This is a genomic window from Gordonia sp. CPCC 206044 (assembly GCF_048537895.1).
Classification (GTDB): domain Bacteria; phylum Actinomycetota; class Actinomycetes; order Mycobacteriales; family Mycobacteriaceae; genus Gordonia.
This window is the reverse complement of record NZ_JBCLVL010000010.1, coordinates 57,672-173,014: the sequence shown is the minus strand read 5'-3', so window position 1 is coordinate 173,014 and position 115,343 is coordinate 57,672. Positions and strand designations below refer to the sequence as shown.

99 protein-coding genes and 4 tRNA genes (2 of these 103 cut by a window edge) are annotated in these 115,343 nt (G+C 66.4%); 51 read left to right on the top strand and 52 right to left on the bottom strand.

The features are described from left to right. Nucleotides 1–78, top strand: partial view of a LysR family transcriptional regulator gene (locus AAFP35_RS17295; protein WP_419222866.1) — the final stretch only. 849 nt of this gene lie to the left of the window's left edge; the window shows 78 of its 927 coding nt (coding positions 850–927); the start codon falls outside the window, past its left edge; the stop codon is at nt 76–78. Here the strand turns inward: AAFP35_RS17295 and AAFP35_RS17290 are convergent. From AAFP35_RS17290 to AAFP35_RS17270, 5 genes are all read right to left on the bottom strand, one after another. Beyond that, nucleotides 33–1,373 (bottom strand): aldehyde dehydrogenase family protein, encoded by a 1,341-nt coding sequence (locus tag AAFP35_RS17290; RefSeq protein ID WP_419222865.1) that lies wholly within the window; start codon nt 1,371–1,373, stop codon nt 33–35. The two genes, AAFP35_RS17295 and AAFP35_RS17290, sit on opposite strands and share 46 nt — an antisense overlap. Then, on the bottom strand, nt 1,370–1,999 hold the full coding sequence (locus AAFP35_RS17285; protein ID WP_419222864.1) for a peroxidase-related enzyme: 630 nt from the start codon (nt 1,997–1,999) through the stop codon (nt 1,370–1,372). The genes AAFP35_RS17290 and AAFP35_RS17285 overlap by 4 nt, the downstream gene beginning before the upstream one ends. Nucleotides 2,000–2,023: 24 nt before the next feature. Further along, nucleotides 2,024–2,611 carry a peroxidase-related enzyme gene (locus AAFP35_RS17280; RefSeq protein ID WP_419222863.1) on the bottom strand — a complete coding sequence of 196 codons (588 nt, stop codon included), beginning with the start codon at nt 2,609–2,611 and terminating at the stop codon, nt 2,024–2,026. A 235-nt stretch (nt 2,612–2,846) separates the two neighbouring features. Continuing rightward, complete coding sequence (locus AAFP35_RS17275; protein WP_419222862.1) at nt 2,847–3,689, bottom strand: class I SAM-dependent methyltransferase; 843 nt, start codon at nt 3,687–3,689, stop codon at nt 2,847–2,849. A gap of 47 nt (nt 3,690–3,736) precedes the next feature. Next, nucleotides 3,737–4,678 carry an aldo/keto reductase gene (locus AAFP35_RS17270; protein ID WP_419222861.1) on the bottom strand — a complete coding sequence of 314 codons (942 nt, stop codon included), beginning with the start codon at nt 4,676–4,678 and terminating at the stop codon, nt 3,737–3,739. 75 nt (nt 4,679–4,753) lie between these two features. On the opposite strand from AAFP35_RS17270, the gene AAFP35_RS17265 reads away from it, so the two are divergent. Continuing rightward, entirely contained in the window at nt 4,754–5,347 is a 594-nt protein-coding gene (locus AAFP35_RS17265) for a TetR/AcrR family transcriptional regulator (RefSeq protein ID WP_419222860.1), read from the top strand. Nucleotides 5,348–5,395: 48 nt separating this feature from the next. Here the strand turns inward: AAFP35_RS17265 and AAFP35_RS17260 are convergent, their stop codons facing one another. Further along, nucleotides 5,396–6,763, bottom strand: a complete 1,368-nt coding sequence (locus tag AAFP35_RS17260) for a peptidoglycan recognition protein (protein WP_419222859.1) — start codon at nt 6,761–6,763, stop codon at nt 5,396–5,398. 189 nt (nt 6,764–6,952) lie between these two features. Between AAFP35_RS17260 and AAFP35_RS17255 the strand changes: the two genes are divergently transcribed. From AAFP35_RS17255 to AAFP35_RS17185, 15 genes are all read left to right on the top strand, one after another. Continuing rightward, nucleotides 6,953–8,485: a SpoIID/LytB domain-containing protein gene (locus tag AAFP35_RS17255; RefSeq protein WP_419222858.1), complete on the top strand. Its 1,533-nt coding sequence runs from the start codon at nt 6,953–6,955 to the stop codon at nt 8,483–8,485. A 748-nt stretch (nt 8,486–9,233) separates the two neighbouring features. After that, nucleotides 9,234–10,490, top strand: coding sequence for a DUF222 domain-containing protein (locus AAFP35_RS17250; RefSeq protein ID WP_419222857.1), 1,257 nt, complete (start codon nt 9,234–9,236; stop codon nt 10,488–10,490). Nucleotides 10,491–11,343: 853 nt separating this feature from the next. Then, the gene (gene glf / locus AAFP35_RS17245; RefSeq protein ID WP_419222856.1) at nt 11,344–12,600 is read left to right on the top strand and encodes a UDP-galactopyranose mutase; all 1,257 of its coding nucleotides are present in this window, start codon (nt 11,344–11,346) and stop codon (nt 12,598–12,600) included. After that, nucleotides 12,601–14,547 (top strand): glycosyltransferase, encoded by a 1,947-nt coding sequence (locus AAFP35_RS17240; RefSeq protein WP_419222855.1) that lies wholly within the window; start codon nt 12,601–12,603, stop codon nt 14,545–14,547. Further along, nucleotides 14,525–15,103, top strand: coding sequence for a phosphatase PAP2 family protein (locus AAFP35_RS17235; protein WP_419222854.1), 579 nt, complete (start codon nt 14,525–14,527; stop codon nt 15,101–15,103). Before AAFP35_RS17240 ends, AAFP35_RS17235 begins: the two co-directional genes overlap by 23 nt. Before the next feature lie 74 nt (nt 15,104–15,177). Then, a complete protein-coding gene (locus AAFP35_RS17230; RefSeq protein ID WP_419222853.1) occupies nt 15,178–16,095 on the top strand; it encodes a decaprenyl-phosphate phosphoribosyltransferase in 918 nt (305 codons plus the stop codon). After that, nucleotides 16,085–18,199, top strand: coding sequence for a flagellar motor control protein ZomB (gene zomB / locus AAFP35_RS17225; RefSeq protein ID WP_419222852.1), 2,115 nt, complete (start codon nt 16,085–16,087; stop codon nt 18,197–18,199). The genes AAFP35_RS17230 and zomB overlap by 11 nt, the downstream gene beginning before the upstream one ends. A 346-nt stretch (nt 18,200–18,545) precedes the next feature. Then, nucleotides 18,546–19,532, top strand: coding sequence for an alpha/beta hydrolase (locus AAFP35_RS17220; protein ID WP_419222851.1), 987 nt, complete (start codon nt 18,546–18,548; stop codon nt 19,530–19,532). Between the two features lie 275 nt (nt 19,533–19,807). Then, nucleotides 19,808–21,319, top strand: a complete 1,512-nt coding sequence (locus tag AAFP35_RS17215) for an alpha/beta hydrolase-fold protein (protein ID WP_419222850.1) — start codon at nt 19,808–19,810, stop codon at nt 21,317–21,319. Nucleotides 21,320–21,571: 252 nt separating this feature from the next. Continuing rightward, complete coding sequence (locus tag AAFP35_RS17210) at nt 21,572–22,114, top strand: DUF732 domain-containing protein (RefSeq protein ID WP_419222849.1); 543 nt, start codon at nt 21,572–21,574, stop codon at nt 22,112–22,114. A 2-nt stretch (nt 22,115–22,116) separates the two neighbouring features. Continuing rightward, nucleotides 22,117–23,115 (top strand): cutinase family protein, encoded by a 999-nt coding sequence (locus tag AAFP35_RS17205; protein ID WP_419222848.1) that lies wholly within the window; start codon nt 22,117–22,119, stop codon nt 23,113–23,115. 203 nt (nt 23,116–23,318) lie between these two features. After that, complete coding sequence (locus AAFP35_RS17200) at nt 23,319–24,305, top strand: LLM class F420-dependent oxidoreductase (protein ID WP_419222847.1); 987 nt, start codon at nt 23,319–23,321, stop codon at nt 24,303–24,305. A gap of 257 nt (nt 24,306–24,562) precedes the next feature. After that, entirely contained in the window at nt 24,563–26,467 is a 1,905-nt protein-coding gene (gene fadD32 / locus AAFP35_RS17195; protein WP_419222846.1) for a long-chain-fatty-acid--AMP ligase FadD32, read from the top strand. Nucleotides 26,468–26,658: 191 nt separating this feature from the next. Then, nucleotides 26,659–32,136: a polyketide synthase Pks13 gene (pks13, locus tag AAFP35_RS17190; RefSeq protein ID WP_419222845.1), complete on the top strand. Its 5,478-nt coding sequence runs from the start codon at nt 26,659–26,661 to the stop codon at nt 32,134–32,136. Nucleotides 32,137–32,171: 35 nt separating this feature from the next. Next, a complete protein-coding gene (locus AAFP35_RS17185; RefSeq protein ID WP_419222844.1) occupies nt 32,172–33,722 on the top strand; it encodes an acyl-CoA carboxylase subunit beta in 1,551 nt (516 codons plus the stop codon). Nucleotides 33,723–33,736: 14 nt separating this feature from the next. Here the strand turns inward: AAFP35_RS17185 and AAFP35_RS17180 are convergent, their stop codons facing one another. Continuing rightward, nucleotides 33,737–34,486 (bottom strand): VIT1/CCC1 transporter family protein, encoded by a 750-nt coding sequence (locus tag AAFP35_RS17180; protein ID WP_419222843.1) that lies wholly within the window; start codon nt 34,484–34,486, stop codon nt 33,737–33,739. A 158-nt stretch (nt 34,487–34,644) separates the two neighbouring features. On the opposite strand from AAFP35_RS17180, the gene AAFP35_RS17175 reads away from it, so the two are divergent. Then, complete coding sequence (locus tag AAFP35_RS17175; RefSeq protein WP_419222842.1) at nt 34,645–35,109, top strand: DUF2231 domain-containing protein; 465 nt, start codon at nt 34,645–34,647, stop codon at nt 35,107–35,109. A 9-nt stretch (nt 35,110–35,118) separates the two neighbouring features. Here AAFP35_RS17175 and AAFP35_RS17170 read toward each other — a convergent pair whose 3' ends face one another. The 3 genes from AAFP35_RS17170 to AAFP35_RS17160 all read right to left on the bottom strand — a co-directional run bounded on the left by AAFP35_RS17170 (nt 35,119) and on the right by AAFP35_RS17160 (nt 42,923). Further along, entirely contained in the window at nt 35,119–36,048 is a 930-nt protein-coding gene (locus tag AAFP35_RS17170) for an oxygenase MpaB family protein (protein WP_419222841.1), read from the bottom strand. A gap of 172 nt (nt 36,049–36,220) precedes the next feature. Then, entirely contained in the window at nt 36,221–39,556 is a 3,336-nt protein-coding gene (locus tag AAFP35_RS17165; RefSeq protein WP_419222840.1) for an arabinosyltransferase domain-containing protein, read from the bottom strand. Beyond that, nucleotides 39,546–42,923 (bottom strand): arabinosyltransferase domain-containing protein, encoded by a 3,378-nt coding sequence (locus tag AAFP35_RS17160; protein WP_419222839.1) that lies wholly within the window; start codon nt 42,921–42,923, stop codon nt 39,546–39,548. Before AAFP35_RS17160 ends, AAFP35_RS17165 begins: the two co-directional genes overlap by 11 nt. 94 nt (nt 42,924–43,017) lie before the next feature. On the opposite strand from AAFP35_RS17160, the gene AAFP35_RS17155 reads away from it, so the two are divergent. Together AAFP35_RS17155 and AAFP35_RS17150 are read left to right on the top strand one after the other, a co-directional pair. Beyond that, nucleotides 43,018–46,317 (top strand): arabinosyltransferase domain-containing protein, encoded by a 3,300-nt coding sequence (locus AAFP35_RS17155; RefSeq protein WP_419222838.1) that lies wholly within the window; start codon nt 43,018–43,020, stop codon nt 46,315–46,317. Continuing rightward, on the top strand, nt 46,310–49,609 hold the full coding sequence (locus AAFP35_RS17150) for an arabinosyltransferase domain-containing protein (protein ID WP_419222837.1): 3,300 nt from the start codon (nt 46,310–46,312) through the stop codon (nt 49,607–49,609). Before AAFP35_RS17155 ends, AAFP35_RS17150 begins: the two co-directional genes overlap by 8 nt. 330 nt (nt 49,610–49,939) lie before the next feature. Here AAFP35_RS17150 and AAFP35_RS17145 read toward each other — a convergent pair whose 3' ends face one another. Continuing rightward, entirely contained in the window at nt 49,940–53,281 is a 3,342-nt protein-coding gene (locus AAFP35_RS17145; protein WP_419222836.1) for an arabinosyltransferase domain-containing protein, read from the bottom strand. 69 nt (nt 53,282–53,350) lie between these two features. Here AAFP35_RS17145 and aroQ point away from each other — a divergent pair, with 69 nt between their 5' ends. Together aroQ and AAFP35_RS17135 are read left to right on the top strand one after the other, a co-directional pair. Next, complete coding sequence (gene aroQ, locus AAFP35_RS17140; RefSeq protein WP_419222835.1) at nt 53,351–53,812, top strand: type II 3-dehydroquinate dehydratase; 462 nt, start codon at nt 53,351–53,353, stop codon at nt 53,810–53,812. Continuing rightward, nucleotides 53,809–54,618 carry an SAM-dependent methyltransferase gene (locus AAFP35_RS17135; protein ID WP_419222834.1) on the top strand — a complete coding sequence of 270 codons (810 nt, stop codon included), beginning with the start codon at nt 53,809–53,811 and terminating at the stop codon, nt 54,616–54,618. Before aroQ ends, AAFP35_RS17135 begins: the two co-directional genes overlap by 4 nt. A 12-nt stretch (nt 54,619–54,630) precedes the next feature. Here the strand turns inward: AAFP35_RS17135 and AAFP35_RS17130 are convergent, their stop codons facing one another. Beyond that, nucleotides 54,631–54,936 carry an antibiotic biosynthesis monooxygenase family protein gene (locus AAFP35_RS17130; RefSeq protein ID WP_419222833.1) on the bottom strand — a complete coding sequence of 102 codons (306 nt, stop codon included), beginning with the start codon at nt 54,934–54,936 and terminating at the stop codon, nt 54,631–54,633. Nucleotides 54,937–55,064: 128 nt separating this feature from the next. On the opposite strand from AAFP35_RS17130, the gene AAFP35_RS17125 reads away from it, so the two are divergent. Together AAFP35_RS17125 and AAFP35_RS17120 are read left to right on the top strand one after the other, a co-directional pair. Continuing rightward, nucleotides 55,065–55,514, top strand: a complete 450-nt coding sequence (locus AAFP35_RS17125; protein ID WP_419222832.1) for an SRPBCC domain-containing protein — start codon at nt 55,065–55,067, stop codon at nt 55,512–55,514. Then, nucleotides 55,507–55,833, top strand: coding sequence for an ArsR/SmtB family transcription factor (locus AAFP35_RS17120; protein WP_419222831.1), 327 nt, complete (start codon nt 55,507–55,509; stop codon nt 55,831–55,833). Before AAFP35_RS17125 ends, AAFP35_RS17120 begins: the two co-directional genes overlap by 8 nt. A 76-nt stretch (nt 55,834–55,909) precedes the next feature. On the opposite strand, the gene AAFP35_RS17115 is transcribed toward AAFP35_RS17120, so the two are convergent. From AAFP35_RS17115 to AAFP35_RS17095, 5 genes are all read right to left on the bottom strand, one after another. Further along, nucleotides 55,910–56,650: an MBL fold metallo-hydrolase gene (locus AAFP35_RS17115; protein WP_419222830.1), complete on the bottom strand. Its 741-nt coding sequence runs from the start codon at nt 56,648–56,650 to the stop codon at nt 55,910–55,912. Between the two features lie 20 nt (nt 56,651–56,670). Continuing rightward, a complete protein-coding gene (locus AAFP35_RS17110; RefSeq protein WP_419222829.1) occupies nt 56,671–58,605 on the bottom strand; it encodes a galactan 5-O-arabinofuranosyltransferase in 1,935 nt (644 codons plus the stop codon). Nucleotides 58,606–58,607: 2 nt separating this feature from the next. Continuing rightward, entirely contained in the window at nt 58,608–59,369 is a 762-nt protein-coding gene (locus tag AAFP35_RS17105; RefSeq protein ID WP_419222828.1) for a decaprenylphospho-beta-D-erythro-pentofuranosid-2-ulose 2-reductase, read from the bottom strand. Nucleotides 59,370–59,425: 56 nt separating this feature from the next. Beyond that, the gene (locus AAFP35_RS17100; protein WP_419222827.1) at nt 59,426–60,850 is read right to left on the bottom strand and encodes an FAD-binding protein; all 1,425 of its coding nucleotides are present in this window, start codon (nt 60,848–60,850) and stop codon (nt 59,426–59,428) included. 104 nt (nt 60,851–60,954) lie between these two features. Then, nucleotides 60,955–61,884 carry an LLM class flavin-dependent oxidoreductase gene (locus AAFP35_RS17095; RefSeq protein WP_419222826.1) on the bottom strand — a complete coding sequence of 310 codons (930 nt, stop codon included), beginning with the start codon at nt 61,882–61,884 and terminating at the stop codon, nt 60,955–60,957. A gap of 66 nt (nt 61,885–61,950) precedes the next feature. Here AAFP35_RS17095 and AAFP35_RS17090 point away from each other — a divergent pair, with 66 nt between their 5' ends. Then, nucleotides 61,951–62,580: a TetR/AcrR family transcriptional regulator gene (locus AAFP35_RS17090; protein ID WP_419222825.1), complete on the top strand. Its 630-nt coding sequence runs from the start codon at nt 61,951–61,953 to the stop codon at nt 62,578–62,580. Here AAFP35_RS17090 and AAFP35_RS17085 read toward each other — a convergent pair. Then, a complete protein-coding gene (locus AAFP35_RS17085; RefSeq protein WP_419222824.1) occupies nt 62,567–64,117 on the bottom strand; it encodes a phytoene desaturase family protein in 1,551 nt (516 codons plus the stop codon). The two genes, AAFP35_RS17090 and AAFP35_RS17085, sit on opposite strands and share 14 nt — an antisense overlap. A 7-nt stretch (nt 64,118–64,124) precedes the next feature. Further along, nucleotides 64,125–65,336, bottom strand: coding sequence for an alpha/beta hydrolase family protein (locus tag AAFP35_RS17080; protein ID WP_419222823.1), 1,212 nt, complete (start codon nt 65,334–65,336; stop codon nt 64,125–64,127). 69 nt (nt 65,337–65,405) lie between these two features. Between AAFP35_RS17080 and AAFP35_RS17075 the strand changes: the two genes are divergently transcribed. Genes AAFP35_RS17075 through AAFP35_RS17065 form a run of 3 tightly spaced genes read left to right on the top strand, consistent with a single transcriptional unit; the run spans nt 65,406 to nt 68,201 of the window. Further along, a complete protein-coding gene (locus tag AAFP35_RS17075) occupies nt 65,406–66,236 on the top strand; it encodes an aldo/keto reductase (RefSeq protein WP_419222822.1) in 831 nt (276 codons plus the stop codon). 33 nt (nt 66,237–66,269) lie between these two features. Continuing rightward, a complete protein-coding gene (locus AAFP35_RS17070; protein ID WP_419222821.1) occupies nt 66,270–66,773 on the top strand; it encodes a GtrA family protein in 504 nt (167 codons plus the stop codon). Nucleotides 66,774–66,785: 12 nt separating this feature from the next. Next, nucleotides 66,786–68,201, top strand: coding sequence for a phytoene desaturase family protein (locus tag AAFP35_RS17065; RefSeq protein ID WP_419222820.1), 1,416 nt, complete (start codon nt 66,786–66,788; stop codon nt 68,199–68,201). Between the two features lie 12 nt (nt 68,202–68,213). Here AAFP35_RS17065 and AAFP35_RS17060 read toward each other — a convergent pair whose 3' ends face one another. Beyond that, nucleotides 68,214–69,092 carry a TIGR03619 family F420-dependent LLM class oxidoreductase gene (locus AAFP35_RS17060; protein WP_419222819.1) on the bottom strand — a complete coding sequence of 293 codons (879 nt, stop codon included), beginning with the start codon at nt 69,090–69,092 and terminating at the stop codon, nt 68,214–68,216. Between the two features lie 74 nt (nt 69,093–69,166). Continuing rightward, nucleotides 69,167–69,670, bottom strand: a complete 504-nt coding sequence (locus AAFP35_RS17055; protein WP_419222818.1) for a winged helix-turn-helix transcriptional regulator — start codon at nt 69,668–69,670, stop codon at nt 69,167–69,169. A 98-nt stretch (nt 69,671–69,768) separates the two neighbouring features. Between AAFP35_RS17055 and AAFP35_RS17050 the strand changes: the two genes are divergently transcribed. Both AAFP35_RS17050 and AAFP35_RS17045 read left to right on the top strand, forming a co-directional pair. Further along, complete coding sequence (locus tag AAFP35_RS17050; protein WP_419222817.1) at nt 69,769–71,172, top strand: MFS transporter; 1,404 nt, start codon at nt 69,769–69,771, stop codon at nt 71,170–71,172. Between the two features lie 131 nt (nt 71,173–71,303). Continuing rightward, complete coding sequence (locus AAFP35_RS17045) at nt 71,304–71,843, top strand: hypothetical protein (RefSeq protein ID WP_419222816.1); 540 nt, start codon at nt 71,304–71,306, stop codon at nt 71,841–71,843. On the opposite strand, the gene AAFP35_RS17040 is transcribed toward AAFP35_RS17045, so the two are convergent. The 4 genes from AAFP35_RS17040 to AAFP35_RS17025 form a co-directional block, all read right to left on the bottom strand. After that, nucleotides 71,830–72,849 (bottom strand): glycosyltransferase, encoded by a 1,020-nt coding sequence (locus tag AAFP35_RS17040; protein WP_419222815.1) that lies wholly within the window; start codon nt 72,847–72,849, stop codon nt 71,830–71,832. The genes AAFP35_RS17045 and AAFP35_RS17040 overlap by 14 nt on opposite strands. Next, nucleotides 72,846–73,649: an ABC transporter ATP-binding protein gene (locus tag AAFP35_RS17035; RefSeq protein WP_419222814.1), complete on the bottom strand. Its 804-nt coding sequence runs from the start codon at nt 73,647–73,649 to the stop codon at nt 72,846–72,848. The genes AAFP35_RS17040 and AAFP35_RS17035 overlap by 4 nt, the downstream gene beginning before the upstream one ends. A 3-nt stretch (nt 73,650–73,652) precedes the next feature. After that, nucleotides 73,653–74,513, bottom strand: coding sequence for an ABC transporter permease (locus AAFP35_RS17030; protein WP_419222813.1), 861 nt, complete (start codon nt 74,511–74,513; stop codon nt 73,653–73,655). Nucleotides 74,514–74,586: 73 nt separating this feature from the next. Next, the gene (locus AAFP35_RS17025; RefSeq protein WP_419222812.1) at nt 74,587–75,141 is read right to left on the bottom strand and encodes a bacterial proteasome activator family protein; all 555 of its coding nucleotides are present in this window, start codon (nt 75,139–75,141) and stop codon (nt 74,587–74,589) included. A gap of 62 nt (nt 75,142–75,203) precedes the next feature. Here AAFP35_RS17025 and AAFP35_RS17020 point away from each other — a divergent pair, with 62 nt between their 5' ends. Continuing rightward, nucleotides 75,204–76,400, top strand: a complete 1,197-nt coding sequence (locus AAFP35_RS17020; RefSeq protein ID WP_419222811.1) for a cysteine desulfurase-like protein — start codon at nt 75,204–75,206, stop codon at nt 76,398–76,400. A gap of 111 nt (nt 76,401–76,511) precedes the next feature. Further along, nucleotides 76,512–76,982, top strand: coding sequence for a MarR family winged helix-turn-helix transcriptional regulator (locus AAFP35_RS17015; RefSeq protein ID WP_419222810.1), 471 nt, complete (start codon nt 76,512–76,514; stop codon nt 76,980–76,982). Between the two features lie 112 nt (nt 76,983–77,094). Here AAFP35_RS17015 and AAFP35_RS17010 read toward each other — a convergent pair whose 3' ends face one another. Further along, nucleotides 77,095–78,060, bottom strand: coding sequence for an NAD(P)H-quinone oxidoreductase (locus AAFP35_RS17010; RefSeq protein WP_419222809.1), 966 nt, complete (start codon nt 78,058–78,060; stop codon nt 77,095–77,097). A gap of 69 nt (nt 78,061–78,129) precedes the next feature. On the opposite strand from AAFP35_RS17010, the gene AAFP35_RS17005 reads away from it, so the two are divergent. Both AAFP35_RS17005 and AAFP35_RS17000 read left to right on the top strand, forming a co-directional pair. Beyond that, nucleotides 78,130–78,214, top strand: a tRNA-Ser gene (locus AAFP35_RS17005). A 188-nt stretch (nt 78,215–78,402) separates the two neighbouring features. Next, nucleotides 78,403–79,665: a multidrug effflux MFS transporter gene (locus AAFP35_RS17000; RefSeq protein WP_419222808.1), complete on the top strand. Its 1,263-nt coding sequence runs from the start codon at nt 78,403–78,405 to the stop codon at nt 79,663–79,665. 7 nt (nt 79,666–79,672) lie between these two features. Here the strand turns inward: AAFP35_RS17000 and AAFP35_RS16995 are convergent, their stop codons facing one another. Both AAFP35_RS16995 and AAFP35_RS16990 read right to left on the bottom strand, forming a co-directional pair. Next, the gene (locus AAFP35_RS16995; protein ID WP_419222807.1) at nt 79,673–80,317 is read right to left on the bottom strand and encodes a DUF5701 family protein; all 645 of its coding nucleotides are present in this window, start codon (nt 80,315–80,317) and stop codon (nt 79,673–79,675) included. Nucleotides 80,318–80,377: 60 nt separating this feature from the next. Then, nucleotides 80,378–81,193 (bottom strand): class I SAM-dependent methyltransferase, encoded by an 816-nt coding sequence (locus AAFP35_RS16990; protein ID WP_419222806.1) that lies wholly within the window; start codon nt 81,191–81,193, stop codon nt 80,378–80,380. Between the two features lie 158 nt (nt 81,194–81,351). On the opposite strand from AAFP35_RS16990, the gene AAFP35_RS16985 reads away from it, so the two are divergent. Beyond that, nucleotides 81,352–82,026 (top strand): winged helix-turn-helix transcriptional regulator, encoded by a 675-nt coding sequence (locus AAFP35_RS16985; RefSeq protein ID WP_419222805.1) that lies wholly within the window; start codon nt 81,352–81,354, stop codon nt 82,024–82,026. Nucleotides 82,027–82,050: 24 nt separating this feature from the next. On the opposite strand, the gene AAFP35_RS16980 is transcribed toward AAFP35_RS16985, so the two are convergent. After that, the gene (locus AAFP35_RS16980) at nt 82,051–83,067 is read right to left on the bottom strand and encodes a magnesium transporter CorA family protein (protein WP_419222804.1); all 1,017 of its coding nucleotides are present in this window, start codon (nt 83,065–83,067) and stop codon (nt 82,051–82,053) included. A gap of 43 nt (nt 83,068–83,110) precedes the next feature. On the opposite strand from AAFP35_RS16980, the gene AAFP35_RS16975 reads away from it, so the two are divergent. Both AAFP35_RS16975 and AAFP35_RS16970 read left to right on the top strand, forming a co-directional pair. Continuing rightward, the gene (locus AAFP35_RS16975) at nt 83,111–84,229 is read left to right on the top strand and encodes an acyltransferase family protein (RefSeq protein WP_419222912.1); all 1,119 of its coding nucleotides are present in this window, start codon (nt 83,111–83,113) and stop codon (nt 84,227–84,229) included. A 40-nt stretch (nt 84,230–84,269) separates the two neighbouring features. Continuing rightward, nucleotides 84,270–85,502: a hypothetical protein gene (locus AAFP35_RS16970; RefSeq protein WP_419222803.1), complete on the top strand. Its 1,233-nt coding sequence runs from the start codon at nt 84,270–84,272 to the stop codon at nt 85,500–85,502. A 4-nt stretch (nt 85,503–85,506) separates the two neighbouring features. Here AAFP35_RS16970 and AAFP35_RS16965 read toward each other — a convergent pair whose 3' ends face one another. Beyond that, on the bottom strand, nt 85,507–86,040 hold the full coding sequence (locus AAFP35_RS16965; RefSeq protein WP_419222802.1) for an acyl-CoA thioesterase: 534 nt from the start codon (nt 86,038–86,040) through the stop codon (nt 85,507–85,509). 195 nt (nt 86,041–86,235) lie between these two features. Between AAFP35_RS16965 and AAFP35_RS16960 the strand changes: the two genes are divergently transcribed. Next, complete coding sequence (locus AAFP35_RS16960) at nt 86,236–87,222, top strand: alpha/beta hydrolase (protein WP_419222801.1); 987 nt, start codon at nt 86,236–86,238, stop codon at nt 87,220–87,222. Between the two features lie 155 nt (nt 87,223–87,377). Here AAFP35_RS16960 and hisC read toward each other — a convergent pair whose 3' ends face one another. After that, nucleotides 87,378–88,442 (bottom strand): histidinol-phosphate transaminase, encoded by a 1,065-nt coding sequence (hisC, locus tag AAFP35_RS16955; protein WP_419222800.1) that lies wholly within the window; start codon nt 88,440–88,442, stop codon nt 87,378–87,380. Between the two features lie 110 nt (nt 88,443–88,552). Between hisC and AAFP35_RS16950 the strand changes: the two genes are divergently transcribed. Continuing rightward, nucleotides 88,553–88,641, top strand: a tRNA-Ser gene (locus tag AAFP35_RS16950). Nucleotides 88,642–88,683: 42 nt separating this feature from the next. Then, nucleotides 88,684–88,756: transfer RNA gene (locus AAFP35_RS16945), tRNA-Arg, on the top strand. Here the strand turns inward: AAFP35_RS16945 and AAFP35_RS16940 are convergent. The 8 genes from AAFP35_RS16940 to AAFP35_RS16905 form a co-directional block, all read right to left on the bottom strand. Beyond that, entirely contained in the window at nt 88,715–88,924 is a 210-nt protein-coding gene (locus AAFP35_RS16940) for a helix-turn-helix domain-containing protein (protein WP_419222911.1), read from the bottom strand. The genes AAFP35_RS16945 and AAFP35_RS16940 overlap by 42 nt on opposite strands. Before the next feature lie 316 nt (nt 88,925–89,240). Next, nucleotides 89,241–89,915 (bottom strand): hypothetical protein, encoded by a 675-nt coding sequence (locus AAFP35_RS16935; RefSeq protein ID WP_419222799.1) that lies wholly within the window; start codon nt 89,913–89,915, stop codon nt 89,241–89,243. A gap of 61 nt (nt 89,916–89,976) precedes the next feature. Beyond that, the gene (locus AAFP35_RS16930; protein ID WP_419222798.1) at nt 89,977–90,390 is read right to left on the bottom strand and encodes an ankyrin repeat domain-containing protein; all 414 of its coding nucleotides are present in this window, start codon (nt 90,388–90,390) and stop codon (nt 89,977–89,979) included. A 1-nt stretch (nt 90,391) separates the two neighbouring features. Beyond that, nucleotides 90,392–91,051 (bottom strand): hypothetical protein, encoded by a 660-nt coding sequence (locus AAFP35_RS16925; RefSeq protein ID WP_419222797.1) that lies wholly within the window; start codon nt 91,049–91,051, stop codon nt 90,392–90,394. A 4-nt stretch (nt 91,052–91,055) separates the two neighbouring features. Then, nucleotides 91,056–92,126: a Tox-REase-5 domain-containing protein gene (locus tag AAFP35_RS16920; RefSeq protein WP_419222796.1), complete on the bottom strand. Its 1,071-nt coding sequence runs from the start codon at nt 92,124–92,126 to the stop codon at nt 91,056–91,058. Next, nucleotides 92,126–92,437, bottom strand: coding sequence for a hypothetical protein (locus AAFP35_RS16915; RefSeq protein WP_419222795.1), 312 nt, complete (start codon nt 92,435–92,437; stop codon nt 92,126–92,128). Before AAFP35_RS16915 ends, AAFP35_RS16920 begins: the two co-directional genes overlap by 1 nt. A gap of 129 nt (nt 92,438–92,566) precedes the next feature. After that, a complete protein-coding gene (locus AAFP35_RS16910; RefSeq protein WP_419222794.1) occupies nt 92,567–92,875 on the bottom strand; it encodes a hypothetical protein in 309 nt (102 codons plus the stop codon). A 618-nt stretch (nt 92,876–93,493) separates the two neighbouring features. Continuing rightward, nucleotides 93,494–93,790 (bottom strand): hypothetical protein, encoded by a 297-nt coding sequence (locus tag AAFP35_RS16905; protein ID WP_419222793.1) that lies wholly within the window; start codon nt 93,788–93,790, stop codon nt 93,494–93,496. A gap of 167 nt (nt 93,791–93,957) precedes the next feature. On the opposite strand from AAFP35_RS16905, the gene AAFP35_RS16900 reads away from it, so the two are divergent. Continuing rightward, on the top strand, nt 93,958–94,419 hold the full coding sequence (locus AAFP35_RS16900; protein WP_419222792.1) for a hypothetical protein: 462 nt from the start codon (nt 93,958–93,960) through the stop codon (nt 94,417–94,419). 733 nt (nt 94,420–95,152) lie between these two features. Beyond that, nucleotides 95,153–95,986, top strand: a complete 834-nt coding sequence (locus AAFP35_RS16895; RefSeq protein WP_419222791.1) for a hypothetical protein — start codon at nt 95,153–95,155, stop codon at nt 95,984–95,986. Here the strand turns inward: AAFP35_RS16895 and AAFP35_RS16890 are convergent. From AAFP35_RS16890 to AAFP35_RS16875, 4 genes are all read right to left on the bottom strand, one after another. Further along, nucleotides 95,983–96,438 carry a DUF488 family protein gene (locus AAFP35_RS16890; protein WP_419222790.1) on the bottom strand — a complete coding sequence of 152 codons (456 nt, stop codon included), beginning with the start codon at nt 96,436–96,438 and terminating at the stop codon, nt 95,983–95,985. The genes AAFP35_RS16895 and AAFP35_RS16890 overlap by 4 nt on opposite strands. 349 nt (nt 96,439–96,787) lie before the next feature. Next, a complete protein-coding gene (locus AAFP35_RS16885) occupies nt 96,788–96,964 on the bottom strand; it encodes a hypothetical protein (protein WP_419222789.1) in 177 nt (58 codons plus the stop codon). 64 nt (nt 96,965–97,028) lie between these two features. Next, a complete protein-coding gene (locus AAFP35_RS16880; protein WP_419222910.1) occupies nt 97,029–97,547 on the bottom strand; it encodes a tyrosine-type recombinase/integrase in 519 nt (172 codons plus the stop codon). A gap of 81 nt (nt 97,548–97,628) precedes the next feature. Beyond that, a complete protein-coding gene (locus AAFP35_RS16875) occupies nt 97,629–97,961 on the bottom strand; it encodes a hypothetical protein (RefSeq protein WP_419222788.1) in 333 nt (110 codons plus the stop codon). A 418-nt stretch (nt 97,962–98,379) separates the two neighbouring features. Here AAFP35_RS16875 and AAFP35_RS16870 point away from each other — a divergent pair, with 418 nt between their 5' ends. From AAFP35_RS16870 to AAFP35_RS16850, 5 genes are all read left to right on the top strand, one after another. Then, nucleotides 98,380–98,823 carry a hypothetical protein gene (locus AAFP35_RS16870; protein WP_419222787.1) on the top strand — a complete coding sequence of 148 codons (444 nt, stop codon included), beginning with the start codon at nt 98,380–98,382 and terminating at the stop codon, nt 98,821–98,823. Between the two features lie 122 nt (nt 98,824–98,945). Further along, nucleotides 98,946–99,365, top strand: a complete 420-nt coding sequence (locus AAFP35_RS16865) for an NUDIX hydrolase (protein WP_419222786.1) — start codon at nt 98,946–98,948, stop codon at nt 99,363–99,365. 105 nt (nt 99,366–99,470) lie between these two features. After that, nucleotides 99,471–100,250: an aquaporin Z gene (gene aqpZ / locus AAFP35_RS16860; protein ID WP_419222785.1), complete on the top strand. Its 780-nt coding sequence runs from the start codon at nt 99,471–99,473 to the stop codon at nt 100,248–100,250. Nucleotides 100,251–100,431: 181 nt separating this feature from the next. Continuing rightward, nucleotides 100,432–101,199 (top strand): hypothetical protein, encoded by a 768-nt coding sequence (locus tag AAFP35_RS16855; protein ID WP_419222784.1) that lies wholly within the window; start codon nt 100,432–100,434, stop codon nt 101,197–101,199. A gap of 101 nt (nt 101,200–101,300) precedes the next feature. Next, nucleotides 101,301–101,924 (top strand): putative glycolipid-binding domain-containing protein, encoded by a 624-nt coding sequence (locus AAFP35_RS16850; protein WP_419222783.1) that lies wholly within the window; start codon nt 101,301–101,303, stop codon nt 101,922–101,924. A 43-nt stretch (nt 101,925–101,967) separates the two neighbouring features. On the opposite strand, the gene AAFP35_RS16845 is transcribed toward AAFP35_RS16850, so the two are convergent. Beyond that, a complete protein-coding gene (locus AAFP35_RS16845) occupies nt 101,968–102,957 on the bottom strand; it encodes a prephenate dehydrogenase (protein WP_419222782.1) in 990 nt (329 codons plus the stop codon). A gap of 75 nt (nt 102,958–103,032) precedes the next feature. On the opposite strand from AAFP35_RS16845, the gene AAFP35_RS16840 reads away from it, so the two are divergent. The 4 genes from AAFP35_RS16840 (at nt 103,033) to AAFP35_RS16825 (ending at nt 104,678) form a co-directional block, all read left to right on the top strand. After that, a complete protein-coding gene (locus AAFP35_RS16840) occupies nt 103,033–103,575 on the top strand; it encodes a tRNA adenosine deaminase-associated protein (protein WP_419222781.1) in 543 nt (180 codons plus the stop codon). 38 nt (nt 103,576–103,613) lie between these two features. Next, nucleotides 103,614–104,057, top strand: a complete 444-nt coding sequence (locus AAFP35_RS16835; protein ID WP_419222909.1) for a nucleoside deaminase — start codon at nt 103,614–103,616, stop codon at nt 104,055–104,057. A gap of 114 nt (nt 104,058–104,171) precedes the next feature. Next, a complete protein-coding gene (locus AAFP35_RS16830) occupies nt 104,172–104,441 on the top strand; it encodes a hypothetical protein (RefSeq protein ID WP_419222780.1) in 270 nt (89 codons plus the stop codon). Nucleotides 104,442–104,587: 146 nt separating this feature from the next. Further along, nucleotides 104,588–104,678: transfer RNA gene (locus AAFP35_RS16825), tRNA-Ser, on the top strand. A gap of 133 nt (nt 104,679–104,811) precedes the next feature. Here the strand turns inward: AAFP35_RS16825 and nuoN are convergent. The 8 genes in view from nuoN to AAFP35_RS16785 are tightly spaced (at most 9 nt apart) and all read right to left on the bottom strand, a layout consistent with a single transcriptional unit that may run on beyond the window. After that, complete coding sequence (gene nuoN, locus AAFP35_RS16820) at nt 104,812–106,518, bottom strand: NADH-quinone oxidoreductase subunit NuoN (protein ID WP_419222779.1); 1,707 nt, start codon at nt 106,516–106,518, stop codon at nt 104,812–104,814. Continuing rightward, nucleotides 106,515–108,155 (bottom strand): NADH-quinone oxidoreductase subunit M, encoded by a 1,641-nt coding sequence (locus AAFP35_RS16815; protein ID WP_419222778.1) that lies wholly within the window; start codon nt 108,153–108,155, stop codon nt 106,515–106,517. The genes nuoN and AAFP35_RS16815 overlap by 4 nt, the downstream gene beginning before the upstream one ends. Beyond that, on the bottom strand, nt 108,152–110,275 hold the full coding sequence (gene nuoL / locus AAFP35_RS16810; protein WP_419222777.1) for an NADH-quinone oxidoreductase subunit L: 2,124 nt from the start codon (nt 110,273–110,275) through the stop codon (nt 108,152–108,154). Before nuoL ends, AAFP35_RS16815 begins: the two co-directional genes overlap by 4 nt. Nucleotides 110,276–110,284: 9 nt before the next feature. Further along, the gene (gene nuoK / locus AAFP35_RS16805) at nt 110,285–110,584 is read right to left on the bottom strand and encodes an NADH-quinone oxidoreductase subunit NuoK (RefSeq protein WP_419222776.1); all 300 of its coding nucleotides are present in this window, start codon (nt 110,582–110,584) and stop codon (nt 110,285–110,287) included. Next, entirely contained in the window at nt 110,581–111,420 is an 840-nt protein-coding gene (locus tag AAFP35_RS16800; RefSeq protein WP_419222908.1) for an NADH-quinone oxidoreductase subunit J, read from the bottom strand. The genes nuoK and AAFP35_RS16800 overlap by 4 nt, the downstream gene beginning before the upstream one ends. 5 nt (nt 111,421–111,425) lie before the next feature. Then, nucleotides 111,426–112,034 carry an NADH-quinone oxidoreductase subunit NuoI gene (gene nuoI / locus AAFP35_RS16795; RefSeq protein WP_419222775.1) on the bottom strand — a complete coding sequence of 203 codons (609 nt, stop codon included), beginning with the start codon at nt 112,032–112,034 and terminating at the stop codon, nt 111,426–111,428. Then, on the bottom strand, nt 112,027–113,367 hold the full coding sequence (nuoH, locus tag AAFP35_RS16790) for an NADH-quinone oxidoreductase subunit NuoH (RefSeq protein WP_419222774.1): 1,341 nt from the start codon (nt 113,365–113,367) through the stop codon (nt 112,027–112,029). The genes nuoI and nuoH overlap by 8 nt, the downstream gene beginning before the upstream one ends. Continuing rightward, nucleotides 113,367–115,343, bottom strand: the 3' portion of a protein-coding gene (locus AAFP35_RS16785) for an NADH-quinone oxidoreductase subunit G (protein ID WP_419222773.1). 441 nt of this gene lie beyond the right edge of the window; 1,977 of the gene's 2,418 nt are visible here — the last part of the coding sequence; its start codon lies off the right edge, out of view — the gene reads right to left on this strand; its stop codon occupies nt 113,367–113,369. Before AAFP35_RS16785 ends, nuoH begins: the two co-directional genes overlap by 1 nt.

Here is a 115,343-nt window from a genome sequence, read left to right as displayed (position 1 = left end):
GCATCGCAGATCCGTCGGCACTCTCGGGTCCATCACAACGCCGCCTCCGCGAACACTGCGGTCCGCGTCACGGTGTAGTCGTCGATGGCGGCCCGCACGCCCTCACGCCCGCGGCCGGAATCCTTCACCCCGCCGAAGGGCGTGATGTCGGATCGGAACGTCGGGACATCTCCGATGACGACCTGCCCGACCTCGAGTTCGCGGATGGCCCGAAACGCAAGGCGGACATCGTGGGTGAACACCCCGACGCTCAATCCGAACCGCGATGCGTTGACCGCCTGCCACGCGTCGTCGAGGTGGTCGTACGGCAGTACCGACACGATCGGACCGAACACCTCGTCGGTGACGATGCGCGCGTCGGTAGGCGGCTCCACCAGGACGGTCGGCGGGATGTGCCGGCCCTCACCGGGTCCGCCGGTCGCCACGCGGGCGCCTGCGCGGACCGCTTCGTGGAGCCACGCGCGGATACGGTCGGCGGAGGCGACGTCGATGACCGGGCCGACGTCGGTGTTCGGATCCAGATCGTGTGCGGCGGTGACCAGCACGTCGGTGAACCGGGTCAGATGAGCCCGCGGCACGTAGACGCGTTGAGGTGACGTGCACGCTTGGCCCGCGTTGTAGAACGCGAATGTGGCGATCCGGTCGGCGGCCAGGCGCAGATCGCTGTCGTCGAGGTGATCGGGCGCGATGATCGCAGCGCCGTCACCACCCAGTTCTACGATGACCTGCTTGCGCGGCACCGCGTCGACGATGCGCCAGCCGACTGGGTCGGATCCGGTGAAGCTGATCACCGGAAGGCACGGGTGGGTGATGAGATCCCAGGTGCGGGAATGGTCGTCGGTCGGTGTCAACACGGTGACCACGTCGTCAGGGATCGCGGACCGTCGGACGGCTTCCGCGAGCGCCGACGCCGTACGAGGTGCCCGCGGACTCGGGACGACAATTGCGGAAGCGCCCGCAGCGATGGCCGGGGCCACCTTGTGGACGGCAAGGTGCAACGGAAAGTTGAACGGCGTCAACGCCAGGACCGGACCACGGGGGACGCGCACGGTGAGCGCCAGTCGACCGATTCCGGAGGGTTGTGCGTCCAAGCGCTGCGTATGGGGATGCACTGCGACCGCCTCGCGCGCCGCGAGTCGCACGATCGAGGCTGCGCGCTCGACTTCGATCGTCGCCCACATGGACGGCTTGCCGGTGTCGGCGTGGATATCGTCCGCGATCTCCCTTGCGGCACCAAGGATTTCGCCAGCCAACGAATCGAGCCAGCGGGCTCGGGTGCCGGAATCGGTGCGGCGGACGGCGGCGAATCCAGTGTGTGCGCGGTCGACGATCTCGTCGACCGCACGCACACCGGAGCTGAGCACGTTGGTCATCCGGCGTCGGATTCGGCAGGTTCGCCCACGTGATCGCCGTCGAAGATCTCCGGATCCGGTAGCAGCCCCAGAGCGAGGGAGATGCGATTGGTCGCGTTCAGGGCGGCGATGACCTGCACGGCCTCGAAGATGTCGGTGTCGGACAAGCCGAGTGTGCGCAGCCCGTCGATGTCGTCGTCGGCGACCTCGGCGGGTGTGGTGGTCACCGTGAGCGCGAGTTCGATCAGTTTGTGCTCACGTTCGGACAGCTCTGTCACCTCACGGTGATCGAGTGCGATCCGGTGGGCGAGCCACCCATCCTGGAGGAACTCACCCAACTCGTGTACGTGCAGTGCGTGACAGTATGAGCATCCGTTCCGCACCGAGACGACGGTCGCGAGGATCTCACGTTCGCGACGAGTGATCGACGTGGAAACTTCGGGTGCACCCTGCAGCAGCGGGAACAGGTACGCATTGAGGCGCTCGAAATGCCCTTCGTCGAGGGCGAACCCACGCAACCAGTTCGGTACGAAGCCGGATTGCTTCTCGGTGGCCTCGAAAAAGGCGGCCACCGACGGGGACAGCTGGTCGTCGGTGGGCACACGGAGCCGGGAGATCCGGGTGGGTGCGCCGGTGGTGACGGTCATGAACGTGACTCCTTGTCGCGCAGATCAGTTGAAGAACTGATCGTCGGGTCGGACCTGCAGGAAGATCGTGAACCTGTTCGCGGCCGCGAACGACGAGATCACGTGAACCGCTTCGAAGATCTCCTCGTCGCTCAGGCCGAGTTCGCGAAGCTCTGCGATGTCGGCGTCGTCGACATCTCCGGGCCGGACCGACAACTTGGCGGCGAAGCCTGCGAGGATGCGGTGGCGGGAGGAGAGCTCACGTACCTCGCGGTAGTCGATGGCGATCCGGGTCCCGAGCCTGTGGTCGCCGAGCGCCTCGCCCAGACTCCCCGCGTGGTTGAGGCGGCAGTAGGAGCAGCCGTTCTCGGCAGAGCTGACGGTGGCCAGGATCTCGCGATCGGCATAGGGCAGCAAGCCCGAGTTCGGGTCCAGCAGGGCGAGGAGATACGTGTTGAAACGTGCGGTGTGCGCGCCGCCCACCGAGATTGCGCGAACCCAGTTGGGGATGTAGCCGAGCTGACGTTCCAGGGCCGCGATCTGTTGGCGGAGTTCTGCGGGAAGTTCGTCCAACTCCGGCACTTCGAGTCGGGAGATGATTGTGGCAGAGGGAGATTCGAGCGTCTCGGTCATGAATTGCGCCTCGGGTCGTTGCGAATGGTCACCGTGGTGACATGCGGACCCGTCAGACGCTAGGGGCACGTGATCGGCTGGACCAGAGTAAGAACCTCACACGACGACAACTTGCGCTCGCGCTGTGATCGAGGGGTTCGGGAGGGGTGATCGGTATTCGTGATCACCGCGCCGAAGACGAGGACGGCGAGTCTCGGCCGGGACGGACTCGGCGACAGCCGGCAGTGGCCGAACGTCAGGTCCTCGCGACGATCAGGTCCTCACCGGTGGATGGGCGCAGACCGTCGGTGCGGTCGCCGAAATAGCGTTCGGCGAGTGCGGAACCTGGCACATGCCGGACATCGACGAACCCGGCGTCACGCGCCAGTGCGGTCATGTCCGTAGGGCTCCAGAAGCTCACGAACGGTGTGCCCTCTCGTTCGGCGCCGGTCTCGCTGGTCTTCAGGCCTGCTCGGTCCTCGGGGGCGATGGCGTCGACCGGGATCAGGAACGACAGTGCGAACGTCGATCCCGGCGCGAGCGCGGCGACCTGACGCACGGTGGCGGCGGTGGCCTCCCTGGTGAGGTAGTGGGTGACACCCGTCGAGACCACGACCGCGGGTTTGGTGGCGTCGAAGCCGTTGCGAGACAGTTCCTCCCACCAGTCTTCGTTTGCCTCGAAGTCAACAGGGACGAAATGCGGAAGTGCCGTGTGGCCGGATTCGATCAGGCGGGTACGTTTCCACGATTGGGGAGCCGGCTGGTCGACCTCGAATATCGATACTCGAGAGGAGATTTCGGGTCGGCGCTGGGCGAAGGTGTCCAGCCCGGCGCCGAGGATCACGTACTGGTCCACCCCGCGATCGATCTGTTCGAGCACGAGATCCTCGACGAAGCGTGCCCGGCCGACGATCGAGGCACGAAACCCGGCAGTCGTCTCGGGGTCCATGTCCGGTCGAGCTCGCCACGTGTCGTCTCCGCCGATGAGTTCGCGTCCGACCTCGTCGACGAACACATGGGGCGGAGCGTCGACCTCGACATGCAGCGCGCGCCACAGTGCGACCCGCTGTGCTGTGCTCTCCGGTCCGGTGTTCGACATAACTGTCAGTGTGCACCTCCCGCTCAGGGGGTACCTCGGTCTGACGGTCAGTCGATCCAGCGCGGTGCGGTGTCGACGTGCTCGGCGAACCGCGCGGCCCAGAGCCCGTCGAGTTCCGCGATGGTGCTCGGGTCGAGAGCGACGTCGCCGACCGCCATGTTCTCGATGAGATGCTTCTCGGCGCCGGTACCCGGGATGAGAAGCGTGTTGGGTGCGTGCTGCAACAGCCACGCGAGTCCGATCTGCGCGGGCGTGGCGTCGAGCCGGTGAGCGGCCGCCACCACCTCGGGTTGCTCGGTCACCTTCGGGAAGCCGGGGAAGCGGGAGCCGAGAGGGAAGAACGGCACCCAGGCGATGCCCTCCGCCCCGCACAGGTCCAGCATGTCCTCGAACTGGCGTGCGATGAGTCCGTATGCGTTCTGCACGCAGACGATGCCGGCGGGCAGCGCCCGGCGCAGGGTGTCGATGCCGATGGCGCTCAACCCGATTCCCCCGATCAGTCCTTCGTCGCGCATCGCGGTCATCTCGGCCAGCTGATCGTCGACGTCGACGACCTGATCGCCCTGCGCGCTGATGCCCGGTCCGACCTCGAGTCGGCGGAGATTGACGACGTCGAGGCGGTCGCGGCCCAGGCTGCGCAGGTTGTCTTCGACAGCGCTGCGGAGTTCACCCGGACGCTGAGCCGGGCGCAGCGGGATGGCGCCACCCGGATCGCTGACCGCGCCGACCTTGGTCACCACGACGGGGGCGTCGGTGGGGCGCACCGTCCGGCGGATGATCTCGTTGGCCGTGCTCTCGCCGTAGAAGTCCGCGGTGTCGATGTGGTCGACGCCGAGATCGACGGCCCGTCGCAGCAGCCGTTGCCCGGCGGGCAGGTCGTCGGCGAAGTGTTCGAGCGATGCCGCGCCGAAGCCGATACGTGCGACGGTGTGGCTGCCGAGGTCGAACGTGCCGCCCGGGGTGGCTTGTCGTTGTGCTGTCTCCGTCATGGTGAGCCCTCCTATACTGGAGAAGAATGAGCGGAGGCTCCTCCGCTTCACCGACTATACGGAGGACCCTCCACTTTGTCCAAGGGTGATTCGACGACCTCTCGGGCGCGTCCGCCCCGGGCCGACGCGGCGCGCAATCGCGCGGCTCTCATCGAGGCTGCCCGGGCCACGTTCACGACGACGGGCGAAGACGCGTCACTGGAGGGCATCGCACGGTCGGCCGGACTCGGGATCGGCACCCTCTACCGAAACTTCCCGACGCGCGAAGATCTGGTCGCCGCCGTCTACGCCACCGAACTCGACGCGGTCATCGAGGCTGCCGACGAATTCCGCACGACGGCGCCCGCCGACGTCTCCTTCCGTGCGTGGCTCGATCGTTACGCCGAGTTCGTCGCGGCCAAACGGGGAATGGCGGAGACACTCAGGGCCGGCGCGCTGACGACCACCGCGCAGACGGCGCGCACCCGTGACAGGGTCAACGACGCTGTCGGGACGTTCCTGCGAGCAGGCGCGCAATCCGGTCTGCTCCGAGATGACGTCACCGCCGACGATGTCACCACCGCGCTCGTGGGAGTGATGCTGGCCGTGCGTGATTCGGACGACGACGCCCAGCTGTCGAGGCTTCTCGACCTCCTCGTCGACGGTCTGCGTCCTCGTGCGGGCTCGTGAACGCAGACCGCCCTGCCGTCGTGTCACGGCAGGGCGGACGGCTCGCTGTCAGGCCGCGGGCGGTTGGGCAGGCGGCGGGGGCGCAGGGGATTCGGGCGCCGGAGATTCGGGTGCCGGGGCGGCCGTTCCGCCCACCATCGCGCGAATCGGGGTCAACGCGGCGTAGCCGTGCTGGCCGGGACAGGTGGTGCTGTTGTAGTCGCGGTGGCCGCTGATCGCCGGCAGGCTGGTCACCGCTCCGGCGGGAAACTTGCTGTCGGAGAAGGGCTCTGCCGTCAGTTGTGCCGGACCGGCCGGATTGACGCCCGCTTTTCCGAGTCGCCAGCGCAGGAATCGCGCCACCGAGGAGACCATCGGGGTGGTCGGTGCCACCTCGTCGAGGTTCCCGATCATCGACACCCCGACCGTGGACTTGTTGAATCCACCGGTGTGAGTGCCCTCGACGTTGCGGTCGAGCCCGCCGAAGGCTCCCTCGAAGATCTGACCGTACTTGTCCACCAGCACGTTGTAGCCGATGTCGCACCAGTTCAGGCTGCGTGCGTGATAGGCGTAGATGCCGCGGACGATCTCGATCGACTGTTGCGGTGTGTAGTCGTTGCTCCCGGCCGTGTGATGGACGATCGCGCCGCGCATCGTCGGGGAGTACGCGGGCGAGGAGCAGCGGATGGATTCGTCGGCGCCCCATTGGGCACGCGCGACCACCGACGGCCCGCCCAGCAGCGGCGTCAGCATGGACGAGCCGAGTGAGAGCAGTCCCTCCGGGCTGATCAATGTTGCCTTGAGCGCCGACAACGCTGTCGTTGCCAAAGTCTTCGCGAGTGATCCGGCCGAGCCGATGACGAGTTCGGCGAGCCCTCCGCCCGCCGGTTCGGCGGCCGGGATGGCGAGTCCGTTGTCGGTGACCGCCACCTGGACCTCGCGGGCATCGCCGACCCAGATCGGTTCGGTACCCATGGGGTGCTCGGGCGATGCGGGACGGCCGGAGTCGACCGGGTCCAGCTTCTGCCAGTTGCCCCAGGCTCCGTCGGCTTGCTTGGCGCGCAACAGCATCGACACGTCCAACGGGCGCTCCCAGGTGAAAGCGACCATCTTCAGGGGTTTGTCGCGAACCAGATGCTGCACGGCTGCTCCCACGGCTCGTTCGCCCATGCGAAGTGCTGCGTCGGGATCGATCTCGGGCAAGCGGACACCGGCCGCGGCGAGTCCGGACTCGGCGAGATCGAGCATCGCGGCCGGCGCCTGCGCCAACCCGATCTGGTCGATGGCCGTGGTGGGAACCGGTCGGTGGCGGTCGGTCGGGCGCGGCTCGGCACCTGTCATGACGACCGCGAAGGGGCTCGCCACCACCGCGGCGGCGATGGTGGCGAGAACGAGGGAGTGTCTGGGTCTTGCCCTGCGAAGGCGGACTCGGCGCATGGTTCGACATCGTGTCGTCGCCGCGGGGCCGGATCCACACCGCGCGCCGGGGCTGTGAAACTCGTGATGTGGTTGTTATCTCCTGGGGTTGTTGTTACATCCGAAAGTTCACTATCGTCACAACAGTCACATCAGTAACACCGGTGCGTGAAGGCCGGTTGCCCTGACAAAGCAACGGAAGGTCTGACCTTGGTCGCAACACGTCCACGGCATGCCCGGAAACGGAAGCTGTCCCTGGCGGCGGTCGGCTTGGCGCCACTGCTGCTCGCGGGTGGCATCGTCGCAGTCGCAGGCCAGAAGGTCACCACGCATTCGGTGATGCTCTCGGCTGGTTCTGAGGTGACGCTCATCGGTCACGGACTCGGACACGGTCGGGGAATGGGCCAATGGGGGGCGTACGGCTATGCCAAGAAGGGGTGGCCGGCTGCACAGATTTTGCGCCACTACTACGGCGGCACCACCGCGGGGAAGGTGGACAGGCCCGAGATCTCGGTGAGGTTGACTGGGAAGAACTCGGTGAATGTGCACGCGGACGCCGGGATGCGAGTGGGTGGCCAAACGGTGGCTCCCGGGCAGGCGGTCAGCTTGTCCGGGACCACGGCCACCATCACCAACGGATGCGGTGGCAGTGTCGTACGTACCGTCAACGCTCCCTGGGTGGAGCCGATCAACATGGCGGCGAGCCGCCCGCCGAACGAGTTCCTGAAGTACTGCGGCTCGAATCAGGCGTTCCGGGGCGCCCTCGGCTTTGCCGACGGAGGCGTGTCCAACCGCCTCCACATCGATGACTACGTCAAGGGCGTCATCCCGAAGGAGAGCATGCCGCAGTGGGCGGACTCCGGTGGCGCCGAGGCGCTGAAGGCGCAGGCCGTCGCCGCCCGGACCTATGCTCTGGCCGCCATCGCGGGCGGTAAGAAGATCGATGACACCCAGAACTCCCAGGTTTACGGTGGTGTCGCAGGCGAGGATCCGCGCACGAACCGTGCCGCGGACGCGACCGCGGGGCAGATCCTCCTGCAGGGCGGCAAACCGGCGTTCACCGAATTCTCGGCATCCACAGGCGGTTACACCGCCGGTGGTCGCTTCCCGGCAGTTCGCGACGACGGCGATTCGGTGTCGCCGAATCGCAACTGGACCGCCACGGTCAGTGCGGGCAGCATTGCCTCTGCCTTCGGTGTCGGGGGTTTGCGTGCCCTCGAGGTCGTCGAGGCCAACGGGTTGGGGGCGGAGAACGGTCGTGCCGTCAAGGTGCGCGCCGTCGGCGCCTCCCGGACCGTCGAGGTCTCCGGCGAGGATGCCCGAACGAAGTTGGGGCTCAAGTCTTCCTGGTTCTCGATCAAGGGGCAGGCGACAAAGCCCAAGATCGTCAAGCCGCCGACGGGGCCGGATGGGCCTGCGGGCGGATCCCTCGATCTCAGTAACCTCTCGTCGCTCGCCGACCAGGTGATTCCCGGTGCATCGCAGCTGCTGAACGTCGGCACCCAGGCGCTCAACGGAAAGTACGACCAACTCGGCGGTGTCACGGGTCCGTTGGGGGAGGCCATCGGCGTTCCCAACCTGACGCCCGACGGCAAGGGTCTCATCCAGGTCTTCCAGCGGGGTTTGATGCTCTTCAGTACGCAGACCGGTGCACACGCACTCGCCGGTGGAGGACTGGCGGATTACCTTGCCCGCGGCGGACTTCCGGTCCTCGGCTTCCCCGCGACAGACCGGCTTCGCTGACCTCTGTATCCGTTGGTGTATGACTGAGACGGACGGGGACGGTCGCGGTGCATACTGCTGGTCGAGTAGGCGCCGAGGCGCTAGCCGAGGGGCCGTATCGAGACCTGAAGCTGCTCGGATCGTAGTGCGTTACAGCTGATTGCCCGATCCGGGTCCCGCCATTCTCGGACACTCTCAGGTCTCGATACGGCTCTTCGGCTAGCGCCTCAGTGCCTACTCGACCGGCAGTGTGTGCGTGCAACCGTGGGGGCCGGACGCGAGATGATTGCCGGTGAACGTGATCAGTCGACTGTGGGTTCCTCGATCATGCTGGGGAAGAGTTGGTTTGCTTTCTGGTGGCGTTATGGGCGCGCCCACACTGCCGGTCGAACATGTGCCGAGGCGCCAGCCGAAGATCCGCATCGAGACCCGAATGTGCTCGGATCATATTGCGTTACAGCCGGTTGCCCAGTTCGGCCGCGTCGGACGGCTCTGGGCCCCGGTCGCGTTGGCGCGCCCACACTGCCGGTCGAGTAGGTGCCGAGGCGCCAGCCGAGGGGCCGTATCGAGACCACGCAGGCATCGAGACCGGCCGTGGTCGAGCACGGGCAGCGGAACAATGTTGTCAACACACCTGTGCAACAACACCACTCAACAGCCCGAACCTGTCAGAGGTCGCCGCTACAATTGCATCAGGGCGACGAACGTGCCGCCGAAATACATTGCTGCACAATGAAATACCTGTGGATGAACTCTTCCCGCCGAACGCATGTTCGACTACAATCGAGTCATGCCGTTGGACACCCTGATTCTGTTGCTGCGTGAGGTGACGATCGACGCTGATGCGTCCGGTCGCCAGGTCTTCGAGACCACGAAGACCTTGATGGACGTGCGGAACCTGGTCGATCATCAGTTGGCGGTGCATGTGGCGGCGATGGACAGGTTGGGGGTGGCGCAGCGTTCTGGTGGTCGCACCCGGAGGTTGTTGATCGAGATGGGTGCTGCTCCGGGTGTCGCCGACCGCTGGCTTCGCATCGGAGCCGCCCTGGACCGGTTGGAGCGGGTGGCTGCGTATTCTGCGGACGGGGTGTTCTCCGGTGAGCACGTCGACGCGGTGGTGCGCGGGATGGCTCACATCGATCAGCGGGCACCCGAACCGTTGTCGGCGGGGTCGGTGATCGAACACGAGTTGGCGTTGATCGCTCAAGCGTTCGCCGGTGCCACCCCACGCGAGGTACTGGCGGTGGCGCGCTCGCGCGGCAATCAGATCGCCGAGGATGAGGGTGGGGTGCCGGCGGCCGAAGACCGCTCGATCAACGAGGTCTCCACGACCGTGGCCGCCGATGGCCGGTTGGAGGTGTTCGCCAACCTCGACATCGTCACCGGCGAGAAACTCGTGTCCGCGGTCGAATCTCTGTCCCGCAAGCGGCCGGAACCGGACGGGTCGCCCGACGCCCGGTCGGCGGGGCAGCGTCGCGCCGATGCGTTGGAGATGATCCTGGATGCCGCGGCCAAAGCCACTCGCAGCGGTGACGCCGACATGGTGGTCGCGCCGAAAACGCAGGTGAGTGTGACCGTGCCGGCTGATCATCCGGATCGGGCGTCTCTGGAATGGTTGGGTCCGGTCTCCCAGAGCACGGCGCATTTGGTGGCGTGTGATTCCGCCGTCACCGTGTTCGACCTCGATGAGCACGGTGCACCCCTCGGCGTGAGCAACGGGACGAGGTTGTTCACCGTCCAGCAGCGTAAAGCGTTGATCGTGCGTGACCAGTGCTGTGTGAAGTGCGGAGCGGCCGCGGGATATACGCAGTGTCACCACATCATCTACTGGTCGCATGGGGGTGCCACCGTCATCGACAACGGCTGCTTGTTGTGCACCTCGTGCCACGCGCAGATTCACGCGTCCGGGTGGGAGATCATCATGGGTGCCGATAGACACCCCTGGTTGATTCCACCGGTCGAGGTCGACCCCACACGCACACCGTTACCGGCCTACAACCGACGCACCATGACCCTCGCCGCCTGACACCGACAGGCACTTCCGAAACCAATTGAGCGCGAACACTCTTCACCACACCTGATCGGCAGCCCGGCGACCCCGGGTTGTGCACGACCCTTGACACCCACCCACCGCCGATCGAGTAGCCCGCGAGGCGCAAGCCGAGCGAGCGTATCGAGATCACCCTCCCGACACCGCCATATTCATGGCCATCGAAACAGACTGACCCACCAGGACTTTCACCACGCCTGAACCAGCAACCCGGGACAACCCGGGTTGTGCACGACCCTTGACAACTCCACAGCGTGAAATGGGAAACCCTTCGGGTGCCCGCCGAATAGTGAGCCGGCGGGCACCCGAACGGTGGGCCTTGAGGACGCACGCTGGTCCGCTCCCACGGGCAAGGCGTGCAGCACCCCGGTGGGCCGGGCGAGGTACCGGAATGGTCGGCGCTGGGCACCGCCACCGAGTGCATCTGAAGGATCGAACGGCGGAACGGTCGCGTTGATCCCGAGGATCTGTCTTGTCGCCCGCCCGAAGCTGAGCGTTCGCGAACCGGCGATCGGGCAGGGTGCCTCCAGAGGCCGCGCCGTCGCAATCGCCAACGACTCCTCCGGGGGTACCCGGGGCGACACTCGCGAGGTCGCGTCTCCGGGTTCACGCGGTTGTCTCCAGGGTGAACTCTGACCGCTATCATCACGGGCCCGAGTGTCGGTCAGCGTCGGGACCGGTGGCGCGGTCGTGACAGTCCGACGTAGAGGGCTCAGCAGCCTGGTCAGGCGGCAGAAACAGGTGTCGTCACACTCCTCACCAGGGTTCCTGCTCTCCCGAGCCGTGTGCACGGGCAATCCTCAGGAAGGGTCCGTTACCCTGAACTTCCGTGACAGGCAATAGTGAAGGCACGGGCGAGAAGAACTCCTACGATCTGATCATCGTCGGTTCCGGGTTCTTCGGGCTCACCATCGCAGAGCGTGCGGCCACCCAGCTGGGCAAACGGGTTCTGGTGGTCGAGCGTCGTCATCACATCGGTGGGAATGCCTACTCTGAGGCCGAGCCGACCACGGGGATCGAGATCCACAAGTACGGCGCCCATCTGTTCCACACCTCCAACAAGCGGGTCTGGGACTATGTGAACCAGTTCACGGAGTTCACCGGCTACCAGCATCGGGTGTTCGGTCTGTACGACGGACAGGCGTATCCGCTCCCGATGGGACTCGGGTTGGTCAACCAGTTCTTCGGCCGGTACTTCACCCCCGACGAAGCGCGTGCACTCATCGCCGAGCAGGCGGCGGAGATCGACAGCGAGCAGGCGGCGAATTTCGAGGAGAAGGCGATCAGCCTGATCGGGCGACCGCTCTACGAAGCCTTCTTCAAGGGTTACACGGCCAAGCAGTGGCAGACCGATCCCAAGAATCTGCCGGCGAGCAACATCACCCGCCTTCCGGTGCGCTACAACTTCGACAACCGGTACTTCAACGACACATACGAAGGTCTGCCGGTCGGTGGCTACACGGCGTGGCTGGAAGCGATGGCGGCCGACGAGCGCATCGAGGTCCGACTCGACACCGACTGGTTCGAGGTTCGCGACGGTCTCCGCGCGGCATCGCCGGAAGCGCCCATCGTCTACACGGGCCCGCTGGACCGGTACTTCGACTATTCGCAAGGTCGACTCGGTTGGCGCACACTCGATTTCGAGACCGAGGTGCTCGAAACGGGCGACTTCCAGGGCACCCCGGTGATGAACTACAACGACGCGGACGTGCCGTACACGCGGATTCACGAGTTCCGCCACTTCCATCCCGAGCGGGACAGCTATCCCAAGGACAAGACCGTCATCATGCGCGAGTTCAGTCGATTCGCCGATGATGACGACGAGCCCTACTATCCGATCAACACCCCGGACGACCGGGCCATGGTCGCGGCCTACCGTGACCTTGCCAAGGCCGAAACGGGAGAGCACAAGGTGCTTTTCGGCGGTCGCCTGGGGACCTATCAGTACCTGGACATGCACATGGCGATCGCGAGCGCGCTCACCATGTTCGACAACACGCTGGCGCCGCACCTGGCCGATGGTGCGCCGCTGCCCGGCGCCGGGAGCGAAGCGAGCGGGCCGGACAAGACCAGTGAGGCGGAGTAGATGACGGTGACCAACGTGCAGCCGACGACCCCGACCGACGTGGCAGACGATCCCACGTCGAAGGCGAAAACGCTTCTGCAGCGGGTGATCTTTCCCCGGCCGGGTGAGCCGATCGATGTGCGGTCGCTGTACCTGGTGGAGTCTCCGGACAATCCGCGACGGGCGCATGCCCCGAGTCGCACGTCGGTACTGCTCGGCGACGAATCCGAGGTCAGCTTCGAGACGTACTTCAATGCCTTCGCCGCCTCGTACTGGCGCCGGTGGAGCATCTTGACGTCGGTCGTGCTGCGTGTCGAGGTCATCGGCACCGCTCGTGTGGACATCTACCGGTCCAAGATCGACGGCTCCCGTATCGCGGTCGACGGCGACCTCATCGTCACCGACGAAAACGGCCGTGGTGTCATCGAATTCGAGTGCGACCTGGGTCCGTTCGAAGACGGCGGGTGGATCTGGTTCGACATCACCACCGATACCGAGACCCAGATCGTGGCAGCCGGGTGGTATGCCCCGATCGACAGTCCCGGCGGTGCGGACACCAAGCGGGTCACCATCGGGATCCCGACCTTCAACCGGCCAACCGACGCGGTCAATGCGCTGGCCGCGCTGACCTCGGATCCGTTGGTGGACGGGGTGATCGATGCGGTGTTGATGCCCGACCAGGGCAACCGCAAGGTGGTCGACGAACCCGGATACACCGAGGCGGCGACAGCGCTCGGCGAGCGACTACACATCTTCGACCAGCCGAATCTCGGTGGTTCCGGCGGCTACGCCCGGATCATGTACGAGGCGTTGCGGCGCACCGATTCTCCGTACATCCTCTACATGGACGACGACATCATGATCGAGCCGGACTCGATCCTGCGTGCACTCGCGATGTCGCGCTTCGCGAAGAAGCCCATGTTGGTCGGCGGTCAGATGCTCAACCTGCAGGACCGCAGTCATCTGCACTGCATGGGTGAGGTGATCAACCGGAACACCTTCATGTGGACGGCCGCGCCGTTCGTCAGCTACGACCACAACTTCTCGAAGTACCCTCTGCGCGATCGGGAGAACTCCAAGAACCTGCACAGGCGCATCGATGTCGAGGGCAACGGTTGGTGGATGTGCATGATCCCGCGCGAATGCGCGGAGACCATCGGTCTACCGATGCCCCTGTTCATCAAGTGGGACGACTGGGAGTTCGGGTTGCGCGCCGCGAAGGCCGGTTATCCGACGGCGACGGTCCCGGGCATCGCGATCTGGCACATGGCCTGGAGCGACAAGGACGACGCGATCGACTGGCAGGCGTACTTCCACCTGCGTAACCGCCTGGTGGTGGCGTCCATCGTGCATGACGGCCCGATCGACGGCATTCTCAAGTCGATGGCCAAGGCAACAGCGAAACACCTTTTGTGCCTTGAGTACTCGACGGTGGCCATCCAGAACGAGGCCATCCGTGACTTCCTCGCGGGGCCCGATCACATCCGATCCCTGCTGCCCACGGCGCTGCCCAAGATCGCCGAGATGCGCAAGCAGTACCCCGACGCGGTGGTGCTGCCGTCGGCGACCGAGCTGCCCCGCACGAGTGGGGAGGCGACCCACCTCGGCACGAGCGTGCCGGTCGGCAAGGTGGCCAAGATCAAGGCCCTCGCGGCGGCAGTCCTCAACAATGCGCGTCCGGCCGACCCGCGCCACCACGAGGTCCCGCAGGCCAACTACCCGCCGATCGAGGCGCGCTGGTTCAGCCTCGGCCGGGTCGACGGGGTCACGGTGACCACCGCTGACGGCCGCGGTGTCGTGTACCGGCAGCGTGACCGTGACAAGATGATCGCGCTGGCGAAAGAGTCGGCGGCGCTGGTCCGGGAACTCAAGGAACGATTCCCGACGATGCGCGAGACCTACCGCGCCAAACATCAGGAACTGACGAGTCAGGAGAGCTGGGCGCGTGTCTTCGGAATCGACGACTGAGGTCGTGTCGCCGGCAACGGGCGAGGCCGCCGTGCTGGTCGGAATCCAGTCCGCGCTCGCAGGGCGGCCAGGAGTGCTGCCTGCGGCCCGGGGACTGTCCCACTTCGGTGAGCACTCGCTGGGTTGGCTGGCCATCGCCGGTGCCGGCGCGTTGAGCGCGCATCGTCGCGGTGACACCGCAGCCCGGCGCCGATGGATGGAGGCCGGCGTCGGCGCATTCGGCGCGCACGCGGCGTCGGTGATCATCAAGCGTGTGGTGCGGCGCCCGCGTCCGACGCACCCGGACATCGCCGTCGGCGTCTCCACTCCGAGCCGGTTGAGTTTCCCGTCGTCGCACGCCACGTCGACCACGGCGGCCGCGCTTCTCATCGGGCGCGCGGCCGGATTGCCGCCCGCCGCGCTGCCCGCGGTGCTGGTTCCGCCGATGCTGCTGTCTCGGCTGGTCCTGGGCGTGCATTACCCGACTGACGTGCTCGCCGGTGCCGCGATCGGTGCCGCGAGCGCAGCCGCCGTGGTGGCGGGTGACAAACTGATCGCGACAACCGACCGCGGCTAGGCAGGTGCGGGCACCCGTGGTTGCCCGCATGCCCCGACGACGAGCCGCGCCCGACACGAAATGAACCCGAGGACATGAGCGAAGAGCCCATCGAGCACGAAGCGGTGCCCGGACCGCCGAAGAACCTGACGGCAGGTCTCATCAAGGCGGTGCGCCCGCGGCAGTGGGTCAAGAACGTCCTCGTGTTGGCCGCTCCGCTGGCCGCGGGGAACATCGACGACGTCGACGTGCTCGGTCGATCGGCGATCGCGTTCGTCGCGTTCTGTCTGGTGGCGTCGTGTATCTATCTGGTCAACGACGCCAAGGACGTGGAGTCCGACCGCAACCACCCGACCAAACGCTTCCGGCCGATCGCCGCAGGTGTGGTGCCCGTCCAGCTCGCATATCTGCTCGCCGTGGTGTTCGGGGTGGCGTCCCTCGTCATCGCGTTCCTGGCGAACTGGGAGACCGCGGTGGTCATCGCGATCTACCTGGTGATCCAGCTCGGGTACTGCTTCGGCCTGAAGAACCAGGCCGTCATCGACATCTGCATCGTGTCGTCGGGGTTCTTGCTACGCGCGATCGCCGGTGGTGTCGCGGCGGAGATCGAACTCTCGCAGTGGTTCCTGCTGGTGATGGCGTTCGGTTCCCTGTTCATGGCGGCAGGCAAGCGGTATGCGGAACTGCAGCTCGCCGAGCGGACCGGCGCCAAGATCCGGAAAGCCCTGCAGTACTACACGACCACTTATCTGCGTTTCGTGTGGACGTTGTCGGCGACCGCGGTGGTCGTCTTCTACGGCCTGTGGGCCTTCGACAAGAATTCCGGGCACGACACCAACGTCGCGTATGCCATCTCGATGGTTCCGTTCACCATCGCCATCCTTCGCTACGCCGTCGACATCGACGGCGGGCAGGCGGGAGAACCCGAGGAGATCGCGCTCGGCGACCGCGTCCTACAGCTGCTGGCAGTCGCCTGGATAGTATGCGTGGGTGTCGCGGTCTATGCAGTCTGAGCAGTCATCCTCCGGCCACCCGGACGATCCGCTGATCACCGACGACGCGCACTCCGACACCGACGCTCCGACCACCGCCATCCCGCGTGTCGAGGATGACGGCGATCACGCCGATCCGGTCGAACCGGAGGGGTCGAATCGTCGCGGTCTGCGTGCGTGGGGACCCCGTCAGTGGATTCCGGCCGCCAGCTTCCTGATCGGCGCGGTGCTCGTCACCACGTTCTTCGCGATCGGCGCCTGGCAGCGCCGATGGATCGCCGACGACGGCCTGATCGTGTTGCGCACCCTGCGTAACCTCTTCGCCGGTAACGGCCCGGTCTTCAACGCGGGCGAACGTGTGGAGGCCAACACCTCGACCGCGTGGACCTACGTGCTGTGGTTCTGGGCCTGGGTCACCGACGGACAACTCGAGTACGTCGCGCTCTGGGTGGCGCTGCTCCTGTCGGTGGCTGCCATCCCGATCGCCATGTACGGCACCGCACGCCTCTACCGGAAGCGTCTAGGCGGACTCACCGGCGACGGGTTCACACTGTTGCTGCCGTTCGGCGCCATCATCTACATCGCGCTGCCGCCGGCCCGCGACTTCGCCACCAGCGGCCTGGAGAACGGGCTCTGCATCTTCTGGGTCGCGGTGTTGTGGTGCCAGTTGGTGGCGTGGAGTCGACGTTCTGGATCGGGCACCACCGGTTGGCAGCGAACCGCCACCCTGGTGCTCGCGTTCACCGCGGGGCTGGCCCCACTGGTGCGTCCGGAACTCACCGTTCTCGGCGGTCTCGCCTTGCTGATGCTCGTGCTCGCGCCCACGTCGTGGAAGATGCGGGTCGCGATGATCGTGGTGGCCGCGGTGCTACCGGTCGGGTACCAGATCTTCCGGATGGGCTATTACGCCCTCCTCGTGCCGAATCCTGCAGTCGCCAAGGACGCCAGCGGCGCCAAGTGGCATCAGGGATTCCTGTATCTGAGCAACCTGTTCGGCCCGTACCTGCTGTTGCTCCCGGTCGTGCTCGCGGTGGTGGCAGGAGTGCTGCTCGTCGTCGGGGTGCGGCTGCGGGAGAAGCCGGAGATCGCCGACGATGGCGTGTCGTCGGAGCCGCGCTCGTGGCGGAACCGCCTGTCGGACTGGTCGGCTGCACTGCAGACACCGACCGCGGTCGTCGTCATGGTGGTGTTCGGGGGTCTCGTCGGCGGTACCTATTGGATGCGTCAGGGCGGCGACTTCATGCACGGCCGCGTGCTGCTGGTGCCGCTGTTCACCGCGCTGCTGCCCCTGATGATCTTGCCGGTCACGATCCCGGGTCACCTTCGCGCCGCGTTCCGTGGCGATCCTGCCGAGCGCCGCAAGCGGACTCGTTACGCGTTGGCGGGCGCGGTCACCATGGCCGCGATGTGGATCACCACCCTGGTCTGGGCGATCACCTGCCACGGGAACGTGCTGCCCAACGCGGGCACCGACATCGGCCGCAGCGGCATCGTCGATGAGCGCAGGTTCTACGTGACCAACATGGGCAACGAGAATCCGGTCACCGCCGCGGACTACCTCGACTACCCGCGGATGCACGCGATGGTGGACTGGATCGACAAGTATCACGGCCAGGGCGGCGTGATCCTGCCGTCGTTCAATTACGACGAGTGGTACATCGCGAAGCTGCCCGGTAACACGCCGCCGCAGCAGCGCAAGCTGTCGGTGTACTTCCTCAATCTGGGTATGACCAGTATGAATGCCCCGCTGGACGTGCGCGTGATCGACCAGATGGGCCTGGCGTATCCGCTCGCCGCGCACACCGAGCGGCTCACCGACGGCCGTATCGGCCACGACAAGAACCTGCCGTCGGAGTGGGTCGTCGCCGAGGCGGGTGCCTTCCCGCGCCGACCGGTGCTGCCCGGCTATCTCGATGAGGACATGGTCCGGCAGGCCGAGGTGGCGCTGACCTGCCAGCAGACCAAGGACCGGTTCGCCTCGTTCCAGGCGCCGTGGACGCTGTCGCGGTTCCGGCACAACCTCGAACAGGCCTTCACGTTCACCGACTACCGGATCGAGCGTGAACCAGAATACGAGATCCAACGATGCGGACTCACCATGCCGCCGCGCATCCATCCGCGCTGATCCCAGCGGGCGCGAACGTCTCGGTTTGCCGACGATGATCTCGAATCGGTAACGTTCGCGCGGATCTGGTCGATAGAAGAATGCGACCAGGACACCTGGCTCGGTGCTTTTTGCTGCGCACGACGTCGGCGTGCTGTGACTGTCGTCACGGCGTTTGTCAGCGTTGGAGGCATGCAATAGGGTTCCTGAACGGTGCCTGAAGACGAGTTGAGGGGCGCGCAAGTGCGTGCCGCCACCGGCTTCGGGCGTCGGGTGCGGGGAGGACCGAGCGGCCGGGTGTCGCAGAACGATCTGGTGGACGGGCAGGGCCCGGACCACACCAGGTGACAAAGGGAGATATCAGTCGATGCGCGAAGCTGCTGCCAAGCCGCGGGGATCGGGTAGGACCCACCACCGATTCATTGCCGTGGTCATCGCCATGGCGACCGTGATCGGTCTCGCCGGTGTGATCACCGGAGCCGGTCAGGCCAACGCACGAATCGGTGGGACCCAGGTAGGCAAGCAGGAGTTCTGGGTCAACGGCTGCGGTATGCCGAACGTGAAGGTCCGTGCCTGGAAGCGCCCCGGCAACTACAAGACCGTCATCATGCTCGACGGCATGCGCGCCCAGTACGACTACAGCGGCTGGGAGATCAACACCAACATCCAGGAGATGGTGAAGTCCGGCGTCAACGTCGTCGAGCCCATCGGCGGTCCTGCCAGCTTCTACACCGACTGGAATGCCCCGAGTAACTTCAACGGGCAGAAGTACACCTACAAGTGGAACTGCGTCATCACGCGATCGCTGGTCCGTGGACTCGACGCACGTGGATTCCGCGTGGGTAACGGCAAGTACGCGATCATGGGACTCTCGTCCGGCGGTAACGCCGCGCTGGTGATCGGTGCGCAGAACCGCCACAACTTCGACCGTGCCGGCTCGTTGTCGGGCTATGACTTCCTGAGTGCCCCGGGTATGCACACGATGATCCGCCTGGCGATGCTCGACGTCGATCCGAAGCCGTGGAACGTCGACGCGATGTGGGGCCCGCCGTGGGATGCCCGCTGGTACCAGAACGATCCGTTCATGAACATCAACCGGATGAAGGGCATGAAGATCTTCACCGGTTCGGGTAATGGCCTGTTCGGGCGGTACAACGCCCTGCCGAACGTCTTCGACGACCTCTTCAAGGGTTCGACCCTCGAGGTGCTGGCGCTGGCGCAGCGCAAGGCGTTCGAGGCTGCCGCCCTCGTGCAGGGACTGCCGGTGATGAGCTACGACGCCGCGGGCACCCACGCCTGGGGCTACTGGCAGGACATGGTCTGGAACGCGAAGGCTCGCGGCTTCTTCCGCTGATCCTTCGCGGGCCCGCCCGCGAGCAACATTAGTCACACAAATCCCACGCGTAACAGCGTGGCGCACGCAAAACAGAACGCCCTACGTGTATGAACATCACGTAGGGCGTTCTGTTGCATATGAGGTCACTGTTACTGAAGTGACTCAAGCTCTCGGAACGCCGTCTCGATTCGGGGTGTGAAGGAGTTCTGCGAGCGATGTGGGCAGTGGTGCGAGGGCCGGTGCGAGACCGGCGACCGTCGGGGGCGGCTGATGGCCGAGGTATGGGATCGACCATGAGGCGCAGGACGAGGGCGACGATCGTCGCCGCTGCGGCGGCATCTGCCGCAGCGGTCCTGACCGTGGGGCTCACCCCCGCGGTGACCGCAGCTCCGCAGCCGCCGGCCGCGGAGTCGCCCGCGCCGCGCCCGGCCGACCCGGCCGCGCCGTCACCCGCCGCGCCGGCGCCCGAGTCGGCGCCCCCCGCGTCGCCGGGCCAGCAGGCGCCGCGTCCGGCAGCGCCTGCGCCCGAGTCGTCGACACCCGCGCCCAAGCCGCCCTATGTCTCCCCGACGGCGAATCAGCCGGTGCGGGTGACCAAGACGTTCTGGTACTCCGACCGTCGCGTCGCCCTGTGGGTGTTCTCGCCGGCGATGAACACGACCATCCAGGTGCAGATGCTCCTGGCGCGTGACTGGTGGGCCAAGCCGAAGGAGAAGTTCCCGCAGCTGGTCTCGCTCGACGGCCTGCGCGCGCAGGAGGATCAGAGCGGTTGGATCATCAACACCGACATCGAGAACTTCTACCGCGACAAGAACGTCAACGTGGTGCTCCCGATCGGTGGTGAATCGAGCTTCTACACCGACTGGAAGGAACCCGACAAGAGCAAGCTGTACCGGTGGGAGTCCTTCCTCATCAAGGAATTGCCGCCGGTTCTCGAGGACCAATGGCGTTCCACCGACGTCCGCGGCATCCAGGGGCTGTCCATGGGCGGCTCCGCGGCGATGATGCTGGCGGCACGTAACCCGGGCTTCTACAAGTACGCCGCTTCGTTCTCGGGCATTCTGCAGATGACGTCCTACGGAATGCCGCAGGCCATCCAGTTCGCGCTGCGCGACGGTGGCGGCTACGACGCGTTCAAGATGTTCGGCCCGCCGAGTGACCCGGCGTGGAAGGAGCACGATCCCTATCTGCTCGCCGACAAGCTGCGCGGCACGAGTCTGTACGTCTCGTCCGGCAACGGGCTCGTCGGACCGCACGACAAACCGTCCGACATCCCCATGCTCGCCACCAATTACTCGGGTGTCGGTCTGGAGATCCTCAGCAGGGTGACGTCGCAGCAGTTCGCCATCAAGCTCAATCAGCTCGGCATCCCCGGACAGGCGGTGTATCGCCCATCGGGTACACACACGTGGGCGTACTGGCAGTTCGAGATGCATCAGTCGTGGCCGCAGGCGGCTGCCGCGCTCGGGATCGGCGGCGACCGTCCCGCGTGCAAGGTCGGATTCCGGAAGGTCTACGACGCGAACCGCAAGGATCTGGGCGAATGCCTGACGCCGGTCTACCCGGTGCCCGGCGGTAAGGCGCAGGACTTCCGCGGGGGTCGCATCATCACCGGACCGAAGGGGCCCAAGGTGATCGGTGGCGGCATCGGTGGCGCCTACGTCCAGGCCGGCGGGCCGGGAGGAAAGCTCGGACTCCCCACGAGTGACGAGCTGCCCACGCGCGATGGCAAGGGACGGTTCAACACCTTCCAGCGCGGCAAGATCGTCTGGACCGCCAAAGACGGTGCACGCGTCACCAAGTGACGTCGCCCCGACCCCGCGGCAATCCGCGGGGTCGGGTCCACAACTGGGCGCAAGCCATGGGCCGCCTGAACTTTCGCTGAGGAATCCAGGAGTTTCCGCAGGTCGGGTGGGTCGCTGCGTCAGAGAGTGCCTGCGGAGCGGGTAGCCTGACGCCAGGCGGATCGCCGAGGTGCGAGCCGCAAGATGCAACCGGGGCCGGCAGCGATCGGGGCATGACGCCGATTGCTGTACGTGCGCGACGAGGAAGTGACGATGACCAGATTTCTGCAACTCGCGATGGTCGTGGCGGGTGCCGCGCTGGCGTTGGGTTCGGTGTCGGCGTGCTCCGACGATTCGACGGCCTCTGCACCTCTCACCAGCAACCCCGTCACCACGACATCGATGTACTCGACACAGCCGCAGGCATCCGACTCGTCGGAGGCGCCTGCACAGTCGCCGGGCTCCGAAACCGTGCAGTCCGCGTCGGGCGGGTCCGAACTGCCCGCCACCGCGCCGAGCCCGGCCACCGGTACCCCGCAAGATGTTCCGGGTCCCAACGGGCAGAAGGTGAGTGCCAAGGGACAGGCGTACCTCGACGCGCTCAAGACGCAGAAGGTCACATTCATGGGGGACACCGACAACTCGGTGGCGCTCACGATGGCCGAGTACGTCTGCAACGAACGGCGCAAGGGCACCGACCCGGTCACCGTGAAGGCGTTCGTCACCGCATCGGTAGGCCCGGGCACCAAGACGGTTGCCGAGGCAAACGCCAAGGCCGACAAGGTGATCAAAGCTGCTGACAACAATTACTGCTGATCGTGGGTGCACGTAGGGCGACGTCTCGTCGCAAACGGAGGGTGCCCAGATTCCTGCTGGTGTTGGGTCTGTTGGCGATCATCGCGATCGTTCTGATCGTGATCCTGGTGATCACCCTGCTCAAGCCGGGCCCACCCCCGATCCCGGGTCCCGGCGGACCGTCGACGACCGAGACGAGGGAACGTCCGGACGCGCAGTCGGCGTCGTGCCCCGATGTGCTCACGCTGGTGGTCCCGGGCACCTGGGAATCGTCGGCGAATGACGACCCATATCACCCGACGGCCAACCCCGCCTCGTTGATGTTGCGGGTGTCGAAGGCCATCGACGCCGAGTTCCCGTCGTCGCGGACGAGTGTGTACACCGTGCCCTACGTGGCGCAGTTCCGTAATCCGACGAATCTCGCCGACCGACAGCAGAACTACAACGACTCGCGCAAGCAGGGCTACGACCGTGCGGCAGCGAAGATCGCCGACACCAATCAGAAGTGTCCGCTGACTCGCTACGTGATCATGGGCTTCTCGCAGGGCGCGGTCATCGCGGGTGATCTCGCGAGCAACATCGGCAACGGTCGCGGTCCCCTCGACGAATCCGACCAGGATCTGGTCCTCGGTGTGGGCCTCATCGCCGACGGCCGCCGCGAGCCGGGCAAGCAGAACGACATCGGCCCGTCGCCGGACGGTGTGGGTGCCGAGATCGCGCTCGCCGGGATGGGCGGCATCGTGCCCGGTATCGCCATGACCGGTCCACGTGACGGTGGCTTTGGCTCGGTCCGAGATCGTGTCCAATCCATTTGTGCCGAAGGCGATCTCATCTGTGATTCGCCGACGGTGACGAATCCGATCGGTGCGGTGGGGCAATTGGCCGGTGCCATCAACAACCCGGTGCACGCCATGTACGCGACACCGCGGTACTGGTCTTTCGACGGATCCACCGCGACACAGTGGATGTACAGCTGGGCCAGCAGCGTGATCGACGACGCCCCGCGACCCGCGCACAACTGATCGCGGCGCAGTGCCTGCGGGCTCCTCGAGTGACCGAAGTGGGTCAAAGGTCCCAGTTGTGGAATAGGTCGTAACCTGCCGTCGACCTTGAACGATGTGTTTTGTGGTGCCCAATCGCTGGACTAACGTGTTGGCGAATCGGCGACCCGGCAACTGTCGGGTCGGAAGCGAGCGCGCGTGAGCGCATGAGGAGTACGTAGAGCATGAGCGAACCACCGAACCTGCGAAAGTTCCGGTTCGGCGCCGGCGGCGAGGGCAACAAGGACGAGGGCGGCGCCCGCAAGTTCGTGAAGCTCGCACAGACCGCCGAAGAGTACGGGTACGACACCTTCGCGGTGCCCGACCATCTCGGCAACCAGGTCGGCCCGCTGGCGGCGCTCGGTGCCCTCACCCAGGCCACCAGCACCATCCGGCTCGGCACGTCGGTGTTGGCCAACGGTTGGCGGCACCCGGCACTCCTGGCGAAGGAGGCCACCACCATCGACGTGCTCTCCAAAGGTCGCCTCGAACTCGGCATCGGCGCCGGCTGGATGAAGGAAGAGTTCGACAAGGCCGGTATCGAGTTCGAATCCCCCGGTGTGCGTATCCGTCGTCTCGACGAGGCGTTGACCATCCTCGACGGGCTGATGCGCGGGGAGACGGTGGATTTCGACGGCGAGTTCTATCAGATCAATGGCCTCGAGGGCAGTCCGCGCCCGCGTCAGGGGCCGCGTCCGCCGATTGCGGTCGGCGGTGGCGGGCCCAAGATGCTGGCCCTGGCGGCCAAGCACGCCGACATCATCTCGGTGGCGCCGGGCACCACCCGCGACGGCAAGATGAAGTTGTCGGACATGACGATCGAGAAGACGGCCGAGCGTGTGGACCGGATCCGGCAGGCGGCGGGCGACCGGTTCGACGACATCGAGCTGAACTGGACGATCGCGGTGATCGTGATCACCGACGACCGGCAGGCGACCGCGGAGATGGCGTTGAAGGCGCTCGCACAGGGCTATCCGCCGAACATCGCGCAGGACACCGAGTTCACCGTCGACGACGTGCTGACGTCTCCGTACATCGCGATCGGCAGTTTCGAGGAGATCGCCGATCAGATCCGCGAGGTCCGTCGCCGCACGTCGATGTCCTACGTGGGTGTCTTCCCCACTCAGATGGATGCGTTCGCACCGGTCATCCAGCTTCTCAAGGGGGAGTAGGATTGCCGACGACTTGACGCGAAATGCCGAGGTCAACCCGCATCGTGGGACCGCGGAGCCGCAGGGTGTGTCCGGATTACACCCCGGCGAAGATCGTGTTGACGATCACGAGCATTTAGGTGAGACAAACAGATTGGACTACCGTGACCGCGGTAGTACGAGAGGGCGTGGACAGCGGTGATCGGTGGTAATCGGGGGAATGCCGACCGGTCCGGGGGGAACAACCGCTGTGTGCGTGGGGGCCACAGGAGTAATGGATGCTGAACACAGAATTTGAGCAGTTCCTCGATGAGAACGGGCAGTTGCACTTCACCGAGGACGCCACGCTCGTCGACTACGTCGAACGCAACGTGCGCGACGAGGCCGACACCCTCGCCTACCGCTTCATCGACTACAGCCGGGAGCGCGACGGTGAGGCCCAGGATCTGACCTGGGCGCAGTTCGGCAAGCGACTGCGTGCTGTCGCGGCGCGGCTGCAGCAGGTCACCGAGCCGGGTGACCGCGTCGCCATCCTCGCGCCGCAGTCGCTCGAATACGTGATCGGTTTCTTCTCGGCGCTCTACGCCAGCACCATCGCCGTCCCCCTGTTCTCCCCCGACGAGCCCGGCCACACCGATCGGCTGCACGCGGTCCTCGGTGACTGCAAGCCGAAGGCCATCCTGACCTCTACGAAGTCCGCCGAGGCGGTCCGCGACTTCTTCGCGCCGCTGCCGGCCAAGGAACGTCCGCGCGTCATCGCGGTGGACGCCGTTCCCGACTCGGTCGGATCGAGCTGGGTCGCGCCGGTCGCCGGTAAGGACCACAACAAGGACACCGTCGCCTATCTGCAGTACACCTCGGGTTCGACCCGGGTGCCCGCAGGCGTCGAGATCACCTATCAGGCCGTGGCCGCCAACGTGCTGCAGATCTACGACACCATCGAGATCGACCGCAATGCCCGGGGTGTCACCTGGCTGCCGATGTTCCACGACATGGGTCTGCTCACGGTGATCCTGCCGGCGCTCGGCGGTCGTTACATCACGATCATGAGTCCGCAGGCCTTCGTCCGGCGTCCGGGCCGCTGGATCAAGGAACTGGCCGCGGCGAGCGATGGTGCCGAGACCTACGCGGCCGCCCCGAACTTCGCCTTCGAGCATGCCGCGGTGCGTGGTCTGCCGAAGGACGGCGAAACCCTCGACCTGTCGAACGTGATCGGTCTGATCAACGGTTCCGAGCCGGTCACCGTCAGCTCGATGAAGAAGTTCAACGAGGCATTCGGCCCGTACGGACTGCCCAAGACCGCCATCAAGCCGTGCTACGGCATGGCCGAGGCAACCCTGTTCGTCTCCGCGACACAACGCGAGAACGAGGCCAAGGTCATCTACGTCGACCGTGACGAGCTCAATGCCGGCCGGTTCAAACTCGTCGACCAGCATGCAACGAACGCGGTGACGCAGGTCAGCTGTGGTCAGGTCGCGGTGTCGCAGTGGGCGGCCATCGTCGACCCGGAGACCGGGCAGGAGCAGGCCGACGGTCAGGTCGGCGAGATCTGGCTGCACGGGCTCAACATCGGCGCGGGTTACTGGAACAAGCCTGCGGAGTCCGAGGACACCTTCCACAACGCCATCACAACGCCGCTGTCGGAGGGCTCGCACACCGAGGGCGCCCCGGCGGACGCCGAGTGGATGCGCACCGGTGACTACGGGGTGTGGCTGGACGGCGAGCTCTACATCACCGGGCGCGTCAAGGACCTGGTGATCGTCGACGGCCGTAACCACTATCCCCAGGACCTCGAGTACAGCGCGCAGGAAGCCAGCTCGAGTCTGCGTCCGGGTTTCATCGCGGCGTTCTCGGTTCCGGCCAACCAGCTGCCCAAGGAAGTCTTCGAGCAGTCGACCAGTGGTCTGAAGTTCGACGCCGAAGACGCGTCCGAGCAGTTGGTCGTCGTCGCCGAGCGTGGGCCGGGCAAACGGCACGACCCCCAGGAGATCGCCGACACCGTGCGTGCCGCGATCGCCCAGCGTCACGGCGTGATGGCCCGCGACATACTCCTGGTCCCCGCCGGGTCGATCCCGCGGACCTCCAGCGGCAAGATCGCGCGGCGTGCCACCCGGACCGCCTACATCGACGGCAGCCTGCGTGGCGGCTACAAGCAGACCGCGTTCCCGGACGCCGAGCAGTAGTCGACCATCTGTCCGTACGACGCTGCCCTTGAACCCGAGGTGCGAGTTGATCCCTGAGATCCGGACGTCGAGTCCCCGGTGCGAGCCGTGAGTGTTCGACGGTCACGGCAGGTCGAGCGTGCGAGTGTCCAACGATCCCTGAGGTGCGAGCTTTCGAGCCACGACGGGTCCCGATCAGTAGTCTGGAAGCGATGTCTGAACTGAATACCGAAGAGTCCAGCACCCTCGAGCCCGCCGACAACTCGTCGTCGAGCGAGGTCGACGGTGCCACGACCGGTGGCACCGCGGGCGAGACGGTCGGCGATCTGACGGTCCCGGAACTGCGGGACTGGCTCCGCGACTGGGTGTCGCAGACCACCGGTATCCCGGTCGATCAGATCTCCGACGATCGGCCCATGGAGGAGTTCGGGCTCTCGTCACGCGATGCGGTGGCGCTGGTGGCCGACGTCGAGGACAAGACGGGTGTCATCCTCACTGCCACGGCCGCGTACAACCATCCGACCATCGCGATGCTCGCCATGCGCATCATCGAGGGCGACCCCGACGAGGGGCTCGACGTCGACGCCGACAACTTCTGGCAGCGCGACCGCAGCGCCGACGACGACGTCGCCATCGTGGGTCTGTCCACGCGATTCCCGAAGGCCGGGCACACACCCGAGTCGACGTGGTCGGCGCTCATCGACGGCCGCGACGGCATCACCGATCTGCCCGACGATCGCTGGGTGGAGTTCAAGTCGGATCCGCAGATGGTCGAGGTGCTCGAGAAGCGGAACCTCCGCGGTGGGTACCTCGATGACGTGAAGGCGTTCGACGCCGACTTCTTCCAGATGAGTCCGCGCGAGGTCGAGATGGTCGACCCGCAGCAGCGTCTGGCCGTGGAGTTGACGTGGGAGGCTCTCGAGCACGCCCACATCCCGGCGAGTGACCTCAAGGGCGGATCGGTCGGCGTGTTCGTCGGGACGTCCACCAACGACTATCAGCTGATGGCCGCCCTCGGGCTCGGCGAGGGCTCCGACGAAACCGCCGCGTACGCGCTCACCGGTACCGCGACGTCCATCATCGCCAACCGGGTCTCGTACTTCTTCGATTTCCACGGGCCGTCGGTCGCCATCGACACCGCGTGCTCGTCGTCGCTGGTCGCCGTGCACCAGGCGGTGCGCAGCCTGCGATCGGGCGAATCCGACGTCGCGCTGGCCGGCGGCGTCAACATGATCCTCACCCCGGCGGCGACCGTCGGCTTCGACACCATCGGCGCGGTGGCCAAGGACGGTCACATCAAGGCGTTCTCGTCGGACGCCGACGGCATGGTCCGTTCCGAGGGCGGCGGCATGTTCGTGCTCAAGCGCATCGCGGATGCTCGCCGCGACGGCGACCAGGTGCTCGCGGTCATCGCGGGATCCGCGGTCAATTCCGACGGACGCTCCAACGGCATCTTCGCGCCCAATCCCGAGGCCCAGGTCGAGGTCCTGCGTTCGGCCTACGCCGACGCTGCGCTGGATCCGCGCCAGGTCGACTACGTCGAGGCGCACGGTACCGGCACCATCCTCGGCGACCCGATCGAGGCAGATGCTCTCGGCCGGGTGGTGGGGCGTGGCCGCGTGCTCGGGGCACCGGCCCTGCTGGGGTCGGCGAAGACCAACTTCGGGCACATGGAATCCGCTGCGGGCGCAGGCGCGCTCGCCAAGGTCGTGCTGTCGTTGCAGAACGACAAGATCCCGGCCTCGCTGAACTACGCAGGTCCGAACCCGTACATCCAGTTCGGGTCCAACGGGCTCAAGGTCATCCCCGAGGTCAGCGAATGGCCACGCTATTCGGGCCATGCCATCGCCGGCGTCTCCGGTTTCGGCTTCGGCGGCACCAACGCCCACCTCGTGGTGCGCGAGCCGTTGCCGTCTGACCTCGATCCTTCCGACGGTCGCGTGGACGGTGATGGTGGTGGCGATGTTTCTTCCGCCGGTCGAGTAGGCAGCGACGAAGGAGCGGCCGTATCGAGACCAGCCAACCTCGACGACGAAGACGACGACGAATACCTCACCGAAGCAGAGCGTGCGATTCTCGCCGCGCAGGCGAAGAAGGAACCCGAGGCCGTCGAGGTCGTCGAGAAGGATCCCGCCGAGGGCTTCGCGCCGTGTGCCGTCGAGGGCTCGGTGGTTCCCCTCGTGGTGTCCGGCTTCCTGCCGTCACGCCGTCGCAAGGCGGCCGAGGATCTGGTCGCGTGGCTGGAATCAGAAGCAGGACAGTCGGCTTCGCTCGCCGACATCGGGCGCGCGTTGGCCCACCGCAACCACGGTCGGTCGCGTGCGGTGGTGATGGCGCGGTCGCACGAGGACGCCGTCACCGGACTGCGCGCGGTCGCCGAGGGCAAGAACAATCCGCTCGTCTACTCGGCTGACTCCCCGGACGCCGCATCGGCGGTCTGGCTGCTCTCCGGATTCGGCTCGCAGCATCGCAAGATGGCCAAGCAGCTCTACACCGAGAACCCGGTGTTCAAGAAGTACGTCGACCGGGTCGACGGCTTCGTCGAGAACGAGCTGGGCTATTCGATCGCTGCGATGTTCCTCGACGACGAGCAGACCTACGGCATCGAGACCAGTCAGGTCGGCATCTACACCATCCAGGTGGCGCTGGCCGACACGTTGCGCCACTTCGGTGCCGAACCCGGTGTGCTGGTTCCGCATTCGATGGGTGAGGCCTCGGCCGCCTACATCAGCGGAGGGCTGTCGCTCGAGGACGCGACCCGGGTGATCTGTCAGCGTTCGCGGTTGATGGGTGAGGGCGAGTCGATGCTCCAGGGCGACGACATCCGGCTGATGGCGCTCGTCGAGTACAGCGCCGAGGACATCAACGATGTCCTGGTCGACTACCCGGATCTGGAGATCTGCGTCTATGCGGCGCCGACCCACACCGTCATCGGTGGACCGGAGTCGCAGGTCGACGCGATTGTCGAGCGCGCGGAGAAGGAAGGCAAACTCGGCCGCAAGCTCCAGACGAAGGGTGCCAGCCACACTTCGCAGATGGACCCGCTGCTGGGCGAACTGGCCTACGAGCTCACCGGCATCGAGCCGTTGCGCCCCACTGTCGGCTTCTACAGTTCGGTGGACCGGGAGACGTTCTATCGCGCCGGTCACGAGCCGGTGCACACGATCGACTACTTCCTCAAGGGGCTCCGGCACAGTGTGTGGTTTAGTCAGGCCATCGCGAAGTCGGTGGAGAACGGACACCGCACCTTCTTGGAGCTGTCGCCGAATCCTGCGGTCTTGATCTCCGTTGCGGCGGTGACTTTCTCGGCGGGCCTGCACGATGCGGAACTGGTCGAGACGTTGCGGCGCAAGGAAGACGAGAGCTACGGCCTCGTCAACGCGTTGATGAAGCTCTACGTGCACGGGCACGGGGTGCACGTCGGGTCGCTGTTCGGGACCGGAGCCTTCGCCGACATCCCGCGGACCCGCTTCGAACGCAAGGACTTCTGGCTCAAGGCGCAGCTGTCCTCGGGCTCGTCGGGCAAGGTTCCGGGTTCGCACGTCGCGCTGCCCGACGGCCGCCACGCCTGGGAGGTCGGCGCGCCCGCGGTGACCGATCCGCGTGAGCTCGTGCGGGCCGCGGCCGCGCAGGTGCTGGCCGACGCGACCGTCGGCGCCGCGATCGGACACGGTGAGATCCCGTCGACGGGCACCCTGACCACTACGCTGAGCCCGCACCCCGGTGGTGCGTCGGTGACCGTGCATGCCAAGGAGGACAAGAACTTCCGGCTGCTGTTCGAGGCTGTCGTCGTCGGTACGTCCGGAGACGGTGCCCAGGCTGTCATGCCGCCCGCGCCGGCCGCGGCCGAGCCGACCGGCGCGGCGGTCTTCGCCGATGACAAGGTGATCACCGAAAACGAGGTGATCGACGACATCGGTAACAAGTGGACGCCGGAATCCGGTGAATCCGTGGAAGATCGGCTCGCGATCATCGTCGGCGAGTCGATGGGCTACGACCCGGAGGACCTCCCCCGAGAGATCCCGCTGATCGAACTCGGCCTCGACTCGCTGATGGCGGTACGGATCAAGAACCGTGTCGAGTTCGAATTCGACATCCCGCAGCTGCAGCTGCAGGCGATGCGGCAGGCCAATCTCGCCGACGTGGTGAAGTTCGTCGAGTTCGCGGTCACCCACCGCGACCAGCTCGACGATCTGGCCGAGAATGCCGCCGGCGGCGGCGAACTCGACACCGCGGCGTTGAACGCCTACATCGACGAGCAGAACGCGAAGGACGTCGAGGCCCCGGCCGCCGCCGGGGCCACCTCCGCGGAGGCGGGAACATCCTCCGCCGGGGCCACCTCCGCCGAGGCGGGAACATCCTCCGCCGCTGAGACCGAGTCCGCCGGTGCAGGCACGTCCGCCGCCGGGGCCGCCTCCGCCGAGGCAGGAAAGTCCTCCGCCGGTCGAGTAGGCACGAGCGAGCGCAGCGAGCCCGAGCCGTATCGAGACCAACCGAGCACCACCGACGCCGCCGACACCACCGACACCGCAGCCCCCGCTTCCACCACGGACCTCACCGACCAGCGGGCGGTCGCGGAGGCCGCCGGGTCCGACGTCCCGCCGCGCGATGCGGCAGAACGCCTGACCTTCGGCGTGTACGCGGTGGTCACCAAGACCTCCGCGGGTGGCATCTTCAACAAGTTGCCGGTGCTCGAAGAGGATGTGGCGCAACAGCTCACCGACCGCCTGAACGAGCGGACCGGCGGCGACATCGACGTCGAGGACATCCTGGACTCGGAGACGATCGAGGAGATGTCGAACTACGTTCGCGAGTTCCTCGACGCGTCGGCCGACACCGACGGCTTCCTGCGGTATCTGCGTCTGGTGCCACAGGGGAAGAAGACCTACGACGTGACCGCCGGGGATCCCGTTCCGATCCTGCTGTTCCATCCGGCGGGCGGCAACACGTCTGCCTACGAGGCGTTACTCAAGCGTCTGCCCGACGACCAGCCGGTCATCGGTTTCGACCGAGGCGTCGAGGGATCGATCGAAGAGCGTGTGCGCGAATACATCCCACGGTTGCGCGAGCTGCAGCCGCACGGCCCGTACGTGCTGGTCGGTTGGTCCTTCGGCGGCGCGTTGGCCTACGGCGTCGCCCAGGTGTTGCGCGAAGCGGGTGAAGAGGTCGCCTTCGTCGGCCTGATCGACGTGGTCCGTCCGCGACACGATGTGGTCGAGACCCCGGACACCAAGCGGGAGCGGCTCGAACGCTGGAAGGACTTCGCGATCCGCAACTACGATCTCGACGCCGACATCCCGATCCCGATGGACCGGCTCGTCGAGGCCGACGACGAGGGGCAGTTCGCGATCATCATGGAGATGATGTCGATGTCGGGCACCAAGATCCCCGGCGGCATCATCGAGCACCAGCGCACCTCGTTCATCGAGAACCGCGCGCTGACCAACATCGAACCGACCCGCTACGACGGCAAGATGGTGCTCTACCGTGCCGACAAGATGCACGCGGGCGCCGTCGAGCTCGAGCCGCAGTGGGCCGAGATCGACGAGGACGGCCGATGGGGTGAGGTGGTCGACGACCTGGAGATCATCCACATCGGTGGCGATCACCTGTCGATCGTCGACGAGCCGTACATCGCCAAGATCGGGGCCGACCTGACCAAGCGCCTCGGTGGGCTTGGTAAGAAGTAGTGGTCCGTGTGATCCGCGGCAGAAAGTGAACAACCGTGACTGACACCACCGCCGGCAAACTCGCCGACCTGCGCGAAAAGCTCGCCGCAGCCCAGGAACCCGGAGGCGACAAGGCCGTCGCCAAACGCGCGGCGAAGGGCATCTGCAGTCCGCGCGAGCGGCTGGCGATGCTGTTCGATCCGGGCACCTTCACCGAGCTCGGGGCACTGGCCAAGATGCCGGGCGCCGCACATTCGGGTTACGGCGACGGCGTGGTGACCGGCCACGGCCTGGTGCACGGTCGACCGGTGGCGGCCTTCTCCCACGATCAGACCGTGTTCGGCGGCACCGTCGGAGAGATGTTCGGCCGCAAGGTCTCCGCGTTGATGGAGTGGGCAGGCAAGATCGGCTGCCCGATGGTCGGCATCAACGACTCGGCGGGCGCGCGAATCCAGGACGCGGTGACGTCGCTGGCCTGGTACGCGGAGATGGGCCGCCGTAACGACCTGTTGTCGGGTCTGGCGCCGCAGGTGTCGATCATCCTCGGCAAGTGCGCCGGTGGCGCGGTCTACACGCCGGCGAACACCGACATCCTCGTCGGTGTCGAGGACAAGAGCTACATGTTCGTCACCGGCCCGGACGTGATCAAGCAGACGACCGGCGAGGAGATCTCGGCGGAGGACCTCGGCAGCGCCCACAATCAGGCACGCTGGGGCAACATCCACCACGTGGCGCCGTCGGAGAAGGCGGCGTTCGAGTGGGTGCGCGAGTACCTGCAGTACATGCCGTCGAGCTGCTACGAACAACCGCCGGTCATCAATCCCGGCCTGGAGCCGGAGATCACCGAGTCGGACCTGTCGTTGAACAGCTTCATGCCCGACAACGACAACGCCGGCTACGACATGCACGACATCATCATCAAGCTGTTCGACGACGGCGCCTTCCACGAGGTGGGAGAGCTGTTCGCGCCCAACATCATCACCGGTTATGCACGGGTCGACGGGCACAGCGTCGGCGTGGTCGCCAACCAGCCGAGTGTGATGGCGGGAACGCTGGACACCGACTCGTCGGAGAAGGCGACCCGATTCGTGCGGATCTGCAACGCCTTCGGTATCCCGCTGGTGTTCCTGGTGGACACACCGGGCATCCTGCCGGGCTTGGTGGAGGAGCAGAAGGGCACCATCCGGCGTTCCGGCAAGTTCCTGTTCGCCTATGTCGAGGCCGACGTCCCCAAGATCACCGTGGTGCTGCGCAAGGCATACGGCGGTGCCTACGCGGTGATGGGTTCCAAGCAGCTCGGTGCCGACCTCAACTTCGCGTGGCCGTCGGCGAAAATCGCCGTGATGGGCGCGGAGTCGGCTGCCGCGGTGCTGACCCGCCGACAGACCGAAGGCATGTCCGCCGCCGACGCAGACAAGGTCCGCCGCGACTTCATCGACTTCTACAACACGATGATGGCGACGCCGTACCTCGCGGCCGAGCGCGGCTACATCGATGCCGTGATCGAGCCGGCCGAAACCCGACTGCAGCTGCGAAAAGCATTGGCGCAGTTGCGTGACAAGCAGATGCTGCGGACTCCGCGCAAGCACTTCCTGATGCCGATCTGATCCACTCGGCGGCGTCAGGCCACCGATGTCCCCACCAGCCTGCCGATCGCGAACGTCACCACCATCGCGATCGCACCGCCGACGACGACGCGGCACATCGGGCGCCACGGCGACGAACCGCCGAGTCTGGCGCCCGTCGCGCCGGTGATGGCCAGCGCGATCACCACGGTGACGAAGGTGACCGGGATGCGCCAGCTCGCAGGCGTGGCGAGGATCGCCACCAGCGGTAGCAGTGCCCCGAGCGTGAACGACACGGCCGAGGAGAACGCGGCCTGCCACGGATTGGTCAGGTCGTGTGGATCGATGCCCAGCTCGGCCTCGGCATGCGCCTCGAAGGCGTCGTGCTCGGACAGCTCGGCGGCCACCCGGCAGGCCGTCTCGTGACTCAGTCCCTTGTTCTCGTAGATGCCGACGAGCTCGTCGAATTCGGCCTGCGGCGATTCGAGGAGTTCGCGACGCTCCTTGCTCAACAGGCTCTCCTCGGTGTCTCGCTGAGTGCTCACCGAGACGTACTCGCCCAGCGCCATCGACACCGCGCCGGCGGCCAAGCCGGCGATACCCGCGGTGAAGATCGGTCCCCGGTCGACGGTGGCAGCCGCGACACCGACGACGATGCCTGCGGTCGAGACGATCCCGTCGTTGGCGCCGAGGACGCCCGCCCGCAACCAGTTCAACCGATTCGCCAGACCGTTGCCGGCATGCGGCTCACCGGAGTGGCCGTGCCGGTGTGGCTTCTTCCCGTCTTGCGTGGCGTCGGCGGACATACCCCAACTCAACCGCGCGGGAATCGCACTCGCAAGCAAGGTGATGATGCCCTCAGCTGTGCGCGGACCAGCGTCGTGGCCGGACCGAAGCCGGTGCCGAGTGCGCGGTGAGGCCAATTCAGCGCGCTTTCAGTCGGTGCGGGCTAGCGTTTTCTCCTATGGACACCATCAACGGGATTCCTGCCCATCCCTTGCTCGTGCATTTCGTCGTGGTGGCCGTCCCGATCGCTGCGATCCTCGCCGTTGTCGTCGTGCTGTGGCCGCGTGCACGGACCTATCTGGGTGTGGCGCCGGCGCTGATCGCGTTGGTCACCCTGATCGCGTTGCCGATCACGACGTCTGCCGGTGAGTCGCTCGCGGCGAAGTTCCCCGCCTCGGAGGAGATCGCGACGCACGCCGACCGCGGGGAGAGCGTCATCTACGCGGTGGGCCCGCTGTTCGGGCTGCTCGTCGTCTGGTGGTTGCTGTTCAGTCCGCTCGTGCTGGATCGGGTCTCCCTGTCGGCGGGCGTGCTGATGGGTGCGCGTGTGGTCGTCGGTGTGGCGACGGTGGCGGCGGCCGCGGCATCGCTGGTGCTGGTGATCCTCACCGGAGACTCGGGGGCACAAGCGGTGTGGGGTTGATCAACCGCTTCAGAAGACCTTGAGCCCCAGGCGACGTCGCAGTCGCATGTCGTAGACGTAGGTGTGCAGCAGTCCGCGCATCAACCGGCCGACCGCCGGATCGACGAGCCGGGCCATCTGGAGTGTGTGCAGGTACATCCGTTCGTCGCGTTCGGTCCACTCCCACTGCATCATCGTGCGGAACTCCGGCGGCAACCCCGCCTTGATCAGGAAGTTCATCGGACGTCCGAATGCCTTGTGCAGCAGAGTTCCGGCCGGCCCCAGACGGGAGGACAGGAACGACAGGTCCGAAAGGCTCTGCAGCAGTTCGCGGACCGGCGGCTCGATGCGCATCGACCCGACCTGCGCGTACCAATAGTCGCGCACCTCATGATAGGTACGCGGCCACTGCTCGGTGGAGACGTTCAATGTCATACCGAGCCAACGGGAATCGACGACGACGCGGTCGCGTTCCGTGTCCGACAACCTGCCGTAGATCAGCTCATGTTGGTCGATGAAGTACTTCAGCAGGCACACCGCCACCCACAACTGCAAGCGGGAGTTGTTGGCGCTGTAGCGGACCGGACTGGTGTCCGTCGAGTACACGAGGTCGTGTACGCGCGCGAGTTCGTCGTGGACGAACTCGCGGTCGGACGCATCGCCGAGCAGGGCGACCGCGAGAAAGGTGCCGGTGGTGCGCCCTCGCTTGATCGGCCTTTTCACCGCGTTGCCGGAGTCGACGCGACTCTCCACCACGCCGTAGCCGACCTTGGGGTGGGCCAGCTGCATGATCACATTCGATCCGGCGATGGTGGGGCCGATCCCGGTGACCAGATCGCCCGCACGTTCGACGGGCCGACGATGTCGCGCGGAATGCGGCTCGGAGACGAGTTCGTGCTGGTACGCACCCGTCGGATGCGTATCGGAGGACGCCGCCTCGTTGCGGTCGGTGACGGTCATCGGATCACTTCCTCTGCGCCTGCCCCTGACGTCAGGGTAACGCGCGCAGCGGTCATCGAGAACCGTCATCGGTGCCGCATGTTCGTTCCCGGTGTCGTGTTCGCTCCCTCGATCGCAGGAGCGAACACGACAGGGCCGGGCCGACGGCGACCGCCGGGCCCGGCGAACGGCGTCAGTAGCCGCTCGACCGCATCGGTGCCGGGTTGTAGAGCCCGGACCGGCGAGCGGTACCGATCTCGAGAGTCGCCGGGGGCGCCGGGTCGATCTCGGTGAAGCGCTGCAGACCGCCCCAGTCACGTCCCCAGTTGTTGCGTAGGTAGGTCGGCAACATGGTGGGCCGCAGCATCGCCTCGGTGATGCCCAGCGGGCCGCCGGCCTTGCCGGACATCCAGGTCTGACTGTTCTTCCGGGTCGCCTCCTCGTCCGGCATGATGCGCCAGCGGGGAACCTCGAGAACACCGTTGCTGACCTTCATCGGCTGCTGGCAGGGGAACACCATGCCGGGCAACCAGTCGATGAAGACCGGGTCCGTCTGTCCAACCACGTCGTTGAGGGTCTGCAGTGTGGTCACCCGCGGTGGTGTGACGGCCACCCACTCGGACGGTGCGCCCGAGGTGTCCTCGACCTCCACCCGCACGACGTCGGCGCGGGGTGGTGCATCGGCCAGCGGGTAGCGCAGGTTGCGCCAGATCGGTGCGTTGCCGATGTCCAGCGGCGACATCATGCCCACCGGGGTGACGCTGCCGTCGGTCTCGGTCCGGCCGAACCGGACCCGCACCGACTGGCCGGAGTGCTGGACGCCGATGCCGTCGACGGCCTGCACCGACCCGGCGACGGCCATCGTCAGCAGTGGCGCGTCCTCGCTGCGCGGGGGCAGCGTGTACCAGTCGGTGGTCAGCGATCCGGTGCCCATCGGCGACCCGTAGGAGCCCAGGACGGGGGTGTCGGTGGGGCTCAGCCCGAACGGCAGGCTCACGGTGGAACCGTTGACGCCCCGTGCGCCCTGACCGCCCTCGGTGCCACCCTGCGCGGATTCGCTGGGCTGTGTGGACTCGTCGGAGCCCGCCCCACTCTGCGCGGTGTTCTGCGCCGAGGTGGTGGTGCTGTCCTGTTCCTCGGTGGCGTCGGCGGACAGGCGGTTGGGTACCCCGTTGGGTGTGAAGCCCACCGCCGCCGACCCCGACAACGCAGCGGCCACGCCCGGTGCCGGTGTGCCGTTCACGGCAGCAGGTTTCAACAATCCGGTGTTCGGGTCGGCCTCCACGAGCACATCGTCGGCGAGTGCGCACTCGTTGCCGGTCAGCGCCCTTGCGTTGGACTTCAGCCACGACCAACTGTCGCGCTGCACGTAGGCGGCTTTCGCGAACGACGCCACCATGAACAGCACCACCAGAACCGAGATGACCGGCAGCGGCGAGAACTTCAGCTTGTTGAGCCAACTGTCGCCGTGGCCGGTGCGGGTCTTCTCGTCGACGTAGTCGTCGCGGAAGTGATACCAGAGGCCGACCAGCGCGGTGATCACCGCAGCGGCCAGGATGACCCATCCGATCCTGACGCCTGCGAGTGACGGCGGGCGATCCCACCACGGGATGCCGTAACTGCCGACGAACCACCAGCCGTTGGTGCCGGTGAACGCGATGGCGGTGACGGCGAGAACCGCTGCGGCGAAGAACGTCCGGTTGCGTCTCGACCGCAGGATGGCAGGCGCCATCATCGCCCCGGCGGCGGCAGCCAGACCACCGGCGATACCCGCGTACACGCCGAAGTGATGGGTCCACTTGGTGGGCGTGAAGGCGATGAGGAACATCGTGCCGAGGGTGACCGCGATGAGACGCCAGATCGGGGCGCGCGCAACGCCGTTGGGATGTTCGCGGCGCAGCAGTCGGAGCAGGACGACGACGATGCACAGGATCATCATCAGGATGCCGTAGCGGCGGGCCAGCGTGCCGTCGGCGGTCGGGAGGATCAGGTAGTAGTACCGGACCGGTTCCTGCCACCACTCCAGCGTGGGGCCGACGTCGGTGGCGACCTGATTGCCGACCAGCAGTGGCATCAACGGTTGGTCGGCGAAGATCTGGAACAGGACGGCGGTGCCGGCGGCCAGGATCGGCGCGAGCATCGGCAGCAGGCCATCGCGTGTGCGACGCGTGACGAGTGCCTTGATGATCGGCCGGACGCCGGCCAGCAGGGCCGCCACGGCCATCAGACCACCCGGTGCGAGCGCGAGGGTGAAGGCCGCGGTCACCACCGCGATCGCGTAGGGCAGCAGACGTCTCGTGGCGATGGCGCGCTCGACGCAACACCAGGTGAGCAGCGCACCCACCGCCTCGGCGGGTTCGGGACGCAGACCGTTGTTGTACGGCAACCAGATCGCCAGGAAGACGAACGCCGCCGACCACACGGCAGGCGTGCTGTGACGCACCGCCCGGCCCAGCCGGGGGATGACCTCGCGGCTGATCAGCCACCAGCCGAGAAGGCCGAGCAGGAAGGCGGGAAGGCGCATCCACGGTGCCGACAGGCTGACGTGGGTCATCGCGGAGATGATCTGGTAGTGCCAGCCGAACGGGTCCTGCGGGACACCGAAGTATCGGAAGTAGTTGTCCACATAGCCTGCGCCACTGGCGATGCGGCCGACGGTGAAGTTGTATCCGTCGTCGGACGTGTTGGCGCCGCCGATCCACCAGAACGCCAGGATGGCGAACACGGCCACGTCGACCGGCCGGACCGTCCACCAACTCGACGGCAGGAAACGCTTGTGCCCGCGCCCATCCCGACGGTCGAGGAGCCCGAGCGCGATGAGCGACAGAACCGTCATCAGGATGCCGAAGACGATGACCGCCCACTTGATCGGGGTCGGCGAGCTGACGTACCGCGTGTCGATGGTCGCGTGGAACGAAAGACCTTCGCGCGGCGCGCTTTGCGGGAGGTCGGTGTAGACACCGACGACCTGCGGGCGCATCTCGTGATCGGCCACGCGGAAGGTGGTCAGACCGGAGTCGTCGGTTGTGGGCAGGCCGTCGAAACGTGCCTCCACACCGGTGCCGTCCGCGCGGAACAGGATGCGGCAGTCGGGATCGGACTGCGCGGCTCGGCGATCGGTGTTGAGGATGACCACGTCACGATCGGTGACCGTCAACTGGTCTGCCGTGGCCCGGATCATCAAGGCGCGTGCCGCGGCGTCCTGGCCGCCGGTCGGGATGGTCGAGAGCAGTAACCCGCCGTCAGGTGGCAGTTCGCCGGCCAGCGAACACGGCACGGTGACGTTCATGTCGATGGGCACGTACGAGACCAGGGGCGCGGCGACGTTGCCGACCTGTTGCCCCTGAGGCCAATTCAACTCCGCGGTCGTCTGCTCGACGGGCAGCAGCGGGGTGAGGATCGCCATCAGGGCGCCGAGCAGACCGGCGACGACGGCGACGATCTTCACCGTCCGGTGCGTGTGGGTGCGGCCGGTGTCCCGCGGCGCGGGATCTTCTCCGGCGGTGGACGTCGGTGTCTCAGTCGTCATCTGATTGCGGCTCCACCCTGATCGAACCGGTACGTGACCAGCCCCATTGTGTCGTCTGCGTAGTGTTCACCCGGACCGTCGGTGCGCCGTCGACGAACGGTGTGAGTCGTTCCAGCGCACCCCATTCCCGCGTCCAGTCGTCCTTCAGATACGTGGGCACCGCCTGTGCCGAGGTCGTCGACTCGGAGATCGACAGCAGTCCACCGTCGGCACCGGCCTGCCATGTCTTGGACTGTGAGTTGGCCAGCGGATAGTCGGGCAGGATGCGCCACTGGGGGACCTGCGCCACACCGTTGGTGATGCGTAGCGGTTGCTGGCACGGGAAGTGCGCGGCAACGGTGAAATCGATCAGTGTCGGCGACTGCGTGCCGACGACCTCCTGCAGCGTCTGTAGGGCCGGTGCGCGCGGCGGGGTGATGCCGATGAACTGGGCCTGCCCGAGGTTGTTGTCGAGCAAGGACAGTCGCATCACGGTCGCCCGCGGCGGTGCGGCTGACATCGGTACGCGCAGGTTGCGCCACGGCCGGTTGGTGATGACCGGTCCGGGATCGATGGGCAGCACGTCGGGACCGACCTGGGTGAACGCGCCGTCGGGGCCCGGCACACCGAACTGCACGACCAACTTCTGGCCGAAGTTGCGGACACCGAACGTGTCGATCGTCGACACCGCACCCGCAGTGCTGAACACGAGCAGCGGCGACACCGCGCGGTTGCGCGGCAGGTCGTACCAACCGGTGGTCAGGCGGGCCTCGCCCGGATAGCCGTAGCTGCCGAGGACCGGTGTGGTGGCGGGATCGAGGCCGTAGGGCAGCGCCACGGTCGATCCGTTCACGGTGCGTGGGCCGGTGCCGCCGGTGGTGCCGGCACCGAGCCCGCCGGTGATGGCGAACGGTTTCGCCATGCTCGCGGACACGTTCATCTGCCCGGGCCGTTGGCTGCCGGGATCGGGATAGAGGTCACCGGGCACACCGTCGGGCGTGAACCCGACCGAACCCTGTCCGGACAGCGCCGCCGACACCGACTCGCCGTTCGCCGGCTGCAACATCCCGACGTTGGGGTCCGGTTCCACCAGCACCTGGTCGGCCATGCCGCAGGTGTTGCCCGACAGCGCGCGCACGTTCTCGGCGAAGACGGTGGTGGCCGGATAGCGGGTCACCGCGGCCTTGGCGAACACCAGTACCTCGGCGATCACCATCAGACCGGCGATCACCGCGATCGGGGAGGAAGCCACGAACAGGCGACGCCGGTCGGCCGTGCTCTGGCCGGTCAGGTCACCCTCGTGCGCGAGTCCCTTGTTCTCCACGTAGTCCAGCCGCAGGTGCTGCCACACCGCGACCGCGGCCGCGACGACGGCGAGCACGAGGAACAGGGTGGAGACGGGATGTCCGGCGATCACCGGCGCGCGGTCGAACCAGGAGATGCCGTATTCGTAGGCGAACGGCCAGGCGTTGTAGCCGGCGGTCGCGGCGGCCATCGCGAACAACAGACCGGAGACGAAGACGGTCAGGTTGCGCGCCGAGCGCGCCGCCGACTGCTGCACGGCCAACGTGGCGGTGGCCGCGATCGCGGCCGCGAGCCCGGCGAAGATGCCGAACTGGAGTGTCCACTTCGTCGGGGTGAAGGCGAGCAGCAGCAGCGTGACGCCGATCGATCCGATCAGCCGCCAGGTGGGCCCGGGGTCGACGGCCAGGATGCGCACCCGGCGCAACATGACCGCGACGGTGACGATCAGCCCGGCCAGCAGCAACAGCACCGGCACGCGTCGCGTCAGGGCCGCGTCGTCGGTGGTGACCGAGATGAAGTAGTAGCGCAGGAACTCCTGATGCCAGGAGATCGTGGGACCGACCTGGTAGCGCAGCTTCATCGCCTCGAGCACGGCTGCCAGCGTCTGATCCCGGAACACCACGATCAGCACCAACAGTCCGGCGGCACCGATCGGTGCGACCAACGCGAGCGTGCCTGACTCGCGTCGACGATCGAGCAGGACGCGCAGCAGCGGGCGTGCCGACACCAGCAGGATGGCCACCGCGATCACGCCCTGCGGGGCGAGGGCCAGCGTGAAGCCGGCCGCGATCGCCGCGGCCGCGGCCGGCAACAGACGTCGGGTGGCGATCGCACGCTCGGCGGCCCACCAGGTCACCAACGACCCGAGCACGATGATCGGTTCGCTGCGCAGACCGCTGTTGAACGGCAGCCAGAACGCGATGAACACCAGCATCGCGGCCCACAGGGCCCAGCCGCTGCGACGGACACCGGCACCGAGCCGTCCCAGCAGGACCCGGCTGAGGATGAACCACGACAGCAGACCGGCCACCAGGGCGGGGATGTGCATCCACAGGATGGACGGGGAGACCGACGACCAGTGCGCCAGGAAGCTGTAGTACCAGTCGAACGGCGCCTCGGGGATGCCGTACCAGCGGTAGTAGTTGGCGAGATAGCCCGACGCGTCGGCCGTGCGCCCCATGTTCAGGATGTAGCCGTCATCGGCGGTGCCGGCGCCGAGGAACCACCAGATCAGCAGTACGACGGTGGCCACGACGTCGGTGCTGCGGGGACGCAGCGACCGCCACAGCATGCTCAGCCGCCCGCGTCCCGCGTCGCCGCGGTACCCGATCCGGCGGTGATGACCGTGGATGCGGTCGAGCAGGTACAGGGCGACCAGCGCGACGAGCACCGCGAGTACCGCGAGGATCATCACGACGAGCTTGAGGACGGTCGGCGAACTGACATAGCGGTTGTCGATCTGTACGTGCACCCGAAGACCGGCCGACCCGGCCGCGGCGATCTGCTCGGTGGTCAGCGACGTGAAGATGCCGTCGACCTGGGGGCGCTTGTCCGGCGGCAACGTGGTGGCCGCACCCAGGTCGCCGGAGAGTCCGACGAATTGCGCGCCCGGCCCGGTCGGCGCCGACCAGATGTGCAGCTCGCGACAGTCGGCGAGACGATCGCGGGGCGCGCTCGCCGCGACGCTGTTGCGGAACGTCACGGCCACGGCATCGCGGGTGGCCGTGACATACAGGGCGGATGCCTTGCTCTTCGGCGCCGCGGTCGGCATCGTCGTCAGGATCTGGCCGCCCTTGGCGGGCAGATCGGTCAGCGCGGCGCAGGGGATGCGGGCATCCAGCGTGTGCGGCGTCTGGGCGATGAGCGGTGCATAGACCGACGCCGTCTGCGTGTCGGAAGACGTCGGCCCGGCCGGCCAGTCGAACGACGCATCGGTCGCCTTGACCGGCAGAAACGGGGTGATCGCACATAAGACGATGCCCACCAGACCTGCCACCACAGCGACTGTTCGGGCGGTGCCCGCGGACACCCTGGATGTCGGTTTCGGCGCGTCCGGCGCAGAGGTCGGGGCTGTCACAGGCACGCTGTCAGATGCTATGTGACTTCCCTGAGAGTACCTAGTTGACGCACATGGCAGCGCAAGGTCGGTCACCTTCTTCTACTAGGGTCTCGGTCTGATGACTTCCACTCCTCGATGGGCGGCTCCCCGCGTCTGGGCGGCGATCGCCACCGCTGCCGGACTCGTTGCGATCATCGCTGCGATCCTGACGCCGCTGCTCCCCGTCACCACGCACAACGCGTCGATCGACTGGCCCGAACGCGACCTGGCAGGCGCGTCCACCGCGTCGGTCACCGCGCCGTTGGTCGCCCAGGCGCCGGCCGGTCTCGACGTGTCCGTCGGATGCCGAACCCTCGCACAGACCCCCGACGACGCCACGACCATCGTCGTCTCGACGATGCCCGCGGCCGGCCTGCAGGCGCGGGACAAGGCGCTGTTCGTGACCGCGAACGCCGACTCGGTCGCCGTGACGTTGCGCGGCAAGGATCTGGTGCACGCCTCCCGGGCGGATCTCGCGCGCTGTGAGCGGCTGTTCGTCCACGCGTCCACGTCCGGTGTGCGCGCGGGGTTCGAGGGGCTGGGACCCGCGGTCACCGCCGACCCTGCCCAGCGGCCGCAGGTGTCGGGTGTGTTCACCGGATTGGAGACCCCGCAGGTGCAGCGTGCCGTCGCGGCGCGCTCGGGTGACGCCGGGCTGTCGGTGCACGTCGACATCGACAACCGCTTCGACAGCAGCCCGTCGGCGGTGAAGCTCGCGGTGATGGTCATCGGGATTCTCGCGGTGATCCTGGCGTTCATCGCGATCGCGGTCCTCGACGTCGCCAATGGCTACCACCGTCGCATCGGGCGGATGAATCTGCGCAGGTTGCTGTTCCCGCGGGTCGCCGACATCGCGGTGACCGCCGCGCTCGTGGTCTGGCACTTCCTGGCGGCCGGTTCGTCGGACGACGGCTACATCATCGCGATGGGCCGCAACGCGCACGACGCCGGCTATCTCGCCAACTACTACCGGTTCGCCGGCATCCCCGAGGCACCGTTCGACTGGTACTACAGCTTCTTGTCGCACTGGGCCTCGGTGACCACCGCCGGGGTCTGGATGAGGTTGCCTGCGCTGATCGCGGGGCTCGTCTCCTGGTTCATCCTCAGCCGGGTGCTGCTGCCCCGACTCGGCGGCGCCATCCGCCGTTCGCAGTGGGCGATGTTCACCGCCGCTGCCGTGTTCGTCGCGTTCTGGATGCCTTTGGCCAGCGGACTGCGCAGCGAGGGCATCGTCGTCCTCGGCTCGTTGCTCACCTGGTGGGGAGTGGAACAGGCCGTCGCCACCCGGCGCATGTTGCCCGCTGCGGGTGCGGCGCTGGCCGCGGGGCTGACGCTCGCCGTCGCGCCCCACGGGATCATCGCGGTGGCTCTGCTCATCGCGGGCTCCCGCCCGATGTTGCGCACCCTGCGTCGGCGACGACACGAGAACGGCTTGCTGCCGTTGTTGGCGCCCGTCGCTGCGGCGGCGGCCTTCGTGGTGATCGTGGTGTTCCGCGATCAGACACTCGCCACGGTCGCCGAGGCGATCCGGGTGCGCTACACCGTCGGTCCGACGCTGGTCTGGTATCAGGAACTGCTGCGCTTCTACTATCTGTCGCTCACCACCCAGGACGGCTCCCTGGTCCGGCGTGTGCCGTTGCTGCTCCTACTCGCCGCGGTGTTCGTGACGTTGGCGGTCATGTTGCGGCGCAAGCACATCCGCGGCCTGGACCCGGGCCCGGTGTGGCGCCTCGTGGGCGCGGTCCTGCTGACCGTGCTGTTGCTGTCGTTCACCCCGACCAAATGGACCGTGCAGTTCGGCGTCTATGCGGGCGTCGCGGCGGGCATGGCGGCGGTCGCGACGGTGGCGGTGGCGCAGTCGGCGCGGCGGTCGCCACGCAATCTATGGATGTACATCACCGCGTTGCTGTTCGCCTGCGCCCTGGCCGCGGCGGGCAAGAACGCCTGGGGTTGGGGCTATGACTTCGGTATCGCCTGGTTCGACAAGGCGCCGGTGATCGCCGGTGTCCAGTTGTCGTCGATCTTCTTGGTGCTGACGGCCTTGGCGCTTGCGGTCGCGGTGTGGTTCCACCTGCGGATCGACGTCGTCACCGAAAGCGGTGTGCGCGGTGGCGAGCGTCGTCCGGTGTCGCGGTGGTATTCCGCGATCGCGTCGGCGCCGATGCTGGTGATCGCCACGCTCGTGGTCCTCGTCGAACTCGTACTGTTCGCCAAGGCGGCAGCGGTCCGCTCGGACACCTACACCACGTTCAACGCGAACATGCGTGCGTTGTCGGGTGACACATGCGGCATGGCAGACCAGGTCTTGGTCGAAGAAGATGCCAATCGTGGTGCGCTGCAACCGATCGGTACCAGGAACATATCGCGTGCGCTGGCCGGGGACGACTCCACCGGCTTCACTCCGGACGGGGTGGCCGGAGATCTGACGCCCGACCCGACCTCGCTCGGTGCGGGCACCATCAATACCTCCGGCGACCTGTCCCGTCCGTTCGTGGTGACCGGCGGTCCGCCCGGGACCACCGGCGGCACCGGACCACGGACGGTCAACGGTTCCACGGCCGCACTGCCTTTCGGGCTGGATCCGGATCGCACCCCCGTGCTGGGCAGCTACGGACACGACAACGGGACCGCCGAACTCACCTCGAGTTGGTACCGACTGCCCGACCACGCATGGTCGCCCCTGTTGGTGATCACCGCGGCCGGGCCGGTCTTCTCCGTCGACCAGGATGGCGTGCCGCTGGCAGGCCGGTCGTTGAAGGTGGAGTTCGGGCATGCCGACGACGCCGGCAGGGTCACGCCGGTCGGACGTCCTTACGTACCCATCGATCCCGGGCCCGGGCGAGCGAACCGGCCATGGCGCAACCTGCGTATCCCGATGTCCGCGGTGCCTGCGAAGGCGACGACGATGCGGATCGTCGCGGTGGACGACAACGTGAGTCCGGATCAATGGCTGGCGTTCACGCCGCCGCGCGCACCGGTCCTGACGACGTTGCAGGAGACGGTCGGGACGCAAACGCCTGTGCTGCTGGATCTCTCGGTCGGCAGTCAGTTCCCGTGTCAGCGGTCGATCACGAGTCGTGACGGCGTCAGCGAGGTGCCGCAATGGCGGATTGTTCCCGACCAGACCACCACGAACTCCAAGTCCAAGACCTGGCAGGCATCGATCAACGGCGGAATCCTCACCACCCCCGAGGCATTGACGAGAGCGAACACCATGGCCACCTATCTCGACCACGACTGGTACCGGGATTGGGGTGGGTTACAACGGCTGTCGCCGCTGGTGCCCGATGCGCGACCGGCGACGTTGACCACCGGGACCGCCTCCACCTGGGGCTGGAACCGACCCGGCGCACTGAGGGTGGTGGCGCAGAATGACTGACAGCCGAATCCGCACCGCCAAGATCGTCGCGGTCGTCGCGGGCGCGCTCGGCGTGCTGCTGGCCATCGCCGCCCCGTTCCTGCCGGTCAGTTACACCAAGTCGGAGCTCAAGTGGCCGCAGGCGGCCGCGGCCAGCGGATCCGATGCGCCGGTCGTCCAGAACGTCGCGGCGCCCAATGTCTCGTATGTGCCGGTGTCGATGGACATCTCGGTGCCGTGCCGACTCGCCGCCGACCTGCCCGCCAGCGGTGGGGTGTTGTTGTCGACGGTTCCGGACAATGGCGCCGAGGCCGGCAAGGTCGGGCTGTTCATCCGGGCCACCAAGGACCAGATCCTGGTCACGCAGCGCAATGCGGTGCTGCTCAACGTGCCCCGAGCCGCCGCGGAGGGTGACGCCGACTGCACCGTGGTGATCCGGTCGGACACCGACGGCACCCGGGGTGCCGTCGACGGCCTCGACGGGGACACCGGTACCCGGTCGTTCCGACTCGACGACCCGAACGCACGTCCCCAGATCATCGGTGTCTACACCGATCTCCCGAAAACCGCGTCGACCGAGGGGCTCTCGTTCCGGTCGACGATCGACACCCGGTTCATCTCCAGCCCCACCCTGCTCAAGGGTGCGCTGCTGATCCTCGGCGTGATCATGACCCTGCTGTCGATGGCGGCCCTCGCGGTGCTCGACGCCCAGGACGGTCGTCGATTACGACGATTGCTGCCTGCTCGATGGTGGCGGCCGACGCCGGTCGACCTGGTGGTCACCGCGGTGCTCGTGGTGTGGATGTTCATCGGTGGCAATACCGCCGATGACGGATATCAGGTGACCGTCGGCCGAATAGCCCCGGGCGCAGGCTATCTCGACAACTACTATCGCTACTTCGGTGCGCCACAGGACCCGTTCGGGTGGCACTATCAGTATCTGTCGCTGTGGATGCAGGTCAGTACGGCAACTCCGTGGCTGCGTCTGCTGCCGCTGCTGTTCGCCCTCGCCGGTTGGTTCCTGATCAGTCGGGGGGCGCTGCCCCGGCTCGGGAACGCCGTGCGGAACTCGAGCGCCGCCCGGTGGGCCGCGGCACTGGGGTTCCTCGCGGTGTGGCTGCCGTTCAACAACGGTCTGCGCGTCGAACCGGCACTGTCGGTGGGCATTCTGCTCACCTGGGTGCTCGTGGAGCGGGCCATCGCCACCGGACGGTTCTTCCCGCTCACGCTCGGCATCCTGTCCGCGGCGTTCACGCTGACCATCCATCCGGCCGGAGCGGTGGCGATCCTGCCGTTGCTCGCCGCGATCCGCCCGTTGCTGAAGCGTCTTCGGCAGCGCCGCAAGCGAGATGGTCTCCTGCCGCTGCTGATGCCCGTCCTCGCGGCCGGCCTGGCGGTACTGTTCGAGATCTTCGCCGACCAGACGCTCGCGTCGATCATGGAGGGCGTACATGTGCAGGGCATCGTCGGTCCGACCAACGAGTGGTGGACCGAGGCGATGCGCTACTACATCCTGCTCAACCCGACTCCGGACGGGTCGATAGCGCGACGCGTCGGCATCTTCGTCACCATCCTGGCGGCCGCCATCATCGTGCTGACGCTGCTGAGCCGTCGGCGGGTGCCCCGGGTGTCGAGCGCACCCCTGTGGCGGTTGCTGGCGATCACGGCGGGCGCCGTCGCGGTTCTCGCGTTCGTGCCCACCAAGGCAACTCACCAGATGGGTCTGTTCGCGTGTCTGACCGGCGTGCTGGCTGCCGCGGCGACCGCATTCCTGAGTCCGACGGTGATGCGTCGTCGGTGTAACCGCACCTTCATCGCCGCGGCGTGCGCGTATGCGCTCGCGGTGGCCTTCGCCGGCCGCAACCAGTGGTGGTACGTCGGCAGTTACGGCATCCCGTGGGGTGACGACACGCCCAACCTGCGGGGTATCGGGCTTTTCGTGCCGATCCTCGTGGTCGCCGTCGCGCTGACCCTGTGGGGTGTCTGGCAGTACTACCGTGACGACCGGCTCGTCGAACGTGGTGAATCGGCGGAGATCTCCGGTGATCCGAGTCTGATCCAACGGATCCCGACCTACTCGCTGTCGATCGTGGCCGCCGCGATGTTGCTGTTCACCTTCGTGTCCTTCGCCAAGGCCATTCAGACGCAGCGAGATTCATGGTCGTGGACGAGTTCGAACATCGACGCCATGCGTGGCAACCCGTGCGCCTTGGCAGATGCCGTTCTCGTCGAGGACGACCCGAACGCGGGGTTGTTGCCGGCCGCTCAGGTTGCCGGACAGTCGAATCCGTCGCCGGGTGCCGCGCTGGCCGGTGCGCAGATGGACGGTTTTGATCCGAACGGTGTGTCCGCGCATCTGGAGTCCGAGGCCGACAGCAATCAGACATCGTCGGGAACCGACCGCACCCAGACCGATCCGGCCGATGCGCAGAACGAGCCGAGTGGTACCGCCGGGGCGGCCGACACCGGCGGTGGTACCACCGCCACCCGGGGCGTCAACGGATCGTCGGTGCGATTGCCGTTCGGTCTCGACCAGAAGCGTGTACCGGTGCTGGGTACCTATGGAACATCCACCGGCCGTGGACATCTGACCTCGGACTGGTATCAGCTACCCGCGCGCAGCGACGACAAGCCGCTCGTGACGATGGCGGTCGCAGGCGAGATCGAGTACGTGGACGAACTCGCCGTCACCCACCCGGGCCAGAAGTTGCGTCTGGAGTTCGGTCGGGTGGAGCCCGATGGGCAGGTCACGACCACCGCATCGATGAAACCGTTGGACATCGGCAACGATCCCGAATGGCGAAACCTCCGGTTCCCGCTCGACGAGGCACCGCCGCGGGCCACCGTCGTGCGTGTCGTCGCCGACGACACGTCGTCGGATCCGGCTCAGTGGCTGGCCATCACCCCACCGCGCGTGACGCCGATGGTCACTCTGAACACGTTGGTGGGTAGTGAGGATCCCGTGCTGCTCGACTGGGAGGTCGCGTTCGCGTTCCCGTGTCAGCGTCCCGCAGCGGCGGTCAACGGCGTCCTGGAGACACCACAGTGGCGGATCACCCCGGATGCCGAAGGCGAGCGCGTGAACTCGCGGCGCTGGATGGCCGGCGATTACGGCGGGCCCCTCGGCATCGTCGAGAACGAGTTGCGTCCGGTTGTGCTGCCGTCGTATCTGCGCAACGGTTGGGCCAAGGACTGGGGCAGCCTGCAACGCCTCACGCCGTTGAAGCCTCAGGTCACCGCGGAGTTGGACGTCACCGACGACGTGCACACCGGGCTCTGGAATCCCGGCCCGATGCGGGCGATCAAGAACTGACGAACGGGCGCCCACTCCGATGAGTGGGCGCCCGTCCCGTTCCCGCGAGGTTTCCGAGAGCCCCGCCTTGATTCCACAGGGCCTGTCCGCGGACGACAGGTGTCGCGGACACCGTCATGCCGACCAGCCGACGAGTGCGGTACGGCGGCTGACGTGCCCTGCGTCTCGCAGCCGGTGCGGTGTGAGAGGGCACAGACGGTCCGGATGCGTGGTGGCGCAACGAGACCGGGTGACCGCTCGATACGGGTGGTCATGCAGCCGGCGGGAACACGAGTCACCTGGCCGCGAAACCCGGAGCCCGGTCGACGGGACCGAGCGCCGAGCCGACCGTCAGTGTCGGATCGGGGCGGGACTCCAGAGTCCGCTGCGGGTCTCGGTTCCGGTGTCGATGTCGGCCAGTGTGGTCACGTCACCGTACGGCGTGTAGCGCTCCAGGGAACCCCAGTCGCGGCCGATGTCGTCCTGCAGGTAGGTGGCCATGGAGTTGGACTCCTGCGAGACCTCGATCCAGCCGAGAGGTCCACCGCCATAAGAGTTCTGCCACGCCGACACCGCGGCGGCCAGGTCGGCGCCTGGCTTGATCCGCCACTTGGGGATCTCCACGACACCGTTGCGATGGGTGAACGGCCGCTGACACGGGAACACGAGGCCGGACGTCCAGTCGACCTGGACGGGGTCCTCGCGGCCGACGACCTGCTGCAGTGTCCGCATCTGCGGCAGGCGCGGCGGGGTCACGACGATGAAGCGATCCGAGGACAGATTGTCGTCGTTGGCGACGATACGGACCGCGGTGATGTCGTCGGGCAGCGAATCGGTGGTGACCCGCACGTTGCGCCACGATGGCCGCGGGCCCGGATCGATCATCTCGGTGTTGCCCGAGGCATGCAGCGACGCGTCGCGCGTGCCCGGCTCGATCGGATCGGTCGTGTACTCCAGCAACAGATTCGGGTTGTCGAACAGGCCTGCGACCGAGAACGACAGCAGCGGTCGCTGCTTGAAGTCGTCGGGCAGTGCGTACCAGGCGGAGGTCAGTTTGGCCGGGATCTGATCGGTCGTCGAGTAGCTGCCCATCACCGGTGTGGTCGCCGGGTCCAGGAAGAACGGCAGATCGGCAAAGCTCCCGTTGACGCCTGCGGCCGAAGCGACCCCACCGCCGGTACCGCCGGTGTTGGCGGTCAGGACATCCGGGGAATCGGCGGCCGAGCCGGCGAGCACACCGAGTGAGCCCTCGCTGGCGGTTGTCTCGAGATCGACGGGGACACCGTTGGCGGTGAACCCCGTGGTGGCGGGCCGAGGTGCATCGGGTGGCGCCGTTGCAGGTCCGGCGAGGGGGTCCGCGATGGAGCCGTCGACCGGTTGCAGCAGATACCGGCTGGGGTCGGACTCCACCCAGATCTTGTCGGCCATACCGCATTCCCGGCCCTTCAACGCTTCCCAGTTCGAGCGGGGAACGGAATAGGACGAACTCTGGTTGACCGCCGCGAACAGCGCGGTCACGAGGAGGAACACCACCACGCCGCATGACGCGAATGCCAGTGGCGCCGATGCGATGGTGCCCCAGGCGCGGCGATACCAGGTGCGGGACTTGGGATGAGCGGGGTCGGCGGGATCGACACCGGTGAACGGTTCTCGGAAGTGGAACCACAGGGCGAGCAGGAGGAGCGCGAGTGCGATGTACAGCAGCAGATTCGCGAGGTTCACCCCGAACGTCACCTGCGAGACACCCCACGGCATGCCCCACGCGGACGAATAGTAGAAGGAGTTCGGTGCCGTGAACGCGAGGCCGGTGACGAAGACGACGAGCGAGGCGAACAACGTCCGATTACGCCGCGAGTGCATGGTCTGATTGCTGGCCGCGATGGCCGCGATCGCTGCCAATGCCGCTGCGAGACCGGCGAACACACCGAAGTGGTGGGTCCACTTGGTCGGCGTGAACATGAGGAACACCAGGGACGCGAAGGTGATCCCGACGATGCGGCGGGCGGGCCCGAGCGCGGTTCCCGGGATGCGGGACCGACGGATGAGCATCGCCGCGGACACGACCAGTCCGAGGATCATCACCAGCACGGCGAACCGACGTGCGATGGAACCGTCGGCCGAGTAGGCGAACAACGAGGAGTAGCGGCTGATCTCGTTGTACCAGTGCATCGACGGTCCGAGTGCCGTCTTCATCTTCGACGACTCGAGGAACGCGCGCAGAGTCAGGTTGGAGAACACCACGAAGATGACGAATGTGCCCGCGGCGACGATCGGGGCCAGGAGCGCGACATACGCCCAGCGGTCCGTGCGCCCGTCCGGCGCGGACCCGATCACCTTCGCCCGCTTGATGAGTGCCAGGATCATCGGTCTTGCGCCGGCGATCAGCGCGGCGACCGCGAGGAGACCGGTGGGACCTGCGGCCAGGCTGAACGCACCGACGAGGCATGCCACCGCAGCCGGCAGCAGACGGCCGGTGGCGATCGCACGCTCCACCGAACACCAGGTGAGCAAGGCGCCGAGGCAGATGATCGGCTCGGGGCGCAGTCCGTTGTTGAACGGGAACCAGAAGGCGAGGAACACGAACGCGGCGGTCCAGGCGACGGCGGGCCGCGCGAGGGCAGCTCTGCCGAGCCGCGGCAAGACCTCGTGGCTGATGATCAGCCAGACTCCGATCCCGCAGAGCAGGGCCGGTAATCGCATCCACGGACTGGCCACGCTCACGTGGCTGAGCAGGCCGAAGACCTCGTAGTACCAGCCGAACGGCGCCTCCGGTGCGCCGTACCACCGGAAGTAGTTGGCGGTGTACTGCGCGTCCTGTGCCACCCGTGACATCGTCAACAGGTAGCCGTCATCGGAGGTGTTGGGGCCGATGAAATGCCACAGGATCAGGGAACCGATGACGACGTAGTCGCGCGCATTGAGGCGCCACCAGCGGGCCGGCAGGAAACGGCGATGTCGGCGCCCGTCCGTGGAGTCGAGCACGGCCAACGCCACCAGCGACAGCAACGTGCACACGATCCCGACGATCAGCACGATCCACTTGAGGATCGTCGGAGCCGTGGAGTACCGGGAATCGATGGTGACGTGCGCGCTCAGCCCGGGCAGTGTGGCCGCAGACCCGTCGAGATCGGTGAACAGACCGGTGACCTGAGGCCGCTGGTCCTTGTCGTACGTGTTCGACTCGCGACCGACGGTGGAGCCGGTGAGTGGTTCACCCTGGTCGTTGTGCATGCCGACGAACTCGGCGGCCACGGCGTCGGAATCGGCATGGACGGCGATCTCACGGCAGTCCTGCGAGCGGACCTGATCGAGGGTCGCCGAGACCAGCGGGACATTGCGGATGACGACCTCGATGGTCTGTCGGTCCGCCGGATCGCCGGGTTGACCGGTCTTTCGGATGAACAGCCCTCGCTCGGGGGCCTTCTCCGCCTCCTTCGGCGTGGTCGACAGGAGGACGGACTCGCCATCACCGAGTTGTTCGATGGCAGTGCACGGAACGTGCGCATCGAGATCGATCGGAACATAGCTGATCAGCGGGGCCGCCACCGAGCCGACGTTGCCGTTCTGGGGCCAGGAGATCTGCGCCGTCGTCTGGTTGACCGGCATCAGGGGTGTGGCCAGCGCCATCAGGAAACCGAGCAGGCCCGTGACTATGGCGACGATCTTGGCCCGTCGTACGGTCTGCAATGGCACAAAGAGAGATGGTAACCCTTGAGTCTGAGCCGCTCTGACCGCCCGAACCCCTGAACTATGGTTGAACCCATGTCAGATGCCGAGGCCACCGGAGAACCCCTGCCGATTCTGCTGCTCAACGGGCCGAACCTGAACACGCTGGGTGTTCGGCAGCCCGAGGTCTACGGAACCGACACGCTGGCCGATGTCGTCGAACTCGCGGAGCAGACTGCGTCGGAGCTCGGTTTCGGCCTGCGGGCCGCCCAGACCAACCACGAGGGTCAGATGATCGACTGGATCCACGAGGCCCGTGGTCACGTGAGCGGCATCGTCATCAACCCCGCCGGCTGGACCCACACATCGGTGGCGTTGGCCGACGCGCTGGTGGTCCCCGAGGTGCCGATCATGGAGGTTCACATCAGCAACGTCCACAAGCGTGAGGCGTTCCGGCACCACTCGTATGTGTCGCCGATCGCGTCGGGGATCGTCGTCGGCTACGGCATCCGGGGCTACGAGTTCGCGATCAGGCGATTGGTCGAACTCGTGTCATGACCGATCTGGATGCCGTCGGCCAGACTGCGCTCGGGGTTGCCCTGGCGCGGGGGATCGAGTCGTTGCAGCCCGACGCGCTGTTCCGCGATCCGTTGGCCGAGGCGATCCTGGCGAGCTCCCGCCCCGACGTCCGGGCATCCGACCACATCGAGGTGCACCGTGAACGTCGAGCGATGTACCTCTGGATCGTCGCCCGGACGGTGTTTCTCGATGCCGTCTTCGAGCGGGCGACGGCGTCGGGCATCGGGCAGTTCGTGATTCTCGGGTCCGGTCTCGACGGCCGGGGCTTCCGGTGCGAGTTCGCCGACGATGCGCGTCTGTTCGAGATCGATCGGCCGCAGATCGTCGACATCAAGGAATCGGCCGTGGCCGACAGCGGGCTCGCGCCCACCGTCGACCGCCGGCCGGTGGCATGCGACCTCGGCGACGACTGGCTACGGGCCCTGCAGGACAGCGGGTTCCGTCCCGACTTGCCGTCGGCGTGGCTCGCCGAGGGGTTGTTCGTGTATCTCCCCGATGACGTCGTGACCCGCGTGATCGAGGGTGTCGGCGTGGCGTCGCAGCCGGGGTCGCGGATCGGCGCCACGGTGCGCTCCACGCGTCGAGGACCCGAGTCCGCCGACGACCCGTACGCCGAGATCCGTGCGCTCTGGCACGACAATCCCGACATCGCGCAGGCCTTCGAGTCGAGCGGGTGGGACTGTTCTGTCACCGACAGTCGGACGGTGCTGGCCGCCCACGGTCGTCGGCTCCCGGACTCGGCTCAGCGTGCCTCGTCGCTGTTGGCGGGTGTGCGCCGCGGCTGACCGGTCGAGCGGTCACCGATAGGTGCCGAAGTCCCCGCGTACGCCGAGACGGGTCAGAAAGGCTGCGCGGTCGAAGTCGGTGCGGGCCGCATCTTCGGCGACCACGTGCCCGGCATCGGCCAGCGCATCGACGGATTCCCACGTGACGGTCGTGACCACGTTGAACTCACTCGGCCCGTCCGTCAGTGTCATCACCTCGTTGCGAAGGATGCCCGGTTGGTCGCCGAGGAGTGCGTGCGTGTGGTGGACACGCTCGAGGAATTCGTCCATCGAGTCGGCGGGTACGGAGAATTTGTCGATGCGGTGTGTTGTCGTCATGCGAACACTCTGATAGTTCACGTTCACTTGAAGTCAAGAGGTGAAAATTGGTGCAACTCAGAGGTTGCACTAGCGCGGGTGTTGATGCAACCATGGAGTTGCACATAAACACACTCGAGGAGGTCACCATGGACACCGATTTCGATCGCATCGAACGTGAGATCAGTATCGACGCACCCGCGGATCGGGTGTGGTCGCTGGTCAGTGAGCCCGGCTGGTACATCAATTCGGAGCAGATCGTGGGCCACGAGATTCGACGTGACGGCGACATCGCCTACGTCACCGACGCCACCCACGGCCGGTTCGCACTGCGTGTCGTCGAGCTCGACGAACCGAAGTACGCGGCGTTCCGTTGGCACATCGATCCCGAAGACCTCACCAGTTCGTCGACCCTCGTCGAGTTCTGGCTGACGCCGTCGGATTCGGGGGTGGTGCTCAAGGTTGCCGAGAGCGGGTTCTCCGTACTCTCCGAACCGGAGGCCGATCGACGGTCCCGCTTCGACGACCACACCGAGGGGTGGCGTCTCGAGCTCGACCTGGCGCGCGCGTACCTCACCGGAGCCGCTGCCAGTGCCTGAGGCCGACGAGGCGCAGGCACCGGTCGAGTTGTTCGCCGCGCTCGCCGACGAGAGTCGGTGGCGGATTCTCGTCCAACTCTCGATCGCCCCGATGTCGGCGTCTGCACTCGCGTCGGAGTTGCCGATCAGCAGGCAGGCCATCGCGAAACACCTCCGCGTCTTGCAGGACGTCGGTTTGGTGGAGGCGGCCAAGGTCGGTCGGGAGGTGCGCTACGAACCGGTCGGTGCCCGGCTGAGTCAGGTGGCACGCCGTCTCGACGCCATCGCACGCGGGTGGGATCGCCAACTCGATCGGATCAAGTCGCTCGCCGAGGAGTGAGTGCCCGTCGACACAGCGTGAGGACGCTGTGTCGACGGCTCCACCCTCGCGGGCATAGGTGCGTTCTGGGTTGTTTTCAGGACACGTCGAGAGCCCGCGAGGCGGCCTGGGCCACGCTGCCGTCGCAGCGGGGCCCGTGACCGGGAAACAGCACCGACGACTCGAGCATCATGAAGGACTCGACGGTGCGGCGGGCGGTCTCGGTGTCGTGCTGAAAGGCATCCGAGATGCACTGCGGTCCGGCGATCTTGGAAATCGGGTGACCGCTCACGAGGGCGTCACCGGACACCAGGACCTCACCGGCGGCCACCAGGTACGCACTGTGGCCGTCGGTATGGCCGTGCGCCGACACCGGGATCGGTCGACCGGGGAGATCCAGCGGCTCGGGGAACGGCTTCGCATCTGCGATTCCCTTGCGACTCAACACACCCAGCGGTGTCACCTTGGCCAGCCAGCGCAGCACGCGGGGCTGGTACGCCAGCGGCAGGATGTCGGTGGGGCCTGCCTGTTGCAGGTGGTCGCGCCGGGCGTGGGACACCTCGACAGGGTCCATGTAGACATCGAACCCGTACCGTTGGCTCAACCCGACCAACCCGCCGAGATGGTCGACATGCGCGTGGGTGAGCAGGGCACCACGGATGTCCTCGGGTCGACCGCCGATGTGCCTGATCGATTCGACGACGTCGGATTCCTGGCCGGGGTAGCCGCCGTCGATCAGGGTGATGTCCGAACCTTCTTGCAGCAGAATCCAGTTCACCACGTCGGTCTGTACCAGGAATGCCGCCGACGTCGCGGAAGCGTCCACTCGACTGATCATGAAGCGACTGTTCGCGACGATCACCGGCGCACCACCACGACGAACGGTCCCACCTCGGTGACCGTGAACCGCGGATCGGCGAACGCCGCCGGGTCGAAGTTCACGGTGTAGCGCTTGACGTTCGGGTCGTTGGGATACACGTCCTGCGCCAGTCGCAGGCTGTAACCGTCTGCGCTGTAGCGGAACAGGAAGACGTTGGGTGGCGTCCAGGGCGAACGATCGAGCTTGTCGACGAGTTCGTCGGGAGTCGACGACTTCGACCACCGTTCGATCGCCGCGGCCCGTTTGTCGAACTCGGCCAACGGATTCGCGTAGTGCGACGTGAGGCCCTGGAAGCCCCAGTACGGGTAGACCGACAGGAAGCCGTAGTCGGCGGTGAGCACGACGTTGTCCTCTGCTCGTTTGCCGGTCTGCTTGCGGATGAGTCGGTGGATCTCCGGGAAGTACGATTCGGCGCCCGCCGGACGTTTGTCGGCACGCTCGCCGTACCCGTCGGTGTCGGTGTAGGCGGTCGTGATCTCGGTGGACAGGAATCCCGGGACCCCCTGCGCGAGTGCGACGGCGGCCACCGTCGCGACCGCGCCGATGGCGAACCGGACGTCGCCGAATCTGCCGACCGCCCACCGCGACAACTCGGCGACGCCGAGCACGCCCGCCGCGGCGAGAGTTGTGTTCAGGAGCGGATCGAGACGGAACGAGAGCAAGGTGCTGCCCGCCGCCGTGAACGCCATCGAGAGCAGGCAGAACGCATAGATGGTGACAACGGTGAGCCCCAGCGCCAAAGCGGCAGTGCGGGTGCGGAACCGCATCAGGATCCACAGGAGGCCGATCAGGGTGATCAGGCCGACGAGGGTGAAGTGGAAGAAGGGCAGGGGCAGGATCGCGCCACGCTCGGGTAGGTAGTGCTCGGCGGTGCCCCCGCTGGCCGGTTCGCTGCGTGCTCGCGACCACAGGTACGGAGCCCAGACGAGCAATGCGATGAGTCCAGCGATGATCCCGACGGCAGCCAGCCTGCCGATGATCGCACCGATCACCGATCGTCGGCCCGATGAGATCGTGTCGTAGGGGACGGCTTTGTTGCTCGCCGCGCGCCAGGCCACCACGATGAGATAGAGCGCCATCACCGCGGCGGTCAGCGCGAACATGCCGGTGTAGAGGGTGTAGAACGTCGCGCTCAGACCGATGAACAGCCCGGCCCCGATCACCGCAGGCCAACTGGTGCCCGACCGTAGTCCGCCGACCGGCCCGTCGGCGGCCCGCGATCGACCACGCAACGCGTAGAGCAGGGTGATCAACATCGGGGTGCCCAGCAGGACCAGTACTGCCGCATACGGTTCGGGGGAGGCGTACATGACCGTGATGATCGTGACGGCCAGGGCCACCGGGATGCCGAGCGTCGCGCCGAGCATCCGATTCCACAGAAGGACACCGATGGCCGCGGCCGCCGCGATCGAGATGATCGCCCAGGGCTTGTAGGCCTCCCATCCGGGCAGGCCCTCGATGCCTGCGTACCGACCGCCCCACCAGAACCAGCCGGCCGGATAGTACGGCGGCATGTCGAGGTAGGTCATGTCGGCCAGGCGCGGGCTGCTGGTCATCCGCGTCAGATACTCGGTGCGGAACTGCTGATCCACCGAGAGCCCGAACAGGTAGAGGCGGGTGGCCCCGAGCGGCATCCCCAGGGTCACCGCGACCAGTCCCGCCGACGCGACGCTCGAGAGCAGGCTGATCAACCACCGCGAGCGGCCGTATCGAGCGAGGAGGACCGCGATCACCAGGACCGCGACAGCCACGACCTGGCCGACCGTGGTGAGAGCGCGAGTCACGTTGGAGGAGTTGAACGCCGGCCAGTCGACCGTGTCGATCACCTTCAGGCCGACGAACGCGACGAGCAGGCCGAGGGCAGCACCGACGACCAGCTCGCCGAGGTCACGAGCGCGAACCGCGAGTGCCACGATCAGATGGGCAGACGACGGAAGATCGGGCGCGGGACGTGGCGCAGGATCATCATGACGAACCGGAACGGTCCGGGTGCCCAGACGATCTCCTTGCCCTTGTCGGCTGCAGCCACCGCGAGCCGGGCGACATCCTCCTTGTTGACGGTGAGGGGCGCCTCCGCGACATGCGCCGACAGTCGGGTGCGGACCTGCCCGGGGCGCACCACGAGGACGCGGACCCCGAAGGGGCGCAATGCGTCCGAGAGTCCGAGGTAGAAGCCGTCGAGGCCGGCCTTGGTGGATCCGTACACGAAGTTGCTGCGCCGCACGCGTTCTCCGGCCACCGAGCTCATCGCGATGATCTGGCCGAAGCCCTGTGCCCGCAGTTTCTGCGCCAGCAGCACGCCGACGGACACCGCCGCGGTGTAGTTGATTCCGACCTCGGTGACCGCGGTCTTCTGGTCCTGCCAAGCCTTTTCGTCGTCGGGCTGGATGCCGAAGGCGACGATGGCGACGTCGATGTCACCGTCGGCGAAGGCCTTGTCGAGTACCTCGGCATGGGTCTCGGGCTTCAGGGCGTCGAAGTCGATCTGCTCGACGCTGGACGCGCCTGCCTTACGCATCTTCTCCACGGCCGCTGCAGCGGTGGGGTCGCCCGGGACGGTGGCCAGCACCACCCGCATCGACCCCTTCTTGAGGTACTCCTCGGTGATGGCGAGACCGATCTCGGAACTACCACCGAGGACCAGGATGGATTGCGGTACGCCGACAGCGTTGAACATGGTGACCTTTCGATGTTGCTGGTCGGAAAAGTTGTTCGGGCCCAGGGAGGTCGAGCTCAGGCCAGTTCGAGACGGCGTGCCATGTCGGACATGAAGACGCCGTTCGGATCGATCCGTCGGCGGACAGCGATCCACTCGTCGATCCGGGGATACATCTTGTGGAAGTTCGCGGCCGAGGTGCGGGAGTCCTTGGCGGTGTACAGGCGCCCGCCGATCTCCATGACTCGTCGATCGAGATCGTCGAGGAAGGGGCCGAGTGTCTTGTTGATCGGGAAGTCCAGGCAGACGTTCCAGCCCTTGAACGGAAAGCTCAACGGGGCCCTGTTGCCCTCGCCGAAGAGCTTGATGACATTGAGGAAGCTGACATGGCCGGACGCCTGGATGTCGGTGATGATCTTCTTGAACTCGACCTCGTTGCCGGTCGGCACGATGAACTGGTACTGCGCGAAGGCGCCACCACGACCGTAGGCGTTGTTCCAGTTCCCGAGCAGGTCGAGCGGGTGATAGAACTGCGGCAGGCTCTCGATGATGCCGCGTTTGTTGGAACCCATCCGGTAGTACGCCTCGCCCACGAGTGCGAAGTCGAACTTGTTGGCCAGGCCGCGCGGGAAGATGTCCGGCACCGAGATCAGTGGCTTCGCGTCGAACTTGAGCGGATTGCCCTTCAGCTTCGCGGGGAGGTCGTCGACCTTGGCGAGGTTGCCGCGGCTGAACGTCCCACGTCCGAGCTTCGGCGGAGCGCTGATGGTGTCGAACCAGCCCGATGCGTACTCGAAGCCGTCCTCGTAACGCTGCTCGAGATGCAGGTCGATGGTCTCGTCGAGGCTGTTGGTGGTGAACGTGTCGGCGAGGAAGTATGCGGTTTCGGTGCGCTTGAGCTGCAACTTCGCCCGCAGGATGATGCCGGTGAGTCCGATGCCGCCGATGGTGGCCCAGAAGAGCGAAGCGTCCGGGTCGTCGGGAGAGCCGTCCGGGGTGATCGTCAGGACTCGGCCGTCGGCGACGAGGAGTTGCATCTCGACGACGGTGTTGCCGAAGCTGCCGGTGAGGTGGTGGCTCTTGCCGTGGATGTCATGGGCGATGGCGCCGCCGATGGTGACCTGTCGCGTTCCGGGCATCACCTGAACCCAGAATCCGCGCGGCACGACGGTTTTCATCAACGCATCGATCGACAGTCCGGCATCGACGTCCACAATCGCGGTCTCGTCGTCGAGCGAATGGATACGCGTCAGTGGCGTCATGTCGACGGTCAGGCCGCCGCTGTTCTGCCCCGATTCGTTGTACGACCGCCCCAGTCCGCGTGCGATCACGCCACGCTTGAGGTAGTCCGGCTTGTCCGCGTTGTCGTCGGCGACGCGCGCCACCGCTTCCGCGATGACCTCGGGATATGGGGTCGAGAGCACGTGTCCCACGGTGGGTGTGGTCCGGGACCAGCCCACGAGTTTGCGCGTCTCGATCGGGAGCAACTCTTCAGTAGACATCGCTCATGAGAGTACCTGGCCGGATGATCGAATCGGAGCGATGACGGCCCAGTCGCCGGTATCGAGGTCCGGTGCCCCGGCGGTGTCGCCGAGGGCACACGTGCTCAGGAAGTGAGCGATGCGGCGAGTTCGGGCCCGATGGCCTCGAGTTGATCGATGCCGTCGGAGAAACCGCCGGTGGCAGTGGACAGCCGGACATGGTCGGCGCCGGCGCGCAGGTGCTCGCGGACCGCATCGACGACCTGGAGCACGGTTCCGTGCGGGACGACCTGGCGCAGCACCGAATCGTCGAGATTTCCGTCGGCGTCGAAGGGCGCGATCCCGTGCCGCTCCAGGGCGGCTGCATAGGGGCTGCCGGGCATGCCCAGCGATTGGGATGCAAAGGAGACGGCGTCGCGATGAGCGACCTCCGGATCCTCGTCTATCGCAACCGTCAGGCCGACGACCAGGAGTTTGTTCGGGCCGAGAAGTGATCGGGCGTAGGCGGTGAGCGACGGCGGCTGCAGGATCGGGAGGGCGCCGTCCGCGTACTCGCGTGCCGTGTCGAGCATGCGGGGACCGTTGGCCGCCAACAGGCGCGGATATGTCACGTCGGGCGCCGGGGTGATCGCGACGGGCTCGTTCATCCGGGTCAGATAGTCCACCGCGGTGGCGATGGGCTTCCCGAAGTCCCGGCCGACGGCTTCGGCTTGGAACGGATATCCCACGCCGAGCCCCAGTACGACGCGTTCGCCGAAGGCCTCGATCAGTTGTGCAACGGCGCCGTGGGCCGTCTGCGGTGCCCGCGCCCACATCGACGCGATGCCGGTGCCGATCACCGCCTGCTCCGTCGCCGACAACAGGAGCGCCGCCTGGACGAGTGCGTCCTTGCCTCCGACGCCTTCGTTGTTCCACATGGTGGAGTAACCGGCCCGTTCCAGCCGACGGGCAGCATCCTGCTGCCGATCGGTGGGCACCGGTGCCGCGAACGGGATGTTGGGGAGAAAGGCCCCGATCGGGCCCATCGCCGTTCGTGTGCGATCCCAGGTCTGCATGTGAATCCTCTCGCTTATCGAAAGAGTACCTTTTCGAAATACTCCATGATCGTATACTCGTCGATGATGAACGGTGCAGAGCGCGGGCCGGGTCGGCCACGAGATCCCGCTGCCGAGCGGGCCATCCTCGACGCGGCTTTCGAGCTCGTTGCGCGGCACGGGGTCGCGGCGGTCACGATGTCGGCGATCATCGAGCGGGCGGGCACGTCGTCGGCCACGGTCTACCGGCGATGGCCGACCAAGCTCGATCTGTTGGCGGCGGCGATCGCCGCGCGGCAGCCGGCGATCGCCGACACCGACACCGGCGACCTCGACTCCGACATCGAGGTGTTCCTGCGGACGCTGACCGAGAAGATGTGCTTGCGGCCCGACGATCTGGGCGATGCGCTGGTGGCCGATCTGCACCGGCAGCCCGCGTTGAGTTCGGCCATCGCCGACACGATGATCGCTCCCCGTCTGGACGCGGTGAAAGCCATCCTCGAGCGAGCCCGGAATCGCGGCGAGATCGGCGAGGTGTCGCCCGCGCGGGCCTACAGCCTGTTGATCGGGTCTCTGCAGCACCTCGTGCAGGTCGCCGACGAGACTCCCGACGAGGACTTCATCGGCGCCGCGGTCGAAGGGGCCATCGCGGCCCTGCGTGCGTACGCCGACCCGCGCCGTACCGCCGGGGGAGTTCTGGACGTCAGGACTCGGTGAGCACCTTGGTGGCCGCGTTGCGTCCCGGGATGCCGCTGACCCCGCCGCCGCGTCGAGCGCCGGCACCGCAGAGCAGCAACCGCGGGTGATGGGTTTCCACGCCCCAGGTGCCGACCGCGTCGGCCGTCTCGGCCCACGGCCACTGCAGGCTGCGATGGAAGATGTTGCCGCCCGGCAAACCGAGGTCCGCCTCGAGATCCTGCGGCGTCTTGACCTCGATGCACGGGTCACCGGCGACATCGTGTGCGATGACCGACTGAATCGGCTCGGCGAGTACCGAATTCAGCGAGGCGAGGGTTGCGCCGACGGCGTGCTCGACGGCTCCGGGCGCGTCGAACACCTCCGGCGGCATGTGGAGTCCGAACAGCGTGAGGGTGTGCCGACCGTCGAGTTCCGGCCCCAGGATCGACCGATCCGAGAGGGTGTGGCAATAGATCTCGCAGGGCGGTAGTTCCGGAACCTGTCCCCGGTCGGCCTGTCGCCACGCGGCCGAGAGCTGGTCGGCAGCTTCGTTGACATGGAGCGTTCCCGAGAACGCGGCGTCGGGTGCGACGAAGGCGTCCCGCAGCTGGGGGAGACGTTCGAGGACCAGGTTGATCTTCAATTGCGCACCACGGGTGTCGGTTTCGGTGGCGATCGGATCGTCGAGCAGATCGTCGAGTGCCTGCGGGGCGCATGCGGCGTAGAGCATGGATGCCGACACCGTCCCGGCGGACAGTTCCACCGTGCCGTCGCTCGGATCGATGCCCAGGATCGTTGTACCGGTGCGGATCTCGGCGCCCGCCGACGATGCCGCCTGGTACAGGGCACCCGACACCGCGCCCATCCCCCCGACTGGGACGTCCCAATCTCCGGTGCCCCCGCCGATGAGGTGGTACAGGAAGCAGATGTTCTGGCGCAGTGACGGATCGTCGAGATCGGCGAAGGTCCCGATGAGCCCATCGGTGGCGACGATCCCGCGGACGACGTCGTCGTCGAAGTACTGATCCAGCAGGACACCGAGCGGAGATGACGTCAACGTCTCCCAGAGCTCGGCCTCGGTGGAGTCGGTGCCGATCACCAGATCGTGGATCTCCGCGGCCGAGCGAAGCGGCTCGAGCATGGTCGGGAACACGCGCTGCGCGATCGTGCCCATCCGACCGTAGAACGACTGCCACGCGGTGAACACGGATTCCGAACCGGTGGCGCGCCGGAAGGATTCGGCGGTGGCCTCGACATCGTCGGTGTCCACCAGGATGCCGGTGGCCGGATCGTGGGGCAGCGGTGTGTACGACGAGTACCGCCGACGCACCAGCTCTATGTCGAGCCCGAGGTCGGCGATGATCTCTCGTGGCATCAGCGACACCAGGTACGCATAGCGTGAGAGCCGTGCGGGCAGACCGGGAAACGGCATCGCCGACACCGCGGCCCCGCCGACGTGATCGGCCTTCTCGAGCACCAGCACCGAACGGCCCGCCCCCGCGAGGTAGGCCGCCGCGGTCAGACCGTTGTGGCCTGCCCCGATGATGACATCGTCGAAATGAGCGGATGCGGTCACGGCGAGGTCACCTCATGATGCGGGCGAGGAAGGGCGTCGAATCGGGCATGGATGCGATGACCGTCCCTGAATGATCCTGGTCGGGATAGACGTGCAGATCGACCGGCTGGTTGTTGGCCCTCATCTGGGCGTAGAGCGAAAGGGCCGACGGCGCAGGCACATCCGTGTCACGCAGCCCTTGGCCGAGGAAGATCGGTCGGTCGTAGCCGGTGTACGGGGTGCCCATGTATTCGGTCAGTGCCTGTCGGATACCGGGAATGCTGCTCAGCGGCGCACGGAACACGGTGCGCAGGTCGCGGCCGTCCATGAACTCGTGCATCTCGGGGTAGCAGACCTCGCGGGCACGGGCGACGTAATCCTTGCCCAGTGGGGTCAGCACCGACGACACGTGCAGGTCCGGACGAGCGTCGATGACGCCGGCCAGGATGTAGAGCGCATAGGTCGTCAATCCGGCAGGCAGTCGGACCGGCGGGAAGTCGGGACCGCCGAGGGCGATGATCTGCTCGATGTTGGCCGGTGTCCCGGTCGCCACCACACCCCGGTAGTCGAGGTCGGTCCCACGCGACAGCCGGGTGGCGCGCTGGGCGCCGTTCAACGCGGCGCCCGCGCCCTGGGACTGCCCGACGATGGCCCAGCGCGGCGCGAGCGGCAGGTCCATCTGATGTGCTGCCTTCACCGAATCGACGATCGAATGCGCGGCCACCTCGCCGTTGAGATAGCTCAGCAACCCCGGCGTGCCGAGCCCGACATAGTCGGTCGCGACGATCGCATACCCCTGTCGCAGCCAGTGCGCGAGATAGGTCGCGTCCCGGTCGCTACGCGGCAGTGCCGAAGGCGTGCAATCGTCTCCGAGTCCGGTGGTGCCGTGTGCCCACGCGATCACCGGCCATCCGCCGGCAGGTGGTGTTCCGTGCGGCAGGAACACCGCACCCGTGCTGGTCGCCGTCCGGCCATGCTGATCGGGTGTCGCGTAGAGGATGCGGTAGGCGCGTGCCGACCCGGGGACGGAGAGGCCGGGAGCCAACGGGACCTGTCGGATCAGGGTGCCCGCGCGCGCCGTCGTCGTACCGGTGTCCCGGACGTCCATGCCCGACCAGTTCGGTGCCGCCGTCGATGACGGTGCCGCCACAGCGGTTGTCTGCGCCAGCGACGTCGCCATGACGAGGGCAAGCGAACAGGCAGCGGCCGACAGGATGCGTCGTCGACGACGGGAACTCATGGTCACCAACCGTAGATCACCTGTCGCACCGGCACGCCCAGAAGTCCCGTTACACCTATCCTTGACGGTGTGGACATTCCGTCGGTGGACCTGAGCAACGGATTCTCGATGCCCATGGTCGGGTTGGGCACGTTCGGCATGCTGGGTCGCCCCAGCATCTCCGCGGTGGCGACAGCGCTCCGGTCTGGCTATCGCATGATCGACACCGCCAGCCGCTACAGCAACGAACGCAGCGTCGGTATGGGACTTCAGGAATCGGGCGTCGCCCGCGACGAGGTCGTGATCCAGACCAAACTCGGTGGTGGCGACCAAGGCTTCGACGAGACCATCACCGCAGCCCAGGACAGTGCGCGGCGTCTCGGTGTGGCCTACATCGACGTCTATCTGATCCATTGGCCCTGCCCGAGTCTGGGACGCACGGTGGAATCCTGGCGGGCGTTGCTCACGCTCGCCGACGAGGGCTTCATCCGAACCGCCGGGGTCTCCAACTTCAAGGAGCATCATCTGCAGATGCTCTACGACGAGACCGGACAGTGGCCGGTCCTGAACCAGATCCAATGCTCCCCGGCACTGGCCCGGCCGAAGCTGCGGGAGTTCATGACGGAGAGGGGAATACACGCGCAGGCGTGGCACCCCACCGGTCGTAAGGAAGGGATGCTCGGAGAGGCTGCGGTGATCGCGCTGGCCCGCAAGTACGGGAAGTCGCCCACCCAGATCGCACTGCGGTGGGCGGTCCAGCACGGTGTCAGCGTGGTACCCAAGTCGTCACACGCGGGACGTCAACGCGAGAACACCGACCTGTTCGACTTCGACTTCGACGCCGACGACCTGGCCGCACTCGCCCGTCTCGACCGGGGAGAGAAGGCGGCCCGCGACTCCGACGTCGAAGAGGAGTACTGAAAGACACCCTCATCCCGGCGGTAGGGTGTCAACGTGTCTCGACCTGATCCCGGCGCCGCCGACGAACACCCGCGCCACGAGGACTACTCCACCCGTCATGCGCTGACGCCGATCGAGTTACCGCTCGACGACGGTGAGGCGTCGACGAATGTGGACCTGAAGACGCAGATCATCCGGTTCATCATCACCGGAGCAGGCTCGGGTGTCCTCGACTTCGGGCTGACGATCCTGCTCCAGTACGTGGTCGGCACACCGTTCTGGATCGCCAAGTCCCTCGGATTCATCCTGGGCACCACGACGGCGTATCTGGCGAACCGGCGATGGACCTTCCAGGCCGAGCCGAGCGCCCTCCGGTTCTTTGCGGTCGCCGCGCTCTACGGTGTCACCTTCTTCGTGAACGTGGGTCTCTACACCTGGCTCTCGCATCAGTGGCCGGAGGAGTTGCTCTACAGCTTCATCGCGTACGTGATCGCGCAGGGCACCGCGACGGTGATCAACTTCGTGGTGCAGCGTCTGGTGATCTTCCGGATCCGCTGACGGGTCGAGTCGATGTCGGAGGCGGTGGTCGTCGGCAGCGGGCCCAACGGGCTGACCGCGGCGGTGATCCTCGCCCGGGCGGGGTGTCGGGTTCGGGTCGTCGAGGCGGCCGACACCATCGGAGGCGGAACCCGCTCGGGAGACGTGTTCGGGACGGGGGCGACACACGATCACTGTTCGGCGTTTCACCCTCTCGGTGCGGGTTCGCCGGCATTTCGCGACCTCGGCCTCGACGGGTACGGGTTGCAGTGGCGGTGGCCCGAGATCGATTGTGCGCATCCGCTCGACGACGGCACAGCAGCGGCGCTGTACCGATCCGTCACCGCGACCGCCGCCGGGCTCGGCGTCGACGAGGCGGTGTGGCGCGACATGATCGGCGGGATGGCCGACGACTTCGACGATCTCGCCGACGACGTCTTGCGGCCCATGCTCGGAGTGCCCCGACATCCGGTGCGTCTGGCGGAGTTCGGTCATCGGGCGTTGTATCCGGCAACCGGTCTGGCGCGGGTGTTCCGGTCCGAGTCGGCTCGCGCATTGTTCGGAGGTGTTGCGGCCCACGCGTTCACCCGGCTGGACCGTCCGGGTTCGGCGGCACCCGGCCTGATGTTGTTGGCCGCGGGGCACCGCCATGGTTGGCCGGTCGCCGAGGGTGGGTCGTCGGCGATCGGTAAAGCGTTGGCCTCGGCACTCATCGATGCCGGTGCCGCCATCGTCACCGGTCAGAGCGTGGAGAGTCTGGCGGATCTCGGCAGCCCCGATGTCGTGCTGCTAGATGTGTCGCCCGGTGCGGCGCTACGGATCATCGGCGAGCGGCTGCCGTGGCGTGTCGCCCGGGCCTACCGTCGGTACCGGCACGGTCCGGCCGCGTTCAAGGTCGATTATCTCGTCGACGGCGACATCGGTTGGGCCGACCCGGTCTGTGGGCGCGCCGGTACCGTCCATCTCGGTGGCACCATCGCCGAGATCGCCGCCTCGGAGGGGGCTGCCGCAGCCGGACGGATGCCGGAGCGGCCGTTCACCCTGGTCGGCCAGCAATGGCTCGCCGATCCGACCAGGGCGCCCGGACGATTGAAGCCGTTGTGGGCGTACGCCCATGTGCCACAGGGCTTCACCGGGGATGCAACCGACGCGATCACCGCGCAGATCGAGCGGTTCGCACCGGGTTTCCGGGACCAGATCGTCGACTCGGTGAGTACGTCTCCGTCCGGGCTGGCGCGCGCCAACCCCAACTACGTCGACGGCGACATCGGTGGCGGGCGTAACGATCTGCGCCATCTGATCGCCAGGCCGAGACTCTCCGCGAACCCGTACGGCACCGGGGTACCCGGCGTCTTCCTGTGTTCGTCGGCGACACCACCCGGCGGTGGGGTACACGGCATGTGCGGCCACAATGCGGCGCAGGCCGCGCTCGCGCACCTCAGACGCTGATCGGGTCCGGACTCAGCCGTTGACCTTGGCGATCACGTTCTCCGCGTACCAGTTCAGGTGTTCGATCTTCTTCTCCAGCGGCTCGGTGTCGGTGCCGGTGACATAGGGCATCCGGAATCCGACGATGACGTCGGTGATCCCCTTGTCCTCCAGACGCTTACACCCGTCCACCGAGTAGGCGTCCATCGAGATCACGTGGATCTCGAACGGGTCGTTGGTCTTGCCTTCGGCCTTGCGGATGTCGGCGATCTTGTCGAGCAGTTCGTCGAGTTCCTCGCCGGGCCCACCGCCGTGCATCCAGCCGTCGCCGCGGATCACCGCGCGGCGCAGTGCGGCATCGGCATGTCCGCCGACGAGCAGCGGGATCGGCTTGGTCGGTGCCGGGTTCATCTTGATCTTCGGGATGTCGTAGAACTCCCCGTGGAACTCGAAGTACTCGCCGGTGGACAGTCCGCGGATGATGTCCATGCATTCGTCCATCCGCTTGCCGCGTCGTTTGAAGTCCACGCCCATGAAGTCGTAGTCCTCTGGCCACGGGCTCGTCCCCACGCCCATCGCGAAGCGGTTGTTGGTCAGACAGGCGATCGACATCGCCTGCTTGGCCACCAGGGCCGGCGGGCGGACGGGCAACTTCACCACGAACGGCGTGAAGCGGATCGTCTCGGTGACCGCTCCGAGAGCGGCCGCCTCGATGAAGGTCTCGATGAATGCCTTCCCGTCGAGGAACTCGCGGTTGCCGTCCGGTGTGTACGGGTAGGTGGCATCGGATTCGTAGGGGTAGGCCAGCGAATCCGGGATGGTGAACCCGGCATAGCCCGCCTTCTCGGCGGCCTGCGCGAGAGGCGCGTAGTAGCTCGGGTCGGTCATGGCCTCGGCAAAGGTGAAGCGCATCGTGCTCCTCGGGACGTGTGACGGTCTTCACCAAGAGTAGAACACGTTCTATTTTGCCGGGAAAGGGCTCGACGTCAGTTGGTGGGAGTCGCCCGGTCCTCGCTGTGGCCGATGGGGCTCGGACTCTGCTCGTCGGCGCCGGGGCCGCGATGGATCCGGATCGATCCCCGCGTCAGGGCTTCGCCGCATTCGGAGCAGACCGGCTCCACGGTCATGGTGTGGCCACAGGTGCGGTGGCTGGTGACGATCGGGGGCTCGGTGTCGATCGCCCATTTGTCCCCCCATTGCCGCAAGGCGGTGAGGACGGTCCAGAGGTCGCGACCCTTCTCGGTCAGGCGGTAGTCGTGGCGTATCGGGTTGTCCTGGTACGGAACCTTGGTCATCACGCCGTGGTCGACGAGGGTGTCGAGACGCCGGGTGAGCACGTTGCGAGCGATGCCGAGGCGCGACGAGAACTCGTCGAATCGGGTCACCCCGAACAGCGCGTCCCGCACGATCAGCAGCGTCCACCACTCGCCGATGACCTCCAGGGTCTGGGCGACCGAGCAGTTCATATCGGCGAACGAGGCGCGCTTCATGTCGACGATGGTAGTGAGTTGCATGACGCAACTCAACCTGCTTTGCTGAGTTGCATGACACAACTCACTGGTGATGTCCGGGAACGCGGGTGCATTCGATGACCGCCGTCGACGTCGTCGAACCGTCGACACCCGGGGTCTCCCGACCCGGTCTGGTCCTGGGCATCCTGTCCCTGGCGGCCTTCATGGCCAGCCTCGACGTGTTCATCGTCAACGTCGCATTCGACGACATCGGGCACGACTTCCACGGCGCCGCGTTGTCGGAGTTGTCCTGGGTGTTGAACGCCTACACGATCATCTACGCGGCACTGCTGGTTCCCGCCGGTCGGATCGTCGATCGATACGGACGCAAGGGCGGATTCCTCGTCGGCCTCGCCATCTTCACCGTAGCGAGTGTGGCATGTGCTGCGGCGCAAGGGATCTGGTGGCTCGTCGCCTTCCGGTGCCTGCAGGCGGTCGGCGCTGCGATCCTGACCCCCGCGAGCCTCGGCCTGGTGGTGTCCACGATGCCCGTCGAGGTGCGTGCGAGGTCGGTGCGGATCTGGGCGGCCACAGGGGCATTGGCGGCGGCGTTGGGTCCGGCGGTCGGCGGACTGCTCGTCGAGATCTCCTGGCGGTGGGTGTTCCTGGTCAACGTCCCCGTCGGCGTCGCGGCACTGATCGCCGGAGGCGCGATGCTGGCGCGATCGCGTAACGCCGCGCAGACCCGACTGCCCGATCTGCTTGGCGCGGTGCTCCTCGCGATGTCGATCGGCGCACTGACGCTCGGACTGGTGCAGGGGCCCGATTGGGGCTGGACCGACACGCGTGTCGTCGGCGCGTGGGTGGTCGCCGCCGTGGCGTTCGCCGGGTTCGTGATCAGTTCGACACGACATCCGGAGCCGCTCATCGATCCGGCGCTGCTGAAGGTCCGGGCGTTCACGTTCGCCAACGTGACCGCCGTGCTCTTCGCGATCCCGTTCGCAGGTGCGCTGCTCGCCAACATCCTGTGGTTGCAACAGGTCTGGGGTTATTCGGCGATCAAGACCGGATTCGCCGTGTCGACCGGACCGCTCATGGTCCCGATCTTCGCTGCCGTCGCGCACCGACTCAGCGCGCGAATCCCGATCGGCGCCATCGTATCCGCCGGCTGCGTGCTGTTCGGCCTGGGAGGCGTCATCATCGCGTTGTCCGTCGACCAGACGCCGGACTATGCCACCGAGGTCCTGCCGGGATGGCTCATCGGCGGCATCGGCGTGGGATTGGCACTGCCGTCGATCCTGTCGTCGGCGACCGCGGACCTGCCCCTCGACCAGTCCGCGACGGGCAGCGCAATCGTCAACATGAGCAGGCAGATCGGGATGTCGCTCGGTGTCAGCCTGCTGGTCGTGGTGCTGGGCACGCCGATCGGTTATGTCGCTGCGCACCAGGCATTTCGAGAAGCCTGGTGGGTGCTCGGAGGTGTTGCCCTGCTCGGTGCGGTCGCCGCGGTCGGCATGACGCCGCGCGAGTCGGGCGGGTGACGCGTACGCGCCGTCCGGCCATCGAATGGCAGTGGGGCCGCTGTCCGGTGTCGGCCGGGAGCAGACGTCCGAGTCAGTGGATGCTCCGGCGAAACGGACCGTGACGCAACCGATGTCCGTAATCTGGTGACATGCAACGCTCACGTTCTCTGTCGATCGCGGTGATCGTGGCCGGGGTGGCGGGCCTCCTCGCGGGGCTGGCGCAGTTCGGTACCCGCGACCCGGTGGTTCACGATCATGTCGAGGGCACCAGTGCCTGGCCTGCACACCTGGTGCTGACGGTGGTCGCGGTCGCATGGATCGCCGCGATCTGGTGGGCGAGACGGACGGGACGCGCACAATGGTTGGTGCCGCTCAACCCGATAGGGGCCGACGCACGCCGACGGTGGGCCGCTCTACGCCCGATCCGACTCGGCACCGCTGCCCGCGGTGCGGTCGCGATCGTGCTCTTTCTCGTCGTGATCTACGGGGTGTGGCGAGCGGCCGAACAGATCACCGCAGGCCTGGACCCGAACTTCACGTCCAACGCATGGGGCGGCCCGAGCTACCTGGGGGCCATGTACTGTCACTACCTCGACGGTGGACTGATCATGGCGGTCGCGGCCGTGCTGCTGAAGGTCGTGCTCCCGTCCGGCGATCGGGCCGGCGAGCGTCACCCTACGGGCGTGTGAACCGTTCGCGTCGACCCAGCCGCCGCAGCCTCAGCCACTCCGCGAAACCCTGCGGGTCACGTTGCTGCACAAGGAAGTACCAGCCGAAGCGTGCGTACTCCTGCGGGATCAGCTTGCGCATGCCCGGTTGGCTCATCAGGTAACCGCGGTTGCGGTAGGTGAAGTAGCGCTTGGTGGGGTTGTCCGGGTACTGGGTGTGCATGCGCCCACCCAGGATCGGCCGGAACTCCTCGGAACCGTCGGGATGCAGATAACCCGCCGTCAGACAGGTGCCGAACGCGAGGCCCGATCGTTGCAACCGCCGGTGGATCTCCACCTCGTCGCCGCGGAAGAACAGTCGCAGATCGGGTACCCCGACCTCCTCGATCGCCTTCGCGGAGAACAACGCTCCGTTGAACAGCGAGGCGATTCCGGGCAGCAGATCGCTTTCGGCCTCGGTCACACTGGCCCCGCTCGCTTCGCTCCCGGCGTCGGTGACATGTGACCCGCTCGCTTCGCTCCCGGCGTCGGCGACATTCGACCCGCTCGCTTCGCTCCCGGCGTCGGCGAACAGTTCTGAGCGCCTACGTCGCCACACCATTCCGCGGCGCAGCGGAAAAGCGAGGGTGTCCGGGTCGTCGATGTTGGCGACCACGGGGGACACCTCGTCGAGGCCATGTCGTCGAGCGCAGTCGAGCAGCGTGCTGAGCACGGCCGGGCCGTCGGGGCGGCCGTCGTCGTCGGCGCACCAGACCCAGTCGGCGCCCAGTGCAAGCGCCTGCAACATCCCGAGCGCAAATCCTCCGGCGCCGCCGAGATTGCGCTGCGATCCCACATAGGTCGACGGAATCGGTTGTCCGGCAACCAGTTCGGCAACCTCGGATTCGTTCCCGTTGTCCACGACGATGAGATGATCGACCGGCCGATCCTGGGTGGCGACCACCGCCAGGGACCGCTCGAGCAATTCGGCGCGACGGTGAGTGACCACCACCGCGACAACGCGGGCCTCGCCGGCCCCCGCGCTCACGACTTCTCCAGATTGGCGAGCACCTTTCGCACGTGCTCGGCGGCCTTGGGACCTTCGTAGGCCCCGACGACGTCCTCGATATCGCCTTCCATGCGTACCTGACCGTGATCAATCCACAGTGCGCGGTCGCACAATTGGGCGAGGAACTCGTTGGAATGGCTGGCGAACACGAGGATGCCGGATCGTTCCACCAGGGCCTGCAGGCGTCCGCGGGCCTTGCGCATGAAGTCCGCGTCGACGGCACCGATGCCCTCGTCGAGAATGAGGATCTCCGGGTCGATGCTGGTGACCACGCCGAGCGCCACACGCACCCGCATACCGGTCGAGTAGGTCCGCAATGGCATCTGGAGGTAGTCGCCGAGCTCGGTGAACTCCGCGATGTCGTCGATCTTCTTGAGCATCTCCTTGCGGGACATACCCAGGAACATGCCGCGGATGATGATGTTCTCGTAGCCGGAGATCTCCGGGTCCATGCCGACGCCGAGGTCGAAGACCGGTGCCACCCGACCGCGGACCCGGCAGGAACCGCGGGTGGGCTCATAGATCCCCGACAGCAGGCGCAGCAGGGTCGACTTGCCCGCGCCGTTGTGCCCCACGAGCCCGACGCGGTCGCCGTGCTGAAGGTGCAGGTTGATGTTCTTCAGCGCCTCGACGACCACCACGTTCGACGAGGTGGAACCGATGACGCCGCCCGCCGCACCGATGACCGATTTCTTCAGCGATCGGGTCTTGGCGTCGAAAATCGGGAAGTCGACACACGCATCCCAGGTGTCGACACGGACTTTGCTCTCAGAAGTCATCTCTCACACCCAGTACGCCACGCGGGCTCGGTAGTTGCGCATCACGAACATCGCCATCAGCCAGCCGACAGCGGTGCAGCCCAGCACGATCGCCCAGTGATAGAACGCCACGGACTGGCCGAGGAGTTCGCCGCGGGTGATCTCCAGATAGTGGTACATCGGATTGATCTCCACCAGCTTCAGCCGCTCCGACGACTGGTGTGCCGTGTTCCCGAGGCTCTCGGTGGTCCAGATGATCGGGGTCATGAAGAACACCAGTTGCACGACGGTGGTGAGTAGCTGACCGATGTCGCGGAAGCGGGTGGACAGGATGCCGAACACGATCGAGACCCACACCGAATTGAGCACGAACAGGATGATCCCCGGGATGATCAGCAGGGCCGTCCACTTCATCGGCGGCGGGAAGATCAAGAAGATGACGACGATGATCACCACGTTGTGCGCGAAGATGATCAGCTGCCGCCACACGACCCGGTAGACGTGCACGCTCACCGGCGCGGGGATCTGCTTGATCAGCCCCTCGTTCTTCGAGAAGATCTCGGCGCCGTCGAGGATCGAACTCTGGATGAAGTTCCAGAAGATGAAGCCGAGCGCCACGTACGGCAAGAAGTTCTTGATGTCCATCCCGAACAGCTCGCCGTACAGCAGGCCCATGGCGACCGCGGTCACACCGGTCGCGATGGTGATCCACAGTGGCCCGAGGACCGAACGGCGATAACGCTGCTTGATGTCCTGCCAGCCGAGGTGCAGCCAGAGCTCCGAGTTCGTCAGCCCGTCGCGCAGATCTTTCACCGCACGTCGCAGGGTGCGGGAGTCGGACACCGCGGGTGGTGCGGGGATCTCGCTGTTGACTACCGATGACACGGGGACCCAGCATACAAGCGGCGCGCACCGACCGGCGGCCGCATCCGACCGGAGGCTGGCCCGACGACCCCGTTCAGAGGTACTGGCCGGTGCTCGGGCCGTGCGAGCCGCCACCCATCACACCGGGTGGGAGAGCCCCCTGACGCATCTGCTCGAGCTGGGCACGTGCCGCCATCTGCTGGGCGAACAGCGCCGTCTGGATGCCGTGGAAGAGTCCTTCCAACCACCCCACCAGCTGGGCCTGGGCGATCCGTAGCTCGGCATCCGACGGGGTCTGGTCGTCGGTGAAGGGCAGAGCGAGGCGTTCGAGTTCCTCACGCAACTCCGGCGCGAGCCCGTCTTCGAGCTCCCGGATCGAGGTCTGATGGATCTCACGCAGCCGATTGCGGCTGGCCTCGTCCAGCGGTGCCGCGCGCACCTCCTCGAGGAGCTGTTTGATCATCGTGCCGATCCGCATCACCTTGGCCGGCTGCTCGACCATGTCGGCGATGCTGTTCGCATCGGCGGCATCGCCGTCACCTGGGGTTTGGCCACCTCCGACGACGATGACGTCCTCTGGATCGCCACCGACACCGGTGCCGGGTGCGCTCACGTTGGGGTCACTGGCTCCGAACGGTCCGGTTGTCATGTCCCCATTGTGCCCAAGCCATATGCGATCGGGCCCGTTACCCCGATGTCTATCGTTGACCCATGCCCTTCGATGTCGCCCACGTGCGTGGATTGTTTCCCTCGCTCGGCGACGGCTGGATCCACCTCGACCCACAGGCCGGGATGCTCATCCCGGACTCGGTGGCCACAGCCGTGTCGACCGGCTTCCGTCATCTCGGCACCGCACCCGGCGGTGTGTACCCGTCGGCGGTGGCCTCCGCCGACGCCGTCGATCGGGCGCGGCGTGCGGTCGCCGACCTGCTCGCCGCGGAACCGTCGACCGTGGTGTTGGGGCCGTCACGCGCGGCCCTGGTGACCGCTCTCGCCGAAGCGATCTCTCCGACGACCTGGTCTCGCGGGACGGTGGTCCTCAGTCGCGCCGACGACGAGGCGAACATCGTGCCGTGGTTGCGGGCCGCCGACCGGGCCGGCGCCCAGGTCCGATGGGCCGAGGTCGACGTCGAGACCGGCGAACTCCCGGCCTGGCAGTTCGCCGAACTGATCGACACCCGTTCGGCGATCGTCGCGGTGACCTTGGCGTCGTCGACGATCGGTGCGATCACCGACGTCGGCGAGATCGTCTCGCATGCCCGGGCCGCGGGTGCGATGACGATCGTCGACGCGACCAGCGCCGCGCCCTATCTCCCGATCGACATCGAGGAACTCGGCGCCGACGTCGTGCTGGTCTCGGCGGAACGGTGGGGCGGACCGAGGGTGGCCGCGATGGCGTTCCGCAGTGTCCTGGGGATGGACCGCCTGCGCGCGGTGTCGATGGATCCGCGGGCCGACGGGCCGGCGCGGCTGGAACCGGAACCTCTGCAGGGCGCGTTGCTGGCCGGGCTGGTCGCGTCGATCGAACACCTCGCCGGGCTCGACGAGAAGGCGATCGGTCGGCGGCGGCAACGTCTGGTCACCTCGCTCGACGGTGTCTACGACTATCTGCAGCGCTTGACCTTTTATCTGACGTCGACGTTGCAGCACCTCAGTCAAGTGTCGGTGGTGGGCAGTGTCGAGAACCGCATCCCGGCCGTCAGTTTCACCGTCGACGGCGTCGGCGCCGACAAGGTGGTGCGACGCCTGGCCGACAACGGGATCTGTGCCTTGGCCGACGTGCCGAGCCGAGCCCTCGGCCGCATGGGCGCAGGCGATTTCGGTGGCGCCGTGACGATCGGACTCGCCCCGTATTCGACGCCGTACGAAGTCGACCACCTGGCCCGAACTCTGGGGTCGCTCGGTTGACCGACACCGTCGAGCGTGTGGCCTGGATCTCCGCTCCCTGACTCGCAATTTGCCATCCTGGGGATTAGGTTTGCGACAATGAAGGTTGTCGCATCGGTCCCCGGAGAGGTGATGAGTGCAGTTCCCAGAGATACCGACGCCTTGCTCACGGACGCTGAACGCGAGGTGTGGCGAGCGTTTGTGAACGGCGGTTGGGGACTGCTGGCGAAGATCACCGCCGCGATGTCGGCGCAGGGCATGACGCAGGCAGATCTGCGGGTTCTGGAGGCGTTGGGCGATTCCCGCACTCGGGGTATCAGTGAACTCGCATCGACGGTGCACATGACGGTGAGCACCGTGTCACGTCAGATCAGCAGGATGGTCGCCGACGGATCCGTGGAACGAGTCGAGTGCGCCGAGGACGCGCGCCACCGATTCGTTCGGATCACCGACCAAGGGCTGGCGGCCCTCGACAAACACGTTCGGGTACGCGATTCGCTCATCCGTGAGCTGGTCATCGAGAAGTTGACCGACGACGAGTACCGGGTGATCGGTGAGGCGTTCGGCAAGATCGAAGCAGGACTCGCCGAGTTGCCGGACTGAGCCTCGGGGCGAGGACCTCCCGTGGAGCCGTGCATGTCGCCGGCTCGCTTGTCGAGGTGACAGGACCCCGAGGAACACACCTCGCGACGGCGCCTCGCTCAGTCGGAGCTCCTCAGCCGACGGTGAGCAGCACCTTGCCGATCGCATCCCCGCTGTCGAGGCGTGCGTGCGCGGCCTCGACGTCGGCGAGCGGGAAGGTCGAGTCGATGATCGGGTCCACGGCTCCGGTCTCGATCAGCGGCCAGGTGATCCGGCGGGTCGTCGCGACCACCTCGGCCTTGGAACCGGCACCGAGGACCGGTCGTGACCGAAGCGTCGTGCCGAACACGGCGGCCCGTTTGGCCATCAACGCACCGATCGCCAGTTCACCCTTCACTCCGCCCTGCATGCCGATGATGACGAGCCGGCCGCCGGTGTTGAGCGCCTCGACGTTGCGGGCGAGGTACTTGGCACCGATGATGTCGAGGATCACGTCGGCGCCGCCGCTGTCCCGGACGACCTGCACGAAGTCTTCTGACGTGTAGTCGATCACGATGTCGGCGCCGAGTTCTCGACAGCGGGTGAGCTTGTCGGCAGTCCGAGCGGTCACCGCCACGCGGGCGCCGAGCGCGTGCGCCACCTGGATCGCGTGCGTGCCGATACCGCTCGAGCCGCCGTGGACGAGGAGCAGTTCCTGATCGCGCAGTTGCGCGGTCATCAGCAGATTCGACGCGACGGTACAGGCGACCTCGGGCAACCCGGCCGCCTCGACGAGATCCACATCGGTGGGTTTCGGCAGCACCTGCACCGCGGGAACGGCCACCTTCTCGGCATAGCCGCCGCCGGCGAGCAACGCGCAGACCTCGTCGCCGATCGTCCAATCGGTGACCCTGCTGCCGACAGCGGCGATCCGGCCGGACACCTCGAGCCCGATGGTGTCGACCGCGCCTGGCGGCGGCGGATAAAACCCGCGACGCTGCAACAGGTCGGCGCGGTTGACCCCGGCGGCCACGACGTCGATCACCACGTCGTCGGGTCCCGGTTCGGGGTCGGGCAGGGTGACGATGGACAGCTGGTCGGTTCCGGCTATGGCACGCACCCTTGCGATGCTGTCACATGCGGGTTGGCTGCGTCGGGGCGATCGGTGTCCAGTAGCCTTTCTCAGCAGGGAAGCGTGGCAGAGCGGCCGAATGCACTCGCCTTGAAAGCGAGCGTGGGTAAAACCACCGGGGGTTCAAATCCCTCCGCTTCCGCCGGATATGCCGGGCGTCCATGTGCGGCAAAATCACCAAACGCGGACCTTCCAGGCAAACGCGGACGAAGCTTCACCCGCGTTTGCTGACAAGGTCCGCGTTTGTTCGGTGACTCGACGCAATCGGTCAGGTGCGCGACGCCGTCCGCCGGCGTGGACGCGCGCACCGACCGTCGGCCGAGCACGACGATGCTCGGGACTATCGTCGTGCCGGTGACCACAGCATCGACGCAGCGTGAAGGATTGGGACCGCGACTGCTCCTGGCTCTGGCGCTGCTGTCCGCGACAGCTCCGATCGCGACCGACCTCTATCTGCCGTCGTTTCTCGAGGTCAAGGAATCACTGCACACGGACGCGACAAGCGTGCAGTTGACGTTGACCGCGTTCCTCGTCGGTGTCGCGGTCGGCCAGGTCCTGTGGGGTCCCATCTCCGATCGCTTCGGTCGGCGACTTCCTCTTCTGATCGGTTCTGCGGCAGCGGTTGTCGCCGGTGTGGTGGTGGTGCTGGCCCCCAACATCGAGATCCTGATCGCGTCTCGCTTCGTCCAGGCGGTGGCGGCGGCAGCGGGCATGGTGATCGCCCGGGCGATCATCGCCGATCTGCTGATCGGTTTCGCGGGTGCACGGTCGATGACGTTGATGATGACGATCCAAAGTCTGGCGCCGGTGATCGCGCCGGTGATCGGCGGTGTGCTCGCCGGTCATGTGTCGTGGCGCGGCGTGCTCGGCGTGATCCTCGCCGCCACCGTGCTGCAGCTGATCATGGCGGTGACGTCGGTGCCCGAGACCCTGCCGACCGAACAGCGGGCGACCCGACTCGGCGTCGGCGACCTCGCCGGCCGGTTCCGCAAGCCCGGTTTCCTCGCCTACGTGTTCACACAGGCCTTCGCCTTCGGTTCCCTCATGTCCTACATCTCGAGTTCGTCGTTCGTCTACCAACGTGTCTTGGGCACATCGTCATTGGTCTACGGGCTGTGCTTCGCCGTCAACGCGCTGGGGATGACGGCGGCGGGCCTGGTCGCCGCGCGCCTGTCCCGACGACACGTTCATCCGGCCCACACGATCCGAGTCGCCCTGCCGGTGTTGTTGGTCGCGTCGGTGTGTGTCCTCGGCGCGGTGCTCTCGCCGATGCCGGTGCTGCTGGTGGTGCCGTTGTTCGTGGCGGTGACGTCGGTGGGGTTCGTGATGGGCAACAGTGCTGCCCTGGCGATGGAGCACACGCGTGACGCCGCAGGTGCGGGCAGCGCCGTCCTGGGCGGGATCATGTTCCTGGTGGGCGGCGTGATCTCCCCTCTGGGTGGCCTGGCCGGCGACGATACCGCGGTGCCGATGGCGTGCGTGATGTCGATCTCGGCGGTCGCTGCTGTCGGATGTTTCGCGCTCGCAAGGGTTTTCGCGAGCCGCAATCCCGAGGGCGAGGCGGCGTTCGCCGCCCCGACCACGCGGCCGTGAGCGACCTTCAGGAGCCGTGGCGCCGCGCTGCCGACGCGAAACCCAACCACGTGTGCCGATTACCTGCCCAGCACCAGCCGACCTTGGGTGCGCCCTTGCGTTCTCGCCCGTCGCGACCGGTGCCGCCCGAGATCCAGATCGCCGGTGTGCGGGCGTCGAGCCGACCGTTCGGTTTGGTCAGCCGCGATCCGATCGTCATGAAGCAGTGGTTGGGCGCGAGCCGCTCGGGTTGTTGCAGCAGCCAGGCGATGCCCTCGCCGACGGTCAGTGGTGTGCGGCCGGCGTCGGCGATCGCGGGGAGCGCTTCGTCGGGACTCCAGTTGGCCATCTCGTCGCCCCGGTCGATCCCCGAGATCACGTAGAAGGGTCGGTCCGGCACGTCGACCGTGGGGATCGGATCGAAGGCGTCGAGATCGGTCATGTCGACGACGACGAATCCCGGCTTGCCGTCGCGGGTCAGCAGGGTGGCGGCGTCCGACGGCCGCAGCGTCGACGGCGCGGGCACCAGCAGTGCGTCCGGAACGTCGGCGCATGCGCGAACGGCATCGAGGATCTCTGCATCGGAGAGGCCGGTGAGGGGGCCCGCGCCGAGATCGATCAGGCGGCGGGCCTGGGTGGCGAGGTCGGGGAGGTCGTCGACGAATGGCGGCACCGGCCCGAGGATACGCCGAACATCATCGATTGCGGCGGCAGCGATCTCGGGCGGTCGGCTTCACGCCACCGTCGCGGTCACCAGCAGGTACTCCCACGCCATCTGCCCGTCGACGAGGTGGCGGTCGCCGAGTTCGGCCATGGCCGCGTCGAGTTCGGCAGCGCGCCGGTCGTCGTCGCCGATGGCCCCGAAGGTGGCGATGGTCGGACCGTAGTTGGCCTTGAAGAAGTCGCGGAACGCAGCGCCGTCGGCAAATCGGGTGACCGGAAGTGACTCGACGGTCGTGCTGAAGCCGCGTACCCGATCGCCGAAGAGGGAACGGACATGATCGGCATCGCCCCACAGCACACCCGGCTGTGCCCCGGGAGGCGGCGCAGGCGCATACGGCTTCATGGCGGTGAACAGTTCGCCGATGAAACCGGTTGGGGTCCAGTCGATCAGACCGATGCGTCCACCGCGACGGGTAACCCGGACGAGTTCGTCGGCGCACGCCTGATGATGCGGCGCGAACATCACGCCGACGCACGACACCGCTGCGTCGAACGTTGCGTCGTCGAACGGCAGGTCCTCCGCGTCGGCGGTCCGCCAGGTGATGGCGAGTTCGTCTCGGACCCGGGCCTCGCCGACCTGCAGCAGTTCGGGCGTCAGGTCCGTCGCCACGACATGCGCCCCGGCGCGGGCGGCAGGGATCGCCACGTTTCCGGCGCCGGCCGCCACGTCGACGACCCGCTCGTCGGCGGCGATCTGCACGGCCTCCACGAGACGATCCCCGAGCGGGGCGATCACGTCGGCCACCACGGGGTAGTCCCCGGAGGCCCACAATGCGCGGTGCTTGGCCTTGATGGCGGCGTCGGTGGCGATGCTGTCGATGGTCATGATGTTCTCCTCGGTTCGGCTGAAGCGTTTCGAGCATCCCGCCGAGTCGGTCATCGCTGCCAGATCAGGAAATGAAGCACCGACGGTTCTGAATCTGTACTGGTCAAGCAGATGGTCACCGGTGTGTACTGGACAGACTCGACGCAAAGGTGCCGCTCATGACCGCCTACGGACAATTCTGTCCTGTCGCCAAGGCGATGGAACTGCTCGACGAGCGATGGACGATTCTCGTGATCCGAGAACTGCTGTTGGGCAGCAGACATTTCAACGAACTACGGCGGGGCGTCCCGAAGATGTCGCCCGCATTGCTCACCAAACGGCTACGGACCCTGGAGCGTGCGGGTGTGGTGCGTCGCTCGCAGGTGGGTGGTCGTTCGGTCTACACCCTCACCGACAAGGGGGAGGAACTGCGTGACATCGTCGCGGGGCTGAGCGCGTGGGGTGTGCGCTGGATCGGAGAGCTCGGCGACGCCGATCTCGATCCGCATCTGCTGATGTGGGATATCCGCCGCACGATCCCGATCGACCGGTGGCCCCGACGACGAACCATGGTGGAGTTCACTTTTCGAGACGTCGTCGGCAAGGCGGGCTCGTGGTGGCTGGTCGTCGACGGCGGTGAGTCGCAGGTGTGCGATTTCCACCCGGGCTACGACGTCGATGCCACCGTGGTCACCGATCTGCGGACCCTGACCGAGGTGTGGCGCGGCGACATCGACTGGTCGACGGGACTGCGCGACGACCGGATCACTGTTCTGGCGCCGTCGGGGGTGCGTCGGGAGGTCCCGGACTGGATCGGGCAGAGCACCTCGGCTGCCGTTCCCCGGCCTGCGTGATCGCGAGATGTGAAAGACGCTGGATCACAACCAATCACGCCGCCGGAAGCTGACATAGAGGGCGGCGACGAGGACCACGATCAGCACGGTGCTGGTGGCGAAACCGATCGGTTGGGAGAAGCCGGGGAAGGGCACATTCTGTCCGTACCATCCGGTGATCGCGGTCGGTACGGCGATGATGGCCGCCCAACCGGTCAACTTCTTCATGACGGTGTTCAGCCGGGCGTCGGCCAGCGACAGATTCGTCTCGAACACGGTGGTGACCATGTCGCGCAACGATTCCGTCCACTCCGCGGCCCGTAGCGCATGATCGTAGAGATCGGAGAAGTGCGGATCGAGTTCGGGCGGGGCGTGGTTGTCGAACCGTCGTCGCTGGATGCCGCCGATCACCTCGCGCATCGGCAGCACCACCCTGCGCAGCACCACGAGATCCTTACGCAGGTCATAGGTCTGCCGCTGCAACGCGCGCGCGGCAACCTTCTCGTCGAACAGCATGCTCTCGAGACCCTCGATCGCGTCGTCGAGTTGCTGTACCGCGTCGAAGTGGCCGTCGACGACCACGTCGAGCAGTCCGTGCAGCAGGGCCCCGATCCCGTATTGTTCGCCACCGATGTCGGCCCACCGTTGCACCACGGTGTCGATGTCGAACCCGCTCGTGCGGCGCACGGTGATCAGTGCGTTGTCTTTCACGAAGACCGAAATACGATGCAGTTCAAAGGCATTGGCCTTCTGTGACGGACTCGGGTCGCCGGTTCCGCCGTCGTCGGGCTGTTTCTCGGTGACCGCGTAGACCATCAGGAACGTGTGGTGGGCGTAGGCGACGGTCTTGACCCGCTCGGCCGCCGACGTGGTGTCCTCGACCGCGAACGGATCGAGGTCGAGTTCGTCGGCGAGCGCGGTCATCGTCTCGTGCGTGGGGCATTCCAGATCTGCCCACACCAGGAGATCGGGGTCGTCGGGGCAGTCGGAGATCTTGCTCAGGTCGAATCCGTCGACCTTGTGGCCATCGCGCCAGATCTGACCGCGGATGCGTTCCGACATGCCCACATCCTGCCATCGCGGCGACGGATGGCAGGATCGCGACATGGCCGCGCGGATACCGTCCCTCACCGGAATTCGCACCGTGGCCGCGTTGTCGGTGTGTCTCACCCACGCCGCGTTCTGGACCGGGCACTACACCGACGACTATCTCGGTCGGCTGCTGGCGCGCTTCGAGATCGGTGTCGCCATCTTCTTCGTGCTGTCGGGCTACCTGCTGTTCATGCCGTGGGTGCGGTCGATGGTCGACGGGCGCAGTACACCGTCGGTGGGGCGCTACTTCTGGCACCGGGCACGACGCATCCTGCCCGCGTACTGGCTCACGGTCATCGTCGTGTACCTGCTGTACCGCGTCTACGAGCCCGCCGACGCGGCCCCGACCGGGACCGGCTGGGACGGTTTCGTGCGCAACATGACCCTCACGCAGGTCTACGGTCTGGGGCACCTGCACTCGGGACTCACACAGATGTGGAGTCTGGCGGCCGAGGTCGTGTTCTACCTCGCCCTCCCGGCGATCGGCTGGATTCTGGTGGTGGCGGTGTGCCGCCGACGGTGGCGACCGGACCTGCTCCTGGCCGGTCTCGCCGTGTTGATGCTGGTGTCGCCGATCTGGTCGGTCGTCGTGGCGGGCAGCGCGGGCATCAACCCGACGGCCCGACTCTGGGCGCCTGCCTTCTTCGGGTGGTTCGTGGCCGGTATGGGCCTGGCCGTGTGCACACATCTGGTTCGCCGATGGAATGCCACGGTGTCGTTCGCCGTCGCGATCGTCGCGTTCCTGATCTCCGGGACGGCAATCGCCGGAGAACCCACCATCACGCCGACCACGGCGTCGGCGACGATCGTCAAACACGTCCTCTATCTCGTCGTCGCCGTCGGTCTGATCGGGCCGCTGACCATACGGGACCAGTCCGGCTGGTGGGCGCGCTGCTGCGCCAGCCGCCCGATGGTGTGGCTCGGCGAGATCTCCTACGAGTTCTTCCTGGTGCACGTGGTGGTCCTCGAGGTGGTCATGGACCTGCTCGGCTATGGCGTCTTCACGGGATCGATGCCGATCGCGTTCGTCGCCACCACCGCGGTCTCGGTGCCGGTGGCATGGTTGCTGCACCGGGTCACGGCACCGCTGTGGCGACTTCGCACGCCTCGGGCAGTCGGTGACCACAGGTAGCATCGAAACGTCAGGTCGACACGGAATCGAGGCGCAGCCGATGGGTGACAACCGGGGTCTTCGCACCCAGATCACGACGAGTGACGAGATCCGCTCATGGTGTCATCAGTCGCGCCTGCCGGGCGACCGTCCGGAACTCTCGGATGTGGCGTCGGTGCTGATCGCCTCCGGATTCCTGACCCCCGCCGGGCGCGCCATCATGGTGCGCCGCATCTCCACCGGGCTTCGGATTCCGACGTTGCCGAGCGGCTTCGGGGATCTACGCCGACTGCAGCGAGCGATCGCCCAGACCGACCATCAACTCGCCAATCCGATGATGCCGAGCGTCGTCGCCGCGGTGATGCGCAACCGACTCGGTGGGTTGCAGCGCCGGCGCGACGAGGTGCGCAAGATCGTGGTCACCGGCAAGGGGGTCTTCGCCGGTGGCACTCGCGCGATCCGTCGCGAGCGTCGGGAGAACATCTATCTGGAGATCGAGGAGCGGGAGCGGCTGTTCGGTGGGCTCATGTGCACGCCGACCCCCAACGTGAACACCGCGGGATACGTCCGACGGGCGGGCACCGCAGCGTTCGATCGCCTCGCCGGCGTGGTCGGACAGTTCGCCGCGCGTTCGGGCCATCCGGAGGCCGCCGAATGGGCCGGTCAGATCTTGTCGCCGGACCGCGGCGATTCGGGGACCGTCGCGGCCACACCCGGATCGGCAGCCTTCGTCGACGGATACGAGACCCTGTTGTTCACCGCGGGGCATTTCTACGACCGCATCGTCGCGAACCCGGCGTGGCGGTCCGACCATTTCGAGGTCCAGCGCACCCAGGTCAACCTGCACGCCGAGCTGGCCGAGATCGCGGCCGATGTGATCGCGTTGCGGGCCGTCCGGCTCGATCTCGACCGGGCGAAGGCCAACGGGGGATTCGACAGATCGTTCGCCGAACACATCGACCGCCGCGAGACCACACTGCGCCCGGTGTGGACGGAGCTGATCGATCGCGTCCAGGCTCTCGGCGAGGTGGCGGGCGTCGTCGAGTCGGCGGCCGTCGAGTTGCGGGTGCTCGCGGAGTACAACCGCACCACCACCATCGATGACCGCATCGACGAACTGATCGCACGGTCGGGAGATCGCGAGATCTCTGTCGACAACGCCAAGCGTCTCACCGAGCAGGTGCGCAGCGGTGAAGAACAGTTGCGGATCTATCGAGATGTATTGCAGGGCAACATTGCTCGCATTTCTCCGGCGGCCGGTCGCGAACTCCCGGCCCGGTACGAACCCAACTGAACGGTTACCGCGACCACGACCGCAGGAACTCCTTCTCGACGGCGGTCAGTCGGCGCAGCGAGTGCGCTTCGACGTCGACCACCGCCATCTGGGTACTCGCGACGCATGCCGGCTTGGTCGACGAATCGTCGTCGGCGCCACGGATCTCGTAGCCGATGGTGAAGTCGACCGAGCGAAAACCCTTGATCCACATGCCGATCCGCAGCGGGGTGTCTTCGTGGCGGAGCTGACGCTGATAGCGGATCTCCACGTGCACGATCATCGCGCTCATGATCAGTTGGGCGTAGTCGGCGGCGCTGTTCGGCTCGTCCGGGTGATCGTCGGCGTTCGCCGGCCCGCCCGATTCGCGGGCGGAGCGAAGCCATTCGATGCGCGCTTCCTCCATCAACGTGACCATGCGGGCGTGGTTGATGTGACCGAACGCGTCCATGTCGGACCACCGGACCCCTACCTCGGCGACGAACGCGAACTCGTCGGCCGCGAGTGTGCCGTTCGTCGGTGACGTGGACGTGTCACGACCGGTTGGTGTCGGCGTCATGAGCGTGGCCCTCCCGTTGTCATCAAACCGTGCCCTGTTTATCCGGTCGAATACCGTTCTCGTCTTCCGAGAGCGGTTACCCATCAGTACCCTGTGAGGGAAGAACGCGGAGCCATGGGGGGCGCCGCGCACGGACTCTTCGGCCGCCGGCGATCTCCGGACCGGGGGTCTGCGCATGGTGAAGTGAGGGAGAACATGCGGAAGGCCACAACTCGATGGGCGACGGTTGTCGCATCGATGATGGCTGTGGCGATGGCTGCACCAGCGCTCGCCCATGCCGATGACGGGCCTGCGGCGCAGATCTCGAAGACCGCCAAGCTGAGTCCCATGCGGACCGACGTCTGGGTGAAATCGCCGTCCATGGGCGGCAAGGTCAAGGTCTCGGTGCTGACCCCGCAGAACAGCAGTGGTCCCCGCTCCACCGTGTACCTGCTCGACGGCGCCGACGCGGGCAAGGACGTGAGCGACTGGATCACCAAGGGCCGGGCCGGAAAGTTCTTCGCCGACAAGAACGTCAACGTGGTCCTGCCGACCGGCGGCGCCGGCAGCTTCTACACGAACTGGACGCGTCGCGATCCGGCGATCGGCAAGCCGCAGTGGGAGACCTTCCTCACCAAGGAACTGCCGCCGCTGGTCGACAAGAAGTTCAATGGCACGGGCCGTAACGCAGTGATCGGGTTGTCGATGGGCGGACAGTCGGCGTTCGCGTTGGCGGTTCGGCATCCGAATCTGTACACCGGGATCGCGTCGTTGAGCGGTTGCCCGACGGTCGCCGGTCCGGTGAATCAGGCCTATGTGCGCACGACGGTCGCCAAGAGTGGGGGCGATGCCACCAACATGTGGGGCCCGTTCGGTTCGCCGAACTGGGTGGCTCACGATCCGAGCAGCAACCTCGACAAACTACGCGGCAAGAACATCTTCCTGGCGTCCGGGTCGGGTGCTGTCGGGCCGTTGGATCTGACAGCGCCGGCCGACCCGAAGGACGGACCTCCGCAGGCGGTCACCGCCGCCGGCTCCGCGCTCGAGATCGGGGCCTGGCGTTGTTCGTTGGAGTTCGCGGCCACGCTGCGGGCCAACAACATCGCATTCACCCCGGGGTTCCGGTTGATCGGTACCCACAACTGGGTCTACTGGGAGCGAGATCTCCCGAACGCCTGGCCCACCATCTCCCGCGGTCTGTAGCGCGGCCTGCTCTCGCTCCGGACGCGGCAACGTCCGCCCGTACGCGGTAGCGGAGCCGACAGACGCGGGCCCAGCTGTCACACGCGAACGAAGCTCGGACCGCGTTTGACAGGACGGTCCGCGGGCAGCGCTGGCGCGTCGCAGGCGGCTGCGGCTCAGGCCCGTCGGCTCCACTTCTCGGCGAACGCCAGGAACACGTCGCCCTCCTCGGGATTGGTCACCGTGACGCGCACACCGTCGCCTGCGAACGGCCGCACCACCACGCCGGACGCCACGCATTCGCCGGCGAAGTCCATCGTCGCGTCGTCGAGTTGAAGCCAGACGAAGTTCGCCTGTGAATCGGGTACCCGGTATCCGAGTTCGCGCAGCCGATCGGTCACGCGGGTCCGTTCGGCGACCACGGCGTCGGTGCGTGCCAGCAGCTCGTCTGCGGCGTCCAGCGACGCCATCGCCGCCTGCTGGGCGAGGCTGTTCACCGAGAACGGGACGTGCACCTTGCCGAGCGCTGTGATCACCTCGGGGTCGGCGACGGCGTATCCGACGCGCAACCCGGCCAGACCGTAGGCCTTCGAGAAGGTGCGAAGCACCACCAGGTTGCGGAACTCGCGGTGCAACTCGATGGCGTCGTAGGCCTGCGTGGGCCCGAGCCGGAGGTATTCGAAGTACGCCTCGTCGAGGGCGACGATGATGTCCGACGGTACCGCCCGCAGGAACGCGATCAGGGCGTCGGCCTCGACGACGGTGCCGGTCGGGTTGTTCGGATTGCAGACGAAGATCAACCGGGTCCGGTCGGTGATGGCTGCTGCCATCGCCGGGAGGTCGTGCACGTGGTCGGCGGTCAGGGGCACCTGCACCGGTGTCGCACCGGCGACCCGGGTGGCCAGGGGATAGGTCTCGAAAGATCGCCAGCCGAACAGCACCTCGTCGCCGGGGCCGCTGGTGATGGTGATCAGGTTCTGGCACAGACTCACCGACCCGCAACCGACCTGGATCTCGTCCTCGGTCACCCGCAGCTTCTTCGCGAGGACTGCGGTGAGGTCCACCATGCCGTTGTCGGGGTAGCGGTTCACGCTCGCCGCGGCCGAGTCGATGGCCGAGACCACACTGGGCAGCGGCCCCTCGGTGACCTCGTTGCTGGCCAGCTTCACCGCACCCGGAAACGTCTTGCCGGGCACATAGGCGGGCAGGTCGTCGAGGTCGGGGCGGATTCGCAAGCTCACCCGTCAAATGTAGTTCTGCCGTGGTGACACCACCAAAACGGTGGCGGTTTGCTTCTCGGTGCGCGACGTGTGTAATCTTTCGCATCGGCAGTTCGAAAGGACTTCCGCTAGGAGGCGTGCCAGAGCGGCCGAATGGGACTCACTGCTAATGAGTTGTCTCGCTAAAACGGGACCGGAGGTTCAAATCCTCTCGCCTCCGCCGAACCGCAGTCTCCGACCGCGGGGTACAACTGAATAGCACGCGCCCGTAGCTCAACGGATAGAGCATCTGACTACGGATCAGAAGGTTTGGGGTTCGAATCCCTACGGGCGCACTCACCACCACCCCCGAGGCCACCCTCGGGGGTGGTGCCGTTTCTGAGCCAGTCGTAGGCCACGCCGGTCCGTAGCGCCCAGAGGCGCAGCGCCTGGACCGATGGGTCGATACGACCATTGATCCACGTGCCGACTGTGTTCCTGGACACATCCAGGTAGTCGGCCATCCCTTGTACGCCTGGCCGCCCAACCCGGCAGACAGGTCCGAAAGGCGTCCCGGGGCCAGCAGGACCGCACGGCGAGACTCGCCCGCAGTACGGATAGAGACCGCCGCTCGGATCCAATGCGACGTGTCGACGACGATGCAATCTCTGGTCACCAGGTTGCGTCGCCGGCCTTGGTCTCCACGTTCACGCGATACGCGACGATGCCGTGGCGGCTGATCCAAGACGGCCGCGGTTGCTGTGGCGTCGGTGGCATCCACTGCATGGCCTCGACGTCTTCTGAGCCATGACAAAACCTTTGCGGTGTAGCCCCTTCAGCTCAGTAGCCGAGCGCAGCGCGGACCAGCTGCGCTTGCTCGAGGCTCGGCTCAGCTGGGGTGCCGTCGAGAGTGACGTACCGTCCGGCCGCGCCGTGCACCGTCGCGAGCCTGCCGTCGATGGCCGTGTCGTCGAAGTCGATCCGGTCGGAGATGTAGGTGTCCCAGCCGATGATGACCGGGCCGTGCGAGTGGCCTTGCTGCTTCTGAACCTCGTACGTTCCGGCCTTGAGCCAGTCGGGATTCCAGGCGCCGATCACGGCGGCCATAACCGCACGGATCAGTCGCTGCGAGGCCGCTGACGTCACCTCGTCGAGACGCAGGGACGCGATGATCCGGTTGCGGGGCTTGGCGAACCCGGCCCTGATCCGCAGCGACAAGGGAAACTTGCCCTGCTCGGTGCGGCGGCGAATTGTGGCGTACTGGCCGGGATTCTTCATGTTCTTGACCTCCGCGGTCGCCGCCAAGATCCGGGCAGCAAGGTCCGCGTGAGCGTTCAGGTCGAGTGCGGTGAAGCGCTGAGGATCACCGTCGTCACCACTCGAGTCCCCAGGGGTTGTTACCCAGAGGCCAGGAAGCGCAGGCATATCGTGCAGCATCTTCGCAGTCGCGGTGGTCACGTCGTCGAGCGACTGGGGACGCGGCGTCCACGCGCCGATGATGTCGATGGTCGTCATCGGCGGTCCCTTCTTCGGCGATAGGTCGATGTGAACCCGGGACTGCGCTGTTAGATCTCTCTCACAACAGATCTGCGAACGCTGCTCGCACAGGGAACACCTCGTTGGATACTCGACGCAATCGGGTGAGTGGGGTGAAACCGTAAGTGTCGGGCTTGTTGGGATCAGCCCCCGCCTTGAGGAGAAGCGACGCGACCTCGTCTGACCGTTCCGCCCCACCCCGGCCGACGACGAGTGCGAGCGGGGTCTGCCCTGTGTCGTCGGAAGCATCGACATCGGCTCCTGCGGCCAGTAGTTGCTCGACGATCTCCGGTAGGCAACGCTCGGCCGCGAAATGAAGAGGTGTCCAATCGCGTGATTCGCGGGCGTTGACATCGGCGCCAGCCGCGATCAGCTTGGCCACGTTCTCAGGTTCGCGGTCGACGGCTGCATAGTGCAGCGGGGTGCGGTCGAGGCGGTCGCGTTCGTTGGGCATGTCAGTATCCGAGCGCGGTGCGTACCAGCTGGGCTTGTTCGAGGCTCGGCTCGGCCGGGGTGCCGTCGAGGGTGACGTACCGTCCGGCGGCACCGCGCACCGTGGCGAGCTTTCCATCAATGGCCGTGTCGTCGAAGTCGATCCGGTCAGAGATATAGGTGTCCCAGCCGACGATGACCTGTCCGTGCGAGTGGCCCTGTGCCTTCTGAAAGTCGTAGGTTCCAGCTTCCAGCCAGTCAGGGTTCCACGCACCGATGAGCGCCGCCATGTAGCCGCGGATCAGACGCTGCGATTCCGCAGACGTGATGTCGTTCATCCACACCGTCGCGACGATGCGGTTGCGTGGCTTCGCGAACCCGGCCCGGATACGCAGTGTCATCGTCTCCTGCCCGTCGGCGTCGAGGCGAGTGATGTGGAGGTGTTGACCGGAAGACTTCATGTTCTTGATCTCGGCGGTCGATGCGGCGATGCGTGCAGTCAGGTCGGTGACATTCGACGGGTCGAGCGGTTCATAGCGAACGGCGTCGTTGTTGCCGGTTTCGCCTGGGGTTGCCCAGTGTCCGGTGCCGGGCCAAGTCGCGAGCATCTTCGCCGTGGCCGACGCCACCTCGTCGAGCGACTGTTCCCGCGCGGCCCATGCTCCGATAATGCTGATGCTCATGTGATCACCCTTCTGCAGGTATGTGCTTGACACGGATTCGGTCTCCGTAGTCGTTTTCGGCGATGATCCGGTTGACTGCTTTCTCCATCTCCGGGGTGGCCACGCGCCACTCGACTTCGGCGTCGTGCTGTTCTGCGGTCTCGTACTGGCGTTCCAGTTGGTTGGGAATCTCCTTAGCGGCACCGTGTTTCAGGCCGCCGTCCTCGTCGATCATCCATTCTCTACCGGGCCCCTTGGCCTCGATGTATAGCTCCTTCTCGCCGTCGTGGGCGGCCTCGTGGCCATCGAAATCGACGTACCCCTTGTCCGAGTGCTCGGAGGGCACCCGGTAAGTCATCTCGCCAGGTGATTCAGTGACTTGCTGCTCGTAGGCTCTGGCTCGTTCCGACCACCCTGCCTTCTTTTCGGGGTGCCAGGAGCCGGTGCCGTCGTCGCTGAGGTCAACGTTGGTCTGCAGCAGCTCGTTGAGGTCGACGTCGGGGAAGTGGTGGACCATCCACAGTGCGGCTGCTCCGATCGCCATGCCGGCGGCGACCAGACCGGTGAAGATCGCACCGAGTAGCTTGCCCATATCGAGCAGCCCGTCGAACAGGCCGACTTGCTGGATCATGCCGGAGGCGGCGTCGTTGTCAGCCGTCTGCAGTTGGGCCAGGCCACGGTTGATCAGTGGCTGCCACACATCGATCTTGGTTTGCGCATCATCGGCGTCGGGGTCGACGGGTGTCACCTGCCAGGTGTCGGCGACGATGCAGCCGTCGGCCTCCGCATCGTCGGCGGTGCCCAGCAATGCTTTCGCGGCGAAGTGCATCGAGGTCAGGCCCGAGTGAACCTTGGCGCCGGTGTCGGTGATGAGGTCGGCGGTGCGGATGTTGACGCGGTGGGCGTCGCCGAGGACTGCGGTGGTGGCGTGAAATGCGCCGCCGGACCAATCACCGGAACTGCCGAGCTCGGTGATGCCGGATTGGGCGCGGTGTGAACATGACTCGATGACCTGGCTCTGTGTGGTCAGCGACTGCTGTGCTTCGACGGCGGCAGTCGCCGCTGTCCAGGCGGCGAGCTGGGAGCGGGTGAGCATCAGGTGCGCAGGTCGCCACCGGAGCAGCGGATGTCGGTGACGTTGCCTGTCTCGGTGTGGCCGTAGTCGGTGGCGGCGGTATTCACCTTCGGGCCGACCGGGCGCAAGGTCTGTGACGATTGGCCGATTGCGGCATCGATCACCTGATCGAGCACTCCGAGGACCGCTGACGTCGCGCTCCCGGAGACCTGGCCGGCGGCGGTGGCCATCGCACCCTTACCCGCGGCGGCGGCGATCTCGTCCCCGAGCGAGCCGACGTGTGATCCGAACCCGCTGATCCGATCCGGCTCGGCTCGGACTTCCGGTTCCATCGTGACCCCCTCAGCGATGTTTGATCTCATGCACGATAGCGAACCGATCTGACAGCGGCCGCGTCTTACCCTGCATGATCCTCGACGTCCTGGCCCTCGTTGCAGCCATCATGGGAGGGGCGTGGCTTCTCACTCCTGAGCAGACGTCGACGTATGTGGTGGCCGACTGAGTTTGTACCACCGCAGGGCGCCGATGATCGGGACGAGCCACGCAACCGCGATCCACCGGATGCCCCGTCGGGTCCCCGTAGGCGTGGCGATGATGTCGATCGTGGCCAGGACCGAGAACACTAGCCAGGTCAAAGCTGCGGTGATCCCCACGGACAATCCGACCAGGCCGATGAGGAGGTTCCTGAACCAGTCGTTGAGCTCGTGGCAGGCGTCTGGGTAGTCGGCGCAGTCTTGCAGGCCCGCGGCCGCGAGTGCGTCGGAAAACATCGCCCGGACGGTATCAGCCCCGCCTGAGAGCGCTGGTGATCCTGGGTCTCAGTGCAGCTCGCGGGACACCTTCGCCGATAACTGAGCGCCGAGTGAGTGACTCTCCGCCGCAGTGTGGAAGGCCGTGAGGCTCTACTCAACAGTGACGCGAACCACCTTCCCGGCTGCCCACAACTGTCCGGGCAAGTTGTTCGTCCCTTCTCTGGTCACCCGCTCGACATCACCCGCCGGCCAAGTGCGTGACCACAGGTAACGAACGTCTTCCACGATCCCCTCGAAACTTGGGGGTGCGTGCACGTCCATCCACATGTACGGATCTTCGACGGCCAGCCCCGGATGTCCAGGTTTGGACCTGGCGGTATCGCCACTGAGCGCCGCAGCGAAAGACTGACTGATTGCTGATCTCACGAGTGCATCCCCGTCTTGCTCGATGACCTCCACCGAAGGAATGCGAGTTAGTGACTCGTCCGGGAATCGGTCCGGTTCCACCGCCCACCAACGCTGAACGACGCCGCTTCCCCCACCGCAACAGCAGTCATCGGAGGTTCGTCATCGAGAAGAACCCAAAACCGCACCATGCGGTCCACACCCCCTCCCAGGCCACATCACCCAAGGTCACTAATCACGAATATGTGACGGCCGAGTGAGCTTGTACCACCGCACGGGGCCGATGATCGGGACGAGCCACGCTACGGCGATCCACCTGATGCCCCGGCGGGCCCCGGTGGGTGTGACGATGATGTCGATGGTGGCTAGCACCGCGAACACCAGCCAGGCCAGAGCTGCGGTGATCGCCACGGAGACCCCGCCGAGTCGGAGAAAGAGGTCCCCGACATCGGGGGCGATGCTGGGGCACGCGGATGGCTGCTCGGCGCAGTCCTGCAGCCCTGCGGCCGCGAGTGCGTCGGAGAACATCGACCGGACGGTATCAGGCGCGTCTCTAATGCCAAGGGGCGAGGATACTTGGTCGACGCCCCGGTCGCTATCGGAGACCATCGGGAGCAGAGTGCACGTCCCGGGGTGTTAGTCGGACAGTATGAAGGCTCGGAGAGAGAGCAGAAATGACGATGTACCGAGTGGACGTGACGCGCGAAGACGGTTGGTGGATGATCCGCGTGCCCGAACTGGTCGACAGCTTCGATGGCGAGCCGGTGCTCACTCAGGCGCACGGACTCATCGGAGTCGACCCGATGGCGCGCGAGCTGATCTCGCTTGTCGCGCATGTTCCCTCGTCGGAGATCGCGCTCGGCTTGAACATCGAACTGCCTGCAGACGACAGGGACGACGAGCGTTTGACCGAGAAGAGCGGACCAGTCGAGATCGAGATCGACGGCGAGATATTCACCGTGACCGTGCATCAACCAGGCGAGTTCAGTTACGACTGGAACACAGGACCTAACGATTACGGCTTCGGCTCAGGTGTGCGAAGTGTCGGCGGACCAGTACCTCAGGAGCACCTTTACCCGCCGTTGTCTGTGCATCGGGACTCTTGTGCACGATTTCTGGCACAGATTGATCCGGACACCGGATATCTGGCTGATTAACCGTTTCGTGGCGACGGGACATGCTGAGCCAGCTTCAGCCAGGGGTCTGGCTGCGCGCCAACCATTCGCCGTCCAACGAAAGCTGACCGAACGTCCCGTCGGCCGACATCGTGTGTGCCGCCATGTACGGCGTGCTCCACCGGGTCACGTCTCAGAGGTGAATCATCCGCAATCAGCCTCTCGTGTTCGGCCCGCGCGACTGAATCGCGGCTACGATCGCTGCTCCGACCGCCACGAATGTCAGGCGGGCGCCGATCTCTGAGGCTGACAGACTGCCGCTGCCGATCAGCACGATCACCGCTGCGAGGCCGATAAACGCCCACGGAAGCCACCCCTTCGCCGTCACTTCCACACCTATCTCTCCGTCGGTTTCGGGCGCAGCCTACGGCAACGGAGTAGCGTAGCTCTCTTCGGCCATTGGCTGGAGTCACCAGGAGGGCACCACATGCCCAACCATCACCCATCTCGATCGTGGCGCGGCTGCGCGATGTGCAAACCCCACAAGCGTCGCGGTCAGGGCTGCAGCGAGCGCGATCCTTGGGCGGTCCAACGCCAACTCGGCGTCCGCCGACGCTACTCTCGAGCCGATCTAGGCGACTGACCTCAGCGAAAGCGGCAACCTCAGCGTCGCCTCGCCGCTAGTCTCACCGGTGCGATCTGTCGGGGGTCCAGGACAAAGTGGCAGTTCACCTTCTGCAGATCCGAGCCGATTTGCTTGGAGGTGGGTGTGGAAATGAAGCCGGGTTACGAGCGAGCACGTGTCCTGATCACGGTGAAGACGTATCCGAACCCCTCTGCGAAATACGAAGAGACAGTGTGTGTTGCGGGTGTCCGACTCGATGGCGAGAAACCTGAGTGGATCCGTCTCTACCCTGTGAGATTCCGCAGTGTGGATGAAGGCGCACAGTTCGACAAGTACGAGGTCATCGAAGTTCACGTGACGCCCCATGGAAGTACTGACCCGCGTGTCGAGTCTCATCGGCCAGATCAGCAAACAGTCGTCCATCTCGATCGCATCGACACCGACCGGGGTACGTGGAGGCGACGCCGGGATCTGCTCGGCGAGCTTCCTGGCATGACCACTACCTGCGACCTTCGGCGAGATGCGGTCAGTGGAAGGATGAGTGACCCTGCGCGATCTCTGGGAATGATCAAGCCCCACGTCACCGATGTTTCGGTGTCAGAGGGTAGACCGTGGGATGCTGGCCAACTGAGGAAGATCGCGGACGCAAGTCAGCCGACGCTGTTCGGTCCGGGTCTTCGGCCTCTCGAGCCGATGCCGTACAACGTCCATTACGAGTACACCTGTGAAGCTGACGGCTGCGACGGGCACCGGCAGAAGGTCCTGGACTGGGAGCTCGGACAAGCAGGGCGGAAGTGGAAGCGAGAGTACGGCGACCTCGCAATTGAGGAGATCAGGCGAAAGTGGGCCGATCAGATGACCGCCAGCGACCGTGATCTCTACTTTTTCATCGGGAACCAACACCAACACCGAGGGTCATTCTCGGTATTGGGCACCTGGTGGCCGAAACAACAGGCAGAAGATCGCCAACTTGGTCTGTTCTAGACGTGCACGACCTGAGCGTCTGGGCGGTCGGCCAGTAGGCGATCAACAACCAGATGGCGGTGGCATTGACTGTGATCGTGCTCGAAACACAGCAAGGCGACCGCGCCGTCGTCGAGTAACTCGACCACGTGCGCGAGCGCTTCACCTGCGGCGTCGCCGTCGAGTACCGCACGGTAACGATCGATCGAGTGTGGGTCGCCTGCGCGAAACCCCACCCGGTTGTCCTTCGGGTTCCCGAGTGCGCGGTGGTGGATGTAATCAATACCGACTGCGTCGAGTGCTGCGGAGAGCTTTGTTTTCGACAGGCCTGGCTTCCGGCTGAGGGGAGTCAGGCGAACGTCCACGAGTACCTGTACATCGGCTGCGACAAGCTGGGTAATCAGATCGCTCGCAGACCTGCCTTCGTAGCCGACGCTGACGAGAGTCCCGCGGGTGTGTTCAGTGTTCGTCACAGAGTCAATTATGGCCTGATGCTCGAGGACCATCCCCAGGTATCAGTATGTGTCGAATTTTAATGAGGCAATGCGCAATTCGATATCTCTGGTGCGAGTCGAGCAGGCGAGGCGGGCGTCCACATGCGGGCATGTCTGGTTACGCACCCTTCCTCACGAGCTTGGCTCGCTCGCGGTGATGGCGGCGGGCTCGCGCGATGGCTCGCTCCAAAGAAGGGGTGGTCGCTGCGGTATGAGCGGGTGTCCACGCAGCCCTTAGCCGCCCGGGGTGCATCTCGATCCGGTAGAACGCACCGCCGTCGAGCTCCGCGAACCATCTGCTCGAAATGCAACTCAGATGCCTTCGTACTCAGGCATGATCACGCCGCCGATCGCGTGCCAGGAGCACGAGGGCCACGGCCTCTAGGGCTGTGAATGCCGACAACGTGACCTGTGCCCACGTGTTCGTCGCTATGCCGATCAACAGGCCGATGGTGGCGAGCATGCTGGTACCAATGGTGATCATCGCCTTGTTTGTACTGCTCATCTGTCCCCTCGTCTTCTTGTCTCGCCAGGGTCGATCTCGTGGTGTTCGGTCGCTTGTTCGGGTGTCATGCCGCCATGCAATCGTCGGGATCGGGAGGCACTGCCCACATGGTGCGGCGGTAAGAACTGTCGACGGCCCCGTGCATTGCTTCGCGCAGCTCGGCAGGGTCAACGCCGACGTAGCGTTCGGTGGTCGCCAGCGACTCATGGCCGAGCAGGATCTGAACTGCGTGCAGGTTCTTCTTGCTCTGGAATGAGCGTGTTGCGAAACGGTGGCGAAGCGTGTGCATGGTCCACGTCCCAGGCAATGCCTCTGAGCACAGCTCGCCAACGCGTCGCGGCGCCAGATGACCGTTGTCGTTGCCGGGGAATAGCCAGCCGGTCGGTGCCGCGCCCGGCGTGTGGCCAGCAGCGCCAGCCTCGATCACGCTTGCCAGATCGTCGCTGACGGGGATCACGCGCACCTTGCCGCCCTTGCCGTGTACCGGCAGCATCGGTCCGTCGAGCGCATCCTCGAGGTCATCGGTGGACACGACTGCGACTTCTGCGCGCCGTAGCCCCTGCTCCACCGACAACCGCAGCATAAGGCGAACCCGCGGTGAAGGAGTGGCCATGCCAACGGTAACGACACGGTTCGGTGCGGGCCGCGGTGCCGGCTCCGATGCCTACACGGTCGGAAGACCATCTACCGGGTTGACACCCGACAGGCGTTCGGTCGTGAATGCCCAGGTGAAGAACGACACCGCGGCGTTCCGGTGGGTGCGGCGCGTCTCGCGCGCCCAGGTCTGATCCGCGTGATAGCCGATGATGTCGCCGCGGGTGACATCGGCGGGCTTGATCGAGTTGAGCGCACGAGCCATTCCTTCGATCTGCTCGCGACGCGAGTTGACCGTGGTGCTTGGACGTCCAAGGGCCCGAAGATGCCGGAGGTATCCGGCGATCAGAGGTTGCCAGGCAAGCGGCACCGGCTTGGAACGTCCTGTGTTGTTTTGTCTCATGGGTCTGGATTCTGGGGGAACTGAATCTGGATTCGACAAATCCTCGTCATTCGAGGATTCGAGTTGCAGTCAGGCTGCGGACGCCGCTGCTGGTTTGGGGTCGACAGGGTGTAGGTGCCGGCGTCTGGGTGTGACCTGCGATGATGTGGTCATATCGACGACGTTGGTGGCCGAATCCCCGTACGGATCAGAAGGTTTGGGGTTCGAATCCCTACGAGCGCACCACAGATCCCGCTACCGGTACCCATCGGTGGCGGGATTTTGTTCTCGCCCTCTCGACGGCTGCCCGCACCTCTCTCTCGGTGGCTACTTCCGCGACGGCCGCGCCGCACCGGAACGCCTGTGCGCTGGCATTTGTCACGCCGGACCGATCGACTCCGATAGTCCTCGGGAACGACCATAGAAGGGGGCCATGGCCATGACCGACAAACATGATCACGACGAGCACGATCACGACGAGATCGCTCGCTACTCGTGGGATGACACGCCGAAGTACGTCGACCGGGAAGGGAACCCGCTGTCGCTGAACAAGTGCGTCGAGCTCCAGGACGACCCGGGGTATCGACGAATCGTCGTCCACCGGATCGCCTTCGACGAGCAGGGTGGGGTGGCATCGATCACCGAACTCACCGACCTGCATTCGATGGTTGCGACACCGCCCACTGAGGCCGACCACTGTGATGTCGCGACCACGTGGATCGGCATCCGACTGTTCGGCCAATCGTTCGAGACCATGCTCTTCGGCGGTCCCGACGACGGCGCGTACGTGCGGTACGAGAACGAAGAGGAGGCCATCGCCGGTCATCACGAGGTGATCGAGGCCATCCAGGCTCGCGGATCGTGGATTCCCGCGCGAAGCTGAGCCTCACATGTCCGACGGCCGGGACCAATGGCGGTCCCGGCCGTCGTCATGTGCGGACATGGCGTCCTGAACGGGGCGATCCGGGCCGCGGCCGGAATCGGCCCGCGACTACCATCACCTCCATGCCGGAAGCGTCGACCATCGTCGTCAGCGGCGTCGTCATCCGCGACCACGCCGGTCGTCTGTTGACGGTGCGCAAACGGGGCACGCAGCGATTCATGCTGCCCGGCGGCAAACCCGAACCGGGGGAGTCCGATATCGAGGCCGCCGTCCGCGAATGTGCCGAAGAGATCGGGCTCACGGTCGCCGACAATGCGCTGCTCCGGTGGGGGCGGTTTCGGTGTGCTGCCGCCAACGAAGACGGATTCGATCTCGTCGCAACGGTTTTCGAACACGACAGGGTCGACCCGATCATCACTCCCGCCGCGGAGATCGCCGAAATCCGTTGGCTCGACGTCGAAGTGCGACCGCTCCCGGACGACCTCGCGCCGCTCCTGGTCGACCACGTGGTCCCGGCGCTGCGAGCCACCGCCGACTCCTGACGCGCGCCGCAATTTTCACAAGATTCACAGCATTTCAACCTCGGTCCGTTACGGTAAACCCTCAGGGGGGTCTTTAGAGCGCCGAAAGAGATGAAAGGATCTCGCATGACCGCTCCATCACCCGTAGCGCGCTATGCCGCCGAACTCTTCGGCACATTCTGGTTGGTCTTCGGCGGTTGTGGTACCGCCATCTTCGCTGCCAAACAAGTTGCCGAGGGCGACGACATCGGCACGTTGGTGCAGGTCGGCGTGGGCTACCTCGGTGTGGCGCTCGCATTCGGTCTCACCGTGGTCACCATGGCCTACGCCGTCGGTCACATCTCCGGCGCGCACTTCAACCCGGCGATCACCCTCGGGGCTGCCGTGAGTGGTCGCCTGTCGTGGAAAGACCTGCCCGGTTACTGGATCTGCCAGGTCGTCGGCGGTCTGCTCGCCGGACTGTTGCTCTGGGTCATCGCATCGGGCAAGGACGGGTTCGACCGGGTCGGCAACATGGCCGCCAACGGTTACGGCGACCACAGCCCTGCCGGATACGGACTCGGCGCGGTCATCATCGCCGAGATCCTGCTCACCGCGTTCTTCCTCATCGTCGTGCTGGGTGCCACCGACGGTCGCGCACCGGGCGGATTCGGTCCCCTGGCCATCGGCCTGACGCTGACCCTCATCCACCTCATCTCCATCCCGATCAGCAACACCTCGGTCAACCCCGCGCGCTCGACCGGCGTGGCCTTCTTCAACGCCAACGGTGCGCCGGGCCAGTTGTGGGTGTTCTGGGTGGCGCCCTTGGTCGGCGGTGTGATCGGTGGCCTGCTCTATCCGCTGCTGTTCGAGAACGGCAAGCTGGCGATCGCGGGCATGGGGTCCAAGGAGTCCTCCGCGTCCTGACCGCACGTGTCGGCTAAGTGCCGCAGCTCGATCGATCCCGTCGTCGGCGTTGTGACCGGCATCGATGGGTGAGTTGCGGTCGCCGGCGCCCCGGGCGGCGGACGTCCCCGTCGCGGCGTCGTACTGTCGGAGGTACCGGTCATCACGCCGGACACCGACAGACTGCGGACGGAGGTCGACGATGGGCCAGCCCACCGGGCAACAGCCGCGTCCACCCGTCGACCCGCCCTCGGGTCCGCCTGCCGACGACCTCTACCGGACCCCGCTGCACCCGCAGCTCTATCCACCGCTGGGCTACGGGCCCGACGGCACGCCGATCTTCGTACCCGGGCAGAAGGCGCCTGTTGCCGGTCCGGCGGCAGGCGCAGGTGCCGACGGTGGTCCGCCGAGGGCGCCCGAGGAGGCCGCTGGCCTACCGGAACCCGATGGGCGCCGCCGTCGCGAGCAGGCGTCGGACCGTCGGTTGGTCGGGGTGCTCGCACTCGTGGCGGTGGCTGCACTCGGCCTGCTCGCTCTGACCGTCGGTCGGGCCGCCTTGCGGGACGACGAGTCGACAACCGCGACTGAGCCGACGTTGCCGATGGTCATCCCCGAGGCGCCGACAGGGCTGCCGACCGCGCCCGGACAGGAACCCGGTGGGGGTTCCGACGAGATCCCCGGGGTGGTCCCCAACGACCCGGCGTCGCCTGCGGGCAAAGAAGTCGTCTACCAGGTGACGGCATCGACGGCGACGACGATCCTCTACGTGGATGCCGAGGGATTGCGGACGACCGTCGGCGCGCCGAGTCCGTGGACGGTCAGTTTCACCGCGAACGCCAATCCGCTGCGCATCCTGGTACTGGCCGGGCGCGGCGCGGCGTCGTGTGAGATCAAGGTCGACGGCCAGACGATCGCGTCCGATCAGATCACCGAGACGTCGACCCGACGGACGGTCTCCTGCCGCGGCTGAGATGGTCGGCCCACATCACGGCGTGACCTGGATCATGGATCGCGGTGGCCATCGCGCGCATCGACTGTGTGGTGGGGTGTCCGGGTCGCTACCGTAGACCTGTGAGTTCCTCGCAGACAGCCCCAGAGAACGCCGCCTCCCCGGAGACCGCCACCTCCGCCGCCGACTTCAAGTCGATGGTCACCTGGCGCGGTGTGGGCGCCGACCGGCTCGAACAGGTGCGCCTGCAGGTCTCCGGTGACCGCATCAAGGCCTACGGTCGCATCATCGCGGCGGCCACCGACGACCACGAAGCGTTCTCGGCGTCGTACGAGCTGATCACCAACGATGCCGGCGTCACCAAGCGGCTGTCTGTGCATCTGCTGCGCGAGAGTGGGATCACACAGCTCGGCATCACCCGTGATGGTGAGCACAACTGGCTCGTGCAGACGCCCGACGGAACGCAGCGCAGCGACTTCAACGGGGCCGAGGACGTCGATCTGGCTCTCTCGCCCATGTTCAATGCGCTCCCGATCCGACGGCATCGCCTCCACGAGCGGGCCGGGGACCTCGACGTGCCGGTCGCCTACCTCTACCTGCCGGGCGGCGTGGTGGAGCCGGCAACCCTGCACTACACGGCGGGCGAGGACTCGATCGAGGTGGTCTCGCCCGTGGTCACCTCCACACTCACCGTCGACGCGAACGGTTTCGTGGTGGACTACGCCGGCCTGGCCACCCGGGTCTGAGTCGACCGGATCTCCTCGATCGGCCGAAGCCCCGGAACCTGCCTCAGCCCAGCCACACGCGTGCCTGGTGGGCCTGCCGTCGCAGTTCCTCCGCCCAGCCCGGCGCGCCGATGGTGACCCCGGTGATGGGGGCGGGCGCCGCACCGGCGATCGCGTCGTACGCCAGGCGCGCGCGATGACCGTCGTCGACCAGGATCTCCACGGTGCCCTGATCCCGTAGCTCGTCGCGCGCGGCGATCAGCCGGTCGATCGTCTCGCTCAACACGTTGAGCAGGGCGATCCCGTTGGCCTCCAACATCGCCCGCTGCAATGCGGGAGCCGTTGCGGCAACCCGCGTGCCGTCACGAAAACTCCCGGCCGCCAGGCGCAGCGCGAGGTCGCTCTCGCCGGCACCGACGGCGGCGGTGGCCCCCGCCGTCAGGTGCGGCAGATGTGAGATCGCCGCCACCGCACGGTCATGCGCGTCGGGTGCCGCCGGCACCACGAATGCCCCGACTGCCCGGGCGATCGACGCGACCGTGGACCAGTCGTCGGCGTCGGTGTCGTCTTCTGTCGTGACCATCCACATCGCGTCGGAGAACAGATGCGGGTCGGTGGCCTCCCACCCGGACCGGCTGGTTCCGGCCATCGGATGGCCGCCGACGTACCGCATGCCGGCTGCATGTTTCGAAACGGATTGGGCAACAGCCTGTTTGACACTGATCACATCGGTGAGCAGGCATGTCGCGGCATGTTCGGCGATGGTGGGCAGCAACGCGTCGATGGTCGTCACGGGCGTCGCCAGGACGATCACCGCGTCGTCGGTGGCCGCCCGCTGCAACGTCGCGACCAGATCGCCGGACGCCTGATACCCGGACGACGTGGCGGCGTCGACGGTGTCGGGCGAACGGTTGTAGCCGTAGGCGGTGCCGCCATCGTCGTGCAGGGCGCGTAGCAGCGAACCGCCGATGAGGCCCAGTCCGAGAATGCAGACGGGTCGGTCGAGGAGCACGGGACGGTCAGCTGCGGCGGTCACCCCTTCAGATTCCCACATCGACCGGCCCTGTCCGGCGCCGTGCCCACCTGCGGGGACTTGGGTGCCTCGCCGTTTACGGCTACGGTGACCTGCATGGCAGGTGCCGGCACGGACGTATCGGGTGGTTCGAACAAACAGGTCAACGACGACATCGAAGGATTTGCGGTAGCCGTCGTCCGCGACGAGGGCTCATGGAAGGTCACCGCACTCGAACGGTCCGCCCTCCTCGACCTCGGCGAGGCCGAACGACAGCTGCGTGACCTGCGGGCCACCGGTGCCGTATTCGGTCTCCTCGACGTCGACGACGAGTTCTTCATCATCGTCCGGCCGGGGCCGTCGGGCGCCCAATTGCTGATCTCCGACGCCACCGCGGCCGTCGACTACGACATCGCCGCCGACGCACTCGACGAGATGAACATCGAGGTGCCCGACCTCGATCCCGACGAACTCGACGACGTCGACCCCTGGGAAGAGGGCGACCTCGGCGTCCTCGCCGATCTGGGCCTGCCGGACGCGGTCATGAGCATCATCGTCGGCGACACCGACCTCTACGCCGACGAACAGGTCGGCATGATCGCCGCGCGACTGGGATTCGCCGACGAGTTGTCCAAGGTGCTCGACACATTGGGGCATTGACCCCGTCGGGCACGTCGTCGGCGGCGTGGGAGTCGATGATGCGATCGGCGCTCACCGCGGCCCGCGCCGCAGGCCCCGACGACGTCCCCATCGGTGCGGTCGTCTTCGACCCGGCAGGCGTCGAGCTGGCGCGGGCGGCCAATCGTCGGGAAGCCGACGGCGATCCCACCGCCCACGCGGAGATCCTGGCACTGCGGATGGCCGCCGCACGCTACGGCGACGGTTGGCGTCTGCCGGGCTGCACCCTGGCGGTCACCGTGGAACCGTGCACGATGTGCGCCGGGGCGATCACCCTGGCGCGGGTCGACGCGCTGGTGTTCGGTGCCTGGGAGCCCAAGACCGGCGCGGTCGGGTCGTTGTGGGACGTCGTACGCGATCCGCGGTTGACGCACCGTCCTCAAGTGCGTGGCGGCGTCCTGGAGGACGAGTGCAAGGCGCTCATGCTGGACTTCTTCGCCGCGCGCCGCGACGACCGACCCTGAGGATCCCGCGGGTACGAATCAGGGTGCACTTCAGGGTCCTTTTCTGCCTGTGTTCTGGCACATTGGGGATAGGGGCACGCATCCGCGGTGCCCGCAGAACCCGAGGAGGGTGACATGGCCGACCCCACAGACAAGGTGACCGAGGCGGTCGACGCAGCCAAGGAGAAGTTCAGCGAGTTCGCGAACAGCGAGCAGGTCCAAGGCGCCGTCGATTCGGCCAAGGAGAAGTTCACCGAGATCGCGAACAACGAGCAGGTCCAAGGCGCCGTCGACTCGGCGAAGGAGAAGTTCACCGAGATCGCCAACAGCGACCAGGTGCAGGGCGCGCTCTCGACGGCGAAGTCGAAACTGGGCGAGTTCCGCGACAAGCTCGGCGGACACTGATCTCTACTCCGTCGTTCCCCGCGCGGCTCTCCGTGTACGTGCGAGTTCGCGTGCCCCGTGCTGCCCGACGAGCGGGTGCGAGCGTCACGAAGGGTCTCTGACCTGCCAATTTAATGCTGGGCGCCGACTGCGGTACAGTCTTCCGCGGTGGCGTGTCCGAGCGGCCGAAGGTGCAGCACTCGAAATGCTGTGTGCGGTAACCCCGTACCGAGGGTTCAAATCCCTCCGCCACCGCCACGAATGGCCCCCTACCTGTACGGGTAGGGGGCCATTATGGGCAGTGGGCCATCCACCTCATTTCCGAGCATCCACCTTGGCGCGCGCGAAGGTGAATTCTCCGACATGAGGTTTCTGTCGCCGGCGCCCCCGATCAGGTGAGGAAGCGGCCGGCGTTCTCGGCGAGGTCGAGCACCGGTTGCGGGAAGACGCCCAACACGATGGTGACCACGGTGCACACCGCGATCGGAACCGTCGTCAACACGCTCGGCTTCACCACGTGCGGAGCGTCGACGGGCACATCGGCAAAGAACATCGCGACGATGATGCGGATGTAGAAGTAGGCAGCGATCGCGCTGGCGAGCACACCGACCACCACCAGGACACCGCCGCCTGCGCCGCCGACGGCCGCGAACACGTCGAACTTCGCGATGAACCCGCTCGTCAACGGGATCCCGGCGAACGCCAACAGGAACATCGAGAACATCGCGCCGACGAGCGGATACCGACGACCCAGTCCGGCCCACTGGGAGATCTCGGTGGCCTCACGACCGGACAGGTGAGGGCCGGATGGTCGGTCCGGCTCGCGGACCACCGCGACGGTGGCGAAAGCACCGAAGGTCGAGAAGGCGTAGGCGGCAAGGTAGAACAGCGATGCGGCCAGCCCGGCATCGTCGAAGGCGATCAGCCCGAGGAGGATGAATCCCGCGTGCGTGATGGACGAGTACGCGAGCATGCGTTTGATGTCGGTCTGGGTCACCGCCATCACCGCGCCGATGAGCATGGTGGCGATCGCGATCACCCAGAGTGCCGGTGCCCATTGGTCTTTGAGATCGCCGAACCCGACGTAGAACACGCGCAGCAACGCCACGAACGCGGCGATCTTGGTGGCTGCCGCCATGAATGCGGTGACCGGACTCGGTGAGCCCTGGTACACGTCGGGAATCCAGGCGTGGAACGGCACGGCACCGACCTTGAACAGCAGACCGACGCCGAGCAGTCCGAGGGCGAGCAGTGGGAGGATCGTGTCGCCGCCGGGTTCGGAGACGGCGACTCCGATGGAGCGTCCGATCTCGCCGAGTTGCAGCGACCCGGTCGCGCCGTAGGCGAATGCCGCGCCGAACAAGAAGAACGCCGACGAGAACGCCCCGAGCAGAAAATACTTGAGCGAGGCCTCCTGGGAGATCAGTCGACGACGACGTGCCAGCCCGCACAACAGGTAGAGGGGTAGGGAGAAGACCTCCAGTGCGATGAACATGGTCAGCAGATCGCCACAGGCCCCGAACAGCATCATGCCGCCGACGGCGAGCAGGGTGAGCGGGAAGACCTCGGTGGTGAGGCCGCCGGCCCGGGTGGCCTCGAACTCGGCGTCGGTGTTGGGGACCGACGCGCCCGACGGGGTGAACATGTCGGCGCGCACCGACTCCAGGGATGCCTGGCCCTGGAAGGACGACTGGGCGGCGGCGCCTGGGCCGTCGCTGACGCGGCGTATGCGTCCCGGTGCCGCCACCACGCGCTCGAGTTGCCGTTCGCCCAGGAAGGCAACCGTGAGGATCGCGACGAGGAGCAGCAACCCCTGCGCGAACAGCGCGGGCCGGTCGATCACCACCGCCCCGGACATCGCGAACTGACCGTCCCGGCCGTCGGTGAACTCGGCGGCGGCGACCGCCACCACCGCCGCGAACGCCGCGACCAACCCGCCCAGCGACAGCACGATCTGGATCGGATAGCGAAACCGTCTCGGCGAGAAGGCCTCCACCAGAACGCCGACCACGGCGACGCCGAACACGATCAACATCGGGGAGACCAGACCGTACTCGATGTTCGGCGGGGTGATCGCCGCGAGATGCTCGACCGTCATTTCGAGCCTCCGTCCGTCCCGGAACCGACCGTGGGCTGCGGATCCTGCTGGCCGATCGTGCTCATCGTGTGGGTGACCGCCGGATCGATGATGTCCAGCAACGGCTTCGGGTACAGGCCGAACACCAGGAGCAGCGCGATCAGCGGTGTCACCACCACGAGTTCACGGCCGTGCAGATCCCGCATGGATCGGGTGGCCGCGCCCGGCCCCTCGAGGTGCCGAGGTGGTCCACCCATCATCCGTTGGTACAGCCAGAGCACGTAGATCGCCGACAGCACAAGGGCACTCGCCGCCGCGATCGCGGCGACCGGATAGCGGGTGAAGGTCCCGATCAACACCAGGAACTCGCTGATGAACGGGGCGAGGCCCGGCAGCGACAGGGTGGCGAGACCGGCGATCAGGAACGTTCCGGCCAACACGGGCGCCACCTTCTGCACCCCGCCGTAGTCGGCGATGAGGCGGCTGCCGCGACGCGATACCAGGAACCCGGCGATGAGGAACAACGCGGCCGTGGAGATCCCGTGATTGACCATGTACAGCGTCGAACCGGTCTGCCCCTGGCTGGTCAACGCGAAGATGCCCAGGATGATGAAACCGAAATGGGAGATGGAGGTGTAGGCGATCAGACGCATCACGTCGGTCTGGCCGATGGCCAAGACCGCACCGTACACGATCCCGATCACCGCGAGGGTGGCGATGAACGGCGCGAAATATCGTGAGGCATCGGGAAACAGCTGCAGACAGTAGCGCAACATGGCGAACGTGCCGACCTTGTCCACCACCGCCATCATCAACACCGCACCCGCCGGCGTTGCCGACACCGCGGCGTCGGGCAACCACGAGTGGAACGGCCACAACGGGGCCTTGACGGCGAAGGCGAACATGAAGCCGCAGAACAGCAACTTGAGCACGCCCGAGCCTGCGTCGAGCTGCCCCGACGACGCGGCCTCGACGACGGCCCGCAGATCGAAACTGCCGTTCCCATCCGAACCGAGATCCGACCGTGCGGTGACGACGTACAGACCGATGACGGCGGCCAGCATGATCAGCCCGCCGAACAGGTTGTACAGCAAGAACTTCACCGCGGCACGACTGCGGTCCACACCGGCGCCGGTGCCGAATCCGCCGATGAGGAAATACATCGGGATCAGCATCGCCTCGAAGAAGATGTAGAAGAGCAGGATGTCGAGTGCGACGAAACTCATCAGCACCATCGCCTCGACGCTCAGCGTCAGCGCGACGTAGATGTGCACACCCTTCTGCCGGCGACCCCCCGCATGGTCGAGCGAGCCCGAGTGGTCGGCGTCGCGCCACCCGGCCACGATCAGCAGCGGCACCAACACCACCGTCAGCAACACGAGGACGAGACCGATCCCGTCGAGCCCCAATGTGTATCGGGTACCCAACGCGGGAATCCAACTGTGATCCTCGGTGAACTGATAACGATCGGCAGCCCCGACACCACCGCGATCGCGGTCGAAACCGATCGCCAGGCCCAGCCCGACCGCGAACACCGCGATCGAGACAAGCAGACCCACCCACTTGGCCACGTCGGCTCGTGTCCTCGGAACCGACAGCACCGCAAGGGCTCCCACCGCGGGCAGCAACCACAGAATCGTCAACCAGGGGATGTTCACAGCACATTCACCACCATCACCATGGCGACGACGAGGATCGCGCCCGCGAACATCGACAAGGCATACGAACGCACGTAGCCGTTCTGCCATCCACGTATTCGGTGCGACAGCCACGAGACGCTCTGGCCGACACCGGTCGTCACGCCGTCGACACCCTCGTCCTCGACGACGACGAGTGCGTGGGTGAGCTCCTGTCCGGGGCGCATCAGCACGCGCTCGTTGAATCCGTCGCCGTACAGATCGCGGCGGGCCGCGACGGTGAGTGCGGAGACATCGTCAGGGGCACTCTCGGGGACCGGTCGCGTACCGTACTGCCGCCAGGCGATCAGCACGCCCGCTGCGACCACCACGAGCACCGCGACGGTGACCACCCAGGTCGGCACCGACAACTCGGCATGATGTTCGCCGACGACCGGTTCGAGCCAGGACACCAGCGAATCGCCCCAGGCGAGCAGCGCTCCAGAGACCACCGAGCCGATGGCGATCAGGATCATCGGACCGGTCATCACGCCCGGTGATTCGTGCGGATGGACGTCGGTCTTCCACCGGCGCTCACCGAAGAAGGTCAACAGCATCACCCGTGTCATGTAGAACGCCGTGATGCCTGCGCCCAGGAGCGCTGCGCCGCCGAGTAGCCAGCCGCTCAACCCGCCTTTGGCGAACGCTGCCTCGATGATCGGATCCTTGGAGAAGAAGCCCGCGAACGGCGGGCACCCGATGATCGCGAGATAGCCGAGTCCGAAGGTGGCGAAGGTGATCGGCATGACCGTGCGCAGACCACCGAAGCGGCGCATGTCGGTCTCGTCGTCCATCCCATGCATCACCGAACCGGCGCCGAGGAACAACCCGGCCTTGAAGAAGCCGTGCGTCAACAGATGCATGATGGCGAAGGCGTAGCCTGCGGGCCCCAGACCGGTGGCCAGGACCATGTAGCCGATCTGACTCATCGTCGACGCCGCCAACGCCTTCTTGATGTCGTCCTTCGCACAGCCGATGATCGCGCCGAACAACAGCGTGACCGCACCGACGACGGTCACACCCACCTGCGCGTGCGGGGCCAGGTCGAATATCGGATTGGAACGTGCAATCAGATAGACGCCCGCGGTGACCATGGTCGCGGCGTGGATCAGCGCCGACACCGGCGTCGGGCCCTCCATCGCGTCGCCGAGCCACGACTGAAGCGGCACCTGGGCAGACTTGCCGCACGCCGCCAGCAGAAGCATGAAACCCAGTGCGGTGAGCACACTCTCGCCCGCTTGATCGGCGGCCCCGAACACCGCTTCGAACGACACCGAGCCGAATGTGGCGAACAGGATCATCAGCGCGATCGCCAACCCGACGTCGCCGACCCGGTTGACCACGAACGCCTTCTTGGCCGCGGTGGCCGCCGACGGCTTCTGCTGCCAGAAACCGATCAGCAGATAGGAAGCCAGGCCGACGCCCTCCCAACCGAAGTAGAGACCGAGGTAATTGTCGGCCAGCACCAGCACCAGCATCGCGGCGAAAAAAAGGTTGAGGTAGGCGAAGAACCGCCGACGGCCGGGATCATCGGCCATGTAGCCGATCGAGTAGATGTGGATGAGTGAACCGACACCGGTGATCAGCAGGACGAAACACATCGACAACTGGTCAAGTTGAAGACCGAAGTCGACCTGCAACTCGCCGACCGGAACCCAGCTGAACAAGATCTGGTGGACCGCACGGGCATCCGCCGTCCGGCCGACCATGCCGACGAACATGACGAGCCCGAGCACGAAGGATGCCAGCGCCATCGCACAGGCCAACCAATGACCCCACCGATCGATCCGGAGCAGGCCGGCGCTGGATTGATACGGCCCGCTCGCTTCGCTCCCGGCGCCGTGTCGATTCGGCCCGCTCGCTTCGCTCCCGGCGCCGTGTCGATTCGGCCCGCTCGCTTCGCTCCCGGCGCCGTGTCGATTCGGCCCGCTCGCTTCGCTCCCGGCGCCGTGTCGATTCGGCCCGCTCGCTTCGCTCCCGGCGCCGTGTCGATTCGGCCCGCTCGCTTCGCTCCCGGCGCCGGCCAGGAGCAGGATGGCCGCCCCCACCAACGGAAACGCGGGAACCAGCCAGAGGAGATCTGCGGTCGATTCGGTGCCCACCCGTGCCTCCTACCGCTTCAACAGATCCACGTCGTCGACCGAGGCCGATCGCCGCGCCCGGAAGATGGTCATGATGATCGCCAGCCCGACGACCACCTCTGCCGCCGCGACGACCATCGTGAAGAACGCGATCACCTGGCCGTCGAAGGAACCGTGCATGCGGGCGAAGGTGACGAACGCCAGATTGGCGGCGTTGAGCATCAACTCGATACACATGAACACGACGATCGCGTTGCGCCGGAGCAACACCCCGGCGGCGCCGATGGTGAACAGCAACGCCGACAGGTACAGATAGTTCACCGGATTCATGGGCGTTCCTCCCCCGGAGGCGTACCCAGCGACCGGCGGATGGTGCCCGGCGTGGGTGCCTGCGCCGGGCGCGGGCGCAACGTCGCGTTGACCGAGAGCTCCGACGGCGAGCCGTCCGGGAGCAAGGCGGGGACGTCGACGGCGTTGTGACGCGCATACACACCGGGACTCGGCCGCGGTGTCATGTCGATACCGAGCCGGAACCGTTCCTGCGAGAGTTCGCGTTGCGTGCGTCGCGGACCGAACCGCTCTCGGTGCGCGAGGATCATCGCGCCGAGCGTGGCGGCGATCAGCAGCGCCCCGGTGAGCTCGAACGCCCAGAGGTACTGCACGAAGATCAGTTCGGCGATGGCCTCGATGTTGCCGTCACCCGACGTGCCGGTGGCACCCGCGCCGCCGGCGACCGGCGCGCCCGCGAACACCGCCAACGACGCGTTGGCGATCGCCGCGATGAGCAGCACTCCGAACCCGATGCCCAGGACGATCGCGGAAAAGCGTTGTCCGTGCAGGGTTTCCACCAACGAATCCGACGAATCGACGCCGATGAGCATGAGCACGAACAAGAACAGCATCATCACCGCGCCGGTGTAGACGACGACTTGCACGACCCCGAGGAACAATGCGCCCTGGGCGACATAGAAGACGGCGAGGATGATCATGGTGGTGGCCAGGAAGATCGCCGAGTAGACGGCCTTGGTGGCGAACACGACACCGAGCGCGCCGATCACCGCGACCACACCGAGCACCCAGAACTGGACGGCCTCACCCGTGGAGGTGGTCGTGAGCGCGGCGAGCGGCACCGTCGTCGTGCCGGTGGCCGGACCCATTGCGGACATGGTGATCACGAGGACTCTCCGTCGGACACCGGCCCCTCTGCACCGCCGCCCTCCGCACCGCCTGCCTCTGCGGGCGGGTGGGCGTCGTTGCGCACCACGAGCTTCCCGTCCTCGGACACCTCGCCGCGGTAGTAGTTCTCCTCGGTCGATCCCGGGGCCATGGCATGCGGCGGTGGGGTCGCGTCCGGCTCCAGAGGTGCGAGCAGTCGATCCTTCTCGTAGATGAGGTCGGTGCGGTTGTCGTCGACGAGCTCATAGTCGTTGGTCATGGTGAGTGCCCGGGTCGGACATGCCTCGATACACAGTCCGCAACCGATGCACCGCAGGTAGTTGATCTGATAGACGCGGCCGTAGCGCTCACCGGGGGAGTACCGCTGATCGTCGGTGTTGTCGGCGCCCTCCACATAGATGGCATCGGCCGGGCAGGCCCAGGCGCACAACTCGCAACCGATGCATTTCTCGAGCCCGTCGGGGTGCCGATTGAGTTGGTGGCGACCGTGATAGCGCGGCGCGGTCGGCCGTTTCTCCTCCGGGTACTGCTCGGTGATCGTCGGGGCGAACATCGACGAGAACGTCACGCCGAGACCGCTGATCGGTTTGAGGAAGTCAGGCATCGGTGGTCTCCTTTGCAGGTCCGGACGCGGTCGGTGTGCCGGTCGGCGCGACTTGTCCGGGCAGCGGTGGTACCGGGAACCCGCCTGCCATCGGATCGAATGCCGGTGGTGGCGAAGTCGATTCGGAAACGCCTCGGTCGTCGTCGGCGCGCGTTCGGGGCAGACGCATCAATCGCCAGATGGCGTAGCCGAGTAGGGCCGTGACCACCAACCCGGCCCCCGCCGAGACGAGCGACCGGACCAACTCGTCGTCGTCAGAGGGCCCGACCGCCATCCGGATCAGCGCGACCACCATGACCCAGGTCAGCGAGATCGGGATCAGGACCTTCCAACCGAGGTTCATGAACTGGTCATAGCGCAAGCGCGGCAGGCTGGTCCGCAGCCAGATGAAGACGAACAGGAAGATCCAGACCTTGATGGTGAACCACAGGATGGGCCACCACCCGTCGTTTGCACCGTCGATGACGCTGATCGGCCACGGCGCCTGCCAGCCACCGAGGAAGAGCGTGGTGGCCAGGGCCGACACCGTGACCATGTTGATGTACTCGGCGAGCATGAACATCGCGAACTTCAGTGACGAGTACTCGGTGTGGAAGCCGCCGACTAGTTCACCTTCGGCCTCGGGCAGGTCGAACGGCGCCCGGTTGGTCTCGCCGACCATCGAGATCGCATAGATCACGAACGACGGGAGCAACAGCAAGACGTACCAGTGGTGTTCCTGGGCGGCGACGATGCCGGACGTGGACATCGTGCCGGCGTCGAGGAAGACCGCGGCGAATGTGAGTCCCATCGCGATCTCATAGGAGATCACCTGTGCGGTGGAACGTAAGCCGCCGAGAAGCGGATAGGTCGATCCCGACGACCATCCGGCCAGCACGATGCCGTACACACCGACCGACGTGATGGCGAGGACGTAGAGCACCCCCACCGGGAGATCGGTGAGCTGCAAGGGTGTGTGGTGCCCGAACACGGACACCATCGGCCCGAACGGGATGACGGCGAACGCCATGATCGCCGGCACCACCGCGATGATCGGTGCCGCGATGTAGATGAGTTTGTCCACACCGCTCGGCACGATGCCCTCCTTGAGGGCGAGTTTCACACCGTCGGCGACACTCTGCAGCAACCCGCGCGGCCCGACCCGGTTGGGTCCGAGGCGGGTTTGCATGCGCGCCATGACCTTCCGCTCGATCAGGATCGCGGCCAGCGGATTGGCCACCAGGAAGACGAAGACGGCGAGGGCCTTGAGAAGGATGAGCCACCACGGGTCGTGCCCGAAGTCGGCCAGCGTCGGCACGTCGGCGGCCAGGATCGTCACGGATGTGGCCGTCATCATCGTCCCTCCCCGGAACGGACCGTGGAGACCGCGATGTCGACGACGTCACCGGCATGGGCACGCAACACCCGATGCACTCCGGAGCCCGGCGCATTCATGGGTACCCACACCACTCCGTCCGGCATGTCGGTGACGGTGAGCGGCAGGGTGATCGCACCACGATCGGTACCGATGTCAACGGGGTCACCGTCGGTGGCGCCGATCCCCGCCGCGGTTGCCGACGACATCCGCGCCACTGCCGGGTGCGACGTGCCCGCCAGGTGGGGCTCGTTGTCCTGCAGCCGCCCGGCGTCGAGCAGCATCCGCCACGTGGCCAACACGACCCGGCGGGGGCCGTTGCCCGCGTGCACGTCGCGGGCAGGTTCCACCGGCGGCGAGGACGGACGAACACTACTCCACGGGCCGAGTTGTTCCAGGTCGGCGCGGATCGCGGCCGGGTCGTCGCAGTTGAGTGGAACACCCATCTGGTGGGCGAGTGCGGTCAGCACCCGGTGATCGGACAGCGCACCGACGTCGCGCAGTGCGGTGGCGAAGGGGCGGGCCCGGCCTTCCCAGTCGAGGAACATCCCTGCCTTCTCCGCGACCGCCGCGACCGGTAACACCACGTCGGCGTGCTCGGTGACCGCGCTGCGGCGCATCTCCAGACTCACCACGAAACCGGCAGCGGCCACCGCGGTCTCGGCCTCGGTCGGGTCGGGTAGATCATCGATCTCGACGCCGCCGATGAGAAGTGCCGAGATCTCCTCGCGCAGTGTGGCATCGAGGATCGCGGTGGTGTCTCGGCCGGGGAGGGCAGGGAGGTCGGCGACCTGCCAGGCCATCGCCATCTCGGTGCGCGCGGTCAGGTCGGTGACGGGTCGCCCGCCGGGCAACAGATTCGGCGCCGCGCCCACCTCGAGTGCGCCGCGTTCGCCTGCCCGCCGCGGTATCCAGGCCAGTCGGGCGCCGGTGCGCTCGGCGAGCCGGACCGCGGCGGACAATCCACCCGGGACCCCGGCGAGCCGTTCCCCGACCACGATCACCGAGCCCGAGGCCGACACCGCATCGGCGGCCGCGAACGAATCCAACACGGCTGCTTCGTCACCCGGGACCGTCGGCAACAGCGTGCCGTCGAGTTTGACGAGCCCGTTGCTCGCCAGGGCAGCGATGGCGGTCACCCGCTGTCGGCCTGCCCGGACAGCGCGCCGCATCCGGAGAAAGACGATCGGTGACTCCTCCTCGGGTTCGAAGGCCACCAGCAGGACCGACGGTGCGGCGACGAGCTCGCGGTAGGTGACGTCGTCGGGGCGGGCGGCGATGTGGCGGGCGAGGAAGTCCATCTCCTCGCCGCTGTGCACACGCGCGCGGAAATCGATGTCGTTGGTGTTCAACACTGTTCGCGCGAACCGTGCGTACGCGTAGGCGTCCTCGGCGGTGAGCCGGCCGCCGGTGAGTACTCCCACTCGACGTCCGGCGCCGGTCAACCCGTCGGCAGCCCGCCGCAACGCCTCACCCCAGGACGCCTGCACGAGGGTGCCGTCCACACCACGGATCAGTGGTGTCGTGATCCGATCCGGTGCGGTCGCATAGGAGAACGCCCAGCGACCCTTGTCGCAGTTCCACTCCTCGTTGACCTCGGGGTCCTCGCCGGCCAGTCGTCGCATCACCGTTCCGCGACGATGATCGGTACGTTGTGCGCATCCGCTCGCGCAGTGTTCGCAGACGCTCGGCGTGGAAACCAGGTCGAACGGGCGGGCACGGAATCGGTAGGCGGTGCCGGTGAGCGCGCCGACCGGGCAGATCTGCACGGTGTTGCCGGAGAAGTAGGATTCGAACGGTTCGTCCTGATAGATGGAGACCTGTTGCAGTGCACCACGGTCGGCCAACTCGATCAGAGGATCGCCTGCCACCTGGGTGGCGAAGCGGGTGCAGCGGGCGCACAGGACGCACCGCTCGCGATCGAGGAGCACCTCCGATGACAGCGGAACCGGTTT

Excerpts from the sequence above, each read along its gene's own strand:
- AAFP35_RS17290 (WP_419222865.1), bottom strand. The coding sequence starts at position 1,373 with ATGACCAACGTGCTCAGCTCCGGTGTGCGTGCGGTCGACGAGATCGTC.
- AAFP35_RS17285 (WP_419222864.1), bottom strand. The coding sequence starts at position 1,999 with ATGACCGTCACCACCGGCGCACCCACCCGGATCTCCCGGCTCCGTGTG.
- AAFP35_RS17280 (WP_419222863.1), bottom strand. The coding sequence starts at position 2,611 with ATGACCGAGACGCTCGAATCTCCCTCTGCCACAATCATCTCCCGACTC.
- AAFP35_RS17275 (WP_419222862.1), bottom strand. The coding sequence starts at position 3,689 with ATGTCGAACACCGGACCGGAGAGCACAGCACAGCGGGTCGCACTGTGG.
- AAFP35_RS17270 (WP_419222861.1), bottom strand. The coding sequence starts at position 4,678 with ATGACGGAGACAGCACAACGACAAGCCACCCCGGGCGGCACGTTCGAC.
- AAFP35_RS17260 (WP_419222859.1), bottom strand. The coding sequence starts at position 6,763 with ATGCGCCGAGTCCGCCTTCGCAGGGCAAGACCCAGACACTCCCTCGTT.
- AAFP35_RS17250 (WP_419222857.1), top strand. The coding sequence starts at position 9,234 with ATGTTCGACTACAATCGAGTCATGCCGTTGGACACCCTGATTCTGTTG.
- AAFP35_RS17240 (WP_419222855.1), top strand. The coding sequence starts at position 12,601 with ATGACGGTGACCAACGTGCAGCCGACGACCCCGACCGACGTGGCAGAC.
- AAFP35_RS17230 (WP_419222853.1), top strand. The coding sequence starts at position 15,178 with ATGAGCGAAGAGCCCATCGAGCACGAAGCGGTGCCCGGACCGCCGAAG.
- zomB (WP_419222852.1), top strand. The coding sequence starts at position 16,085 with ATGCAGTCTGAGCAGTCATCCTCCGGCCACCCGGACGATCCGCTGATC.
- AAFP35_RS17220 (WP_419222851.1), top strand. The coding sequence starts at position 18,546 with ATGCGCGAAGCTGCTGCCAAGCCGCGGGGATCGGGTAGGACCCACCAC.
- AAFP35_RS17215 (WP_419222850.1), top strand. The coding sequence starts at position 19,808 with ATGAGGCGCAGGACGAGGGCGACGATCGTCGCCGCTGCGGCGGCATCT.
- AAFP35_RS17210 (WP_419222849.1), top strand. The coding sequence starts at position 21,572 with ATGACCAGATTTCTGCAACTCGCGATGGTCGTGGCGGGTGCCGCGCTG.
- AAFP35_RS17200 (WP_419222847.1), top strand. The coding sequence starts at position 23,319 with ATGAGCGAACCACCGAACCTGCGAAAGTTCCGGTTCGGCGCCGGCGGC.
- fadD32 (WP_419222846.1), top strand. The coding sequence starts at position 24,563 with ATGCTGAACACAGAATTTGAGCAGTTCCTCGATGAGAACGGGCAGTTG.
- pks13 (WP_419222845.1), top strand. The coding sequence starts at position 26,659 with ATGTCTGAACTGAATACCGAAGAGTCCAGCACCCTCGAGCCCGCCGAC.
- AAFP35_RS17180 (WP_419222843.1), bottom strand. The coding sequence starts at position 34,486 with ATGTCCGCCGACGCCACGCAAGACGGGAAGAAGCCACACCGGCACGGC.
- AAFP35_RS17175 (WP_419222842.1), top strand. The coding sequence starts at position 34,645 with ATGGACACCATCAACGGGATTCCTGCCCATCCCTTGCTCGTGCATTTC.
- AAFP35_RS17170 (WP_419222841.1), bottom strand. The coding sequence starts at position 36,048 with ATGACCGTCACCGACCGCAACGAGGCGGCGTCCTCCGATACGCATCCG.
- AAFP35_RS17165 (WP_419222840.1), bottom strand. The coding sequence starts at position 39,556 with ATGACGACTGAGACACCGACGTCCACCGCCGGAGAAGATCCCGCGCCG.
- AAFP35_RS17155 (WP_419222838.1), top strand. The coding sequence starts at position 43,018 with ATGACTTCCACTCCTCGATGGGCGGCTCCCCGCGTCTGGGCGGCGATC.
- AAFP35_RS17150 (WP_419222837.1), top strand. The coding sequence starts at position 46,310 with ATGACTGACAGCCGAATCCGCACCGCCAAGATCGTCGCGGTCGTCGCG.
- aroQ (WP_419222835.1), top strand. The coding sequence starts at position 53,351 with ATGTCAGATGCCGAGGCCACCGGAGAACCCCTGCCGATTCTGCTGCTC.
- AAFP35_RS17135 (WP_419222834.1), top strand. The coding sequence starts at position 53,809 with ATGACCGATCTGGATGCCGTCGGCCAGACTGCGCTCGGGGTTGCCCTG.
- AAFP35_RS17130 (WP_419222833.1), bottom strand. The coding sequence starts at position 54,936 with ATGACGACAACACACCGCATCGACAAATTCTCCGTACCCGCCGACTCG.
- AAFP35_RS17125 (WP_419222832.1), top strand. The coding sequence starts at position 55,065 with ATGGACACCGATTTCGATCGCATCGAACGTGAGATCAGTATCGACGCA.
- AAFP35_RS17115 (WP_419222830.1), bottom strand. The coding sequence starts at position 56,650 with ATGATCAGTCGAGTGGACGCTTCCGCGACGTCGGCGGCATTCCTGGTA.
- AAFP35_RS17105 (WP_419222828.1), bottom strand. The coding sequence starts at position 59,369 with ATGTTCAACGCTGTCGGCGTACCGCAATCCATCCTGGTCCTCGGTGGT.
- AAFP35_RS17100 (WP_419222827.1), bottom strand. The coding sequence starts at position 60,850 with ATGTCTACTGAAGAGTTGCTCCCGATCGAGACGCGCAAACTCGTGGGC.
- AAFP35_RS17095 (WP_419222826.1), bottom strand. The coding sequence starts at position 61,884 with ATGCAGACCTGGGATCGCACACGAACGGCGATGGGCCCGATCGGGGCC.
- AAFP35_RS17090 (WP_419222825.1), top strand. The coding sequence starts at position 61,951 with ATGAACGGTGCAGAGCGCGGGCCGGGTCGGCCACGAGATCCCGCTGCC.
- AAFP35_RS17080 (WP_419222823.1), bottom strand. The coding sequence starts at position 65,336 with ATGAGTTCCCGTCGTCGACGACGCATCCTGTCGGCCGCTGCCTGTTCG.
- AAFP35_RS17065 (WP_419222820.1), top strand. The coding sequence starts at position 66,786 with ATGTCGGAGGCGGTGGTCGTCGGCAGCGGGCCCAACGGGCTGACCGCG.
- AAFP35_RS17060 (WP_419222819.1), bottom strand. The coding sequence starts at position 69,092 with ATGCGCTTCACCTTTGCCGAGGCCATGACCGACCCGAGCTACTACGCG.
- AAFP35_RS17055 (WP_419222818.1), bottom strand. The coding sequence starts at position 69,670 with ATGAAGCGCGCCTCGTTCGCCGATATGAACTGCTCGGTCGCCCAGACC.
- AAFP35_RS17050 (WP_419222817.1), top strand. The coding sequence starts at position 69,769 with ATGACCGCCGTCGACGTCGTCGAACCGTCGACACCCGGGGTCTCCCGA.
- AAFP35_RS17045 (WP_419222816.1), top strand. The coding sequence starts at position 71,304 with ATGCAACGCTCACGTTCTCTGTCGATCGCGGTGATCGTGGCCGGGGTG.
- AAFP35_RS17035 (WP_419222814.1), bottom strand. The coding sequence starts at position 73,649 with ATGACTTCTGAGAGCAAAGTCCGTGTCGACACCTGGGATGCGTGTGTC.
- AAFP35_RS17025 (WP_419222812.1), bottom strand. The coding sequence starts at position 75,141 with ATGACAACCGGACCGTTCGGAGCCAGTGACCCCAACGTGAGCGCACCC.
- AAFP35_RS17020 (WP_419222811.1), top strand. The coding sequence starts at position 75,204 with ATGCCCTTCGATGTCGCCCACGTGCGTGGATTGTTTCCCTCGCTCGGC.
- AAFP35_RS17015 (WP_419222810.1), top strand. The coding sequence starts at position 76,512 with ATGAGTGCAGTTCCCAGAGATACCGACGCCTTGCTCACGGACGCTGAA.
- AAFP35_RS17000 (WP_419222808.1), top strand. The coding sequence starts at position 78,403 with ATGCTCGGGACTATCGTCGTGCCGGTGACCACAGCATCGACGCAGCGT.
- AAFP35_RS16990 (WP_419222806.1), bottom strand. The coding sequence starts at position 81,193 with ATGACCATCGACAGCATCGCCACCGACGCCGCCATCAAGGCCAAGCAC.
- AAFP35_RS16985 (WP_419222805.1), top strand. The coding sequence starts at position 81,352 with ATGACCGCCTACGGACAATTCTGTCCTGTCGCCAAGGCGATGGAACTG.
- AAFP35_RS16980 (WP_419222804.1), bottom strand. The coding sequence starts at position 83,067 with ATGTCGGAACGCATCCGCGGTCAGATCTGGCGCGATGGCCACAAGGTC.
- AAFP35_RS16975 (WP_419222912.1), top strand. The coding sequence starts at position 83,111 with ATGGCCGCGCGGATACCGTCCCTCACCGGAATTCGCACCGTGGCCGCG.
- AAFP35_RS16970 (WP_419222803.1), top strand. The coding sequence starts at position 84,270 with ATGGGTGACAACCGGGGTCTTCGCACCCAGATCACGACGAGTGACGAG.
- AAFP35_RS16965 (WP_419222802.1), bottom strand. The coding sequence starts at position 86,040 with ATGACGCCGACACCAACCGGTCGTGACACGTCCACGTCACCGACGAAC.
- AAFP35_RS16960 (WP_419222801.1), top strand. The coding sequence starts at position 86,236 with ATGCGGAAGGCCACAACTCGATGGGCGACGGTTGTCGCATCGATGATG.
- AAFP35_RS16940 (WP_419222911.1), bottom strand. The coding sequence starts at position 88,924 with ATGGCCGACTACCTGGATGTGTCCAGGAACACAGTCGGCACGTGGATC.
- AAFP35_RS16935 (WP_419222799.1), bottom strand. The coding sequence starts at position 89,915 with ATGACGACCATCGACATCATCGGCGCGTGGACGCCGCGTCCCCAGTCG.
- AAFP35_RS16930 (WP_419222798.1), bottom strand. The coding sequence starts at position 90,390 with ATGCCCAACGAACGCGACCGCCTCGACCGCACCCCGCTGCACTATGCA.
- AAFP35_RS16925 (WP_419222797.1), bottom strand. The coding sequence starts at position 91,051 with ATGAGCATCAGCATTATCGGAGCATGGGCCGCGCGGGAACAGTCGCTC.
- AAFP35_RS16920 (WP_419222796.1), bottom strand. The coding sequence starts at position 92,126 with ATGCTCACCCGCTCCCAGCTCGCCGCCTGGACAGCGGCGACTGCCGCC.
- AAFP35_RS16915 (WP_419222795.1), bottom strand. The coding sequence starts at position 92,437 with ATGGAACCGGAAGTCCGAGCCGAGCCGGATCGGATCAGCGGGTTCGGA.
- AAFP35_RS16910 (WP_419222794.1), bottom strand. The coding sequence starts at position 92,875 with ATGTTTTCCGACGCACTCGCGGCCGCGGGCCTGCAAGACTGCGCCGAC.
- AAFP35_RS16905 (WP_419222793.1), bottom strand. The coding sequence starts at position 93,790 with ATGTTCTCCGACGCACTCGCGGCCGCAGGGCTGCAGGACTGCGCCGAG.
- AAFP35_RS16895 (WP_419222791.1), top strand. The coding sequence starts at position 95,153 with ATGAAGCCGGGTTACGAGCGAGCACGTGTCCTGATCACGGTGAAGACG.
- AAFP35_RS16885 (WP_419222789.1), bottom strand. The coding sequence starts at position 96,964 with ATGAGCAGTACAAACAAGGCGATGATCACCATTGGTACCAGCATGCTC.
- AAFP35_RS16880 (WP_419222910.1), bottom strand. The coding sequence starts at position 97,547 with ATGCTGCGGTTGTCGGTGGAGCAGGGGCTACGGCGCGCAGAAGTCGCA.
- AAFP35_RS16875 (WP_419222788.1), bottom strand. The coding sequence starts at position 97,961 with ATGAGACAAAACAACACAGGACGTTCCAAGCCGGTGCCGCTTGCCTGG.
- AAFP35_RS16870 (WP_419222787.1), top strand. The coding sequence starts at position 98,380 with ATGACCGACAAACATGATCACGACGAGCACGATCACGACGAGATCGCT.
- AAFP35_RS16865 (WP_419222786.1), top strand. The coding sequence starts at position 98,946 with ATGCCGGAAGCGTCGACCATCGTCGTCAGCGGCGTCGTCATCCGCGAC.
- aqpZ (WP_419222785.1), top strand. The coding sequence starts at position 99,471 with ATGACCGCTCCATCACCCGTAGCGCGCTATGCCGCCGAACTCTTCGGC.
- AAFP35_RS16855 (WP_419222784.1), top strand. The coding sequence starts at position 100,432 with ATGGGCCAGCCCACCGGGCAACAGCCGCGTCCACCCGTCGACCCGCCC.
- AAFP35_RS16845 (WP_419222782.1), bottom strand. The coding sequence starts at position 102,957 with ATGTGGGAATCTGAAGGGGTGACCGCCGCAGCTGACCGTCCCGTGCTC.
- AAFP35_RS16840 (WP_419222781.1), top strand. The coding sequence starts at position 103,033 with ATGGCAGGTGCCGGCACGGACGTATCGGGTGGTTCGAACAAACAGGTC.
- AAFP35_RS16835 (WP_419222909.1), top strand. The coding sequence starts at position 103,614 with ATGCGATCGGCGCTCACCGCGGCCCGCGCCGCAGGCCCCGACGACGTC.
- AAFP35_RS16830 (WP_419222780.1), top strand. The coding sequence starts at position 104,172 with ATGGCCGACCCCACAGACAAGGTGACCGAGGCGGTCGACGCAGCCAAG.
- nuoN (WP_419222779.1), bottom strand. The coding sequence starts at position 106,518 with ATGACGGTCGAGCATCTCGCGGCGATCACCCCGCCGAACATCGAGTAC.
- nuoK (WP_419222776.1), bottom strand. The coding sequence starts at position 110,584 with ATGAATCCGGTGAACTATCTGTACCTGTCGGCGTTGCTGTTCACCATC.
- AAFP35_RS16800 (WP_419222908.1), bottom strand. The coding sequence starts at position 111,420 with ATGTCCGCAATGGGTCCGGCCACCGGCACGACGACGGTGCCGCTCGCC.
- nuoI (WP_419222775.1), bottom strand. The coding sequence starts at position 112,034 with ATGCCTGACTTCCTCAAACCGATCAGCGGTCTCGGCGTGACGTTCTCG.
- nuoH (WP_419222774.1), bottom strand. The coding sequence starts at position 113,367 with ATGACGGCCACATCCGTGACGATCCTGGCCGCCGACGTGCCGACGCTG.